Origin of the sequence: Caballeronia sordidicola (assembly GCF_002220365.1) — a bacterium.
GTDB lineage: Bacteria > Pseudomonadota > Gammaproteobacteria > Burkholderiales > Burkholderiaceae > Caballeronia > Caballeronia sordidicola_C.
Map to the genome: position 1 here is coordinate 1 of NZ_MTHB01000123.1, position 115,343 is coordinate 115,343.

Sequence of the window (115,343 nt, forward strand, 5' to 3'; positions counted from 1 at the left end):
TTCGGACATTTGCTCTATCACTTTGTGCTGGCGTTCTCGCGCTGGGAATACGCCAGCGTCGTTGACGGCGGAGAGAGTTTCCAGGCGTTGGCAGCAGGATTGCAGAGCGCTTTATGGCAGGCTGGCGGCTGCCCCAGCGAGCACCGCTCCGACAGTCTGTCGGCAGCTTTTAAGAACCTTCAGGAGAAGGACGACTTTACGGTTCGCTACGCGGCGTTGCTTGGGCACTATGGCATGGAAGGCACGCGCAACAACCGTGGCTTGGGGCACGAGAATGGCAGCGTGGAATCCTCGCATCGCTACTTGAAGGACGCAGTTGATCAGGCGTTGGAGTTACGTGGTCATCGCGATTTCGATGATCGGCCGGCCTACGAGGAGTTTGTGCGCGGCGTGGTGATGCGCCGCAACCGGCGCAATGCCGCGGCGTTTCAAGTCGAGCGCACATACCTCATGGATCTGCCTGAACACCGTACCACCGACTTTGTTGAGGACGAAGGGCGCGTGACGCGCAGCGGCACTTTTACGGTGGATGGCAGCATCTACAGCGCGCCCTCACGCCTAATCGGGCATCGCTTGAAGGTACGCCTCTACAGCGATCGGCTTGATTGCTATCTGTCGGGAGCGCTCGTGCACAGCACGGCGCGAGTCAGGCGTACGAGCACAGGTCGCGGGCGTGCAATTGATTACCGACATTTTATTGAGTCGCTCAAACGCAAACCCCAAGCCTTCAGGGGCCTCGTGTTTCGTGACGATCTGTTTCCACGCGAGGCGTACCGCCGGACATGGGAGTGCCTGGATCAAGCACTGAGCCCGCGCAACGCGTGCAAGGTCATCGTGGGCCTGCTGGAGCTTGCCGGCAACTACGGCGTAGAGGCAGAACTGGCCCAGCGGCTTGACGTGTTGCTGGAACTCGGAGATCTGCCCGATTTGGAAGCGCTCTTCGCAGAATTTGCTCCGCGCCAGGCCGAATGTCCCATTGTATTAGTCGAGATGCCCGACGCCTCGATCTACGACGCATTGCTTGACGAAGAGGTGGCCGCATGAGTGCACCGACGTACGACACCGGCAGCATGGGACTGATGCTCAACGAATTGCGTCTGCCAACAATCGGTCGACTGTGGTCTGACTTCGCCCAACGGTCCGACAAAGAAGGCTGGCAAGCATCGCAACTGTTGGGCGCATTGTTCGAGCACGAATTAGCTGAACGTGCAAAACGCAGACTGGAACGCCATCGCGTCGAATCACAATTGGATCCGACCAAGACTCTCGCCACGTTCGACTTCAGCGTCGTGCCCATGGTATCGAAGGCACATGTCATGGCGCTGGCCACAGGCGATGCGTGGCTTGAGAAAGGTGCCACGATCCTTCTGTTTGGGCCACCCGGTGGAGGAAAAAGTCACTTGGGATCAGCGATTGGTCACGCCCTGATCGACGCGGGCTATCGGGTCTTGTGCACCCGCACCAGCGAATTGGTGCAGAAGCTTCAGGTGGCGCGAAAGAGCCTGCAATTACCGTCGGCACTTGCCAAACTCGATCGTTTCGATCTGATCATCTTGGATGATCTGTCGTACGTGAGAAAGGACCAGGCCGAAACCAGCGTGCTGTTCGAGTTGATAGCCGAGAGATATGAAAGAAAAAGTCTTCTCATCACGGCCAATCAACCATTCTCGGGGTGGAATGACGTGTTTCCTGACCCTGGTATGACCGTCGCCGCCATAGACCGCCTCGTTCATCACTCGACGATCTTCGAACTGAATGTCGAAAGCTATCGGCGCCGCAACGCCAATGACAGACAGAAAGAGCGGCGGCGTCAATTACCCACAGACGACCACAACGGAGCGACAACTATAGCCAATTGACAGCGACAATTACCCCCGTCGACCGGCCATCATAGTTGTCGCGCAACCGGACATCGTAGTTGACGATATCCAATTTTCGTCGTCCTTGCCGATGTGGGACAGTTCACCCGTCAATGGCGAGACCTGTCCGATTTTCACGGTTACGTCGGCGTGCGCCAGAAGCGGTTGCGCCGCAACTAACACGGTCAGCACAATAGGGATAAGTTTCAGGTTTTGCACGGTCGGGCGCTCGCTCAGTTGCGTCGGCGGCTTCAGGGATTGATGCCGCAAACGATGTTGGCCCTGGACAATGGCGGAGGGTTGTAAAGATAGTAAAAGAGCGCCGCAAGAGCCAAAATCGGCTGCTGGGCCATTTGTGCAATTTTCAATCGATTAGATGCCGCCTGAAGCGTTTTTTTATCGACGCTCTGCAACAGCAGTGCCTTCGCGCCGAAGATGCGAGCCGAACTGTTTCAATGGTGGACGTCGACGGCTTGACGTGATCGGTACCGGGTGAAGCGTCAAGGACACGTGCAATCGTGCGCAAACCCGACGCCAGCCTCGAAAGCTGGCTGATTCGCACCGTGCAATGCGGACACAACGCCGCTCTATCACGCCAAAAATACAGATCGGCCTGGTTAACATAGCAAATCCAGACTATAAAAAACCATGGTCTGGGTGCGCTTGCGCCATTCGCATTGAGTTCACCGTGCCGAATCAGGTCCGCTGCGCTGGGGGCTCGATTAATGAAGCGCATTTCATTTCTTTCGATCGTGTTATTGCTCGCGGCGCGATTCGCCTTTGCCGACATCGTCATCGGCAACCCGACAGCCTCGACCAGCAATTTTTCGGTCAACATCCAACTTTTTGCGCCGACGGGCCAGAGCTTCATTGCCGACAGGAGCGTACTCAAGTCTGTCGGTATGTGGACGAGCACCTGTAGTTGCCTCCCTTTGATAAGCTTTCAGCTGGCCCTGTTCAGGGGCTCCGGAACATCGGGAGCCGTCCTTGCCACGAGGCAAGCGGTTGCACCGCAGGGCCTGTACGGCTTCTTGAATTTTGACTTCAGCGGTGTCGCGGTTACGGTCGGGCAAACCTATACCGCCGTCATGACCCAGATCACACCGAATCCCCCGAACAGTGCTGGCACGGGTATTTATGGCACTCCGAATAATTATCCGGGTGGTATTGCATTCATCAAAGCAGCCCCGCATCCGGATGCAGAATTCGCCCTGCGGGTGATCGACGATCCGCTCGCTGCGGCTGCCCGCGAGTATCCGGCAAAATTTGTGTGCGGCGCTCCTGCCACGGACGCCGCCCAGAACGGCCAGGGACTCGTGGCTGCCGGTCAGTACTTCGCCACGGTAAATGTGCACAACCCGGCTGACGTGACGGCGGTCTTGAAGGTGAAAGTGGCTACCGCGGGTACCGATGCAAAGTCCGCAGGGTTTGTCTCGTCATTCACTTATGTGCAACTCGGTGCCGATCGCGTCCAAAAGTTCGACTGCGACGACATCCGGTCCCTCGCCAGAAATCCGCAGTCCGGCGCGGAGCCATCGGGATTATTGGACGGCTTCCTTGTCATCATCACCGACTTCGATCTGGACGTCGACACGGTTTATACAGGCGCGCAAGACGGTCAATTGAAAACGTTCGACATTCAGCGTGTGCCTGGAAGAGACCTGAATAGCCTGCCGCAGCAACCCTTTGGTAACACCCCCGGGAAAGCGCCATAGTCGGCGGTGCGGCGCCTTCGTTTTTAGCGTCGAGCTTCTCTGCCGCGCTTCTCCCCTTGGGCCGCCTCTTGCGACACCGAGCTTGCTTTTGCTCGTAGATGCTACGGTCATCTTCGCAACAACTCGTTCGCCACCGATTTACAAGTAGGAAGCTTCCAATTCGCAGGCCGAAACCCAACGCCTACCTATACGATTTGCTCTGAACTGGTTATTTTCTGAGTTCCGCGAGCAATCCGCGTCGCTCGCTGCGTGAAAGTCCGTCGCGAAGCAGCATCGGCCCAACGGTCATCGGAGCGATGACATGCAGGCGAGCAGCCGACCACGCTGAGCGCTCCAACATGCGATACTTTTTGTCCCGCTACCCCCGCCGTGTGGTTTGGCTGCTGCGCGGCTCTCGTCAAAAGGAACCTCATGCCAACCGATCACGCTCTCTCGTCCGCACCCGTTTGGTTTATCACCGGCTGTTCCACCGGATTCGGCCGAGAGCTCGCACTTGCCGTTCTTGATAAAGGCTGGCGTGCCGTCGTGACAGCTCGTCAACCCAGCTCCCTGGCAGAATTTGGTGAGCGCTACGGTGAGCGCGCACTGGTGCTCGAACTCGATGTAACCCAAGCCGGTCAGATCAAAAACGCGGTTAAAAAAACCCTGCAACAATTCGGTCGTATTGACGTGTTGGTCAACAATGCCGGCTATGGCTACCTGAGCGCCGTCGAGGAAGGCGACGATCACGACGTGCGCGAGATGTTCGAGGTCAACTTCTTTGGCGTTGCCGATACCATCAAGGCCGTGTTACCCGCGATGCGAGCACAGCGCGCCGGACACATCGTCAACATCACGTCCGTTGGCGGCCTGATCGGCAATCCGGGAAGCGGCTACTATGCCGCCAGCAAGTTCGCGGTGGAAGGCCTGAGCGAAGCGTTGGCCGCCGAAACAGCCGACTTTGGGATCAAGGTTACGGCGGTTGAGCCCGGGCCGTTCCGTACCGATTGGGCAGGACGTTCGTTGAAGCAAGCGAAGAAGCCGATTGAGGCGTACGAGGCGGGCGCTGGCAAGCGCCGCGCTACCATCTCAGCCGGAAGTGGCAAGCAGCCAGGCGACCCGGCGCGTGCGGCCCTGGCTATCATCGCCGCGGTGCAGTCGCCAACGCCTCCGGGCCATCTGATCCTGGGCAGCAACGGGCTGGAGCGGGTCAAAACCAAGCTGGAGGCTCTGCGCGCCGAGATTGCCGCATGGGAAGCCACCACCCTGAGCGCCGATTTTCCCAGCTAGCCAGGTAGATCCACGCAGTTGCCGGCTTGGCTTCAGTTCGATTGGACCACCGGATTGAGGGACCGCGCCGGCGCAAACCGGCGCGGCAAAGCCTCTGTTGTCGCAAGACTGGGGCGTCAGCGTGTCGGATGCGTGCACTGGCCGCCAGAGCAGGCAAAAATTTCCGGACCGACGACGTCGGTACAGCTATGGTTGTTCGGCATAGGGTCTTTCGCCTGGGTTATCCGCCGAAACATCATCCCGGGCCCTTCAGGACGTGCGGAAAAGAGTCGATATCCCGGAGACACGACTGAAAGTCCGGTCCGGAGATTGGAGAATTTCACGCGGCCTGCCGCACGGAATTCCGAGGTGAAAGTATGGAAAAGAAAGTGCTCGTCGCGGTCGCCGCCGCGCTGATGTCCTCTGTGGGCGCGCTGCATCCCGAACCCGCCCGTGCCGCCGACGCTGCAGCCTCGGCCTACGAAGACTCGACCGTCGATGCATCTCTCGATCCCGGCGAAGAACGCGTCTCCGCCGATGGCGACAATCAGGCGCGCCTGAAGGACCTGCGCTATGCGTATTTCATCGGCTATAACGCGCGCGCCAGGGAGGACTCGACATCCTATGCGAGCTTAGGTGACGAGGTGAAACATCCGCAGAAGCAGCTTGCCGCGCCGGCCATGCCCGCATCGCCGAAGCCGGTTGTTGAGCGGGTTGCACCGCCAAGGCGAGTCGTAGCGCAAGCCGCGTCGCCAAGGCAAGTATCCGCGCCGGTTGGACCGCCGAAGCGAATGGCTGCTGCGCGAGTCACGCCGTCCAGACAGGTCGTCGCAAAGACCGAGCCTGTTGCGCTGAAGCGCGTTCCCGCGCAAGTCTCACCCGTGCAGCAGAGGCATGTTTACGCGCAAGTCGAGTCTGTGCCGCCGAGGCGGGTCCTTGCGCCGGCCGCGTCGTCGAAGCAGGCTTCGGTGCAGATCATGCCGCCCAAGCGGGCTGAAGCGCAATCTGCGCCTTTAAAGCAGGTTTCTACGCGGACTACGTCGATGAAGCTGTTTGCCACCGCATCCGAGCCACCGATACTGATTCCGACGCAAGCCGTGAAGGCATTGCCGGAAGCAAAATCGGAAAATGACGAGGAATCGCAATACGCCGCGGAGCAACGAACTCAAGCGGCGCAGAACGGACAACCTCGGCCATATCAGAATAGGCAGCCCCAGCAATACGCGGCGGCGCCAGCCTATAACCAAGGGTCGACAGAGTCTCAGCAGTCAGGCGGGTACTCTGGGCGGGAATACGGGGCGCCGCCCTCGCAGCCTCGAGCCGTTCAAGCTAACCAGTACGCGCCCGCGCAGTATCCGCCCGCTCAGTACCAACCGGCTTACGCGCAGTCCGCCTACGTACCTCGGCCGCCCACTCAAGCCGCGGCGCGGCAGGTCGTCATAGTGGCCCGACCGCCTGCCTATCCGGCATATAACCAGATGTACACGCCGCCCGAACTACGTCGGCCGTACCCCGCAGGTTACGGCAATTCGGCGCAGCCAGCCGGGTATCAGGGATGGGAGTAGGCGCACTCACTCGCATGCGCCACCGGGCGCGCCGACCCACGTATGCAACGGGCGATTAGCCCCCGGCCCGCTTCGCGTTGTGGCCGACCTTTTTGAGCGTTTCGATGACCCGCTCGCAATGGTCACCCTGCACTTCAATCACACCTTCCTTGACCGTTCCACCAGAACCGCAGGCCGTGCGCAACTGCTTGCCTAGCAACGCCAAGGCAAGCGGATCGAGCGCCAGCCCTTTAACGAGCGTCACACTCTTGCCGCCTCGGCCCTTGGTCTCGCGAGTCACCCGCACTACGCCATCACCTACTGGCAGTGTCCTGGCAACCGTCTTGCAGGCACATTCCGCGAGCGCCTGCCGGCACTCGGGACACATCCGGCCGCCATCGGTGGAATAGACAAGGCCGCCTTTGGGACTACTCTTCATGATTGGCTTACTCGAAGACGCTTAAATCGGGAATTGGGTCGATTTTAGCAGCTGCGCCTTAGTAGCCGCCTCCCGCCGAATCCGGTCTCAAGCTCAACTTTCGTAGCCGCCCCCCTGCCACTCGCTCTAACCCACGGCCATCTGGTAACGGGAGGTCTGATGGCTCGCCTCAATCTCCGGGTGTCCGCTTGCCGACGCTTCGTCAAATAAGTGTAGCGGCCAACCAATACCATCAACTTTTGCTCATACGTCGAAAACCGGATGCGAGGCCTTGTGAATGGCCACCAACGTATCGTCTTTGGCGAGCAGCCCGGACTCGTCCAGAATAATCAGCAGCGGGCGACCTTCCGCCACTGACTGGCGAGCCAGTTTGCTAACACGAGCATATCCAAGCTTTGGCACGAGCGCGGTCGCCATGGCCATCGAATCCATCAGGTGTTGCTCGTTTCGCGCGATATCGGCCGTGATGCCGGCAACACATTTTTGCGCGAACCGTTGGATCCCGTTAGTCAGCAGCATGATGCTGTCGAACACACGGGACGCCACCACAGGCTCGAAGTGATTGATCTCCAGTTCACCATACTGAACCGCCTGCGCGACCGCAACGTCATTCCCGACGACAGCAAAACTCAACTGGATCATGGCCATTGGCAAGACCGGGTTGACTTTGCCCGGCATGATCGACGAGCCGGCTTGAGCTTCAGGAAGACGCAATTCCCCCAAGCCGCCTACCGGGCCGGATGACAGCACCGTCAGATCCGACGCGATCTTCGCGAGAGACGCCGCACAGGTACGCAGTTCGCCCGAAACGCGAGAAAACACGTCCATGTTCTGCATCGCGTCGAACGGGTTCGACGGTGCCATGTATTCCACGCCGGCGATGCTCGAGAGATGCTGATAGACGGCCGGTCGATATCCTGCTGGTGCGCCAAAACCCGTACCTATCGCGGTACCGCCAAGCGGGAGCGTGCGCAGTTTGTCGCGCACGGCTGCGAGCTCTTCCGCCAGGCGTCGGGTAAGCGACGCGTAGCCGCCAAAAACCTGTCCCAGTCGCATCGGCTGTGCATCTTGCAGACACGTGCGACCGAGATGGAGGATGTTGGCGAACTCCGTCGCCTTTGCGTCGAAGTGCGAAGCAAGTTGCTCTATTTCCGTGACGAGCGGCCCAAGCATCGCGTGCGTTGCGATCTTCAGAGCAGCCGGATACACGTCATTCGTCGATTGCGAACGGTTGACGTGGTCATTGGGATGAATCACGTCGTATGACCCGGGGGGGTGCCCCAGATGCTGCTGCGCCCGATTGGCGATGACCTCGTTGAAATTCATGTTCGTCGAGGTTCCACCGGACCCTTCCAGCAGATCGATGATGAGCGAGTCATCAAACCCTCCTTCAATGACTTCCTGACACGCACGCACGATCGCATCACACTGCTGCGCAGTAAGCACGTCGTTATCACGATTGGCCAACGCGGCAGCCCACTTGCACTGTGCAAAGGCATCCCGGAACTGCGGATAGTGCGCGATGCTAAGAGGAGAGATGCTGAGATTTTCGATACCCCTTACCGTGTTGACACCATACAGTTTGTTGCCGGGTATGGTGACTTCGCCAACGTAGTCGCGCTCGGTTCGTGATTCAGTCCGTGATTCAGTCCGTGATTCAGTCCGTGATTCAGTCCGTGATTCAGTCCGTGATTCAGTGTGAGCAAGCTTATTCATGTGAGTTCCTTTCACCAACAGTAATCAGTTCTTCAATGCCCCGCCCCATCGCTTTCAGCCTGGGCAGGAAAGACGTTTCAATTACTTCGCGCGCCGTGTCGCATGCATCTTCGAAAAATGCGCTGTATTCGTCACGGCGCGCGACCAGATAAAGCGACCGCTCAAGCCCCAAGTTGTCCACCACATGTGTGGCAACCTCGCTCGCATACGCTGCGCCTTGCAGCAGGCACATCGGCGAAGTCACGGCCCATCCGATACCCTCGGCAACCATCGAAGTCAGCGCATCGGCGTTGTCGAGTTCCAGACGGATCGGCATACGCAGCTCGATTCGACGCAGGTAGCGCTCGATCTGCATGCCAACCTGAGAGTTCCGGTTAAAGCGTACGATTGGAAGCGAGTTTGCCAGCGCTCGAACGTCTTCGACGGTTCGGACAGACCTGGGCCGGTCTTTTGGCGTGATGACAAGGTATCGCTCTGAAAAGAGCCGGTAACGCACCACGTCGTTGGCGTCCATCAGCGCGTCGCTCGTGACGATGAGATCCAGATCCCGCCGTAGCAACGCCTCGCCCTGTTGAGGACTCAATCCGGTACGTATGGACAGTTGTGACACTTTCCCCAGCAGATGCTTGGTAAAGACCGAGCCGCAAGTCGCCGCAAACGAGTCGACCAGTCCGATACGCAAGTCGGGCTTGATTCCCTGCCCTGCTTCGACGACCTGGGCTTTCAGGTTCGCGATTTCCTCGTTCAGTATCGCGCCACGGTTGCGCAACGCTATGCCGAACGGCGTCAGCGCCAGCGGCCGCGTGGTTCGATTGACGAGGACCACGCCGAGTTCGTCTTCGAGTTGCCGGATGATCTGGGAGACACCCGATTGGGAAATGCCCATCCGCGCCGCTGCCCCCGACATGCTCCCCTCCTCCGCGACAGCAACGAAGACTTCTACCGCGTGCATATCAATTGGTTTGTTCGACGACATGATGGGCTCTTCCCAATGTTGTCCTGGCATGACGCCGCCGGAAACGTCATCTTGCGCGGCGCGTCGGAGCTTCAACTGTTGCCATTTTCAATTGCCGTCCGACGAAGCGGCAAGTGCGGCACCACGTCCGCCCTCGGCTACAGACTCGCTTTCACTACTTTGATCGGACGTCATGTCCGAAAGGTTTTCACTGCCCGTTTCCGGCGCAAACACGTGGCAAAAGACACCACCGAATACCAATACACCAACGCACACACCGAGTGCCGAGTGAATGCCAACGTGTTGCATCGCTAGCGGAAGAAGGAACGTGCTGATAGCCGAACCGAACCGGCTGGAAGCGACTGCCAGCCCGACACCAGATGCACGCAGATGAGTTGGAAAGAGTTCGGGCGGATACACAAACTCAAGATTAGCGGCCGCTGAGAGAATACAGGCAAACACACCGAACGCGACCATGGTGCCTATCGGCCCGAATCCCGCGTAAGCGAGTATCGCCAGAGCCACCGCTGCGAGGTAGAAAGTTCCAATGAGGAATGCACGGCGCGACAGCTTGTCGACGATCAAGAGACCAACGATCGCTCCCGCGAAAAGCAGGACGTTATAAATTAAGCCGCCTACGAAGTTGTCCTTGACCTGCAAGGCCTGAAGCACCTTCGGGGAAAACGTGCCCAGCGCGAAATACGGGACGACCTGACAGGTGTAGAACACACAACCGACCAGCGTGTTCTTGCGCCAGCGGGGCGAGAGCAATTCCGACCATGCGCCGCGCCGTTGCTCGGATATAACCGACGGTTCAGGGATGATGACTTCGGGCCCAAATTTGCGACGAATGATTGAAAGCGCCTCGTCGCGCCGCCCGCGTTTCATCAACCACATCGGCGACTCCGGCACGCCCAGCCGGAACGGAAGAATGAGCAGTGCCGGGATGCCGCTCGCGGCAAGCATGATGCGCCATGCGTCGGGGCCAATGTCGCGGACGACGAATCCGATGAGGTAGGCGCAGACATAGCCCGCAGCCCACGCGGCGGCGAGCACGCTGAGCAAGCGGCCACGGTAACGGCGTGGTGAGAACTCGGTCACGAGTGACTTGCTTACCACGTAGTCAGCGCCAAGAATCAGTCCCAGCAGCAGGCGAAGGACCAACAGTTGCTCCGGCGAAGTCACGAAATATTGCGCCGCCGATATGACCGCGAACAACAACATGTCGAACGCGAAAATGGTTCGTCGTCCGTATTTGTCAGCAATCGGACCGGCGAACATGCTCCCGAGGAACAGGCCCGCCAGGGATGCTGCGCCGAGCAATCCCATCCAAAGCGGCGTCAAATGAAGCGACACGGAGGCCATGCTCACCGCGATGCCGATGATCCCCAGCACGAAGCCGTCGCTGAACTGGCCTCCCGTCCCGCTAAACGCCACTCGCAGATGGAAGCGGCGCAGAGGAAGATCCTCCAGCAAAATCTGTTTGCTCACTTTTATCTCCTGGGACTTTTGTTATCGCGGCGCGTGGGTCATCGCCTAGAAACAAGTGTAGAGAGACAAATTCAAGAAAATAGCATGTCGGACGACAGTATCAATCAATCTAATACTATGTCGCGCAGGAGCTGAAGTTGATTGCGTATAGTCGCGATGTTGGCATGACAACAGGGCACGATCGGTCGGTCCTGTCGACAAACTGCTGATCGCGGCCAGAAAACTTCCGTGGCAGAAACCGATTTCCGCTGGCCGATGACGGCTCACTCAGCTTCACGCAGAGTCGACACGGTCGCGCACAGCACCGCTCTGCCCCATCTGCCCTTGATGCTCACCGAACTGCAGCGCAGCCAACTGCGCATAGAGCGGCGAGCTTAGAAGCAGTTCGGCGTGACGGCCCTGCGCGACAATGCGGCCTTGTTCCATCACGACAATGCGGTCCGCTTGCTGCACCGTAGCCAAGCGATGCGCGATGACCAGCGTAGTGCGGTTCTGCGCGGCATTGTCGAGCGCCTTTTGCACTAGCCGTTCGCTCGCTGCATCGAGCGCGCTGGTGGCCTCGTCCAGCAGCAGGATAGGCGGATTCTTCAGGATCGCGCGGGCAATCGCAATGCGCTGGCGCTGTCCGCCAGACAGTCGCACGCCGCGCTCGCCCAGGAACGTGTCGTAACCTTGCGGCAGCTCTTCGATAAAACCAGCCGCAGCGGCCATTTCGGCAGCCCGCTGCACCTGCGCGAGTGTGGCTTCGGGCGCGCCGTAGCGGATGTTGTCGAGCACGCTGCCAGAAAAGATCACCGACTCCTGCAGCACCACCCCGATCTCCCTGCGCAACTCGACGAGCGGCACTTGCCGCGTGGGCACGCCGTTGATGTGAATGGCACCAGCCTGCGGATCGTAGAAACGCAGCAGCAGTTGGAACAGGGTGGTCTTGCCGGCCCCGGACGGTCCCACCAGCGCCACATGCTCTCCCGAGCGTACGTCGAGTGAGAGGCTGGAAAGTGCAGCGATACCGGGGCGAGATGGATACGAGAAGCTGACGTTGTCGAAGCGGATGCCCTCGCCACGCGTCGGCAGCGGTACGGTCGTTTCGGCCTCCACCACCGGCGAGCGCGCAGACAGCAGTTGCAATAGCCGCTCGGTGGCGCCGGCGGCCCGCTGGAGATCGCCCCACACTTCGGCGACCGCTCCCACCGCACCGGCTGTGAACACCGCGTAGAGGATGAACTGGGACAATTGACCGGCCGTCATCCGCCCGTCCAGCACTGCCTGCGCGCCGAGCCAAAGCACGAACACAATCGCAGTGAACACCAGCACGATCACCACCGCGGTCAACCAGGCGCGCGCTCGAATGCGCTTGAGCGCCGTCTCAAAGGCCAACTCCACCGCACCGCCAAACCGCCACGCTTCGAAGGGCTCCTGCGTATACGACTGCACGGTCGGCATGGCATTAAGGACCTCGCCCGCCACCGCGCTCGCGTTTGCTACCTTGTCCTGGCTCGCGCGCGAAAGCCGGCGCACCCGCCGGCCGAAGATAACGATCGGCGCGACCACCACCACCAGCGTGGCGATAATGTAGGCCGACAGCACCGGGCTGGTCACCGCCAGCATCGCCACGCCGCCAACAAGCAGGAAGAAATTACGCAATCCCAACGACAGGCTGGTGCCCACCACTGTCTGGATCAACGTGGTGTCGGCGGTGAGCCGGGACAGCACCTCTCCGGTCTGCGTGGTCTCGAAGAATTGCGGACTCATCTCCAGCACGTGGTCGTAGACTGCTCGCCGCAGGTCAGCCGTGACTCGCTCGCCCAGCCAGGATACGAGGTAGAAGCGCAGCGCCGTGGCGCCGGCCAGTATCAGCGAAACAACTAAGAGTGCGAGAAAATAGCGATCAATGTGTGCCCGATCGCCCCCGGCGAAGCCGCGGTCGATCAGGTATTTGAATGCCACCGGCAACGCCAGCGTGGCCCCCGCCGACGTCACCAGCGCCAGGAACGCAAGCGCCCATCGCCCGGCATAAGGGCGCAGGAAGGGAAACAGGGCAAATAAGGGGCCGATAGCCGGCGAAGGCGACGGCGGAGAAGACAGGACAGCGTCTGGCATGAGGATTCCAAGTGAATCGAAGGTTTCCCCGATTGTGCCAGTGCTGCAGATTTGAAGACGGACTGGTCAGCGCCTGTTCTGATCCATCAGTGCTTCCGGGTTCGCTATGTATCGTTCCGGACTGCGTCTATTCCGCTGCGCCCCGGCCGTTAAATTGCTTGCCGCGTGCTTGCCGCGACTGCCTATCTGTATCAAGATCAAGTCGACTCAACAGGAACAAGCCATTCCCATGACAGACAATCCCGATCCCGACAAACTGAAGGGCCCCGGCGGCCTGACGTTACGCCAGATCCATGAACAGGTTCAGAAGAGCGTCGAGCGCGACCGCGAAGCGCACGCAGCGCGCAACGCCGTCGCTCCACCGAAGGGCAGGTGGCAACGTTGGGTGCGCTACGTGTGGGGGCGCAGCGGCCGTCGCTAGCGGCGGCCGCCAAGAGATCTGCCTGTCACAACGTCGATTCGGAAGCAACCTTATCCCGCCGAGCTCGGCCGGCCGCTGCGTTTGACGCCCGACGGAACCACAGTGGCTCCACGCCGGGCACAATCACCCGTCCAGATCAGCGCATGCCGCCGCTCGCGACAACGTGTTCACCCGTCATCCAGCGCGAGTCGTCCGACGCAAGAAACACTGCGATCGACGCGATGTCGTCCGGCTGGCCCAGTCGGCCAAGCGGAGTCTGGGCAAGCGCCCACGCATCAAGGTCGGAGCCGATTATCCCTGCGCTTTGGGTACCCTCGGTCACCACTACGCCGGGATTGATCGAGTTCACCCGAATTTTCCTGGGGCCCAGTTCTCGCGCCAGCACGCCGGTGATCGCGTCGACTGCGCCTTTCGTGCCGCTATAGACGGCACTTGCTGGCGGCGTAATGCGGCTGACGACAGAGCTGACATTGATGATGCTACCTCCCTCGCCCAGATGACCCACGGCGGCCTGCGTGGTAAGCAGCACGCCTAAAACGTTGGTATTGAACTGTTTGTGGAAGTGTTCTTCGGTGATTTCTTCGATCGGTGAGAATTCGTAGACACCCGAATTGTTGACCAGGATGTCGAGGCGTCCGAACGTCTCGATGGCCGCGTTGACAATACCTTTCGCGTCTGCTGCTTTCGACACATCGCCGCCAACGGCGACTGCTCGTCCGTCCGCCGCGGTAATCGCTGCAACAACGGCATCGGCGCCCGCTTTACTGCTTGCATAGTTGACGACGACCGCAGCGCCCTCTGCTGCGAGTGCCTTGGCGATAGCGGCTCCAATACCCTTGGACGCGCCTGTGACAACGGCTACCTTACCTGTGAGCTTGCTCATGATCGTTTCCTTGAAGAGATTGGGTACCGTGGACAATGACTGGCTGTTTCTCGGACCAATCGATTTGCGTTGGTGCAAATGTAGACATCTCTTCGGCCGCGATAAAGCGGCGCAAAACGAATTGACTGGATGGATTTGACGAACAATTAAACGTCAGGATATTTTGACCGAGAGCTCCGTCCCCCCTTTGATGGGCAAATTGACGGACAGAAAGCCGTTCGAAGGATCCCGAATGAAGTCGACATAGTCCGGCTCGCCGTTATCGTTCATCAGGAAGGCACCAATCCTGAGTTGTGGCGCCACGATCTCGATGACCTGCCGGGCTAGCGATGGTCCCGACGCCAGCGGCCAACCATCGATGAGCGCGAAATCGACAGGACCTCCAAGATCTTTGAGTGTCTCGCGACCGTCGCCCTCGCGAATATCCACATAGCGGCTCAATCCGGCTTCGGCGATATTTTGTCTTGCGGTCGCCACCTTTGACGGAACCAGTTCGGAACCGATCACCGTACCTTCGCCGTTGTCGCGCATCGCTGCAGCGAAATAGAGCGTCGAAAATCCGACCGAGGTCGCGAACTCCACCACTTTCTTCGCGCGTATGGCGCGGCAAAGCAGGTAGATCAGATCGCCCTGGGCGGGAAATATTGAAAAACCGTAGCCGGCATAATCGGCTGGATCACAGTCCGGATTGGCACGTGGACCACCATCTTCCGGATAACGCTGTGAAGCCCACACTCGATCGATCACAGCATTGACCTGTGCATCTTGAAGGGGACTTTGCCCCTTGGCGGTTCGGGCTTCACGAAGAAATTTTTCGATCGAGTCGGTATTCATCAGTCAGGCCTCTAGTGAAAATTGAAAGGAATGTCATGTCCAAAAAGCCGGGGCCGTTGCAAGATCGAAAGTCTCGCCCGATACAACTCGCTTCGCCTGGATCACTGCGGCGCTTCCAGAGGGCGTGGCGAAGCATGGCGTGGCTTGCGCGACGCCATTGCTCAGGTCCCTGAAATGAGGACGTTTCAAATGCGGGAATATTGTGGACAACGAGGATTAATCGAGCGGCGACTCGCACGGCCTACGCTGCAGCCAAAGGGCTTACGGGTACCGCAAATTCGGCGCACACTTGCAGTCCTGCTCGCACTAGCAGACTCGCGTCAGGTGCGTGAAGATATCAGGCGCCCGCTTCCGGGAGATAAGCTTGCCGAGAAAGCCGCAAGGCCCGAAGCTTCTTTGAGTCAGCCGTTCCACTATGTCGCTCGTGCTTTCGTTGGCTTATGTCTTACCGTATGACCTCACGGCGGCGCAGTCACACTGCCCTCGTTTAAGGCCTGTCGTCCGCTGCCACGGCCCGCTAAACCAGCGGAGTTCACGCACAACGCAAGTCACTCTGGTTGTCGGGAGAACGAAAAAATGAACCTTGCTCTGCTGGCGAAACGCGGATTCATCCGTCCTGCAATAGCGCTCCTGTCCTGCTGCGTGGCCACGTGGCCCGCAACGACTTTCCCGCAAACCATCCAGCCTGGCGCTCCCTATCCAGTCGGGATGAAACAGCTGGAATACGTGGACAAGGCACAGGGCAACCGGCACCTGGCGCTCACGCTGTTCTACCCAGCTGTACTTAACAACTCCGACGTGCCGACGCGCATGGTTTTCTTTACCAACCTGCACCTCTACAAGAACGCGCACGTGGTGTCCGACAATATAAAACGTCCGCTCATCATGTTCTCGCATGGGCATGGCAGTAACGGAATCTACTACGCCTGGTTTGCCGAGTTCATGGCGTCGCGCGGATATATCGTGGCCACGCTGTATCACTACCGCGCCAACACTTACGACGCAACGATCATGTACACGAGGAGCAAGCTCTGGCAACGCCCTGTCGACATCAGCAAGGACATCACGTTTCTCCTGAACGATAAAGCCTGGGGACCGCATATCGATCCGAATCGAATCGGCGTCGCTGGCCATTCGCAGGGAGGCTTCACGTCGCTCTGGATTGGTGGCGCAATGGTGAACCCAGACAAGTACCTCGCCTATCAACGCGCCTGGAAGAACAACGCGTTGGTGCCGGCGTCACTGCGCAAGGCGTTGCCGCTCGACGCCAAGCCGGCGCTCAAGGTGGCCGACAGCCGGGTCAAGGCGGTTTTCGCGATGGCGCCAGGTGACTTGCCGGGCTTCGGAATGGACGAGCAAGGAGTTGCTCAACTGAAGGTGCCCGCCTATATCATCGTTGGCGCGAGGGACACACAGGCGCCGCCTGAAGAGAATGCCGAATTCGCGGCCAAGTATGCTCCCCACGCTCAACTGGATGTGATGCCAGGCTTGGTCGACCATGAAATTTTCGCCAACGAATGCGACCAGGAAGGAAGGGACACGTGGCCGGAAGCGTGTATCGATGCGCCTGGAATAGACCGCACCAACCTGCACGAGTACATAGGCAATGCAGCGCTGACGTTTTTCGATACCAACCTGAACGTTCAGCGAAGCCCGCAAAACTAGTCGATCCACAACAAGGTATGCATGGGTATCGAATGACCGAATCCAACCGAACCCGGTCCGACCTTGAACTGGCGGAGCGGTCCGCCATTATCCGGTCCGCGTCGGGCAGAAGTCGACCCGCTTCCACCCTTCGACCTGACGCGACTTCAACGGCTGCTTCAAAGGTACGACGGTCGCACCTACGCTTCAGGGACTTCGATTGACGCGGAACAGTCTAACTTGGAGCGATGTTTTTATCGTCGGCTCGCGACCGATTTTCGACGATCTTTACCACAGGGGCAATTCACAACCGGCGAGAAAATTCATGGATCGAAGTCGATCTGAGCAGACTTCTTCGGTTCGCCGCGAACGTTTGATGTGGTTCGAACATCCGATCATAACAATCGACGATAAGCAATCGCGCCTAATGACGAGAGTGGGTAATTTATCGCACTAAAGCTGAGCTTCGATAGCCGCCTTATCTATAACTGACCATACTTGCTCGATCCTTCCTTCGCGAAATTGATAGAACACATTCTCAGTAAAGGAAACTTTCTTCCCGTGCACAGGAAGGCCAAGGAATATTCCCTTTGGTGTACAGACGAAACCTAGCCGGCTCGCTACACAAAGCGAATCGGAAATCAGCAAATGAATGTTGAAATAGAGGTCCGGAATTTCACTAAAGTCTCTCTCCAGCATTGCGCGATAACCTGATAAGCCAATCCGCTGATCGTTGTAGTGCACGTCTTCATGAACGAACTGTCCCAATTGCAGCCAATCCTGCTTGTTCAGGCAGGCAATGTAGCCTCGATAGACGGTGGAGAGGTCGATTTTATCCATGGAGTTACCCTGTCCTTTTACGAGGGTCCCTGCTGCAAAGCGGGGACGAGTTCAAGTTTCACACCAGCGGTATACATTGTCGCGCTAGGAACTGTAGCGCAACGCTTCGATCAGCACAGCCAGGGCGCGTGAAGACTGGCGGCGGCTCGGATAATACAGGTGATAGCCTGGAAAGACCGGAGACCAGTCCTTGAGAACCTGCTTGAGGCGTCCTTCTGCAATATACGGCTGCGACAGATCTTCCGGAATATAAGCAAGACCACCGCCGGCTAGCGCGGCATTGAGCATCTGGTTCGTTCCGTTGAAAATCCACTGACCGTCCACGCGCACCTTTATTTCGTGCCCTGCCTTTTTAAACTCCCAGGCGTACAAACCACCATAGGTTGGCAGCCGCAGATTGATGCAGTTGTGTCCTGTCAGGTCATGAGGCGTTTTCGGCCGCGTTCGTCTTGCGAAGTAAGACGGCGCGCCGACAACCACCATGCGCATGTCCGGTGAAATACGCACAGCGATCATGTCTTTCGCCACCTGATCGCCGAGACGAACGCCAACGTCATACCGTTGCGCGACGATATCGGTCAACCCAAAGTCAACGATGATTTCGACCTTGATATCCGGATAGTCGAGCAGCACTTCAGCCAGCTTTGGCTGAAGTATGGTTGCCGCAGCATGTTCGTCTGCTGTGATGCGAATGGTGCCGGCGGGTTTATCGCGAAGCTCGCTCAACGCAGCCAGTTCCTCATCGATCTCGTCAAACCGCGGCCCCACGGTCGCAAGCAGTCGCTCGCCCGCAGGCGTGGGCGAGACGCTGCGCGTCGTGCGCGTCAGGAGCCGCAGCCCTAACCTCGACTCGAGCCCGCGGATAGTGTGGCTCAGCGCCGATTGCGACACGCCAAGCTTGGCCGCCGCCCTGGTAAAGCTTTGCTCGCGCGCCACGGCGACGAACGCCAGCAAGTCATTGAGATTTTCGCGGGCCATTCATGAATCTCGCTCATATGAGTTTGCCGATTCTACCGTCTAGTCATGCGCTGACGCAGCCAGTAAATTTAGCTGGAGACAAGCGAACCGGCATAGGCGTGCGGCGCGTCGATCGCTCATTCAACTTTCACTGCAATCCGCCCGGCGCCCGGAGCCCAGCTTCGTGGCGCCTGCGGGTTGTCGTTCTTTCGGAACAAGACCTCAAACCATGGCATCGGATGATCAACCCTCTGTCCGGCGGGACGCTGCTCGGCAGAGCCTTCGGATGCTGCTGATCCTCAGCGTCTTGATGGCCTTCGCGTCGATCTCGACAGACCTGTACCTGCCCGCGCTTCCCACGATGGCTATCGCACTGCGCGCCGATGCCGGAACCGTTGAACTGACTATTTCGGGCTATCTGATCGGCTTCAGCCTGGGCCAGCTTCTGTGGGGCCCGGTCAGCGACCGGCACGGACGGCGCTTGCCGATCGCCGTCGGGCTCGTCCTGTTCATCGTCGGCTCGGCTGCTTGCGCGGTGTCGACGAGCGCTCCGATGCTGGTTGGCTGGCGCGCGTTGCAAGCCGTGGGTGCGTGCGCGAGCGTGGTGCTTGCCCGCGCGATGGTGCGCGATCTCTACACCGGACACCGCGCGGCGCAAATGATGTCGACCCTGATGACGGTCATGGCCATCGCGCCACTGCTTGGACCGAGCGTGGGTGGGCTCATCCTCCATGTCGCGTCGTGGCGCGCCATTTTCTGGGCCCTGGTTGGCGTCGGGCTCGCAACGCTCGCCGCGCTCCACGTCCTCCCTGAAACCTTGCCGCCTGAGCGGCGCAACCGCCAGCCGTTGCGCCGCGCGGTGGCGGGCTATGCCGACCTGCTCGGACATCGCCGGGTGCTCGGCTACGCGGGCGCGGGAGGGTTTTTCTATGGCGGCATCTATGCGTATATCGCCGGCACGCCGGCCGCCTACATCACCTATTACCATGTCTCGCCACAGTTTTACGGAGTGCTGTTCGGCGCGGGCATAGTCGGCATCATGCTGACGAACCAGATCAATTCGAGGCTTGTGATGCGGCTCGGCAGCGATCGCCTGATGCGAGCGGGCACGGTCGGTGCGGCGATCGCCGGCATCTTGCTTGCACTCGACGCAGGGACAGGCTGGGGCGGGCTGACGGGACTAGTGATTCCACTCTTCCTGTTTGTCTCCGCAACGGGGTTCATTGTCGCCAACTCGATAGCCGGTGCACTCGGCAGCTTCCCCGAGCGCGCGGGGTCGATGTCGGCGCTGATCGGTGCGATCCAGTACGGCACCGGCATCACGGGCTCGGCGCTCGTCGGACTTTTCGCCGATGGCACCCCGTGGCCAATGGCTTGCGTCATCGCGCTGATGGGCGTTGGCACTCTGCTGTGCGCATTGCTTCTCGTACCGGTTGCCGCAGTCGCATCTAGCGAAGGAGCGGTGACAGGGCAGGAAAACCGCGCGGCCTCGAGCTAGGCCGCATCAAGTGAGGGAATGAGATCATTAGCAATAACATCGAAGGCAAGTCGCGGTGATCACCGGCGGGCAGCGGACTCGGCGAGGTGAGCGCCCGGCATCTGAGAAGAAACTGGCCGACACCGCGGTGGAAACCTTCGGGCGCGTCGACGTCATGATCAACAACGCCGGACTGATGCCGCACTCGCTGCTCGAGCGCCTCGAGGTCGACGACTGGAATCGCACGATCGACGTGAAACTCAAAGGCGTGCTGTCCGGCATGGACGCCGCATTACCGTAGCCTCCGTAGGGTGCGGTCATCACTGCGCACTCAGGTGTTGACCCGGTTACGAACCACCGGGTCGTGGTGTGACAATCGGGCAGCGACCCACCATCCCATGGTGCCGTTGCCCTGCACGTCAATCGCCGGCTCAACCAAAATGGAACAGAACATGCATCGCCACATCTATCTTGCGGCTATTCCCGCTGCCTTTGTTGCCGGCCTGTTTGTGTCTCATCTGAGCACGCCGGCTCAAGCTCAGGCGCCAGATGGCAAACTCACGGCGCAAATCGTAGACCTGGTGGCACTGACCGATGCTGATATTGGCGCGCAGGTCCCGAACATGGGAAGCTTGCGTTCAAAGGGCTTGGTAGTGACATCGAACGGAACCATTGCAGTGCAGACCGGCAACGTGCCAAAGCATACTCATGCGGGCTCAGATGAAATCCAGTATGTGATCTCGGGAAGTGGCACTTTCTGGCTGGGAAGCGAGCAGCGCTCGATTCACCCTGGAGACCTGATCATTATCCCAAAGGGGATGGCCCATGCCGGGTCCGTGCCGACCAGTGGGGAGTTCAAGGTTCTCTCGATCAAATTGCCACCGCAAGCTTCCGGTGACATGCAAATGGTGCCGTGAGAGGCGGGCCGGATTCGGGACCTGGCCTCGGCATGGGAGAACTGACGCGCTTTCTTCGCGGCAGAGCAGCCACGATGTCCGGTTCGAACGGCCGGTTCTGATCAAACTCGTACCATGACGAACTTCCGTCGATATCAAGGATTCTTGGTTATAGAGGACACGAGTCGATGAACTTACCTCCCGCCGAAACCGAGCCGTTGATCGAAGGCTTAAGCGCCATCACGTTGTCCACTCGCGACATGCGCAGCGCCGTGCGTTTCTACCAGGCGCTCGGCTTCCGCCTCTTGCATGGCGGCGAAAACGAACCGTTTACCTCATTCGCGGCGGGTGGGTCGTTTCTCAACCTGATCGCAGAGACGCACGGTCCAATCAACTGGTGGGGCCGGGTAATCATCTATGTGTCAGACGTCGATTCGATGTACCGCAAGGCGCTCGCCGCCGGGATCACTCCAGAGTTCACCCCGCGCGATGCGCCTTGGAACGAACGCTATTTCCATGTCACGGACCCCGACGGGCACGAACTCAGCTTCGCCCGGCCATTGAGGGTTTGACAAGACGGATGTATTAACGAACTACGTCGAGCCTCCATGTTAGATACAACAACCCGTTTCAAATTTGCGTCCGCCTCAGGGTGCAACCGATGGCGGGTTGTAAGCGTTCTAGAAAGCATGCCGGTCTCGGTGCCCATGGGAGTGGCACGTAAGATGAGCTGGACAAAAAACGAATGAGACAATCCGAACCGACACGTTACTTGCGCATGCTTTCAGTACTGTTGGCAACCATTGCCTTGATCGGATGTGCCGAGTTGTCGCCGAGTGACCCAGATGCGCAGAAACAGAGCACGGCGCTTCAGCAGCAGCAAGATGCGCAGGCCGTGCAGGCCGCAACCCAGGCGACAGGTCGACGCGTGTGGTTTGCCGGCTTCGCCATGAACTCAACCTCCACCGCCTTTGAGAATGACATGGAGCTGGTTTCGCGCCGGCTCTCGGAACTGGGCGGACCCGTGCTGAAGTACGAAGACAGCGACGGACGGCAGACGGATAAGTTGCGTTTCCCGTTCGCGACTCCGGCGACGCTCGCCGAAGCGGTACAACAGATATCCAGCCATGCCGGACCCGATGACATCGTGGTGGTTTTCATTTCCACGCACGGCAACCGGAAAATTCTGAGCGTGAATGTCGCGCATCAGGAGTTCAAGCCCATGACGGCCACACAACTGTCGGCCGCGCTCGCTCCTCTGGGCAATCGGCCGACGATCGTGATACTTGCCGCCTGCTTTTCCGGGTCGTTCCTGCCCGAACTCCAGGGGGAGCGGCGCATCGTGATCACGTCGGCGTCGGGAGAACGGGCATCCTTCGGGTGCCAGCCTGACAGTCGCAATACCTTTTTCACCGAGGAACTGTTCGCGGAGAACTTTGATTCCTCGAAGTCGCTGTCACAGATGATGGCGGAGGCCAAAGTGAGGGTCGCCCGACGTGAGCACGCGTTGAAGTTCCGGAATTCAGAGCCACAGATGTCGGTGGGACGCAAGCTGCGGTGGTTGGCGGAACGGCCTTTGAAAGACTGGTTTCAAGCGGGCAAGGAAACCACTGACGTGCCCCCTGTCGCCCCTCTTTCCTTACTTGGCGATGCCGGCAAAACCGCCTATCACGCATACCAGTCCAAACCCTTTCCGCGTGCGTTCGTCATCTCGAGCGGAGGCGCCGGGCAATATGCTGTTGGTACAACACCGCACGACGCTTCGCTACCTTCCGATCCTGCCGCGCGCGCACTTGCGTTGTGCAACCGGCGCGGGCTTGCGGACTGCAGGCTTTACGCCGTGGATGATCGCGTGGTTTGGACCGGTTATTGACCCTGGCGGTCAAGTCATGATTATTCTGGCCATGCCCAACCTGGAACACTTCGCTGACAGCGGGTTCGCCCCAGTCTCCCGCGTGATGACGAACCGTCTGCAACATCCTGCCGGATAGCCTGCCGATGGGGTATTCAGTCAGGCATTCCCTGTCCACGCGTTTCGGGCAGAAACCACGGCAGCACGATCCCGAGCAGGTAGGCCAGTCCAAGCGCCATCGCCGCCTGCGGCGCGCCGCCGAACGACTTGACGATCGTGCCGGCAAGAATCGGGAACACCCACGCGATCATCCGCGCCGCGTTGAACACAAAGCTGATCGCGGTCGAGCGCACGGAGCTCGTGAACAGCTCGCACGGATAGATCGCCATCCATACATACGCGAAACCAAGTGTGAAGAAGCCGTTGATCGGTGCGACCACCGCCATCGCCTCTACCGTGTGCGTGAGCTTGTACGTGACGAACGTGATTACAAGCGCACCGACAAACGTCAGCGAAATGAACGCGCGCCGTCCGATCACATCGATCACGAAACCGCCGACCATGTAGGCGGCGATCGCACCGATCGTGTACGTAATCGACACGCGCGCACCCCATGAGGCAGGGTCGACAACATGTTCGGCCTTGCCAATCGAAACGGTGTAGGCCGGCAGCAAGGTGGAAATTGCCCACCAGCCGATCGTCGCAACGACCGACAGCAGGAACAGCAGCACCGTGCGGCGCGCGGCTTCGCGCTCCCTGAACAGCTGCGCGAGCGTGAACGGACGCTTGTCCTCGCGCGAGTGCTCCGCAGCATGCGTTTCGACTGTCGTCGCGTTCCAGCGCTTTTCGCGCACCGCAGATTGCCACTTCTCCGACTCGTTCACGCCACGCCGGATGTACAGCACAAACAACGCTGGCACCGCGCCAAGCACGAACATCAGCCGCCACGTCTCGGCACCGAGCGGATGTGCGGGAGCGAGCAGATACCAGACCACCGCCGCTAGCAGCGTCCCCCAGCCAAAGCCCGACTGCAGAAATCCGGCACCTTTGGCCCGTGCGCGTTCCGGCCACGTTTCGGACAGCAGCGCGACGCCGGTACTCCATTCGCTCCCCATCGCGAGGCCGGTGAGAAAGCGCAGCGCACACAGCGCGAAGAAGTTAGGCGAGAGGGCAGTGAGACCTGAGAACAGCGCATAAAGGAACACTGACCACAACATCATTCTCTTGCGGCCGACATAGTCCGCCAGCACACCGCCGATCAGGCCGCCGAGCCCCCAGCCGAGCAGTGTGATGCCGATGACGATGCCCGCATACACCGGCGTCGACGCAGCCTGTTCGGGCGTGAGCACCGAGTGCAGCATCGGCGCGAGCACGACAACGAGCGCCAGCGTTTCATAGCCGTCGAAGATCCAGCCAAGGAAGCTCGCGCGCAACACGCGCCAGTGCGTCGAAGTGAGCTCGTCGTACCAGCGGCTGCGCAGGCCGATGGACGTGTTGCCATGTTGCATTTGGGTCGTCTCCTTTATTCGATTTATCAGCTTTCATCAGGCAGTGTGCGCGCACCGGCGTAATCGCGTTGGTGCGTTGTGCGCTGCTGCACGTGCTCGATTTCCACGCGCTGTACTCCGCAAAAGTCAGGTGATTAGCATGCAATATCGCCTGGGTGCGCACAATTCTAAAATGCCTAAGCCCTAATTAGCTTCCGTTTAAGGGACTATTGGCAAAGGCTTTTACGGCTGCCGACCTGACCCGCCTCAGGGTAAGCGAGCGTTGGCTAGTTCCGTGTGCCGTGTCGTCCAGGCCGATCGATCTTATCCAGCGATGTACGAGCCGAACGTATTGACGCGCCGGCAAGTACGGCGACTGGTGAATCCTGCTCGGGAAAAGAAAATTGGAAGGCGAAAGTCTAGCCACATGACCGTTGCCGCTTCCATGACGATCTCCTTTCGGGTGAAGGGAGTGTCAGTCTGTGCCAACCGCCGGGGGCGATAACCGGACGCTGAACGCCTCTTGAAACGTCCCCGAAGCCACCATTCAGGACCGCGCTGCCCTCGTCCACAAATACGTACTATGCGGGCAGTCGCGTTTCAAGCCGGCGCGAAAACCGTACCGCGTCGGCGCGCGTGGGCTGTCCCGTGCGACAATTCTGGTAGCGGCTGCGTACCGCGCCTGAGCGCCCGTGTCGCAGCGCGACACCTCAGGCCATCGAAGGCCAACCCTCATGAACCAACAAGCCCCACCCTCATGCCCCGACTGGGTGAGGCGCGCCGAGCCGATAGAAGGCATCGAGCGTATCGAAGCGTGGTTTCACGGCAACGCGTATGCCATGCACCGCCACGACACCTACGCGATTGGCCGCACGCTCGCCGGCGTCCAGAGTTTCAGCTATCGGCGCAGCCAGCGAAACAGCTTGCCCGGCAACACGATCGTGCTGCATCCCGACGAGGCCCACGATGGTCAGGCGGGCACCGACGAAGGGTTCCAGTACCGGATGATCTACGTTGAACCCGCGCTGTTTCAGGACGTGCTCGGCGGACGCGCGCTGCCGTTCCTCGAAGGCGGCGTGACGACCGATCCGCGTCTCGCGGCGGCGACCGCGACCTTGCTGCAGCACGTCGGCCATACGCTCGAGCCGCTCGAGCAGAGCGATGCGCTCGCCGAACTGGCGCACGCGCTTGCCGCCGTTGCCGGCACGCCCGCACGACGCTCGAAAGGTGACTTCCTCGCGGCGCGGCGCGCACGCGAGTATCTGCGTGCGGATTGCGCGCGCGTCGTTACGCTCGACGAACTCGAAGCGGCGACGGGCCGCGATCGCTGGAGCCTTTCGCACGACTTTCGCACGTTCTACGGCACGAGCCCGTACCGGTATCTGACTATGCGGCGCCTTGATGCGGTGCGCCGCATGCTGCTCGCCGGCACATCGCTCGCTCATGCCGCCGCGGCAGCGGGTTTTGCTGATCAGAGCCACATGACGCGGCACTTCTCGAAGACGTTCGGGCTGACGCCGGGGCGCTGGCTCCAGGTCGCGGGCGGCGTCCGGCGCGGCTGAAAACACCCACAATCGTTCAATACGGCCGCAAGGAGCATGCGTATTCTCGACGCATTGCCCCCTGAAAGGAGAGAACGATGTCCCAATCCTCGAACCACACCACCGCGCCGGCCGAGCGCGGCCAGTGCCAGACGATCGACCTGACCGGCAAGATCGCGCAGATCGACGGTCATTGGCAACCGCGCGTTGTCGCTGAAATGAACGACTATCAGTTCAAGGTCGTGAAGGTCGAAGGTGACTTCCAGTGGCACCGGCATGCCGATACCGACGAAACGTTCATCGTGCTCGAAGGCGAGTTGCGTATCGATTATCGCGCGGGGCCTTCGGGCGACGGTTCGATCGTGCTGCGTGCCGGTCAGATGGCGGTGGTGCCGAAGGGCATCGAGCACAAGCCCTGTGCAAACGCAGAAGTGAAGATGCTGCTGATCGAGCCGCGCGGGGTGGTGAACACGGGCGACGACGAGACGAGCGAGCGTACTGTCGAGAACGACCAGTGGATTTAAGGCGCCCCCCGGCGTATCCCAGGTGACATGTCAGCGCGGGCGAGTTTGTGTGAGTCTTCGGAGGCGCGAGTCTCGTCGATTTGAACGGCACAGTTCGTCGACGAGCGGCGCAACCTCGGCGTCCGCTCCTGCGCGCGCGGCATCGATCCGGAAGGCGCTCACCACGAAGCGGGCCACGCTTTCCCAATCGAGCTGCGCGGCACGGATGCGGGAATCGCTGAAGATCATGCGCAGGATATTGCGTTGTTCGGGTGGCAAAGAGCCATAGTCGGTGAGCACAACCGAGGCCGCGCGGTTCCACGCGACCACATCCCACGTCGCCGTCCTGACGATTGCCGGGCGATGGGGCAGCGCCTCGAGCAGGCATTGCAGTCTCGGCGTGATCGGGTCACCACCGCGATAACGGACTTCGGGCGGATGGCCGAGGCCGAGCAGGAACACGTGCTCGCGCTCGACCTCGGTCAACATCAGCGCCCTCGCGATACGGTCCAGCACGTCCGCTGACGGATTACCACCTCGCCCCTGCTCCAGCCACGTGTACCAGGCTGCACTGATACTGGCGCGCTGCGCCACCTCTTCCCGGCGCAGCCCCGCCGTGCGCCGCCGGCTATTGGAAAAGCCGAAGGTCGCGGGATCGAGCTTCGTCCGCCTGTTCTTCAGATAGTTGCCGAGCCGATTGTCATAAAATACTCAATAGAAAATCCGCCTGCAAACTCGCGCCGCCCCGCAGAATTGACTAACCTTGTCAAAACATCCCGTAACGGAGTCTTGGCATCGCTGAAAAGCGGCCGCCCGCTGTTGCCGGACTCCCTGACAAATCGAGAATATTCATCCGATGCCCACCGACGTTCCAGAGCCTCAAGCCGTTTGCGATCCCATCAGCCGAAGCGCGATTTTCATGGTTGCCACGATTAAAGCCGGCCCCGAAAGCGCAAGTACGGTGTGCGCGTTATGCGCTGACGTCGCCGGTCTGGTTCGCGCGGTTGGCACGCGCGCTCCTGCGGCCAACCTCTCGTGCGTGTGCGGATTCAGTTCTGACGGTTGGGATACGCTGTTCGGCGCGCCCCGCCCCGCGAACCTTCACCCATTCCGCGAGTTTGGCGAGGGCCAACGCCGTGCTATTGGCACGCCGGGCGATCTTCTGCTGCACATCCGCGCGGACCATATGGATCTCTGCTTTGAACTCGCCGCCCAATTGATGGAGCGTCTGGGCAGCGCGGTTTCGGTGGTCGATGAAGTGCATGGCTTTCGCTATTTCGACCTGCGCGACATGGTGGGTTTTGTCGACGGCACAGAAAACCCGAGGGGCCGCGAGGCGGTCGATTTCACGCTCATCAGCGATCAGGATCCGGCATTTGCAGGCGGCAGTTATGTGATGGTGCAGAAGTACCTGCATGACATGGCTGGCTGGGACTCGCTTTCAGTCGAGGCGCAGGAACGCATTATCGGCCGCAAGAAACTGTCCGATGTCGAGCTCGCCGAAGGAGTCAAGCCCTCGTCGTCACACAGCTCGCTGACGACGATCGAAAAGGACGGCCAGGAAGTGAAAATCCTGCGTCACAACATGGCGTTCGGCCGCCCAGGCGCGGGCGAGTTCGGAACGTACTTTATCGGCTACGCGAGTTCGCCCGAGCCAATCGAGCAGATGCTCGAGAACATGTTTGTTGGACGACCGCCCGGCAATTACGACCGGCTTCTCGATTACAGCCGGGCAATTACCGGGGGCCTGTTTTTTGTTCCATCGGCTTCCATGCTTGAGGAGCTCGCGGATCGAGATCCGCAGCCTTCGACGAATGAATCGGCCGCCACGGGGTGATGGCTGAAACCGCTGCGGCTCGGCGCTCGTTGCTTGGCGTCGCTCGTTGCTTGGCGTCGCTCGTTGCTTGGCGTCGCTCGTTGCTTGGCGTCGCTCGTTGTTAGCCGGCGCCGTCTTACTACTTCTCGCAAGCAAGATCGCTTGCAGTGAGTTCGTTGTGTCACTACGCTGCGAGTTCGCTGCGCCGTGGACAAAGCCATCGATCACAAGATAGTGCCCACATCCGGACAACGCACTCAGACCCAGTGCGTTATCCGAAACAATCGGGTCAAACCGGATCAACCAGTGGCTGCGGTGCAAGTGCGCTGTTTTCTTGGCCGCGTGTTCAGCGTGCTGGCCGGCGTGGAACACCATTAAGCAAGGAGAACGTAATGAGTGAATCGCACAGCTTGAAGCGGGTGTTGTTCGTCGGCCAAGAGCCTGAAACGGTCGATTTTTCGGACCCCGCGTTGCCGCCAGGGTTCGACGCCGCGAAGATTCATGCCGGGATTTCAGCGGGCATGCAGCAAATGGCGGCGCATGGATGGCATGCCGATCTTTGTCTGGTCCACCCCGACACCGCTGCCACGACGCTTGAGCGGCAATTGACAATCGCACCATACGATTGCGTTGTGATTGGCGGCGGGATTCGCATTCCCCCAAAGAGCTTGCTGCTCTTCGAGGCACTCATCAATACCGTGCACAAATGCGCCCCCCTTGCGGCCATCGCGTTCAATACGCGACCCGAAGACACGGCGGACGCCGCCGCTCGCTGGCTGAAAATTTAATAGCCGGACAGAGCGTTACGCGTGCTCGCTCGAAGGTAACCGTCAACGAAAACCACAGCCCTTAAACTCGTCGCGCACCTGTCATGCGTAGCGCGCAAGAAACATATCGGCAGCGGATTCCGCTACTTGCTTTTGTTCAGCTTTGCCGAGGGTGCGTTGCCCCATTGTCACTTGCGGCCAGAAAGCAAACGCCTTGACGAGACCCTGCAACTGCAGCGAGGCGAACACCGGGTCCGAGGTCTTGAGCCGGCCATCGGCAGCGGCTGCGCGTATCCATACCGTCAGGTCTTCTTCGCGCTCACCCATGCGGGCCACCATGTCGCGCGCGCGCTCCGGCGAATGAATGCCTGCCGCGATCGCCACGCGCGCGAGCGACAGGAATGCCTCGTCGTTTAGAAGACTCAGCTTTTTCAAAAGCAACTGGAGCAACTGCGCGCGCAATGGCTGAGAGTCGGAATACGCGGGCGCCTCTCCCGTGTCACTCGAGTCCCACAACTGCCGCAGGATGGCTGCGAACAGCACTTCCTTGCTTGGAAAATGGTTGTAGACGGTCCGCTTCGAGACACCCGCGCGGGCCGCGATGCGGTCCATGCTGGTTGCGTCGAATCCCGCTGCGAGAAATTCCTCGATAGCCGCAGCGATCACGGCAGCGCGTTTGCGATCGGTCAGGCGTGGCGGGTTGGCGGTGAGGTTGGCGGTGGCATTCATCGATAAATTTTACACCAGGCAGTTTACTTTTTTCTACGATAAACTACACTGTGCAGTCTACTTTCCGTACTTTCCGTATTGGGGCGCCATTACATGACATCGTTCACCGGTTCTATCCGCCGTGCTTTGGGTCTGACAGCAGCGCGACGCGGCCGTGAATCATTCGACTCGTCGGCTCAGCACGACGGCGAGCGCTTCCGTAACGTCAAGCCTCGTCCCGTGGAAGGAATCGGCAAGACCCTGGGCATCGTGTGGAATATTCTGTTGAATAAACCGGCGGGGGCGGTGCCGGCAGGCCCCTTGCCCGTCGATGCGCTGACGCGTGCACAGCTTGACGCAGCGCCTGATCGCAGCTTGTTTCGCCTCGGGCATTCAACCATGCTGCTCAAACTGCGCGGTGGGTTCTGGCTGACCGACCCGGTCTTCGCGGAACGTGCTTCGCCGTTCCGGCGGTTTGGTCCAAAACGCTTTCATGCACCGCCCATCGCGCTCGCCGACTTGCCGCCCCTGCGCGGCGTGATCCTGTCCCACGACCACTACGACCACCTGGACCGCGAGACCGTGATCGCACTCGCGAATACGACAAGCGTGTTTCTGACGCCGTTGGGCGTGGGCGACCGGTTGATCGAGTGGGGTATCGACGCGTCGAAGGTTCGTCAGTTCGACTGGTGGCAGGGCGTAGAGATAGACGGTCTCGCGTTCACGGCGACACCTTCCCAGCATTTCTCCGGCCGCAGTCTTTTCGATGGCAACAGCACCTTGTGGGCCTCGTGGGTCATTGTCGACGGCGACCTGCGCGTGTTTTTCAGCGGCGATACAGGCTACTTCGACGGCTTCAAGACGATTGGCGAACGGCTGGGTCCATTCGATATCACGCTGCTGGAAACGGGGGCTTACGACGCCCAATGGCCGTACGTGCACATGCAGCCCGACGAAACCGTTCAGGCCCATCTCGACCTGCGCGGCCACTGGCTGATGCCGATTCACAACGGCACCTTCGATCTGGCGATGCATCGTTGGCAAGAGCCGTTCGAGCGCGTGATGGGGCTCGCCGGAGCACATGGCATTCCACTCGCGACGCCGCGTATGGGGGAACGGCTGGATCTGGCCGCGCCGCACCGCGGTCAGCGGTGGTGGCGCGACGTGGCGGAGGCTGTGCAAAAGCCCAGGACGTTACGGCGATGGTTCTCTTGCCGCCATCCGAGTCAGGCAAATTCGCAGAGCTAACTATTGACGTTGGACGTTCAACGTTGGACGTTGCGCCCATGCAAGGGCGCAACGCGATTTGGTATCGCATCGGTGCTTCCCCGAACAACCTGCTCTCCGGAATCATCTATTCGTCAGGAACGGGTGGGCACGCTCACAGTTTGCCCGGCATATTCAATCAATCGCGGGCATCTCTCCATCTATACACCATCATCGCCGCAATAGCCGTTCGCTTGACCAGCGAATGAGCGGCGATGCGCCGCATCGGCTCGAAGGGCAATGCCGAATCAGCGGGATCGTTGGCGAAGAGTGTCTCCGTGAGGGCCGGTCCCAACGCCGTCGATAAAGCCACGCCCCGCCCGTTGCAGCCCATCCATGCGAAGAGCCCGTTGCCCAGTGTGGCGAAGCGCGGCAAGCCGTCGGGCGTGACCGCGAAGTTGCCGTGCCAAAGATAATCGAAACGCAGCGGCCAGCCTTCGAGTTGCGGGAACATCCGCACGAGTCTCGCCGCCAGCCGTTTGCGCAGCCGGCTTTCATAACCGAACGGAACGATCAGCGCGCCGCCGGTCAGCAGCCGGCCGGTTTCATCGAAGCGGGCGAGATGCAAGTCGCCGTGCGTGTCGGACATCGCGTGACCGTGAGGCAGGATCGTCGCGCGCAGTTCAGGTGGCAGTGGTTGGGTCGCCAGTTGATAGGAGCGCATGGGAAGCAGCGTATTCGGCAGCGCGGGCCACGGCGATGCTGCACCCAACTCAGCCAATGCACCGCTATAAGCGTGCGTCGCGATCAGCACCCGCGGCGCGCTCACGAACGCTTGTGGCGTGCTGACACGCCAGGCATCCCCCACGCGTGCAATATCGGTCACCGGCGAGCGCGTATGAATGCTCGCACCGGCAGCTTGCGCCGCGCGCGCCAGACCGCGCACGAACGCCAGCGGATTGATGTGACCGCCCGTCAGGTTCTGCCATCCGCCAAACCAGAAATTTGAACCAATCAGACTCCACGCCCGTTCGCGATCGACCAGCTCCACGTCGAAGCCGCGCTTTTTCCATTGCTCGAAGCGGCTTTGCGCGAGCGCCATCCGGCTGGCGCGATGCGCTGGCTGGATCCAGCCGTTCTGGAGCGCCGCACACTCAATTCGATGTTTGCGCGCAAGCTCGAACAACGCATTCCCCGACCCGCCGATAAGACTCACCAGCACCTCGCCCTTCTCTGCGCCGAAGGCATTGACGATGACGTCGGGGTCGGCGCGGGTCATCGCCGGAATGACCTGGCCATTGTTACGTCCCGATGCTCCCCAACCTATCTCCGCGGCTTCCAGCAGGACCACGCGCGCACCGCGTTCCGCCGCATGCAGGGCGGTACTCAGGCCCGTGAAGCCGGCGCCAATCACGATCAGATCCGCAGCGTGGTCGCCGGGAGCAAGGGCGCTGGATAACGGCGCGGGGAACGCTGTGTCGGCCCATAGCGAAGGCGGCATGCGGGACGGATCAAGAGACGGATCGAGGCTGGTATCGGCCACGTTCACGCTTCCGATTGCATGTCGCGGCGCATCTTCTGCAGCGCGGCCATGCGTCGGTTGCGCCAGGAGCGCTTCGCCTCGATACCCTCCAACGGAAGCTTGGCCCGCATTTCTGCATCGAGCCGCGCGATCAGGTCCGGGGTCAGCACCGGGCCGGGTTCGCGGACTTCCATTGCCATGTCGTCAAACATATGGCCGAAGCGATGCAGATAGTCGGCAATCCCGCCCGGCGCGTTCAAGTCCACGCCTTCGAGCGGTCCGAGAAAAGCCCAGCGCAAACCGAAGCCGTCGCTGATGAGTTTATCGGCGTGATCGGCAGAGATGACGCCCGCCTCGATCAACCGGAACATCTCGATCAACAGCGCGCCCTGCATCCGGTTCATCGCAAAGCCGGCGATTTCCTTGTTAACGAGCACGGGCGTCTGACCGAGCGACTCCATCAACGCGAAGATGCGCTCAACCACGGCCGTATCGGTCCACGGGCTCGGCACGATTTCGACAACCGGCATCATGTGCGGCGGCGTAGCCGGATGAACGATCACGCAGCGCCCGCGGCCGCTCAGTTCGGCCGTGAAACGCGACATGCCGAGCGCGGAAGTGGAGCTGGCGAGTATCGCGCCGGCCGGCACGAGCGCGTCCAACTCAGAGAACAGCGCGCGCTTGAGGTCGAGTTTCTCCGGCACCGACTCCTGCACGTAGTCGGCGTGTGCGACACAGTCGGCGAGTGTGGTCGCGATACGCACACGGGTGAGCGAATCCGCGGGCACGGTCAGGCCAACACGATTCAGGTCCTCCGCGTAGGCTGCCAGCGTGTCGAGAGCGCGTGCACGCGTAGCGGGGTCCGCGTCATAGACGGCCACGCTGTGCCCTCGCCTCGCCCAGACCATCGCCCAGGAGCAGCCGATAATGCCGGCACCCACGATTGCTACCTTCAGTGTGTTCATTGCAATGCTCCGGGCGCTGTCGGACAGGTTATCGGATAGGTGAAAAATGAATCGGATTGAGGATGCGCGAATTCTGCACATCGATGAAATCCGTCACGCGATCGAGATAGGACTGCCACTCCGGCATCGCAAGCATGCGCGTACGTCGCGCCATGCGGTCGTCGAGACTCGTGAAGCTCCACCACGCGACCACATGATTCAGTTCACCGATTTCGGTCACAAAGTATCCGAGCAGATTCTCGAGGCAGGCTTTCTGGATCGGCAGACCGTGCTCCTCATAGAGCGCAACAAATGTCTGCGTCTTACCGGGCTTGATGCGGTAGTCACGTTCTTCAATGATCATGGCAGCGAGGCTCTCCTTCATGTCGGGCATATGAGGCACATCAGGCACATCAGGCAGCGTTGATCAGGCAGCGTTGTCTCGAAAGAAGCGGGCGACTTCCGCTGCCAGGCTTAATGCGGTCAGTGCGGACGTTTTTGGGTTATCGGCGGAGGGCGCGTTTTGAAAGCGGAACGTCGCGGTTCCAGCCGCGCTACTCACCTGTATCTCGTGCGTGTTGACCGCGACACCCGGATCGGCACGCACCGTCACGCGCGTCTTCTCCATGCCAACGCCGCGCAACGCGAGCGTCGCGGCAACGTTGAGATTTTGCGGAAAGCGCAGCGCAGCTTCGGCCGCCGAGCCTTCGAAGAGCGTGTACGGTTCGCGCAACGCATCCGCGTCGATACCCCGGCGAGCCAGTTCGTCGCGCCACGCGCCCACCGGTTTCGTCGATAGATATTCGACCTCGAGCCCGGGCTCGTTTGCGACAGCATCGAGATAATCCAGGCCGCCTATCGCGCCCGATGGCAAGACCACACGAGCGCGTCCACGCGCCGCCGAGCGCAGTGTTTCGTAAGTAGCTGAATTCGCCAGCGCACCCGCCGAGGCAACCAGCACGGTCACGCCATCGGCCAATAACAGAGGCACCAGCGTTCGCACGGCGTCCTGCCCCGCGCACTCGACCGCAAGCTGCGGATTGAACGCGCGCGCTTCTTCATGGGAATGCACCGAGCGGTGCAAGCGTCTCTCATACACCGCAGTGCGAGACCAGATTGCGATGTCATAACCGCCGGCGGTATCGAGTTGTTGCTCGAGCGCCCGGCCGATCGCACCGTAGCCGATCAACAGCAACCGCTTGCACGCTGTCATGCCTGCTGCTCCAGCCAGTCGCGCAACGGCTCGACAAAGGTTTTCGGCCTGATGCTCGGAAAGAAGTGCCCGCCCTCCGCACAGAACCGAGCCGTCGCGCCTGGAATGGCTTCCTGTAGTTCCACATGCAGATAGTTCGGGATGATCTGATCATCACGTGCGCCAAGCACAAGCGTGGGCTGCTGAATCGTGGCGAGCGCGGCGGTGCGATCAAATTCGAGCAGCGCTTCGATCCGTGTGAACACACGATCGTCGACTTCGATATCTACGTCGTTATCGGACAATGCGAGCCTTTCGGGATGCTCGCGCAGCCACGCAAGCGGGTAGCCAATGACACGCGTGAGGTCCGCGTAAAGTCGCTTGCCGCCCGCGCGCATCACATTGCTTCGTAATGCGAACAGATACTTCATGTAGGCGTCGGCCTTCGCCCAGGTCGAGCTCAGCACGAGCCTCGATACCCGCGACGGGTGATCGAGCGCAAGCGACTGAGCAATGGCGCCCCCGGTCGAATGGCCCGCGACAATCGCCTGCTCCACGCCCGCTGCGTCCATGATCGCGAGCGCATCGGCGGCAAGCAGATCGATGGTGCAAATGCTGTCGGTCGTGCCGCTCACGCCGAAACCGCGCTGATCGAAGACAATCACGCTGTGCCGGCTCGCGAGATCGTCCATCACCGGCCGCCAGAACTTCGCTTCCCCCGCAAGGCCCGCGATCAGCAACAGGGGTGGCCCTTTCCCGTCTCCCACACACTGGTAGCCGAGCCGCGCGCCGTCGGCGGCGTAGCAATAATCAATAGTCGATATCATCGGCGGCTCAATCCTTGGCCGCGCTGTTGGTGCCGCTCACGCCGCTTGCAAACACGGTGCGCGCCTCGATTTCCTGCACGTTGTCCGGCCGCGCGAAGGGTTCAGGCGCGGGATCGCCCGGATGGCGCACGCGCCCGACCGACTCGAAGAATTCCTCGATGCCGCCCGGCATCAGGAACCACATGAAGCTCAGGTCATCAGCGCCGTTGTTCACGAACTTGTGGCGGCAGTTCACCCCGAGATACACCGCAGTCTCAGGCTTGACCGGATACTCGATGTCGTCGATCACCACGCTGCCCCCGCTGCCCGCGTAGAAAAAGATCACCTCTTCGCTGCGGTCATGGGCATGCTCGCGCACATAGCACCCGCCTGGCGCGACGGTTTGCGTGCCCATCGAAAACGGCGTCGTGGTGCCGAGCTTCGCGCCGTTCAACAGACACCGGACAAAACCGTTGGCCGGAACCGGCTGCCAGAAACTGGGACCTTCCTCGGCGATAAAAAACTTCGCGCCGCGGCTATCGACGTCCGCTGCGTGTTCGCTTGCCTCTTGATGCATGTCGGATTCCCTCGAAATGAAACTGCGGCGCTCATTGACCACTCATCAATCGTCCACTAGCCGCCGACCGTGGAATTCATTGTAGATAGACGAATTTTTGCGAACAATTCTTAAATTTCGGCTTATATTCCTGACAAATTCTTCGCAATCGAGAGAGCCGACATGGATAAGAGCAGCGAGCTGTACGTGTTCGCGACGGTCGTCGCGCATGGCAACTTTGTCTCGGCAGCGGAAAAATGCCGGCTGACGCCATCCGGTGTCAGCCGCAAGATCTCGCGTCTTGAGGATCGCATGGGCGTGAAGTTGTTCGTGCGCACGACGCGCCGGCTGTCGCTGACTGCCAAGGGCGAGTTCTTCCATTCGAAGATCAAGCAGGTGATTGCTGATATAGAGGCGGCTGAATCGGCGACCGCCAAGCAGCCGCAAGTGCCGCATGGCGTCCTGAGAATTCGCTGCCCCGCGGCATTCGTGGACAAGCACCTCGTGCCGCTGATGCCCGAATTTCTTGGGCTATACCCGGAGTTGAAGGTGGAGATCGTAGTGGGCGACGTGCCCGCCACGCCCGACGATCGCAGTGCCGATGTCGCAATCCGTTCGAGTCTTGCGCCATCGGAAGATCACGTCAGCATTCGTCTTGCAGCCAATCCGCTGGTGATCTGCGCCTCGCCAGCCTATCTGGAGAAGCACGGCCGGCCGGAGCGCCCCGAAAGTCTGGTCGCTCACAACTGCCTCACCATGGACGCGCGCGGCGTCACGCAGGCCGAGTGGATGTTTCGCGACGGGCAGCGTCGTTATTCGGTATGGGTCGAGGGGAATCTGGGGAGCATTGGCACGGCGGTTCATACGGCTGCGCTGGCGGGGCTGGGCATTGCGCGCATTCCCAACTTTCTGGTCGCGCCGGATATACGTGCCGGACGCCTGGTGGAAGTGCTGAAGGATTTTTCTCCCGACGATGGCCGCGCAATTTACCTGGTCTATCTCACCACCGACAATCAGTCGCTCAAATGCCGCGCGCTCGTGGACTACTTGCTTGCCAAATGCACGCCAGTGCCACCGTGGCTGGTGCGAGGCTGCTATGAGACCGGCGTGACTTAACAGGGATTCCATCGATTTTTTCAGGAATATAAGCTGAAAAATAGGAATTGTGATTAAAAAATCGTCTATCTACACTCGATCTCAATCCAGCGTTCTTAACGGCCGGGAGGCCCAAGGATGCGGCGATATCACACCGGGATCGAGGAATGCCATGCGCTGGAAGAATGTGTTGAACGTGGTCGAGTGTCACGCGGAAGGCGAACTCGGCAAGGTTGTCACCGGAGGATTGTTCGACGTCCCGGGATCGACCGTTTTTGAAAAGATGCTGTATCTGGAAGAGCAGCGCGACGATCTGCGCAAGCTGTGTCTGTTCGAGCCGCGCGGCTCCGCCGTGCATAGCGTCAACTTCCTGGTGCCGGCCACGGACCCGGCGGCGCAAATAGGCTACGTGATCGCGGAATCGACGGAATATCCCGTCATGTCCGGTTCCAACACCATCTGCGTGGCGACGGTGCTGCTCGAGACCGGCATCCTGCCCATGACCGAACCCGTCACGCATCTTGTACTCGAAGCGCCGGCTGGCCTGATCCAGGTGCGCTGTGAATGTCGCGACGGCAAGGTCACGCAGGTACGGTTCACTAACCAGCCGGCCTTTGCCCAGCACCTTGATGCGTTCATCGAAGTCGAGAAACTCGGCACCATTCAGGTGGACGTGGGCTACGGCGGCATGACTTACGCGATTGTCGACGCGGAAAGCCTCGGCTTTGGCATCACGCGCGACGAAGCACGTGAACTGTGCGAGCTAGGCCAGATCATCAAGGGTGCCGCAGCCGAACAACTTGCCTGCGTGCATCCAACCAACCCGTTGATCAAAGGCATCACACAAACCGAGTTTGTCACCCGGTTGCATCGCGAGGATGGCGTGGTCAAGTCACGCAATACGGTCATTGTTTCGCCCGGCCGGTGCGACCGCTCGCCGTGCGGCACGGGTACCTCGGCTCGGCTTGCCGTCATGCACGCCAAGGGTTTGATCGCGCCGGGCGAAACCTTTTTGCATGAGTCGATCATCGGTTCCGTATTCGACAGCCGGATCGAATCGCTCACCGAAGTGGGTGGCGTGCCTGCAGTCGTACCGAGTGTCGCGGGCCAGGGCTGGATTGCAGCCCTATCCCAATACGGGCTCGATCCCAGCGACCGCTTCCCGGAGGGTTACACACTCTCCGATACCTGGCTCGAAGCTGTCGACAACAAGCTGATCCGCTCGCGAGCCGGTTAAGACACTGCCGGGCACGGCCACCAAGCCGCGTACCGATTTTTTGAAAAGGAATCCTGCTTAACCTGTCGCCTACGCGACAGGCCGGCATACGCACGTCTGTACGTCCGCACGTTCGCACGTTCGCGATGCAAACCACTATTTGCTTATCCACATCATCATTCAAATCCGGGACATAACCATGAACACTCAATTCAAGCGCGCGCTTCTTTGCTGTTTGCTTACCTTCGGCACCGCTGCGCAAGCGGACCAGACCGTGTTGATCGGCATGTCGGGACCGCTGACCGGCGGCCAGTCCGGAACTGGCAAGGACAACGAGAACGGCGCCAAGCTTGCAATCCGCGACCTCAATGCACAGCATCTCGTGATCGCGGGTTCGCCGGTGACGTTCAAACTGGATTCCGAGGATGACCAGGCCGACCCGAAGATCGGTGTTCAGGTCGCACAAAAAATAGTCGATTCCGGCGCCGTGGTCATGCTTGGACCGAACAACTCGGGCGTCGCGATTCCGGTCTCACGTGTGCTCAATGGGGCCGGTGTGCCGATGGTGCCCGTGGCCTCCAATCCGGACGTAACCAAGCAGGGATATGACAGCGTCTTTCGAATCGGCGCTAGCGATTCGCAGATCGGCGGTTCGATGGCGGATTTCGCGAAGGATGAGTTGAAGGTGCGCACGGTCGCCGTCATAGATGACCGCACCGCTTATGGCCAGGGTGTGGCCAGCGAGTTCAAGACGCGCGCCGAAGAGATCGGGTTGAAGGTCGTGGCGCAGGATTACACGAACTCTAATGCGGTGGACTTCAAAGGGATTCTGACGTCGATCAAATCGAAGAATCCGGATGCGATCTTCTACGGCGGTTACATCACTCAGGCCGCGCCGCTTGCTCGTCAGATCAAGCAACTGGGGATGTCCGCCAAGTTGCTGGGCGGCGATGGGTATTGCTCATCGGAGCTGGGCAAGGTGGCCGGGGATGCGACGAATACCGTGTACTGCGCGCAAGGTGGACCGTCGCTGACAAAAAGCGCAGCGGGACGCGACTTCATCAAGCGCTACAAGGACGCGTACGGAATCGACGTCCTGATCTACGCGGCGAACTTTTACGATGGTGCGCAGATCATTGCACACGCCATGCAGGCAGCGGGGACGACGACGGACAAGGGGAAGATTCGCGCGGAACTGGCTAAGACCGATTATCACGGGATCGCCGGAACGTACACATTCGACGCACAGGGGAACATGAAGAATGCGCCCACGACTGTGTATCGGTATAAGGAGGGAGAGCTGACTCCGTATTGATCGAGTGAACATGAGCGCGGCGGACCTGATCATGAAAGTCCGCCCGAAAACACGGGATCCGTCAATGCCGCTGCGCCCCCGACGGTTCCACCTATAACCCTGGAGTCCAACGATAAACAATGATGCTTGACTCGTTATAGTTGTCCTTCGTGACCACGTACTCGCCGGTCGATTGCAGGTATGACCTCAGGCCGTACATCGAATCAACGTTGTTGCCCACGTCCACGGTAGCGGGGCTGCTATTGGTCAATGTAGTGTCCAGACTGCCCGTGGCGAGATTGAAGGCGTCGATGTTGGGCACGGTGCTGACGTATCCGACGAACAGATAGTTACCGGCCGCCGTGATCGATTTTGGATTGGCGCTGGTGAGGTTGATCACCGGATTCGGCGAACTCTGGTTTCCAGCGAGCCAGCCGTGATACACCTCGACCCGCGTTCCTATCGAGGTCCAGTCCGTGCTCCCGACTATGCCTTGCGCCAGGATCATGGTGTCGCTATCGGCGAGGTAGATGATCCGGGTCAATGGCAGGATGGTCCTCGGCGTAGCGTACGCAATGCCTGCACCCCAGCTCGGTGTGCCGTCGGCATCAAAGCCGGTCAGCGGGTAGTAGTAGATGCGGTTCGTGCGGTCAGGGCCGGCCCAGACGTTTCCATTGCTGTCGAGACAGAATCCTCCCGTGATCAGCGCAGTCGCATTGAACGCTGCGCCAGGCAGCGAGCCGTCGGGTATGGCGATGTAGCCGTTGGCCGCGTTGAAGTGGAAGAAATAAAAGATCCCCGGATTCTGGCCGGCTGCCACAAGGATCCGGTTCGCGCCGACGGCAGCGATTTGCGCGAAGTGCTCGCCGCGCTGGGTGTCGTTGATGTTGATTCGTGGATCGGACGGATAGTCGATCGGATCGACCGTGTTCGCCACGAACGTTCCGCCCGCGGTGCCCGTGTAGACGTTGAAGCCTCCGTAGAAGTACGCGCCGTCGGTAGCGGGGTCCGGCGCGCCGTTGCCTTCAAAGTTCAGTGCCTGAAGCGTCCATTGCAGGGTGCCCGAGCTGTCGTAGGCGTGAATGTCCGTATTGCCATTGCGGCCGAGATCCCAGGTTCCCCCCCACGGGTTGTTGAGGACGTACAGGGTGCCGGCGGCGTCCTTGCCGATGCCGGCCACGCGGGTGAAGCGCTTGTCCCCGACCTGGCCTTTGATTCCAGTCGTTGTGTCGAGATATCCGCCCTGAATGCCGAATGTTCCGACCTGGGTTGGCTGAGCTGATACGCCCGCGCTCTGGTAGATCTTGATGTTCATGTCGGGCCCCTCGTCGCCGACCAAAAGCTGTCCAGCCGTTGCGTCGAAATACAGCGCGCTCGGGCGGGACGTGGCTGACATCTGGATCGTGTTCAAAGCCGCGCCGGTGGGACTGAATTCGACAATCGTGCCGGCATTCTCTTGCGCGACCCAGACATTGCCGGCGCTATCCACCGCGAGCGCCCCGGGAGCTGCGACATTGATATCGCTTTGCCAGACGCCGTCGGTGGTGAAGACCCGGACGCGATTTCCCGGGAAGTCGCTCGCATAGAGGAGAGAGCCTGACGTTGCGAGTCCGGTGACGACATCACCCCGCGTCTGGGTCGTTGTCGCGCTGACCGAGATGGAGAGATCGCGTGTTTTGCTGGTCCGGTTATATCGCCCTACCCAGCCACTGCCGTTGGTCCTGTCATATTGCAAGGCTGCAAAGATTGAAGTTGCATTGCCCGTAATGGCGCTGCCTTGAAACTCGTTATGAATTCCAATGGAACCCATGTTTTGGCGGTTTCCGTATATGGCGACGCCGCCTTCATTTTCGTCCCACAGGGAAGCCGTGTAAATAATTCCCTCAGGCGCCACCCATATGGAACGAGCGCCATTACCCACATAGGTGGAACTCGTTCCATAAGTGTTCGCTATCCAGTCAGTGGAGTATTGCGCCTGACACTCCGGTGCAATTGTCGCGATCAACACAGCGGCAGCAAATACGGCCTGTATGCGCTTTTTTAACATGATCGATGGTCTCTTAACGGTCGGCTAGCGTGAAGGCAGGATGCCCGGGCAATAAAATCCCCACGGGCCGGGCTCCACACGGGTTTTCCGCTTGATTGCCTTGAGCTCGGGTATATAACAGCGTCCATACAAGAGAGAAAGTGACGCTTGCGTCCAGCGGCCAATTTTCTCGCTGACGGTCAATGGATTTCTAGATTCCATGTGCCGTGTGCCCTTTATGCTTTAAAAAGGCTATTTCTCCCAAAAACCGTGCTGCAATAAGTCTGAACTCATCCTGATGAAATACCAGCGATAACTGATCCTAAATCTAAAATGGTCGAAAAGTCGTCAACAAAAAATCAAAAATAAATAGCGTGGTGTAACGCAATGTCATCGGCAAGACTAATCAGTGCGCTACGAACGACCGAAATGTAAAACTGACGAATTGACCGATTTGATTTTTCGCCGGAAATATGTTCGCAAACCAACGAATTCAGCGCCAAGCATTCAGATCAACATAGGAGGTTCGAACGACGGAAAATGGAGGCCTAATACCCTGCGCGACTCTTGGAGAGGCTTTGATCTCCGAGCCCGCAAAGGGGTAGGTGGTTTTGTCTTTCACAGGACGGCTTCGGCCGCCCCTTTTTTGCGGTCATGTACGGCCTTTCGGAGTTGTCTTATGTCGCCCTCGCGTGCGTGATGCACACATTGAACCGGCATGCTGTTTACCATCTCCGACATCACACGCAAGCCATCACCCATCTATACCCCTTTGTGGTCGGCTTCCTTGCCCGCCTTGTGCGGTTTTGTTTCCCGTTCGGGTTGCGCGGTCCCCCGCGTGTTCATAGAAAACACAGCAAGTGTCTTGAGAAAAAATCGAGTTTTTGAGATGAGAATCCAGCCTAGGATAGCGGACGTGTTGTACCTCTTAGCCACGCTCTCAGTTCACGGTGCCCACTGGAATCCCTGTTTTTAAGCTGCAGTCAGTTAATTTTGATTATTCGGACAACGTATAAAGGCGACAAAATACGACGTTGTTTTCGAGTTTGCTCCATTTCATTCGGCTCCGAAATTCGTTACCGTTCTGCGTGGAAATTTTGTTACCTGGCAGGAGGGGACTTGGATCAAAAAGTAGTTTACAAGCATTGGCACTATCGCCTCGATATGCCACAAACTCGCAGCGCCGACTTGGCCGACATCGTTGAATTCGAGGGCGAGCGGGCTATCGGCGAATCTTCCCGTTATGTCATTCGTTTCACGCATCCGCAGGCGGACTTGTCGCACATCGACTACCTGAACCGGCCCGCGACGCTCGTGATTCAGACGCCGTTCAATCTGCTCACGATGGCCGCGCCCGAGCCCGAACGACGAGTGCAGGGAGTGCTCACGTTCTTCAGCCATCTCGGCAGCAATCGCGATGAAAGCACCTATGAGGTTGTGCTGGAGTCTCGCCTGTCGTTGCTGTGTAATGTGCCGAAGTGCCGGTTCTTCCTTAGCCAGAGTTTTCCGGAAATCATCGGGCAGATCCTGGGCGAACACGGCTTCGACAGGATACAGGCCAGCTTCGAGTTCAACCTCTATCGCACGTACCGTCCGCGCGATTTCGTGATGCAGTGGAATGAGGACGACCTGAGCTTCATCACGCGCCTATGCCGCCGCTCTGGTATCTGGTTCGTCTGCGAGGAAGGCGAGCATTGCGAGAACGTGCGGTTTGGGGACGACTTCACGCACTATCGCCGGGACCTTCGCCTGGAGGTGCCTTATCACGAGTACAGCGGCCTGGAAAGCTCGGGCGCCGAGTCGGTCAATTCGCTCAAAATGACCGCGACCACTCTGCCCGCAAGCTATAAGGTGCGCACGTTCAGCACGGAGAATCGGCTATCCGAACCGATTGAAGCGGTCAGTGCGATCAGGGAAGACCGCACCACTTATGGCGAGGCTTATACGTGGGGCACGCCGGACCTGAATCAGAGTGACGCGCAGGAAGAAGCGTTGCTGCGGCAGGAAGCGGCTTTAGCCGCGCAAGTGGTGTATGAAGGCACTTGCACCGTACTGGACCTTGCGCCCGGTTGCATCCTGAAGCTCTCGAATCGGGAACTGCCCGACGCCAAGTACGGGTTGCTTGCCGTTCGGGTGAAATGCCGGGCATCGCGGAAGGACCCCTATCACGCCGAATTCACCGCGATTCCGTCCACCCTGCAACTCCAGTTACCCCGGCAGTACCGGCTGCCGCTGCTTGAATCCACGTGGCCCAGGATCGAAGGGGTCATCACCGGCACGATCGCGTCACCCGGTAACTACAAAGCTCCGTATCTGAATGAGCAGGGCTGCTATATCGTGAACGTCCATGCGGATCAGGACAAGCGTACGCCAGGGCTGCAAAGCTGCCCGATGCGACTCGCGAAGCCATTCGCGGGTGCGGGCCAGACCGGTTTCCATTTCGGTCTGGTTGAGGGGACCATCGTGACCGTGGGCTTTTTGTGGGGCTGCCCGGACCTTCCCTTCATCAGTCAGGTACTGCATACCGCGCAGCATACCGACCCGGTCAATTCAACCTACCCCTGGGGCACGCGCAACACGCTGCACACCCGCTCCAACAACACCCTCCAGATGGAGGACGGTCATGGCCGTGAGCACATCAAGCTCGCGACCGAGCATAGCAAGAGCCAGCTGAACCTCGGGCATAGCGTGGACCGTAGCCAGAACGAGCGCGGCCACGGTGCGGAGCTACGCACCGATACGCAGGCGATTGTCCGGGGCGGCGCGGGTGCGATGGTGACGGCCTACAACCGTCAGGGCGCTCGCGGACATCAACTCGACATGCAGGAGACCATCGCGCAGCTCAAGGACATGCTGGCGCTAGCCCAGACGCTGGCGCAGTCCGCTGAAGCCTCCAAGGCATCTCCAGCAGATACTGGCGCGCAGAAAGCGATCAACGACGCCCTGGACAAGCTGAAGCAGCCCGGTGCGCTTGTTACCGCACCGGGGCCGGTCGGTATCGTGTCGGGCGACGGCGTGCAGCTCGCCGCCGATGGCTCGATCATCGCGACGGCGAAGAAGGGCGTGCATTTCAGCACGCTCAAGCGCTTCACCGTGGCGGCGCGCGAGTTCGTGTCGGTGTTCTCGCAGAAGGGCATGAGCTTGATCGCAGCGGCGGGTCCGGTAGCCGTGCAGGCGCAGCGCGGGTCAATGCAACTTGCGTCGCAGGAGGATATGACGGTCGAGACGGTGGAGGGTGTGGTGCACGTGAAGTCTCCGAAAGAGATCGTGCTGAACGTGGGCGGTTCGTATTTGCGCTTGACGCCGGATGCTATCGAAGCGGGCACGCGCGGAGGTGTTCTGTTCAGGTCAAGCGGGTTGAAAAAGGTAGGTCCCGCGCAGATGGATTTGAGCGGCGCAGCGTTCGCGCCGAAGTTCGTGCCGTTCACGACGGACTGTGAAGTGTGGCGTAGGAATGCGAATTTCGTTCAGCAACTCGCGCCCGCACCGGTTCCGGCTCCCGTGGTGAATGCGGCGGCGGTAGTGCCTGCGCCCTCGTCTGACGCGGGTGCGGTAGTGCCGTCTCCGTTTGGCGACTTTTTCTCGCGTCAATCCGGCAGTGCTGTGCCGGTGGGTGCATCTGCTTTTTCACCGTTCGATGGACAGCCGTCGAATGTCGATTCCACGGTGCCCAAGGTCAAGGTCACATTGGATAGCCCCGACGACCAGCAACAAACCTATGTTGCGCCTGATCCCATCAAGCTGGTGAACGCTGCTCCGTGTGGCTGGAAAAGTACGGACCTGAAAGCCGATGTCAGTGAGCATGTCGAAGCAAAGTCGTATTGGGGCAGGCTGGATGACCGGACACCATGGTGTGATCCGATCACCAAAAGTCCATATAGGGGCGGTGGTTCAAGGGATTCAAATTTCGAATTTGCATACAGCGAGCAGGACAAAGCGATTACCTGCAGGGTTAGGGCCATGTTGATTCCGATGGACCTGTTTCCTGTCGATGCGAAAGGCGCGCGTGATACATCAGTGTCTGCTGACGAAGCGACGATTCCATACGAATTTTCTGCCCATTCAATGATGAAGCCCGGCTCGATAGTTAACGGTGTGAAGATGGACTACCGCGATGCGGTCGGGCCTCAATATGATTTCAGCGCACTAAGAAATCGTGTCGAGGGAGCGCTGAATCAGGGGGGGTACAAGCTGATTTTGGACGGCTGCTCCAAGGGCGCGGCGTGCGGATGCCGAGTGAAGGTCAGTTTCAAGGTCGATCTTCGCGTGTCTATCAAGGGCGTGCCGATTGACGGATTTAACCCGCATGTATCGCTTAAGTTGTTTCCGCAGGTGCTTCGGGCGGACACGGGGGCTTGGGGAGAGAAGTACAAATATAAGTTGAAAAAGAAAATTCTTGATTACCCGGATGCGAATATAGAGGCACATGAGTGCGGCCACTATTTCAATTTCCCGGATGAATATTACGATCAGGGCGGCTGGCTTCACGAATCGTATATCAAGGATGAGCAGATCGATTTTTCGCTGGTCGATGCAAAGGCTGGAACCTTGGTGTGGCAAGCGCGTTCGCAGACAAACCTAATGGGCTATGGCGCTACGACGCCGTTGGATAGAGGCCGCGCAACTACAAGCCCTTACTACCTTGAATATGTGCGGCGCCAGTTTTCGCTCGCGACGAATAAGTTGTGGAGGGTCGGCTATGAGTCGTGATCAACGGTTCAAATATTGGGGACACGCGGCCCTTTTGTCTTTCGCGCTTGGAAACAACGCCGATGCTCAGACTGTTAACCCGGAGAATCAGGTGATGCAATTTAGCTACACGACCAATGGTGCTGCGGATGGCAGTATCAATACTTATGGGAATAACGAAATATCGGTTTCCGAGGATAAGTTGCGCGTTCAGATTGGCGATTCGGACGGGGACAGGAATGTCGCTGGGATTGGAATATATGAGATGAAACTGATTAACCAGGATCTAGAAGACGCCAGAAAGCTCGGGGAGTTATTGTGCTCTCCAAAAGATTTGAAAAGTGACGTGACGATTCCTGATCTTTACATCGCGAAATGCGGTGGAGAGTCGCGTAGCAGCTATGTAAGGGACTTTAGTCGCGATGTTGCGACCAAGATATTTAATTTGATGAACAAGCTGAAAGATGCAGGAGTTCAGGGTGGCCGAAAAATTGTAAAGCTCGATGTTTCGCTGCTATCGATTGATCGCGCCAAGGATGGGTTTCTGGTATCCGTCAGGTTTATCAATGGCGGTGACTATCCGATCAAGTTCAAGACGCCGGATAAGTGGGACAACAGAATTGGCAAAGATAGTTTGGGTGTAAGTGACACGAAGAGCGGCATGTCAGCAAAGTTCGGCCTTGATCTGGCTGGGCAGACTCTAGTCGATCCCGCACAATTTCCTGATCGCGAGGTCAATCTTGCACCACATAGCGTCGTCGATTTGAAGGTCAAAACAAACAACATCGATAAATTCTCCGCAGGGACATACGATTTATATGCGGGTGCATTCATGAAAATGGAAGTGACCGGAATCCAGTCCAGCTTGCTTCACGTAGATTTTCATTCGGACTACAAGAATCCTACCCGTATCACGTTCGACCACGACTACCCTTCAACGCCCGAAGAGCGCGAGCAATGGGAAGCGCAACATCGAGCTGACATGTCGTACTGGCCGGTGAAGCCCGGTGCGATCTTTGCCGAGGACGGCCTGTACCGTGCTGTGCGCACAAGCGGCGGCTATCGCGGCCTGAACCTGAAGGCGTTCAAGGCGGGCGACGTTGCGACCACCGAGAACGTGCGCATGCCGATGGAGTCTGCCGTTGACATTAACCTCGACGGCCCGGTCCAGTGGGTATGGGAAGCGAGCGCACCAACACCCGTCAAGCAGTGGTCACTCGACGTCATCGACGGCACTCAGCAATTCTGCAAACCCGGCACTGAGTGCCCTCGTAGCGGACGCTGGGTCGCGCGCATCGACACCACTCCAGGTTACGCGTCTTCGGATTACCGGTATGACCTATCGCGCGTGGTCGCTCTGCGTCGGGGACAGCAGATGCCACCGGTTCAGGGACCGGACACCGCCGATTGGGAATGGGTAGGAGCCTGACATGACGGAGCGTGCCTGCATTCTTCGCCTTGATCGGACCACGGCAGGTGGGATCGTGCTTGATGCCATTGAGGATACGGGCGTCGGTGAGCGCGGCATGAGCTACATCGGCGCGCGCGTGCAGTGTCCCGTGTGCGGCACCGTGGGGTGCATTGAGGCAAGCGGGCTGCGCGACGAAGCGAACGCCATCGACGGAAAACTGCCCGCACTGGAAAACGATCTTTGCCGCTGCAGGTGTACGCCGGCGCCCCGGCTGATCGCCTCGCAGCGCGACTGGACTTACGAAGGCTGAGGGAAGACACACCGATGAGTTTTCAATGGAACCCGCAGTTTTCGTCCGAACAGGAGGCGGTGGAACCGCTACCCGTCTGGTTCTTTCTCCTGCTGTATGTGATTGTTCAGTGCTTCGCGCTTGCCTTGGTTGTGCCTGGCCTGCCGAAGGGTTCCATCGACTGGGACAGGTTCATCCATGACGCAGTTGCCGTTTCGTTTTTCTGCTGGATAGCGCTCGCCTGCTTGATGTATCTGGTGGCTTATGACATCCCGGCAACGCACGCCGCAGTCCATAACACGAAGCGCTGGATAGAGATCACCCGCTGGCAGCAGCAAAGCCGTACAGGCGTGGCGGTGCTCGACAGCGTGATGCTCACGCCTGAACCGGACCTTGCCGAGCGCATGCTGAAACTTGAAGGCAGTCCGCCCGAGAATCCCGGCAAGGTGATGGCGCTTGACATCGAGGCAGCGGATGACGGAACACGTCTGCACGGGCTGCTGGAGGCGCTACTGGCGCCGCTGGCAGCGAGACTTGCGCAGGCGGCCAAGACCGGGTCCTTCGACATTGTGATGCAGTGCGAGGGCGAGGAACTATCCAGTGAGGTTTTGGCGGTGTGGAGCAAGCTTGAGCTACCGGGCAAGCCTGTTGTGCGGTGGCTGGATTACAGCAGGGATGTCGGGTTTGCGGATACGTGGTTCGAGGCAGATGCCGCACGCCACGGCTGGTATGCGGAGGACAGGACCCCAAAGTACCGCCTCGTGCTCGCCTGGCACCTGCACAAGGGCGGCCCGGACGCTGTGCAAACGGAATCGGAAGCGGCGGTGGCGTTGCTGCTGGGTTCGCCCGCACTGATGTACGAGCAGCCGGAGCTGAAGCGCCAGGCGTGGCTGCTACGCCAGATTACCGGGGAGGCCGACCAGGTGGACAGATTGCTTGCCTGGCTGCTCCAGGCCGAACAGGTGCCGACCGGGCGTATCCATCACTTCTGGCACAGCCGGCTCAAGGGACTTGCACGACACGCGACCCTGGGGGCGGTAAGGGAAACAGGCCTGAAGGCGGAAGAACATCCGATCGATCCGGCGATAGGTCCGCAGGCACCCGTGGTGCGATGGATGCTTCAGGCGCTGGCCGCGAAGATGGCGCATTTCGGCCAGGGGGCGCAGTTCGTCGCGCTGCCTCATGAGCAGGGCATTGCGTTGAATCTGGTGGCGAAAGAACCGGCTCGCGTCGCGGTGCCGTGGAAGAAGGAATACGACTACAACTCGATGCTGGCTCCCGAATTCGGCGTGTGCGCGTCAGTGTGGATGGTTGCCATGCTGCTTTCGCCGAAGGGCTGGAGCACGTCTGACACTGTTATCACATGCGTCCTTGCGGCTGTGATGGTGACGCTATTTCTTCTGCGTAATCTGCGGCTAGTCGCGTCGGCAGCGGAATCGATAGCGGACTATGTGATGAGTTGGATTGGATGATTAAAGGGAGCTATATGCCGAAGTACTTACGCCATTTTGCCCAGCTTGAGTCGCGAGTCGAGTCACGTGAAAGGTGGCGCAAGGTCTACATGAAAACCCATGTCACGAAGTGGCTGCTGCTGAGTAACGCGTGTGCGGTTCTGCTCACGCTCATCGCCTTGTGGGGCTGGTGGGAGCGGGAACCGATCTGGTGGTATCCGGTGACCGTGGTGGTGTTTGCGTGGCTCTATCTTGCAGGAGCTATAGCTCTGTCAAAAATCCGCATTTGGCGTTCCTATGTCTCAACCATCATGTACATGGAAGCGCTTGAAGATGGCCTGTGCAAGGACAGACTGTTCACCTGGGAGGGACGCGCCCGCTGGTACAGGGAACACGGTTCGCCCTGGCGGCTGCAAGCCTTGTCGTAATCCATGCGAGTGCACGAGGGCGCGCAAGATTGGCCGATGCTCTGAAGCCTGAGCTGGGCGGACAAAAACCACAGCCTGTATTTTGTGCACCCCCTCCTGACAAAATCTCGGACTTACGCCCCTCCCCGCCCCACCAAACCCTACCCGCCTCACATCAAGACGCCGCTAACGCCCGCAACGCAAACCGTTTCAGCTTACCCGTCTCGGTGCGAGGCAAGGCATCGATAAATTCAATCGCGCGCGGATACTTGTACGGTGCGATCTGTTCCTTCACGAAGGCTTGTAGCTGGACCACCAGCGCGTCGCTCGCGACAAATCCCCCACTCAGAACAACGAACGCCTTGGCAATTTGCCCGCGCTCATCGTCGGCTACGCTGACCACTCCGCACTCCGCAACCGCTTCATGCAGCAGAAGCGCGCTTTCAACTTCCGGGCCGGAAATGTTATAGCCGGCCGAGATGATCATGTCGTCAGCACGGGACTGATAAAAGACGTAACCATCGGCATCGATACAAACCGAATCGCCCGGAAGGTTCCATCCGTCGCGGACAAAACTACGCTGGCGCGGGTCGCTCAGATAGCGGCACCCGGTCGGCCCTTTGACCGCGAGCATGCCGATCTCGCCAACAGGAACGCTCTGCATGTTGTTGTCCACTGCCTGCACCACGTAGCCCGGCACCGCGCGCCCGATCGCCCGGTCGCGCGCCTGTCCTTCGGCGCTCGACACAAAGATGTGGATCATTTCAGTGCTGCCAATTCCGTCGATCATTTGCAAACCCGTGGCCTGCCGCCAGAGCTTGCGTGTGGCATCCGGCAACGCTTCGCCGGCCGAGACGCTCTTTCCAAGGCTCGATAAATCAAAGCGCGAAGCAAGACCCGCCATTTGCCGATAGAACGTGGGCGCCGTGAACATGGTGGTGGCGCGAAAACGCTCGACCACTTGCAGCAGCGTCTGCGGCGTCAACTTCTCGATCAATACCGTCGACGCCCCCGCGCGCAACGGAAAACACAGCAAGCCCCCCAGCCCGAAGGTGAACGCTAGCGGAGGCGTGCCGCAGAAGATATCGTCGGCGGTGGGCTTGAGGATGTGGCGCGGAAACAGGTCGCACATTGCAACGACGTCGCGATGAAAATGCATGCAACCCTTCGGCATTCCCGTCGTGCCGCTGGTAAATGCGATCAGGCAGACGTCGTCGGCAGCGGTATCCACCGCTGTGTAGTCGGCGGGTTGAAGCAAGGCGATCGTATCGACCGAATCGGGGCCATCGTCATGGAAGAGCCTTGTTTGCAGCAGGCTTTCGCAAAAATGCGCGTTGGCCGGGTCGCTGCATTGCGCGAGTTCATCGACCAGTCGCGCGTCGCATAGGGCCGCTGACACCTGAGCCTTATCGATGATCTGCTTCAGTTCTTTTGCCCGCAAAAGCGGCATGGTAGGCACCACCACGAGACCCGCCTTCAAGGACGCGAGCCATGCAATTGCCATGTGCAACGTGTTCGGCCCGCGCAGCAAGATGCGGTTGCCCGGCACCAGTCCCATCACTCCGGTCAGCACATGCGCTGCCTGGTTCACCCTCGTGCGCAATTCGCTGTACGTGGTCGCGTGCGGAGCACCATCGACGTCCGACCAGATCGCGGGTCGTGCTCCCTGCCCACGCTTCGCATGGTCATCGATTATCCGGTCGAGCAATTCGACTGCGCAATTCAGGCGCGCCGGATAGGAGACGTCGGGGTTGTCGAGCAGAAACTGCGGCCACTCGTTAGACGGCGGCAGGTTGTCGCGGGAAAACGTATCGACGTGAGCCGAAGGTTCCATGGTGAGCTCCGAGAGCAACGAAAGAAGCGACGAGATAAGCGACGAGATAAGCGACGGTTGTTAATCCGGAATAACGGCAGTGGCTTCGATCTCCAGCTTGGCTTCGTCTTCAATGAGCGCGGCCACCTGCACAGCGCTCATCGCAATGTCGTAGTTGCCGATCAGTTCTCGAAACGCGCTGCCCACGTCCCTCAATGCGGCGAGATATTCACGCTTGTCGGTCACGTACCAGGTCAACCGCACGAGGTGCTCCGGGCGCCCTCCCGCAGCGTCGAGCACCGCGACTATGTTGGCCAGCGCCTGGTGCGCCTGCGCGGCGAACTCACTGCTCTGGAAGCGCTCTTGCGCGTCCCAGCCAATCTGCCCTGCTATGAAGACCTGCGTGCCGCGCGCGGCAACGCCGTTCGCGTATCCGCGCGGCTTGACCCAGCCGGCTGGGAGCAATGCTTTTTTCACGACGATGCCTCCTGTGATTCGTCTTTTGATTCGACCTTTCCTTCGGCAAGCGCCGCGGGGTTGAAGCGTGTCAGCGCAGCGCGGATGTCGTCCGGAATATCGATCGACACCCCAGATTCAAGCGACGTTGTCACAAGCACCTGGCGCGCAAGAAAGCGCGTTTCGCCATGCGACTGCGCGTCAATCACAATGCCAACCGAACGAGCACCTATCCGATCAAGCGTCAGCGAAAGCATGAGCGTGTCGCCCATCTGGCTCGGTTTTGAAAACGTGCAATCGAGCTTCACGATCGGCAAGCCGACGCGACGCTTGCAGATCATCGCGGCATAGTCAATGTCGAGTGCTTCGTTGAACCAGTCCTCTACAAGCGCGTTGGTCATCACGAGATACTGCGGAAAAAATACGATGCCGGCGGGATCACAATGCGAAAACCGAATGCGCACCGGCCGCTCGAAATGAGTCAATGGTTCCCTCATGCGTTCCTCGCGGCATGAGCCTTGAGCAGATCCCGCCCGACAATCAACTGCTGCACTTCAGTCGCGCCTTCGTAGATGCGCAGTGCACGAATCTCCCGATACAGTTGCTCGACCACCGCACCGCTTTGCACACCACTCCCGCCCCACAATTGCACGGCCGCATCGATCACTTGCTGCGCGCCCTCGCTCGCATGCCACTTCGCGAGTGCAGCCTCGCGCGTGACGGATTTTCCCTGATCGCGCAACCAAGCCGCCCGATATACGAGCAACGCGGAGCTGTCGATGGTGAGCGCCATCTGCGCAAGCTTCGCCTGCGTCAGTTGGAAGTCACCCAGCGTCTGCCCGAACATCTTGCGCGACGCGGCGCGCTCGATCCCTTCGCTCATGGCTCGCCGCGCGAAGCCAAGCGATGCGGCCGCAACCGACGTGCGAAAGATATCGAGCGTACGCATGGCAAGCTTGAAACCTTCGCCGCGATTTCCCAGTAAAGCGGTACGCGGCACGCGTGCATTCTCGAAAGAAAGGCGCGCTAGCGGATGCGGCGCGATCACATCGAGCCGTTCGGCAATGCGCAGTCCCGGGGTATCCGCATCGACGACAAACGCACTGATGCCACGCGCGCCCGCCGCCTCGCCGGTACGGGCGAACACTACGTAAAAGTCCGCGATGCCGCCGTTCGAGATCCAGGTCTTCTCGCCATCGAGCACATAAGAATCGCCGTCTTCGCGCGCGCTGAGCGCGAGTGCCGCGACGTCCGAGCCTGCATCGGGTTCGGTCAGTGCAAACGCCGCGATGGCCTCGCCGCTCGCCACGCGGGGCAGATAACGCTGCTTTTGCGCTTCGTTGCCGCCAAGCGAAATCGCGCCTGATCCAAGTCCTTGCATCGCAAGCACGAAGTCAGCGAGACCACTGTGGCGAGCAAGCGTTTCGCGCAGCAGGCAAACGGCGCGCGTGTCGATGGTGTCGCCGTGTCCGCCGTAAGCCGTTCCGCCTACGCCATAACGCAGCCACCCTGCCTCACCCAGTTCACGTACGAGACGGCGGCAGATCGCATCGACGTTCGCATGGTCGGCATGGGTGTCCCCCAGATGCTCCGCTGCCCAGGTGTCGATACGTACGCCGAGTTCGCGATGCCTTGGTTCAAAGAACGGCCATGCGAGGGCATCGTGGAAAGCGTCGGAAGTCGTTTGAGGATTGGCCAACTCAATCTCCCTCGAACACGGGCCGCGTCTTCGCAGCAAATGCGCGATACGCGCGGCCGAAATCGTTGGTCGCCATGCAGATTGCCTGAGCCTGCGCTTCGGATTCGATGGCGTCGTCGATGCTCATGCTCCATTCCTGATGCAGCATCTTCTTCGTCATGCCATGCGCGAAAGTCGGCCCCGACGCAAGGTCGGACGCAAGCGATTGCGCTTCGCGCCGAACGTCGTCGGGTTCGCATAGCCTGTTATAGAAGCCCCACGCGAAACCCTCGTCACCGCTTGCCGAGCGCCCGGTGAAAAGCAGTTCGGCCGCCCTTCCCTGACCAATGATGCGCGGCAGGATCGCACAAGCGCCCATGTCGCAACCCGCCAGTCCCACGCGGGTGAACAGAAACGCGAGCTTGCTTCGCGCGGTTCCTAGCCGCATGTCCGAAGCCATCGCCAGGATCGCCCCCGCTCCGGCGCAGATGCCATCAACTGCCGCAACAATCGGCTGCGGGCAATGACGCATCGCTTTGACGAGGTCTCCCGTCATGCGCGTGAACATGAGCAACTCGGGCATGGGCAGGTCGACGAGCGGCGCGATGATGTCGTGTACGTCGCCACCAGAGCAAAAGTTGCTTCCAGCGCCGTGGAGCACGATGCTTTTTACATCGGTGGCGTAAGCGAGCTGGCGGAACAGGTCACGCAACTCCGCATACGATTCGAACGTCAGCGGATTCTTGCGTTCAGGCCGGTGAAGAGTGATCGTGCCAACTCCCAGTTCCACCGTCCAGCCAAAATGCTTGGCACGATAGTCGCCAAGGGTCGTGCGGTTACCGGCAAAAAGCGCGGCGGTGTTGTCGTTCATCGACTGTCTCCGTATCTGTGTGCTTTGGCAGGCTTCACGAATCCGTGCGCTCACGCAAATGTTGCTTGAGCTTGCCCAGCTTCTGATGCATCCGTGCTTTGTCCGCCAGCGGCAAACCGCCGAACAACTCAACGACCCATTGTTCGTGCGCACGCGCCATGCGGTCGAACGACTCACGGCCATGGGCAGTGAGTCGCACGGCAAACGAACGGCGGTCGTTCGGATCGGTATCGCGCACAACAAAGCCTTCCTTCTCCAACTGGTCTGTCAGACCTGTCACGTTGCCGCCGGTAACCATCAACCGTCGTGAAAGCTCGTTCATCTTCAGGCCTTCGGGATGGCGCTCGAGTTGCGCCATCAGGTCAAAGCGCGGCAGCGTGGTGTCGAATTCGGCGCGCAGACGTTTGCGTAACTCAGCCTGCACCAGATTTGTCGTGGTAAGCATGCGCAGCCACAAGCGCAGTCCCATGTGGCTGTCGACGCCAGTGCTCATCTCAAGGTCGACAACGTTGCCGGCAGCCTTGGCCTTCTCGGGCGCGGCAGTTTTAACCGTGCGGGCAGCGGGCTTGTTCACATTACTTCTCCACCTGAAATGGAAATGGTCTGGCCGGTGATCGATCGCGACTCGGGCAGGCACAGCCATAACGCTGAACTGGCAACTTCGTCCGGTGTCACAAAGCGGCGTTGCGGATTCGATCGCAGCAGCGCCTCGCGTGCCTCGTCCTCGCTACGTCCGGTTTGCGCAACGATCTTTTCGATCGACTGTTCGAGCAGTCCGGTTTCGGTATAACCGGGACATACGGCATTGACGGTCACGCCACGCGTCGCCACTTCGAGCGCGAGCGAACGTGTCAAACCGATCACGCCATGCTTGGCCGCGCAATACGCAGCAACATACGCATACCCTACCTGACCTGCAGTACTCGCCACGTTGACAATGCGCCCGCTGCGGCGCTCAAGCATTCCTGGCAAGACCTCTTGCGTGCAAAGAAAGACGCCTGTGAGATTCACGTCGAGCATGCGTTTCCACAGTGCCAGATCAGTCTTCGCAAACGGCGCGGCTTCGGCCTGTCCCGCGTTATTAACGAGGATGTCGATGAAGCCATGCGCGCGTGTCGCAGCGAACGCAGCAGCAACGGAATCGGCAGACGTGACATCGACACTCTGCACACGCACCGTTCCGGCTTCGCTCAGGACTTCAGCCTGATAGGCGAGCCGCGCCGCATCGCGGCCCATCAACGTGACCTGCGCGCCGGCTGTCACCAAAGCGTGGGCGATGGCGGCGCCAATACCACTGCCGCCGCCTGTGACCACTGCGTGCTGGCCGTCGAGCGAATAAGTTGACGTGTTCATGCTTCGCTCCGCGCACGCTGCGCGCGCTCACGTTCATAGCCGCGCTCGAGCTGCGACTTCGCGGCGTAATATTGCTTCGGCCAGGTGATATCGACATAACCCAGCTTCGCTGCCTGATCGAGCGTCCACGAGGGATTGGCAAGATGCGGGCGCGCCACGGCGCAGAGGTCGGCGCGGCCCGCTGCAATGATGCTGTTCACGTGGTCTGCTTCCGAGATCGCGCCGACCGCGATGGTCGCAATGCCCGCCTCGTTACGCACGCGATCCGAAAAGGGCGTCTGGAACATGCGGCCGTAGACCGGCTTCTCCTGCTTGCTCACCTGTCCCGACGATACGTCGATCATGTCAGCACCTGCTTGCTTGAACGCTCGCGCGATCAGCACGGCGTCGTCTGGCGTGATGCCGCCATCTACCCAATCATGCGCCGAGATGCGCACCGAAATGGGCTTGTCCTTGGGCCACGTCGCACGGATCGCATTGAATACTTCGATCGGAAAACGCAGACGGTTCGCGGGTGAACCGCCGTATTCATCGTCGCGTTGATTCGTGAGCGGGGAGAGAAAACCGGACAGCAGATAACCGTGCGCGCAGTGCAGTTCAAGCCAGTCGAAACCGGCGTTTGCGGCAAGCTCGGTCGAGCGCACGAACTGCGCCTTGATCTCGTGCAGATCGCCGGCGGTTGCTGCGCGCGACCATTGACTGATGTCCTTCAAGTACTGCTGCCGCGACGCCGATACGATTGGCCAGTTGCCCTCTTCAAGCGGCTTGTCAATTCCTTCCCAACTCACGCGAGTCGATGCCTTCGCGCCCGCATGACCAAGCTGGATGCCGATCTTTGCATCGCTTTCACGATGCACGAAGTCGACAATGCGTTGCCATGCGTCGCGTTGCGTATCGTTATACAAACCGGGACAGCCGGGCGTGATGCGACCCTCGGGGGAGACGCAGGTCATCTCCGTCATCACCAGTGCAGCGCCGCCCATGGCGCGGGCGCCGAGATGCATCAAATGGTAGTCACCCGCGATGCCATCGACAGCCGAATACTGAGCCATTGGAGAGACCACCACGCGGTTCTTCAGCGTTACGCCGCGCACGGTGAATGGTGTGAACATCGGCGGGACGGAGCGCTTGCTGTCGCTGTCGATATCAAGCCCCGAACGCTTCGCGATCCAGTTTTCAAACTCGGCGAGATAGGCGGCATCGCGTGAACGCAGGTTTTCATGGGAGATGCGTTGCGAGCGCGTGAGCAGCGAGTAGGCGAACTGCTCCGGCTCGAAAGACGCGTACCGGTCCACGTTTTCGAACCACTCGGTGGAGTTGCGCGCGGCGTTCTGGATGCGCAGGACGTCGACGCTGCGTACGTCTGTATAGTGATCGAGCGCGGCCGGCAGATCGCCCGGATGCGCCGCAATGCTGTTCGTCAGCTCGATCGCATCTTCAAGCGCGAGCTTGGTGCCGGAGCCGATCGAGAAGTGCGCCGTGTGCGCGGCATCGCCCATCAGGACCACAGGCGTCACGCTGCCGTCGCTATTCGCGCGGTCATGCACCCACGTTTCGTTCACGATGCGCGGAAACCGGATCCACTGCGAGGAGCCGCGCAAATGCTGAGCGTTGGACTTGAGCGCATGGCCGTCGAGATACTTGGCGAAAAGCCGCTCGCAAAACGCAATGCCATCTTCCTTGCTCATTTCATCCAGGCCCGCCGCACGCCAGACCCGTTCCGGCGCCTCCACGATAAACGTGGACATGTGGTCGTCGAAACGATACGCATGCGCCTGAAACCAGCCGAACTCGGTCTTCTCGAACGCGAACGTGAAGGCATCGAACAGCTTCTCTGTGCCAAGCCAGACGAAGCGGCAGTCGCGCAGATCGATGTCAGGCTTGTAAGTGGCCGCGTACTTCGTGCGCACGACGCTGTTGGCGCCATCGCACGCAATGATGAGGTCGGCGTCGTACGCTTCGTCGCTGGTGACTTGGGTTTCGAACACCAACTTCACGCCAAGTTCCTCCGCCCGCTCCTGAAGAATGTTCAACAGGCGCTTGCGGCCAATGCCGCAGAAACCGTGACCGGAGGAGCGTTGCGTACGACCGTTGATATGGATGTCGATGTCGTCCCAGTGATTGAACGCATCGAGAATGGCCGCCGCACTCGCCTCGTCCGCACGCCGCAGGTTGCCAAGCGTCTGGTCGGAGAACACCACGCCCCAGCCGAAGGTGTCGTACGGGCGGTTGCGCTCCACGACCGTCACGTCGTTAGCGGGATTTTGCTTCTTCATCAGCAAGCCAAAGTACAGACCCGCGGGGCCGCCACCAATACAAACGATGCGCATAGTGCGCTCCAGGCTGAAAAGTCAGCTTTAATTTAGGCCTTGATAGTTTAGGTGTCAAGTAAATTTATAAAGAGGGCAGGATAGGCGTGACCCAACTGATCCGAAACAATAAAGTCTGTCATGCGTTTTTCACAATGTGAACTGCAATGAGCCGGTACGCGTCTGAGCTACTGTCTGTGGGTGGGCAAGGAACTGGGCGCTGGCCTCGATACGGCCGGCAGGATAAGTAACGCTTGAGTCTGCCGGTTTGGACCTTATTCTCTCCGGCGGTGCAACGCTCTCGCAGATGCTTCACGGACATTGACGGTCAGTCTTGTTATTCCCGGCTGACGTACGGGTGTGACGCTAGTGTCTCTTTCTCGGCCAGAACAGCCGGTGGGGCGGAGCCATCATTGCCCGCCGCGACGACGAAGAGTCCGCCGTATTCTCACATCCACCTTACAGAGACGCTCGAACATGTAGTGATGGTTGAGCCAGATGATTCCGGCGTAGATGAACGCAATCAAGTAGGCCAAGTAGGAAGACCATTCCGCCAGAAGCTCTTCGCCCAATCTACCCGGCGCAGCATTCGGGCGATGGATTTCCAGGACAAGTAGCGTAACGATGATGGCGAAAGCCCCATCTCAGGGCGACCCTTCTCCGTCATACGAGGTCAATCAAGATCTCCGGCCGTTCTTAGAATTGCAACGGCCGTTAATCAATGCAGTTGAATCGTACTGGAGGTGCAATCTCCCGAAGTGGGCTGCCACGACGGCTCGCCCGCGGCCTCAACTCACATCATTTCGGGGCTGCTCAGTTTCGTGCCGTCGGAAAAGCGGGCCAGTCTGTAGGGACTAATGTCGAACTGCGGCGCCTCCTCCATTACCAGCCGGCTCACGAGCACGCCAGCGCCTGGCCCTAGTCCAAAGCCGTGTCCGCTGAAGCCGGATGCGATCACGAGACCGGGTTTCGCAGTCACCTTCGAGATGACGGGGACGAGGTCCGGCGTCGTGTCGATCGCGCCCGCCCAGGCGTGAGCGATCCGCAAGCCCGACAGCTCGGGAAACACGCTGGCCACGTTTTGCAGGGCACGGTCGAGCCATTCGGCATCAGGCCGGGGATCCAGCACCCGTGTTTCTTCGAACGGCGAGACGTCATCGTCGCGCCAGGTCGCGCTTGCCTCCGGTCCGTGGAAGAAGCTGACACCAACGCGAATCTTCAGTTTTTTCTTCAGCTTGCTGCGGAACACGGTGCGGAACTTCACCGAATGCCGCAGGTTTTGCGGCGCGAGTTCCACGCGTCCATAGCCGGGAACAGCAATGGTGTAGCCGCCGTCCAACCGTCGCCTCAGCGCGAAGTCAGGCCCGGAGAAACAGCCTTCGATGACCCGCGGCGCCGCAGCGGTTCGCAACGCCGTTCCCATCACGTTGATGGCGGGCAGATCGATGCCGTGATGCTGGCAGAACAAAGCGCTCCAGGCGCCTCCCGCGAGAACGACGGTGTCGGCCGCGAGCCGGCCGCGCTCCGTCCAGATGCCGGAGACACGCCCCGCACTCGTGTCGAGACTTCGTACCGCGCAGTTCTGATACACCTTCGCGCCGAGGACTTGCGCGCCGCGAGCAATCGCAGGCGCGGCTTTCGACGGCTCGGCACGGCCGTCCGAGACCGACCACAGACCTCCGGCCCACTTCGCACGTCCGGACGGAATGCGCGCTGCCAGTTCGCGCGCACTGAGGATCTCGCTGTTAAAGCCGACTTCCCGGGCGCGAGCAAGCCACGATTCCCATTGCGCGACGTCAGATTGATGCTCCGTGCCGTACAGAATGCCCGCCTTCCGAAACCCAATGTCCTCGCCCAGTTCTTCGCTTAGTTCGCTCCAGCGCTTGAGGCTCTGCATCGCCAGCGGCAACTCATAGAGGTCACGGTTCTGCTGACGCACCCAGCCCCAATTGCGCCCTGACTGCTCGCAGCCGATAACGCCCTTTTCGAGCAGCGCCACCTGGACGCCGCGTCGCGCCAGTTCATACGCGGTGCTGACGCCAACGATGCCGCCGCCTATCACCGCGACGTCGCATCGCCCGGGGAAACCTTCGCTATCCGTGACTTCGTCGATCCTTAGCATGTCATAGCCGTTGGTTGCCGTTTCTCGTTGGGTTACTGCAGTCAAGACCTTCGGAAATGCGCGCCTGGAGCGCGATTTCGCCATCCGCAGATAGTGGCTACGATTTTGGTATCTTCCACCGCTTCGCTGATAGGACGATCCTGTTGTATCTGGAGGGGGTACGACGATGATCCGCCAAGCGCTGCGGTAAAACGTCAATTGCAAACTTGCGGACCGCATGAAGATGCGATGCCGGCTCGCGGCCCCGGCTTCAGACGGCAGAGACGACCAAACGGTAACGGCTCGCACGGACGATCGGCTTGAGGCATCGACGATCGAAGTTCAGCCGACGCGCGATGTCGGCGATAATGTCGGCCTCAGCGGCGCGACGGCGTATCGAACGGTCGTGCCAGCATCCGGCATTCTATTTGGGAGGACGCCATGCGTGACATTGTCGACGGCTTTCTGCGCTTTCAGCGCGATGTCTATCCGCAACGCGCGGAGCTTTTCAGGCAGCTAGCAACGACGCAAAATCCGAAGGCGCTGTTCGTCACCTGCTCGGACAGCCGCGTCGTGCCCGAACTGCTCACACAGCGCGAGCCGGGCGAGCTATTCGTGATCCGCAACGCGGGCAATATCGTGCCGTCGTACGGTCCGGAACCGGGCGGCGTGTCCGCCACAGTCGAATATGCAGTCGCGGTACTGGGCGTGCAGGACATCGTGGTGTGCGGCCACTCTGACTGCGGAGCGATGGGTGCGATTTCGCGCTGCACGTGTCTGGATCATCTGCCGGCGGTCGCGAACTGGCTGCGTCACTCGGACGCCGCGAAAGCGATCAACGCGGCGCATCAGTTCGACACACCTCGCGCGAAGCTCGACGGCCTCGTGCGTGAAAACGTGATCGCGCAACTGGCGAACCTGCGCACGCATCCGTCGGTGGCCCTCGCGCTCGAACAGGGGCGCATGAATCTGCACGGCTGGGTCTACGACATCGAGACGGGTAACATCGATGCGCTCGACGGCGCGACACGACGCTTCGTTCCGCTAGCTGCCTCGCCGACCACCGTCGCGGTGGCTGCGCGCAACGGCGGACGGATCTGATGGCAACAGGTTGAGGGCGCTCGCATTTCAGGGCCGCGCGGCAATCTCGCGCGCGAGCTCCACGAACGCGCTCAACACCGCAGGCGGCGATGGATTCGTCCACGCGAGCAGCACTTCGCTCACTGCATGGCGTTCGCGAAGCGGCCGATACACCACGTTATCCATGTGCACGCGCTGGACCGAGGCGGGCACCAGCGCAATGCCGAATCCCGAGCTCACGAGTCCGAGCGATGCGTAGATCTGTCCCATTTCGAATAACGGCGATGGCGTGAAGCCGCCCAGCGCGCAGAGCTGATTGATCATGGCGTGATAGTCGGGCGCGACATCCTTGCGATAGTTGATGACGCGCATGTTCGCGCAATCGACGATCGAAATGGTGCGTCTCGCGGCGAGCGGATTGTCCTTTGCAATAGCAATGACGAACGGCTCGCGGAGGATCATTGTGGATGCCAGGTTCGTCTCAGGCGGCACGGCGCGCACGAACGCGACATCGACTTCACCGCGCGCGAGCGCGTTGACCTGCTCGGCGGCCGTGAACCAGCGCAACTCGATGGATACATCGGGGAAGCGTTGCTGGAACTCGCGAATGAGCGCGGGCAACAGCGTGTACGCGATGTGTTCGAAGAAGCCGACCGCCAGGCGCCCAATCTCGCCGCGCGCCGCGCGCTGTGAGTCGATCACGGCAGCATCCGCCGATGCCAGAATGCGCTGGGCGCGATCCGCGAACACCATTCCCGCCGACGACAACCCCACGCGTTTGCCGCGCCGGTCGAACAGCTCCACACCCAATTCTTCTTCGAGTTCGCGAATCTGGCGGCTCAGCGGCGGCTGCGCCATGTGCAGGCGCTCGGCGGCTTTGGTGAAGTTCAGGGTTTGCGCGACAGCCAGGAAATAGCGCAGATGACGAAGCTCCATGTCATACCTTTAAGGTACTGAAAGCGAACTTATTATATCTTTTACATCGCTTCCGGATGGCACTACGATCGATCTTCAAACAATCAACAAGGAGATACGCATCGTGAAACTCAGTGGCGCCCAACTGACCGCTTATGCGCGCGATGGCTTCGTCGTGCTGCCGTCCTTGCTGTCCGGCGAGGAAGTGCAGGAAATGAAGCGCGAGCTAAAGCGCATCCAGCAAATCGATACCGATCATCTGGTGCGCGAAAAAACCGGTGGCATCGCGAAGACGATCTACAAGGTGCACGAAACGCAGAGTCCGACGGCATCGCCGGTGTTTCACGCGTTATCGCGCGCGCCGCGACTGCTGGAGCCCGCGCAGCAGCTATTGAACGATCCGGCGCTCTACATTCATCACACCAAGTGCAACCTGAAAACCGCCATCGATGGTTCGGTATGGCAATGGCATCAGGACTTCGGAACGTGGCACCTTGACGGCGTGCCGAATCCGACGATGACCACCGCGCTCGTCATGCTCGATGAACCGACCGAAATGGGGGGCTGCCTGTACTTCATTCCCGCAAGCCACAAGCTCGGCTCGCTGCAACCCGCATTCGATGACGCGACCGGATACCGCTTTTATGTCGTGCCGAAGCCGACGATGCTCGACATTCTATCGACGCATCCCAAAGCGGTGCCGATCATGGGTGCGCCAGGAACGGTCGTGTTCTTCGACGCCAACATCGTGCATTCGTCGGGTCATAATCTTTCCGGAGACGACCGCTGGCAGGCATATATCGTGTACAACCCGGTCGCGAATCGGCCCGCCGATGTGGAGAAGCCACGGCCGGATTACGTGCGTTCGACCAACTTCATGCCGTTGCAATTGGGTAGCGACGACATTCTGAACCAGCGGCATGCGGTGCACGACTATGAAAGCGGGTTAGACGCAGTGCGGTGATCAGCACGTGTCCAGAAAATACACTTCAATCCTTCGTGCAATCTGAACTCGTACCGCTCACGTTTCGCGACATTGTTGCCAGGTGGCTGGAAATTCGAGGATGCCAGTCATCGCGACGTCAATCGTGCTACCGCACGCCGCTCGCTTCATCGAACAAATTACACACACCATCCAGTCACGCAATTGCTCTGGCAATGCGTCGGCGATGAATTGGTATCCGGCCTTCCCTACGCGCCGGTCCCAGTTCCAAGTTCGAGAACGGCACGCACTGATCCGTTTTTTTTAGTGCATGTGATACTCGTTTCTTAAAAAAATCTCAGTCATAGTCACCCCCTCTGCCAACCGTGCGCTTCCTCGGCGGGACCCCAGGCCACAAACAGTCGCTGCAGCGCAGGCGTTCCTGCTCGTTCCCCGCCACAGGACAAACATGCGTTTCACGCAGTCTCCCGAGACACAATTACGGTTCGAGCTAGTCATGGATATCGGCAGGCTGATCACACCAGCAAACGGAACGGTTGCCGTCATTCTCCCGAACACGGCCACGGTCGTCGTCGCTCGCCAGGTTCAGTTCGGCGGGACTCGCCGGCTATCAGCCGAGTCCACGATCGCGCTGGCCGCGGGCGCCGCGTGGACAAGGCAACAGCGCCAAGCGCTCGGTGTGAGGAATTCGCTTCGGCAAGGCGACCGCATTGTCCGGACCGCTCGATTTCGTTTGAACAGTTCCTGGTCGTGTGCACGGCGTGCGTTTCTATCGAAGCTCGATACTGCTTTGCGCGAGTCCCGCGACGGTCTCGCCGCCGTGATGTTCATCGACCTCGACGGCTTCAAGGCAGTCAACGATACCTACGGGCACCTATCCGGCGACAATGTGCTCGTCGAAGTCGCCGCGCGCATTCGCCACTGCGTGCGTAATAGCGATGTGGTCGCGCGTCTCGCCGGCGATGAGTTCACCGTCCTGCTAGCCGGCAGCGTGTCCGGCAAACACGCGATCACGGGCATTGCACAAGTCATTTTGCAAACGCTCGGCCAGCCAATGCGAATTGACGGAAGGGTCATTCAGTTGTCAGCCAGCATTGGCGTCCTCGTGCCCGAACCGAGCGCGACGCTGTCGAGCGAAGTCCTGCTGAGGGCCGCAGACGATGCGATGTATCGCGCCAAGCAGGCAGGTAAAGGACGTTTTGTCATGCAGGAGATTTCCGCGCTCAACGCGCCTTTGGCTGCCGTATCGTCCGGCCGCTAGAACGGCTGTGCGGGTCCGGCGAGGCTCGCAGATACAAGCGCCTCGTCCTGAGCGAGCTCGCCGAGGGTGGCCATCGCGCGCTCTATTTCCGGCGACCACGGATACCCGTAGTTCAGCCGGATGTGATGGCGAAATTCACCGCTGGCTGAAAACATAGGCCCGGGCGCGACGCTGATCCCCCGCTCGAGCGCCGCTTCGAACAGGCGTAGTGAATCGACCTGGCGCGGCAGCTCTACCCACGTGAAGTAACCACCGTCTGGGTGAGTCGCAGTGCTTTGCGCAGGAAAATACCGGTTGATGGCGCTCAGCATGGCCGCCTGCTGAGCCGCCAGATCGCGGCGAAGCTTGCGCAGGAACCGGTCGTAGCCGCCATGCTCGAGGTAGTCGGCTATCGCGCGTTGCGCCGGGACGCTAGCCGACAGCGTCGTCATCCACTTCGCGCGCTCGAGCCGTTCCGCGAATCGTCCCGCCGCCGCCCAGCCGATCCGGTAACCGGGTGCGAGGCTCTTCGCGAACGATCCACAATGCAGCACGAGTCCGCGCCGGTCGAAGAATTTCGCCGGGCGGTTCGGCAACGGTCCAAAACGCAGCTCGCTGTACACGTCGTCTTCGATAAGCGGTACTTCGTACTTCGCGAGCAAGGCGACCAGCGCCTGCTTTTTTGTGTCGGAGAGCGTCGCGCCTGTCGGGTTCTGAAACGCGGTCATGAACCAGCATGCGCGGATCGGATGGTGGTCGAGCGCCTGCGCGAGCGCCTCCATGTCGTGACCTTCCACAGGGTGGACAGGTATTTCCACAACCTTCAGTTGAAGCCGCTCGATCGCCTGGAGCGCCGCATAAAACGTAGGTTTTTCGATGACGATTTCGTCGCCTGCGCGAGTAAGAACCTGAAGGCTCAGCGTCAACGCATCGAGTGCGCCGCTCGTGATGATGATTTCATCGACATGAACCACCATCCCGGTCATCAGGTAGCGCAGTGCTATCTGACGACGCAATGCGTCATCGCCAGGCGGCAGCGCGGCCACCATTTTTGCGAGATCAGTCGAACGATTGACCAATGCGCACGACTTTCCAAGACGTTGCATCGGAAAGACCGCGGGACTCATGAATGCCGAGCCGAGTGCCACGGTATGCATGTCCCTGGTCGAGTGGAGCACTTCGAACACGAGCTCACTGATGTTGACGGATTTCGACGGTTCATCCGGCGTCGAGGCTGCTCCATGCAGGGGAACGCCAGGAGCGGCCGCCGAGACGAAATAGCCCGAGCGTGGCCGCGCCACGATCAAGCCCTGCCTTTCGAGCATGTAATACGCGCGAAACACGGTGGATGGACTGACGCCATAAGCGTCGCACGCAGCGCGAATCGCAGGGATGCGCGTGCCCGGCGGCAGGTCGCCACGCTCGATCAGGGCGCCGATTTGCGAGGCCAGCCGCTCATAACGTTTCATCTTCGGCTCCCATGCAAGACGGGCTGCACCATGACTTGATCGATAGGCTCTACCTGATGCGACCCGTTGTCAACGCTCGCCGGTGGCGCTTTCCAGAAGGCGTCTGATACGTCTTTTCTGGACGAATCTGCCCCTGTCGCTGTACGCCGTTCACTGGCAAAGTGCGCTTCCATTCCAATCATCGAATTTTATCGGAGGAGTCGCCAGCGCTTATCAAGCGCAGTCGCTTCGACCGTTCCAGGCCCACGTAATTTGCGAAGAAGAGACATTCATGTCGTTGGGTCTTGTAGGGAAACTTTCGAAGCGTCGCGCTGTCGAGTCGCGGCGTTTCGATTTCATTCGCGGGACAGTCATACTTCTACTAGCTGCCGCCAGGCTATCGGCCGCACACGCGGATACCGGCGCGGGCTCTTACACCGGCACGAATGCCGAACACAGCTATTCCGGCATTATTGGCCAGCTGCAGAAAACGTTCGGCGAACCCGCGCCGGCAGCCGAGTCGTCCGTCCGGTTTGGCGCGGCGTGCGCACTTCCAATCTCGCTTCCCCTGATTCCGGCCTCACTCGCGGGTCCTGACGCGAGTCCGGTATTTCCCCTCACCCGTGTGTGCGACTCGCTGCTTGATGCGTTCGACGAGGGCAGCGAAAACACGGTAAGCAACGTTAGCGAACGGTCGCTTGCAAGGCTCGAATGGAGCGCGCCCTCGCAGACCTTTCTCTTCACGCTGGAGCCCCGCCTCGACTCTTCCGACTCCGGATGGTCGCCCGGCGACGATGAGAACGCTGTCGCCCATGTAGAGGACCGGACAGTCGAGTTCGCCGAAGACACGTCGGCAACGGATGACAGCAGTTGCTCGACGAGCCCGCCATGCAATGCCCATCCTTCCCCGACGGTTAGCCAGAACAAAGCCCCGACAACTGAGCGCATCGGGTTCGCCACGCCTTCCGTAACGGCCGGGTCCAATGCGTCGGCGCGCGTCTGGAGTCGTCTGCTCTGGCCGTTTCTGCTTGCGCTCGTTGCTGCAGTGGGATGGCTGCTGTTCAGACGCTGGACCCGCTACGACAAAGCGCTGATACGGGCAGCGCGAACCGGACTCAGGCGTCGCGAGTTTCATCTCGAATATCAACCCGTGGCGAGCTTGAGACAAGGCAGATGCGTGGGCGTCGAGGCGTTGCTGCGATGGGACAACTCGGCATTCGGCTCACTGGGCCCCGACCACTACATGCCATTCATCGAGAAAAGCAGTCTGGTCGGGCGGTTGACGCAATACGTACTGTCGACTGCTACGCGTGAGATAGGCGCGATCCCGGACGCGAGGTCGCTTTATGTGAGCATCAACATGTCCGCGGCGCACCTGCTAAGCGCGGAGTTCATGGAAGATCTCCGCAATACGATTCGTGCCAGCACGCCCACGGTGATACTCGAACTCAATAAAGACGAGGTCACGGAAACAGGACCGCAACTGGCGCGAGTCATGACAAGTGCTCGCGCACTAGGTGTGCAGTTCGCACTCGCGGGAATCGGTGCGCCTTTCTCCGATCTTCGCTCGTATTCACAAATGAACTTCGAGATGGTCAAGGTAAGCCGGGACATCTTCGAGCTCACTCCCTACGAGCGATCGCGTCACTTTGAATCGATTATCGGCATGGCGCACCGTCTTGATGTGATGGTCGTAGTGGAGGGCGTGGAAACGGCAGCGCAGCATGCCGCCGTGCGCACGACACAAGCGGAATTCGGTCAGGGATTCTTTTATGGCCGAGCGCTCAAAATTGCCCGTCTCGCGGCATTTCTTGCTGACGGGGGTGGCGCCGCCATCCCTGCATGGCGCATCAGGAAATATTCGTAGAGCGAGCGCTCGGCGCGCGCGGCCGATGTCAGTCGCAACGCTTTGTCGTGGCGGGATTTCAACCACGCCATTCCCGGGCCGGGGATCTTGTTGAAACAAGCCCGGCGCTCTGCACAAATAATCTGATCCGCCGATTCTTGCCTCAACTGATCCTTCTAAATTTCCGCACGCACGGGCATTGTCTGGGTTTTGTTTACCAAAGGGACAATTTAGGCATGCGAGGGAACGGCCTAAATCAGACGCCAACAACCGGTCGGCCGCTCGCACCGCGTCTCACAACAAACGCGGCGCAAAAAAATCCGCGTACGGCACCTGCAGCGTACGGCACACCCATCGCTCACGCGACGGTGGCAAGCGCACAAATAGCATGACTCACGAAGGCGCAGCATGATAGGTACGCAAGCAATACAAGGGCCGCTTCTGGCATGAAGCGCTATCAAGAACTGGCGTGTCAAATCGAAGGACTGATAGAAAGCGGAGTGCTGAAGCCACACATGCGGTTGCCGTCCGTGCGTCAGGCAAGCCGTTCATACGGCATCAGTCCGTCAACGGTATTCCAGGCGTATTACGCACTGGAGCGACGCGGCCTGATCGTGGCGCGGCACCGCTCAGGCTTTTTCGTCAATTGCCGGCAGCTATCAGACCTCCGCCCGACGCCCATACTCGCGCACAGCGCAGGCACGCAAACCTCCAGCCTGACGCATCGCTTCATGCAGGCACTGCAAGATTGCGACAATGTTGCCCTTGCCTCCCCTTGGCCGAACCCGGAGCTCTTTCCGTTGGGCCGGTTGGCCCGCTCGCTGAACAGGGCGGCCCGAAACATGGATTGCGGCGAAAATACGGCGCCCGTGGCGATTGGTGAAGAATGCCTGCGCCGCCAGATCGCACGGCGCTATCTCACCATGGGCATGGTGGTACCGATCGACGAAATCATCATCACGAGCGGTGCGCTCGATGCATTGACGCTAAGCCTGCAAACACTCACCCGCCCCGGCGATATCGTCGCTATAGGACACCCGACCTTCTACGGCGCGCTTAGCGCGATCGAGCGCCTTCACCTGAAGGTCGTGGAGATACCTGTCGACTCGCACGATGGGCTCGATCTCGACTTACTGGCTGAGGCCCTTGGGCGACACCCCATCCGCGTCTGCTGGTTCATGACGTCGCTTCAAAACCCAACCGGTGTGACCTTGCCGGATGACAAGAAACAAGCGCTGATCGAATTGCTCGCTGCGCATGACGTCCCATTGATCGAGGACGACGTGTATAGCGAACTGCATTTCGGCTCGACACCCACCCATCCCGTCAAACGATTTGACCGCACCAATCTTGTGTTGCACTGCGGCTCGTTCTCCAAATGTCTCGCCCCGAGATACCGGATCGGCTGGGTCGCAGCAGGTCGCTTTGCTCCGTGGATCGCGCGCGCACGATCGAGCGCCGCACTTTCGGCATCCGTGCCGGCGCAGCTCGCAATCGCAGACTATCTGGAACACGGCGGCTATGACCGTTTCTTGCGCAAGCTGCGCGTGGATCTCATGCGTCTTCAGGCCCAGATGCTGCACGCCATACGCGACTATTTCCCGCGGGGCACGTCACTCGTGAGACCGGACGGAGGCTATTTTTTGTGGGTGGAATTGCCTGCGCATGTCGACTCAGTACATCTGTTCGAAGCCGCTGCGGCACACGGCATTGCGATCGCTCCCGGACCCATTTTTTCAGCGGCGGGAGATTTGCGGCGCTACATCCGGCTCAACTACGGGCATCCGTGGACACCCGCTATCGAGACCGCCATGCGCACGCTGGGAGAACTGGCCTGCCGTGCGGACTCAGTTGGAAGGTCTCCCGTAAGTCGATTAACATGAACGACCGCACCAATAGTCCCGACCCAGATGCTGACCACCCTCGCCATTAACAACTACCGCTCGATCAGGGAGCTTGTCATACCCTTGACGAGACTTAATCTGATAATAGGTACCAACGGCAGCGGCAAGTCGAATCTGTATCGGGCTCTACGACTGCTAGCGGGCACCGCGCAGGACGGCATTGTCGCGCCGCTTGCGCTCGAGGGCGGCCTGAAGTCTGTGGTCTGGGCAGGGCCCGACGATCATTCGGGCCGTATGCGTCGCGGCGAAATCCCGGTTCAGCCTCGGGCGAGAGGGACGCCGCCGCGCCTGAGGCTCGGTTTCAGCGGCGAGGACTTCGGATATGCGGTCAGTATGGGTCTCGTGTCGCATGACTCCGGTGAGGACAGGGAAACCCCGTCGTCATTCGCGCTCGACCCCGAATTCAAGCGCGAATCGATCTGGGCTGGTCCGTTCCTGCGCCGCGCGAATCTGCTGATCGATCGCGAAGGCAGCGTCGTGCGCCGCAAGTCGGACGACGGATGGGACGTGCTCACGCAGAGCCTTCCTCGTTACGAAAGTCTTTTCTCGCAAGTCGGCAAGGACAGGCTGAATCCAGAGGTATTTGCCGTTCGCGAAGCGATGCGCAGCTGGCGTTTCTACGATCACTTCCGGATCGATACCGATGCGCCCGCGCGGCGCTCGCAGATTGGCACACGCACACTCGTCCTGCATCACGACGGACGGGACCTCGCTGCCGCCTGGCAGACGATTCGAGAAATCGGTGACCGCGAGGCGCTGGACGAGGCGGTGTTCGATGCATTCCCGGGCGCCCGCGTGGAGATTCTTGCTCAGCCGGGAGGACTGTTTTCTCTGCTCTTCCATCAAGAAGGATTGTTGCGGCCGCTGACCGCCGCCGAATTGTCCGACGGCACGCTTCGTTATCTGTTGCTCACCACAGCGCTATTGACTGCGAGGCCACCCGACCTGATGGTACTCAACGAACCGGAGGCGAGCCTCCACCCAGACCTGACGCCGGCACTCGGCCGGCTTATACGTCGGGCGGCTCGCAACTCGCAGGTATGGGTCATTTCTCACTCCACCCGGCTCGCCTCAGCGCTCGAAGAGGACCCGGACTGCAATACGCTCGTGCTCGACAAAGTCTTTTCCGAGACGACAATTGTCGGCCAGGGCATGCTCGACAGACCGGCATGGCACTGGGCGGACGCGAGCAAATGAATCGGCTGGCAGGCCGTTCGGTCGGATCGGCTGCCGGCATCATTAACTTTGGTAGCCAGGGTGCGGCCGCCATTGCACCGGCCATGGTCGGCATGCTGGTCGATCTGACGCCGGGCTCCTATGCATGGGCCAGCCCACTTGCGTAGCATGCGCAAGCAACACAGGGTCAAGGTTCACCAAGCATGGTCGTTCCACGCGCCGCAACGTTATTCCCGGCTGACGTAACGGAATGGGGCGTCCGGGTCACTTTCTCGGCCGTTCCCGCCCGTCCGCCAGCTTGCGCTCGCGCAGCTTCGAGTATCCGCAACGCCAGCAAACTGCCGGCCGGCTGCCCGCTATAGGCAGGACACTCGCCCAATCCAACCCTACCTGACGAAGGTGGCTTCCCAAAGACTCCAAGCACCACCCCATCCGGACGCGACAACGCAGATGCAGATGGAAGTAACACCACTCATGACCAGTCAATTTGCGACCAATGATCTACCGTTTGCTGACAATCACCACGCCGCGCGAACGTCCGCTCACGGTGTCGACTGCTTGCGAGCCTGCGTACAACTGCGCGATCGGAACCCAAACGGCTGGATACTTGTAACGTGCGACATCGAGAACTAGCGCGCTATCGCTGGCGGCATCGAATGCAGCGAGTGGGGACCAGTGGCCGCCCCCTACTTCGCCGATCTCCAATCGCCTGAAGTTCAGCAGCGCGAAGCGGTCGCTGTGGCCAGTAGTGTCTCGAACCAAATCGCGAAACTGCGCAAGCGTCAGGTCGGCAGAGTGGAACTTTTTCACATCGACCGGAAATTCGCTCAAGACCGCGCTGAGCTGATCGAGCGTCATGCCTTCCTTCGATACCCGAGCTGCGTTAGCCACTTGCGGATCGACGCCGCGGAAGAAGTCTTCCTGTGAGAAGTAAGGAAAATCAGGGTATTGAGTAGACTCGGGACGGCTGATTCCCAACGCATTCAACGCCATTACCGATGTCGCTACAGAGCAGTAAGCCTCGTTCCTCTGGGTTTCGAAATACTCCGATAGCAGCCAGTACGACTGGTTGTCGGCGGTGGACATCAGCCGCTGTTGTCCCGCAGGCTGCGTCAGCGTGATCAGGCTTGGCGGAACGCGCAAGGGCCCGTCAGCACGGTGCGTGGCGCTTGGCGCAGCAGCGTTACTCGCGATGGGCGGCAAGGGCGCGCAGGCGGCCAATGCAACGGCCAATGCAACGGCCAGCCACGTGGCGCGGCGCATGCGCCGCGGAGTGCAATGCAAGGAATACATCGACATGGGCATGGACCTTTTGAAGCGAGTGGTTTCCGGGTGCCTGCCGTCCGTCAGTGCGTATCACTGGCAAGCGAGCCTCAATTTTTTAACACGAAACAAATCGAACCGTGAAATCCGCCCGAATGGACGACGGTCGGCGCCGGCAAACCCAGTCGCGGCAAAAGACATTGCCGGCCCGACGATCAGCCATACTGAAGCGGCCTTGAGCACCGCCTGAAACGCATAGGCAAATACGGCGTCCGCGCGCATGGCCATTCCGCTCATACCGTCGCCCTGATTCGTGCATGCAGCCGACCAACTGCGTCGAGAGACGACAATACAGCACCCTCCTGCCAAGCGGGTTCTCCCTTCGCTGCGATCAGTCAAACTTGGCCAGGTCCTGGAAAATAAGGTGGCCCCACGTGCAGCCCCGTGCCTGGACAAGCAGGCCGCCCTCGCCAATCTTCCCCAACTCGACCGGGGCGAAGCCAAGCCGGTCGACGAGGGTCGCCACCGATGCGCTAGCCGCGTCGTCGTCGCTGGAGATGAACACGACCCGCCGTCCCCCTTGGAGCGTTCTCGGCCCTTGCGCCAGGGTGCCCGCCGGCAGGTGGTTGAAGGCCTTCACCAACTTCGCTCCCGGGAAAGCCTTCGCGAGTGCAGCAGTCGAGGGCAGTCCGTCCAGCTCCTCCGGGGGGACGTCGAACGCGTTGGTTGCGTCGATCACGACCTTCCCCTGCCAGCTTTCGGCGACCCGCCCGATGTCCCGATGGGTGGCGAAGGGCACGGCCAGGATGACGACGTCGGCCTTCACCGCATCCTCGATTCGCTGAGGGACAAGCGACGGACCGATCTTTGCCGCGAGCGCATCCAGCGGTCGCCTGCTTGCCACGCCTACTTCAATGCCCTCGCGGGCGAACGCCTGAGCAATGGCCGTCCCGATCTTGCCAAGCCCGATGATCGCGTAGTTCATTTAGCTATCCTTTATATAGAAAAAATGTTGTCCTAGGCCCTCGGATCTCAAACCTGGCCAATGCCACCATCGGCCATCAGATCCGCACCCGTCACGTACGAACTCTGGCCGGACGCGAGGAAAAGCGCCGCGCTGGCCATCTCTTCAGCCCGAGCGAGTCGACCGAGAGGGATCATGCTCTGATACATATCTACTAGTTCCTCGCGTGTCCCCGACTGAGCGTCGAGAATCGGGGTGTCGGTCGCGCCAGGGCTCAACAAGTTGACGCGAATGCCGCGATCCTTGAATTCCGCAGCCCAGGTACGGGCATACGACCGTAATGCCGCCTTGGTCGCCGCGTAGGCGGTGTGGCCAGCAATGCCCATGACGTGCATGGCAGACGATACCAACACGATCGATCCACCGCCGGTCATCATCGGCAGCAACTTCTGCACGAGGAAAACAGGGCCGCGAGCCATGAGGTTGAATGCCTTGTCGAAATGCTCGGGCGTGATGGTGTCAATTGATGCCTGCTCCGTGAAACCCGCGTTCGACACAATGATGTCGACGACACCCTTTTCTTCTTTAACCGTTGCTGCAACACGGTCAAGGTCATCGAGGTTTGAAGCATCGGCCTGGATGGTGGTGACGTTGCGTCCGATCAGTTTGGCGGCGGCGTCGAGCTGTGCTTGCCGACGGCCAAAGATAAAAACGTGAGCGCCTTCAGCGACAAACCGCTGGGCGATGGCTAAACCAATACCGGACGTAGCGCCGCTGATGACGGCGATCTTGCCTGCGAGAGTGGACATTGAAACCTACCTTTGGTGAATGACAGGAACAGCTTAATTGCTATCGACGAGAATGATAATTCGCATATTTTTCATATGATTTATTCTTCAAAAGAATAAATCGCGTAGTATTAAGTTGCGCTAAAAACACTGGGAATCACGCAATCTCGCGAATGGTTAATTCTGTGGAAGACGGCAATGGATCGGTTTCACGAAATGAATGCCTTTATCGCTGTCGTCGAAGCGGGCGGTTTTTCCGCCGCAGCGCGCAGAACCGGCGATTCACAGTCCGCCGTCAGTAAGGCCGTCAGTGCGCTGGAGAGGCGCCTGGGCGTGATGCTGTTTAACCGAAGCACGCGCAGCGTGACCCTGACAGATCAGGGGCAGCACTACTATGATCGGACAAAGCCGCTTGTCGAGGAGATGAATGAAGCCGACGGCGAACTGACAAGCAATACACGCAATGTCTCAGGTCTGATCAGGATCGCCGCATCCTCCACTTTTGGCCGGCTTCACATTCTTCCGCTCATACCCGAGCTCTTATCACTCAATCCCGGCCTTCAGGTGGATCTTGTTCTTTCAGACTTCGTGCGAGATATGGTGGAAGATCGGATCGACCTGTCTATCCGGGTGGGCCCCGTCAACGAACCCGACGCGGTTGTCAGGCGCGTGGCTACCACCCCGCTTGTATGCGTCGGATCCCGTCGCTACTTCGAACAACACGGCGTACCAAAGACCCCCGCAGAGCTCGTTAATCACAATTGCCTTTTATATGGTGGCCTGATGGAGTCAGCCAATTGGCCGTTTGTCGGGCCGGAAGGTCGATTCAGCGTGTCTGTTCGCGGAAATCTTTCGTCCAATAGCGTCGAAACTATCCGCGCTGGTGTACTGGCCGGTGTTGGAATCGGCCTGTTTGCCAAGGTCTCTCTTGCTGATGAGCTACTGCATCCGAATGTAATCACGATTCTCGAAGAGTTTATGAGCGACGTCAGAGACGTAAGCCTCATCTGGCCAAAACGTCGGTATGTACCGGCACGCGTGCGCCGCGTGACTGACTTTTTTGCTACGGCATTCCCACAGCGTATATGAGCAAACGGAATCATCGGCGCGCGGAGCGACATCTCTAATAAGCCGATCGCAATACGCCGCCACTGCTCTTTGGTAGCTATCGTTACGACAGATCGTTGCATCAACGTCCGCTTACGCGAAGCTCAATTCACTAACTGCCGGGGGCGATATGAAGGACAGGGCCACCGTTCTGTGTGTTCGAGACAACCGCATTCTCCTGGTTGCCAGGGAAAGGTCACGATGGGCGCTACCGGGCGGAAGAATTCGTCGTGGCGAAGCACCTCATGAAGCTGCGCTGCGTGAACTGGAAGAAGAAACCATGCTCGTCGCCAATGAGCTCATGTATCTCTTCCAATTTAGCGGCTTCAACACGCTGCACAACGTCTTCTTCGCTGACGTTGCGCAACATACGACCGCACAGCCAAGCAACGAAATTGCAAAGTGCGAGTGGTTTGCTCCCGTCAAAATAACGACGCTTTCCGCGAGTGTGCCAACTCGCGGAATCGTAGACCTTTTCTTCAAGCACATCGGCATTTTGGGACCCGACGACGGCCGGCCGTCGCAGATGGTGGACCGGGGTGCGCCATGAGCCACGCTTACCCGTTTCACGGATTCGACATTGCAGTCGCCGTTGAGACCGGCTTCAGCGGAAGGACATAGCCAAATACGCGTGAGTCGGCAGTTATCGCCGTGGCGTGGCCCGTGGCTCAGGACCGGTGGCGCATGCCCACGAAACCCAGACCCTGGGCTAAGGTCCCTGAGTTCGCGTTATAGGAGCCAATCGAGGCGTCCGCCGTGGTGATTTTGGCCGCCGTACTGAGCGACGTCCCGCTCGATTTTTGCCAGGCAGCCATGCCCTCATTGCCTTTCAGGCCCCACGCGGAGCCAGAAATATTACCGATGGAGAACTTGAACTCTGTACTTTGATTGGCCTCGCTTGCGCACGCAGCGCGAGGCACGTCAGACGTGACGTTACCGCAAGCGCGTGAACAACTTCATCCGCCACCTCACGTTTCGCGCCACTGCGGCGTGCGTTTCTGTATGAACGCCTCGGTTCCCTCAAGAGCTGCGTCGTCCAGCATGTTGCGCGCCATCGTGTCTCCGGCCAGTTGGTACGCTGTATCAATGCCCGCCTCCAGCTGCCGGTAGAAAAGATGCTTGCCAGCAGCGATCGCTACACGAGGCTTCGCGCTGATACTCGCCGCGAGCGCACGAATCGCATCGTCCAGTTTTTCGGGCGTGGCGACTCGGTTCACAAGGCCGCGCTCACACGCGGTTTGTGCATCGATATAGTCGCCAGTCACAAGCATTTCGAATGCCGCCTTGCGAGACAGGTTGCGCGACAGCGGCACACTCGGCGTCGAGCAGAACAAGCCCAGGTTGACCCCGGAGACGGCGAAGCGTGCATCGCTTGCCGCAATCGCCAGGTCGCACATCGCGACCAGTTGGCAGCCCGCCGCAGTCGCCACTCCGTGCACGCGTGCGATCACGGGTTGCGGCATGCGCTGGATGGTCAACATCATCTGCGAGCAGCGAGCAAACAGAGCCTGGTAGTACTCGAACGATGGTTCGGCGCGCATCTCTTTCAGATCGTGGCCCGCGCAAAACGCCCGGCCCGCGCCCGCAAGCACAACGACGCGCGCATCCGATGCAGCCACCTCGTCCAAGCTGCTTTGCAGCGCGTCGATCAATGCTTCGGACAACGCGTTAAATGCGTCGGGCCGATTCATCGTTATCCGCACCGCGCCGGGCACTCCGTCGATATCGTGGCCGACGACCACCAGCGGGCCTGAGCTTGCACTTTCGTTCATGTTCGCCTCCGTCATACGTCGACGGCCGCGACCAACGCGGCGCGTTTCCGCAGTTCGAACTTCTGTACCTTGCCGGTCGATGTCTTCGGCAGCTCGCAAAACTCCACTGAGCGCGGCACCTTGAAACCGGCGAGATGGGCTTTGCAATGCGCAACCAATTCCGCGGCGCTCACCGTTGCGCCGACCTTTAACTCGACGAAAGCGCAAGGCGTCTCGCCCCAACGGAGGTCCGGTTTCGCAACGACGGCGGCCGCGAGTACCGCCGGATGGCGATACAGCACATCTTCAATTTCGATGCTTGAAATATTCTCGCCGCCCGAAATGATGATGTCCTTGCTGCGGTCCTTGATCCGGGCATAACCGTCGGGATCAAGGACCGCCAGGTCTCCGGTATGAAACCAGCCACCGCGAAACGCTTCCTGCGTGGCGGCCGGGTTCTTCAAGTAACCCTTCATCATGATGTTGCCGCGAAACATGATCTCGCCGATGGTCTCTCCATCCGCCGGCACTTCCTGCATCGTCAGAGGATCGCGTACCGTCACAGCATCCTGCAAGTGATAGCGCACGCCCTGCCGCGCATTCAGGCTCGCGCGTTCACCTATGCCGAGCATGCTCCATTGAGCTTGCTTCGCACACACGGTCGCGGGGCCATAAACCTCAGTCAAACCGTACACATGCGTCAGCTCGAAGCCGAGCCGCTCCATTCCTTCAATCATTGCCGCAGGCGGCGCGGCGCCGGCAACCATTGCGTGGACACGGTGCGTGATCCCGGCTTTCAGCTCCTCGGGAGCATTGACCAGCAGGTTCTGTACGATCGGCGCGCCGCAATAGTGCGTCACTCGCTCGCGGCGAATCAGATCGAAGATCGTTTTCGCGTCGACCTTGCGCAAGCATACATTGACGCCGGCCCGCGCAGCCACGGTCCAGGGAAAGCACCAGCCGTTGCAATGGAACAAGGGCAAAGTCCACAGGTACACGGCGTGCTTCGGCATATCCCATTCCAGGATGTTGCTGACCGCGTTGGTGTACGCCCCGCGATGGTGATAGACGACGCCCTTCGGAGATCCGGTTGTCCCCGATGTGTAGTTGAGGCAGATCGCATTCCATTCATCCGATGGGGGTGCCCATTCGAATGCAGGATCGCCGCTCGCCAGCAGCGCTTCATAGTCGAGTTCACCGATACGCTCGCCCGGTCCGGCATATTGCGAATCGTCGACGTCGATGACGAGAATCGGGTGATCCACATTCGCAATCGCCTCGCGCATCACAGCGGAGAATTCGCGATCGACCAGCACCACTTTCGCTTCACCATGATTCAGCATGAACGCGAGCGTGTTTGCATCGAGTCGCGTGTTGAGCGTGTTGAGGACTGCGCCAATCATCGGGATACCGAAATGAGCTTCTATCATTTCGGGAATATTAGGCAGCATTGCAGCGACTGTATCGCCAATGCCAATGCCTCTGGCGCTCAACGCGGAGGCCAGACGCCGCGTACGCGCATAGGTCTGCGCCCAGTCACGTCGCACCGCGCCGTGCGAAATGGCGGGCAATGTTGGATACACCGACGCCGCGCGTTCGATGAAGGTCAAAGGTGTCAGGGCTGCAAAATTGGCAGCGGTTTTGCTCAATCCCTCTTCGTACATTTCGTTGCTCATTGCATCTCCCTTATCCCGTTCGGCGTTCGGTTTTTTTGCAGGACTGTTCGAATGGCGTGGTTTGCCCCACGCTTCACACTCGATATTACGCGCGATAGGTCGCGGTGGCGGCGTTATTGGTTGTGATTGCCGTAATCGCCGCATTTTGCGTGACGCCCATGCGCGTGGCAAGACAAGAGCGAAGGATGCATGCCTTCCGAGAGAATACAGGGGAGCGCAGCCGTGCGAACTTGCCCCTGAACGCCTCAAACCACCGGCTGATGCTCAAGGTGCGTGATTTCGTCTGCAACCCGTTGCGCCTCGATCCCGATTTCGCGCAACATGCCGGTCGCCGAGACGATAAACCCACAGTGATGCAGTCCGGATTTTTTGTCCCCACCGCTCGGCGGCTGCGGTTGCTCCGCATCAAGGATATCGCTCGGCGGCGCCAGGAAGAAGCCGCTTCGTGGGCGAAACCCCGTTGCAGCAACGATTGCGTCAAAGTCCCGCGCACGCCCGTCATCAAATGTCACGTCGGCCTCGCCCATCTCGCGGATGTCTCCGAGCACCTCAATGTGGCCCTCGCGGACCAGCTTGACTGTACCGACATCAATGAGCGGGATTCGAGTCCTCGTTTTGATTTGCGTAAAGGGACCCATCGGGAGCTTGCGGAAACCCAGCTTGGTGATGTCTCCGATGGTCAGCCGCACGAGTGGTGCAGCCAACGCGTCAGCGAACCGGGCAGGAAGGCGGTTCAACAGAATAGCGATAGCGAGTACGGGGACACCGAGGATCTCGCGAGGGACAATGTTCACCGGGCCGCGAACCGCCATTGCCACTCGCGCGCCGTGTTCGTGGAGATCGATCGCAATCTCTGCGCCACTGTTGCCCAGGCCGACGACCAGAACGCTTTGGCCGCGGAATGACTCGCCACTGCGGTACTCGCTGCTGTGCAGGATGCGGCCGCGAAAACGCTCCTGGCCGCGCCACTGTGGCAGGTAGGGAACGGCGTTGTAGCCGGTGGCCACGACCACCTGTCGCGAATGATAGACGCCGGCTGTTGTAGTCGTCATCCATCCGGGGTTGCATGGCCGTACAGTCCTGACCTCTTCGTTGAAGTGCGGCGCCAGCTCGAAATACCGCGCATACAGTTCGAAATACTCAATCACCTGCTCGCGCGACGGATAACGCGGCGTCCCAGCGGGAAACGGAAGATAAGGCAGGGCTGAGCGGTCCCGGTCGGAATGAAGGTGCAGCCGGTCATAGTGACGGCGCCAGCTCGAACCGACCTCGGCCTCCCGGTCCACAATGATGCAGGATGCTCCTCGTTTCTTTAGACACGCAGCAACCGCGAGCCCTGCGGGCCCAGCGCCTATCACGAGCGTATCTAGCTGCTGTTCCATCTGCGCCCTCACGCGCCCTGATGCTTGTTGATGTCGGCAGCCGTGCCGGGCGGCCGATTGCGTAACAGAGTGGTCGACTCAGGTTGAATCGATGCGTAGTCCATGTCGATATGTCCGCTTGCTACCACTTAGAGGTGTGCAGCGCGGAAAAATTCTCATCATAGGATTGTGTTCTCAATAGAAAATCCCGCCCAAGCCGAGTGCGCGGCCAAGCAGTCGCCAACGACTGACCAACCCGGTCGTTACATGTTAAATGGCAAGCCACTTCTGGACCATTTTCGGGTTACTCCGCATCATTCCAAATCCGCGCCGCGGGATCCTCGTGCGACCGCCAACGTGGTAGCAGCGGTCGACACGTGCTCCCCTTACGCGGCTACCGCATCCTTCTGATAGAACGGATAGTCCGTATAACCCACATCCGTGCCGCCAAAGAACGTGGGGCGGTCATACGGATTCAGCGGCAACTGGCGGCGCAGGCGTTCGGGGAGATCCGGATTGGCGATAAAGTCGCGGCCAAACGCGACCAGGTCGGCGTCGCCCGCCTGCAAGATGGCTTCGGCCGAGTGGCCCTTGAAGCCGCCAGCGGCGATGATGATTCCCTTGTAGTGCTTGCGAATCAGTTGCGCGGCAACGGGACTTTGATCCTTGCTGTCGTCATCGACGTTGCCAAGCACGCGCGGCTCGATCAGGTGCACGTAGGCCAGATTCAGTTTCGCCAGTTCCTCCGCTACGTAAGTAAAGAGACCTTCCGGATTGCTGTCGGACATATCGCCCCAAGTGCCGCTTGGGCCGAGGCGCACAGCCACGCGTTCGCTGCCCCACACGGATATGACAGCTTGAGTCGCTTCGATCAGCAAGCGCGCACGGTTTTCGAAGGAGCCGCCGTAGATGTCGGTGCGCTTGTTGCTGCCATCCTGCAGGAACTGGTCGAACAAGTAACCGTTGGCGGCGTGCAGTTCAACGCCGTCGAAGCCGGCCTGCTTGCCGCGAATGGCTGCTGTACGGAAGCTCTCGACCAGATCAGCGATCTCGGGAATAGTCAGCGCGCGGCTCGGTGTGTTCGGGACCCAGCCCGCTTCGGTGTAGGCGACGCCGCCATGCGGCACGGCGGAAGGCGCCACCGGCTGGGCGCCACCCGGCTGCAACTGGCTGTTGGACTGGCGCCCGGCATGATACAGCTGCAGGAAGATCCGCCCGCCTTTGGCGTGCACGGCGTCGGTCACCCGCTTCCAGCCGGCGATCTGGCTGTCGTCGTACAGGCCGGGCGCACCCAGATAGCCGTTGCCATTAGGCGCAGCGATGGTGGCTTCGCCGATCAGCAAGCCGCCTTCTGAAGTGCGTTGCGCGTAGTACTCGGCCATCAACTGGCCAGGCCGGGCGTCTTCTTCGGCACGCATGCGAGTGAGCGGCGCCAGAACCACGCGATGGGAAAATTCGTAGGGACCGACTTTGATGCTGGAATGAAGTTTGGACATGATTTCCTCAAGATTCAGTGGCTGATGAAGTTTGATCAACAGCGGGCTTTCGACCTTGAAGACAGTGTATGGGCGGGACCATGAAAGAAAAATAGGCTAAGGTTCCGAATATATCGGACACATATGTCTCTAATTGATCCCGGGGTGCGGCGATGGATAGCCTCAGTGGTATTTCCATATTTGTGCAGGTGGCTGAGACCCGCAGTTTTACCGAGGCGGGACGGTTGCTCGGGGTATCGTCTTCGGCGGTCGGCAAAAGCATTGCACGCATCGAGGATCGCCTGGGCGTGCGGCTCTTTCATCGCAGCACGCGAAGCATCACGTTGACGGCCGAAGGTGCCTTGTTCCTGGAACGGTGCCGGCGCATCCTGGGTGAGCTCGAATCGGCGGAAGCTGAACTGTCCGATGCAGCCGGCAGCCCTCGGGGAAGGTTGCGGATCAGCACGCCGCAACTGTCCGGGCTGATCATGCCGGTGCTGGACGGCTTCATGGCGCAATATCCGGAAATCGAAATCGATGTCGATTTCTCCGATCGCATGGTGGATATCATCGAAGAAGGCTTCGATGCAGTCATTCGCACGGGCGAGCAGCTTGACTCAAGGCTGGTATCTCGACGCCTGGGGTCTTGCGGGCAGGTCTTGGTCGCCTCGACCAGATATCTCAAGCTTCACGGTGTTCCCACGCATCCTTCCGAGCTTGTTCGGCACGCCTGTTTGCTGCATAAGTTTCCCGTCACCGGCAAGCTGGAACGCTGGCCGTTCAAGCTCGCTGCATCGGAAGCGGATCCGGAGCTACCCCAGACCTTCGTGAGCAACACCATTGAAGTCCTGGGCTATCTCGCGCTTCAGCATAAGGGCTTTGCCCTTCTGCCAACCTTCCTCGTGCGGGATGCCCTGGCGAGCGGTGCATTGCATAGCGTGCTGGATAATTTCATGGACCAGACCGTTACCTTCTGGATCTTGTGGCCGGCAAGCCGTTACGCCTCGCCCAAGCTGCGTGTTTTCATCGACTATGTCAGCAAGCATCTGCAAATCTAGATCGAGCAAGGTTTGCGCGGGGTGCGAGTTCGCATCTGTCGTAGTAGCGGACTCAGATGTCCGAAATGATCGGACCCCGGGGCCATTTATCTTCACCTCCCTGAACCCTACTATTCCGATGTCGCTGAGCAGAGATCCGCGCAGCCTTACATTGGAGAATTCTCTTGAACAGCATCACGACCGAAGCTACGGGCTCCGGCAAAATCAGGGTAGGCGTTATCGGGCTGGGCCATTGGTCGGAATATGGGCACCTTCCTTCGCTGAAACTGCTGCCGGACTATGAACTGACGGCGGTGTACAGCCGCAGTCAGGAAAAGGCGGCATCGCTGGTCGCGCGCCATGGATTCAAATACGCGGCAGCGTCGCTGCAAGAACTTGTGTCGCACCCGGAAGTCGATCTCGTGCTCGTGTTGACGCCCGCGTTCCAGCATGAAGAGGGCATTCGCGCTGCCATCGAGGCGGGCAAGGACGTCTACTGCGAATGGCCTCTGACACCAAGCACTGCGTTGTCCGGCGAGTTGCTCGCGTTGGCCGACAAAGCGGGCGTACGAACCATCGTCGGTCTGCAACGACGCCTCAATCCGGGCTATCGGTATGTGCGCGATTTGCTGGACCAGGGCGAGATCGGCGAAGTACGTTCGGTGCGGCTGCACGTGAGTGTCGAGTACTTCCAGCGTGAACGGCCTGCATCGCTCTACTACACCATCCCCGAAGAGAATTTCTCCAGTCTTCTGTCGATCTATGGCGGCCATTTTCTGGATGCCTTGTTTTCGACGATGGTCGGCTATCCGCAGAGCCTGTCGGCGTTGACTGTCAATCAGTTCAAGGAAATAACACTGGTGGAAACCGGCGAAACGCTGCCCCACACAAGCCCGGACCAGGTCGTACTCGCGGGGACTTTCGCCAATGGCGCCGTACTGAGCATCCATCTCGAGGCGGGGAAACGCAATAACTTCGGTATGCAGATAGATATCACCGGTAGCAAGGGTGACCTGAAAATCTCGAACACCACCAGCTTCGGCGACACCTTCAACCGCATCGAAATCGCACGGGGTGACGCGCAGCCGCTAACGGAGTTGGCCATTCCAAAGGAATATGACTGGTTGCCGCCCGCGGAACTCGGGGCGAGTGTTGCTGAATTGGCGAATCTGTACTCGGCCCATGCACGCGACGTACGGACCGGTTCGACGCTTGCGCCCACTTTCGCAGACGCAGTTCGCATGCACGAACTGATTGAACAGATCGTGGAATCGAATCGTTCCGGAAAGCGCATCCAGCTCTCCTTCAGCACGCCTGCTTTAGTCGGGCAGCCGGCGTAAGCATCGGCGATGTTGGTGTGAGTATCGGCGTCGAAAGTAGTGATGCACGCGCTCAAGCGCGTTGCATCGCCGGACGACAGAGTCCGGTCGAGATGACTAACCGTCATCTCGACCGGACACGCTGCGCTCGGGTTCGCTTTGGACACGGGAATCAGCCTCCGAACATTGCCTTCGCCTGTGTATTGAAACCATTGACTAAGTCGTGCTCGCCCGGCCCCGGGTTGGCGCGCATCGGTTTGGCCGCTTCGACGAGAATCTCGTTCGCATCCGTGCCCAGGACCTTGATCGTTTCGTCGATGAACTGATCGAGCGGCATCGCCATTTCGGCTTCCTCACTATTCATCAGTTCAGTACGTACCCAGGGTGGCGCGATCTCCAGCACGCGAACCGTCGTGTCCTGCAGCATGAAGCGTTGTGACAGTACATACGAGTGCAGCGCCGCCTTGGTCGATGAGTAGACCGCCGTCACCGCCATTGGCACAAAGCCGAGGACGGAACTGGTGTAGGCCACGACAGCGGCGTTTCTCGTCTTGAGATGGTCGATCAGCGCGGAGGTCATCCGGATTGGACCCATCAGGTTCGTCGTCACCGTGGAGACCATCTGTGCGTCGTCGATCTTTGCGTCGACTGCGTCAGGTTGCATGATGCCCGCGTTATTGATCAGGACATTGAGATCGGGATGATCGGCGATCAACTTCGCGGCCACCCGTTCGATACTCGCGGGATCGGAGATGTCGAGTTCGACCGCTTCCATACCACGGTTGGCCGCGATGACCGCGTCGAGATGACCGCGCCGCCGGCCTGCAATGATGACCTTGTTGCCAAGCTTGTGCAGCGCTTCGGCGAGACCTCGGCCGATACCCGAGCCGCCGCCGGTGATGAAGATGGTGTTTCCTGTGAGTTTCATGAAATGAGTCCTTTGTTAAATGAGTGATGGAGCGTTCACGCGGGGAATTGGTCACCGAACATGGGCAGGCCGCTGACCGAGTTGGCGCGAGTCGCTTCGTCTTCGATGACATCCCAGTGCTCGGCTAACTCGCCGTTCTCGAAGCGGATGATGTCGGCGGCAATCCAGGCAGCAGGAAGTCCGTGGCCGGAGAAGCGGCCGTGAGCGATGACATAGTCACCCTCGGCCACGATCACATGGTTTTCATAACGCAGCGTGTCGGGAAGCGAGCGAATCAGATCGAACAGGCCATCGCGCCCCGCTGAAATATGAGCACTGTGCTGGATATAACTGTCCGACCAAAAGCGCTTGGCAGCGTCGTAGTCTCGCTTGTTGAAAAGCGCGTCGAACGCTTCGAGGACGATCTCTTTGTTCTGCTGGGGTGTGGTCGTGGTCATATCGATCTCCTTGGAGGTGTGATTCGATGCATGAAGGCAAAGATAGACCGTCACCACGCAGGCCGGTAGCCCCTGATTCCCGCTATCTTCTATGTATTGAATGCATCAATTGACTGTGGCATGACTCGTTGCAGGTCAGATCGGCAAGCCTTGCACGGATCGGCCGATGCGTTCGGGCTTGCATCAACCAGGTGACTTATGTGAAAAATACATGGAGATAGCGAAAGAGATCGGCGCACAAACCGGCGCACGAAAATGACGCAACTCAACGACGCACCAGCGCTTGTTAAATAACTACCCGGACCGTATGGCGAAAATTTCTCTACACTTCAGCAACGCGCGGCAACGACTCGTCCCTCGTTTAGGCAGCAGTGCCATGTGCCGCCCCATGGCACCACAATCAGACCTGTTTCTGCTCGCGCAAACCTGGCTTCCCCGTTTCGACCCATCAAGGAGCGTGCAATGCAGCGGATTGGTTTCGTGATCCTGCCGGATTTCCAGATGCTGTATTTCGCCGCCCTGTCTGTTTTCGAGTTCGCCAATATCAGCGCCGGAAAGCAGTTGTATGGCATCGAACTGTTGTCCGAATATGGCGGCATGGTGCGCAGTTCGCTGGGTACGATGACCGAGACCCTGCCGTTCGGCGACCCCGCCTTCGATACATTGCTGGTCGGCGGTGGAACAGCAAGTGTGACTGCGTCGCCTGCCGTCGTGGATTTCGTGCAGCGTGGGCATCGTGCGTCACGTCGGGTTGCATCCATCTGCACGGGCGCGTTCGTTCTGGCACAAGCGGGCATCCTCGACGGCAAACGCGCGACCACCCATTGGATCGCCGCGCGCGAGCTCAAAGAACGCTTTCCCCTGATCAGAATAGAGTCGGATCGCATCTTCATCATTGATGGATCAGTGTGGACGTCAGCCGGCATGACCGCCTGTATCGATCTGGCGCTTGCCATGGTTGAAAAGGACTACGGCGCGGACCTCGCTCGCTCGGTCGCGCAAAAACTTGTTGTCCATCATCGTCGCGGCGGTGGCCAATCGCAGCACTCTGAGTCGCTCAAGATGGACGCCAAGTCTGACCGGATCCAGACCGCGCTCGAGTATGCGCGTCGAAACCTGAAATCTCAGCTCTCGGTGCAGGAACTCGCCGATGCAGCCTGCCTGAGCGTGCGTCAATTTAGCCGGGCGTTTCGCGCCGAGACCGGTCAGTCTCCTGCGAAAGCGGTTGCGAATTTGAGGTTGGAGGCTGCGCGCCTGCTGATAGAGCAAAGCCGTCATCCGGTCGACGTAGTCGCGACAGAAACCGGCTTCGCGGACTCCGAGCGCATGCGTCGCGCGTTTGTGCGCGCCTTTGGTCATCCCCCACAGGTCATACGAAACAATGCGAGAGCGGAATTTGCCGCTGCTTGATCGTTGATCGCATCCCTCATAAGTGAAGCGGATGACGAGGGCATTGTCTGTTCTGTCATCCGCGACACTTTCTGTTCAGGCCGCCGCTTGCACGATCAGCTTTGCCACCGCATCCGGTTGCGAAAGCATGGCCACATGACTTGCCTCGACGGTGACTGTCGTCGCGCCGATCCTGGCGGCCATCTTCTTCTGAAGTTCCGGATGAATGGTGTGATCCTCACTGGCGAGCAAATACCAACTGGGCTTTTCCTTCCAGGCCGGCGCAGTGACTTCACCGCCCAGCGCGGCGCCCGCTAAGGGATTTTGCGTTGCAAAGATCATCGCGCGCTCGGTGGCCGTCAGATCCTGCGCAAATACCTCATCGACCCCTTCGCGCGTGAGTTTAAAAAAGTGATGCTCGTCAGGGCGAACGACCTCAAGCAGGCGAGTGGGCGGCCCACCGGCGCCAAGCGATCCCGCCGACTCACCGACGTCCGGGGCGAATGCCGCGACATAGACGAGACCCGCGACTTTCGGATCGGATCCTGCTTCAGTAATGACGGATCCGCCGTAGGAATGCCCCACCAGCAGCAGCGGTCCATCAATCAGCGCAATCGCGCGCTTCACTGTCGCCACATCATCTGCCAGCGACGTCAGCGAAAGCGAAACGGCAGTGCCCGTGAGACCGGCCGCGCCGATGAGCGGCAAGACCTTCTCCCAAGCCGAGGAGTTTGCCCAGGCGCCGTGAACGAACAGGATATTTGATACCTTCGCCATGATTGTTGTCCTATCGCATGCGACTGCTGTCGCGGTGTATGTCGGGATGACAGGGGATCATTCTCGGTTTGACGGTCCTCGCCGTGAGGTCGAAGATCCCTCGTTTTCGGCCATTTTGTATCCCTTCGCCAGAAAACGACCATATCAAGGACTGTCGGGATTAGCCGGAAACTATGTTCGTGGCACGGCCCCGGTCATTTTTCGAGCACTTCCTTGAGCGTCGCGCGGGTAGTGTTGAACGTCATCATCACAACCACGCCAAGCGCGGCGAGCAAACCGCCAAAGCGCAGGGTCGCGGCCATCCCCAGATGATCCACCACGGCGCCACCGGCAAGTGAGCCGAGCGCAATCGCGATCTGCACGGTGCTGACGAACATCGACGAACCGGCTTCCGGGCGATCAGGCGAACTCAGTTGCATCCAGACGCTCAGGCAAAGCGGAATCGCGCCATACGCCAGGCCCCACAACGCCACGGCGGCAATCACGCCCGCACGGGAAGCCTGCACCATCGGCAATGCGAACAGGGCGGCCAGCACGAGCGCGCCGAGCAAGAGCAACGACGCCTTAAGATGGCGCGTCACGATTGCCGACACTGCGAAGTTCGCGGCGAATCCCACGACCCCGAAGCCGAGCAGAACCGCGGTGATCCACGAAGCGCTGAACGAAGCATTGCGCTCCAGGAAGGGCGTGATAAACGTATAGGCCGCGAAATGGGCGCCGAACAGAAGGCCGACCATCAGTAAACTGCGCCGCACGTTCGAGCGTGAAAGCATCGCCCGGAAGTCGTCCGCGCGCATCGCGGCTTTCGGTGCGAGCGAAGGCAAGAACAGAGTTTGCGCTGCCAGCGCAACAGCGGCGAGCACCGCGGTTGCGACAAACGACATGCGCCACGACGTCAGGTTCGCAATCAACGTTCCGAGCGGCACACCGATTACGGTCGCCAGCGTGATGCCCATGAAAATGGTTGCGCTCGCGCGGGCGGATTGATCCTCGCGGACCAGTTGCCCGGAAGCGCCAAGCGCGACGGTCCAGAAGCCGCCAAGGCTGGCGCCCAGCAGTGCACGACCAATGAGCATCACCGCAAAGGTCGGTGCAATTGCAGAAATCAAATTCGATGCGAGCAGCAGGACGGCGAGCGTCAGCAGGATCAGGCGCCGGTTGATGCGCCCTGCCGCGAGCAACAGCGCAGGTGCCGACATCGCGGCGATGATGCCCGGCGTTGTCACCATGAGCCCGGCGGTGCCAGGCGTGACGCCGAGGTCCCGCGCGATCTGCGGTAACAGCCCGACGGGCATGTATTCCGTCGCGACGAACGCGAACGAACCGACGGCTACCGATAAGACCGCGAGCCACGACGGGCCGCGAGATGCAGGTTCGGTGGCGGGGATCGGCGCGACGGGAAGCCCGCTGTCGCCTGCGAGCGACGGGCATCCGGACGGGCTGATGAGGGGGTGAACATCCATTGTAGTTCTCCGGTTCGGCGAAAAGCGAGATGTCGGCGTCCGGTTGCATGGTGGGTGTGCATGAGCGCCGATCACTACCGCTTGCTGAAAGCGAAGAATAGAAGCTTCGATGGGGAATGTGGCTCCCCTTGAGCGCGACACGGGGGCGACAGGATACTATCGGAGCACGTTACATCGACGACCTGTTCGTTGGCCCGCCTGCAGTTGTGCGCAGATACCCCTGAGCCACACCCGCCCGACGGGCGCCTCCGGTTTGCGTGCGCTGATCCGGAACTCGCTCGAGAGGACATTGACTTGGCTCCAGGAAATTTCCACGATATCGCGACGTTCGTCTCTGTAGTCAGAGCCGGCAGCTTCACGTTGGCGGCACAACAACTTGGCATCACGCGCTCCGCGGTCGGCAAGATCATTGCGCGCCTGGAGAGTCGCCTGCAAGTTCGCCTGCTTCACCGGACACCGCAAAGCCTGGGGCTCACGGATGACGGAGCAGTGTACTTCGCACGTTGCGCGCAAATTCTGGAAGACATCGAAGAGACCGAAACGGCAATGGCGGTACGGAGCGCAACGCCGACTGGGACGCTGCGCATCAGCCTGCCGATTGCGCTTGGCCACCGGCAAGTGCTGCCCGTCATAGAGTCGTTTCTCGAGAGTTGGCCTGCAGTAACAGCCGAGGTCAGCTTCACGGACCGCTTTATCGACTTGGTCGACGAGGGATTCGATATTGCAGTCCGGGTCGGTGAGCCCAAGCCGGACTCCCGCCTGATCGCGCGTACAGTAGCGACCCAGAAACTGCTGACGTGCGCCTCGCCGGATTACCTGGCAAAGCGAGGGGTGCCGGCCGCGCCGTCCGACCTTGCACATCATGAATGTCTTCAATTCGTGAGCGCCGGACGCCCTCAACCCTGGATCTTTTCCAATACCGGACAAGAGACCGTGAACAAGAACGGCCGGTTGAGAATGGACAGTGCCGAAGCGCTCGTCAACGCGGCGGTCAATGGCGCCGGCATTATCAATCTGCCTTCCTACCTGCTCGCAGCGGACATCGGGCAAGGGCGATTGCAGCCCATCCTGCAGGCGTTTGCGATCGAAGCGCTGCCCATTCGCGCGATTTATCCTTCCCGGCGACATCTTGCGCCCAAGGTTCGCCGCTTTATCGATTGCTTGTTTGACGCATGGCAACCATCGCCGCCTTGGGAGCGTGAAATCGCCTAGGATCGGCCGGCAATGCGGCGGTTTGTCGAATAGGTGAATGTCATGGAAACGAGGAAACACCCGCGGCATTCGCAAGAGGTAATCTAATGCGAAGCCGCAATTTATCTCGCTTGTTAGGCAGTCACAAGGTAGATATCTTTATTCGTTACTCTTGTGTAATCACTGGACCGGGCGCGTCCGCTGAATGCTGTCAGTCTCCTTAAGCCGCGACAGCAATTCGCCGCGACTCGCCTAACGACCTCACGCGAAGGATGACTTCATGCTTAAGAACATTGCAACCAACCTGCTTGACATCGCTTATGACGAACAGGGGGACGCCGGCGGATGGCCAGTAGTCCTGCTACACGGCTTCCCCTACGACATACACGCGTACGAGGAAGTGACGCCACGCCTGATCTCCCAAGGTGCCCGCGTTATCAGACCCTATCTTCGGGGATACGGTCCTACGCGTTTCACTGCATCGGAGACACTTCGTTCGGGCCAACAGGCGGCACTCGGGGCAGACCTGCTATCCCTGCTCGATGCGCTCCAGGTCGAACAGGCCGTGCTCGGCGGATACGACTGGGGCGGTCGGGCAGCGTGCGTCGTGGCGGCGCTGTACCCGTCGAGAGCGCGGGGGCTGGTTTCGGTCAACGGCTACAACATCCAGAATATAGCCACCGCCATGCGGCCCGCCAGCCCTGAAAAAGAACATCGGCTCTGGTACCAATACTATCTTCATGGCGAGCGCGGCCGGACTGGGCTGACGGAAAACCGGCGCGCGTTCTGTCGCCTCTTGTGGTCATTGTGGTCGCCGACTTGGCGCTTCGACGACGACACCTATGCGCGCTCCGCAATCGCGTTCGACAATCCAGATTTCGTCGACGTGGTGGTCCATTCGTACCGACACCGTTTCGGGCTGGTCGATGGCGATCCTCAGTTTGACGATATGGAGCGCCGCCTGTCCGCCCTGCCGTCAATCACCGTGCCTGCCATCACGCTCGCGGGGGATGCTGATGGCGTCTCGCCACTGGATGGGAGACAGTCAGATTTAAAGCGCTTTACTGGCCGTCATGAGAACCGCGTCGTGCCGAATGCGGGTCATAACTTGCCGCAGGAGGCGCCAGAAGCGTTCGTCAGGGCGATTCTCGATATCAACGCGTGGTGCGATTAACGCTCCGCGCATGAGACGCCGGCACGGACAGTGCCACGACGGTCGGGTATGACGGTCGGGTATTCCGGAGAGGAAGGCAGAGTTGATCTCGTTCAAGTAAGACGCACAGGGCAGTCTCGACCATGGTCGGCGCCCATGATTCGCGCGCCGAAGTCGAGATGAAAATCCTCTGGCGCGGCACCGACCGCATCGAGGAAGGATCGCCAGATTGCTTGTGCCTGATTCGACTGAGCGATTTAACGACTCCTCTGCGCGACACTTCGCGGCGCTCGTCCCGATGCAACGTTAGTGATGCTTGAGGGCGCTGCCGTCCCGGCAGAAAGCCAGATCAAGGAGAGCACCTCATGAACGAAGCTGAAAAGTTGGCGCAACGCTACGTGGCCGTCTGAAACGAGACCGATCCGCAGAGGCGCCGGGAAACGATTGCTGCGCTGTGGGCACCCCAGGGCGTCCACTAAGTGGGAACACGAGAGGTCTGGGGCTACGATGCGCTGGAGAAAGCTGCTGCATCGCATTCACAAAAGTCCGTTCAACTTCTTCGTTCTCGGGCTCGAACATACCGTTGCGTCCGATGCGCGGAGTACCCCCTCTTAATCAATAAGGCATGCTTATCTAGTAGTAGACCTTCGCGACCAATACGGTCATCGCGAACCAACTCGATTCGTCTTGAAGTATCACGGTTGCCTTGGCAACGAGCCGCAGATTTCATGCATTTGTATGGATGTACACCCTCATTGAAGCAACATGCAAAACCTTCTATAACAGGCTGAGATGGAGCAGGTTGAAGGCAGCGCGAAACCGCAAAACATCGCGCACTTGGTGTAGCGTGAGAAAGCGATTTACAGGTTTCGGGTCGAACCTCCCGCGCGGCTTCTTGAACAGGGCGGTTCTTGCTTTCAGAAGACCGCTATCGGCGGCGGCTGCATAAAGCATAAAGCACCAAGCAGTGGCCTGTCATTCAAACCACACGCGGTACGCGGAGACCAGGCGAAATGAGCTTCGAAGATTTTGATACGTTGCAGGTGAGACGATTCCAACGAAAGGTCACTCTGCTGTCGGCGGGGGGTACTTTTCTCGATGGGTACGATCTGACGATCATCGCGGTCGCTTTGCCGTTGCTCATCAAACACTGGCAGCTGACGTCAGGGATGCAAAGCCTGTTGGTCTCGTCCGCGATAATCGGCTCGTTTATCGGCGCTGCGTGGCTGGGTAGATTAACCGATCACTTCGGCCGCAAGGCCATGTATGTGGTCGACCTGCTGGCCTTCGTCGTCTTCGCTGCGTTGACCGCGTTCTCGCAGAGCGCGTGGCAGCTCATCCTGTTCCGTTTCCTGCTTGGCATCGGTATAGGCGCCGATTATCCGATCTCCGCAACCCTTGTGGCGGAATTCAGTTCGAGACAGCGTAGAGGCCAGCACAGCACGTTCCTGGGCGCCATGTGGTTTGTCGGGGCGGTAGCAGCTTATATTATCGGCCTCGCCTGCCTGCCCTTGGGCACAGACGCCTGGCGTTACATGTTCGGCATCGGGGCAGTATTTGCCTTGGTCATTTTCTTCTTCCGAATGACGCTGCCCGAATCTCCCCGCTGGTTGCAATCCAAGGGGAGGCATGAAGAGGCCGAAGCCGTGATGCTGAAGGTCACCGGCAAAACAGTGACGCTCGCCTCGGAGAGGGATACTCGGGTCAGCCTTGGCTACCTGTTTTCCAGGCGTCTCGTACGCCGTACTGTCTTCGTCCTTGGTTTCTGGTTTTGCTACGCGACGGCCTACTATGGGATTTCCATGTATGCGCCCACCATTATTTCCCCTGTCTCGCACGGCTCTCGCGCCCTGACTCTCGCCGGCTCAGGTTCGATTGCGTTGCTTGGGTTGATCGGTGCATTGATCGGGATGAATCTGGTTGACCGGTGGGGTCGTCGGCCACTTCTTATCACTTCGTTCGCGGGCCTCGCGGCAGCCCTTTTCATCCTGGCGCTCAACTCGACGCCAACCTTTACCTTTCTCGTCGTTCTATTTAGCTGCGCCGTTTTATTCGCCAACTCTGGCGGTGGGATTCTCAACTTCGTCTACCCCACTGAGCTGTTCCCAACCCATGTCAGGGCGGGTGCGTCCGGGCTGGCCACGTCAGTCAGCCGGATAGGTTCTATCCTCGGCGTCCTGGTCTTTCCTAACTTCGTGGCGTGGTGGGGCATTAGCGCGGCGCTTTGGTTCTTTTTCGTGATCGCCTCGCTGGGACTGATCATCTCCGTGTGGCTGGCACCGGAAACCAAACACTTGAGCCTCGAGGAGCTGAATACTGCCGAGAATTCCAGCACCCGGCTGACGAGCTCTCGCCATAACGAACCCGCTGTCGAGGGCTAGTCTACTAAACGATAGTTTGGTCGAAGAAGGGATGGGCGCATCGCTGTCAATTCCGGCTCGTGTGCTTGCGCACCAACGCACGTGAGTGACCAGCGTGCGCAGAGGATCCTCGATCCACCGGGCGGCTTGCTTGATCAGACTCGACTTCCAAGTCAGCGCAACAGGCCTTAGCAGACTTCCTCGGTCTGACGCACGCGCGGCAGCATCCGGTCGAACTCGCGCTTGACGATGCCATAGCATTCACATGCACGGGCTTCCAGACCAGCGCGATCGAGCACCTTGATACAACCGCGGCTGTGATGGATCAGGCCGGCGTCATGGAGCTTTCCTGCCGCTTCCGTGACCCCTTCGCGACGCACACCCAACATGTCGGCAATCATCTGCTGCGTCACCTGAAATTCGTTCGACGGCGTACGGTCAATCTCGATCAGCAACCAGCGGCACAGTTGCTTGCTCAGCGAGTGGTGACGGTTACATGCTGCGGTCTGCGCGACTTGCGTCAAGAGGGCTTGCATATACAGGAGCATCAGGCGGCGCAGGAAATCCGAGCGATTGAACTGCTCGCGCAAAGCGCTCGCGCTCATGCGATAAGCGAAGCCCGGGCATTGAACCTGGACGCGGGTCGGCATGGTATCGCCGCCGGTCAGGATAGGAACGCCGGTCATGCCTTCACGACCGATGGCGGCTATTTCCGCCGAGCTGCCGTCTTCCATCGAATGAAGCAAAGAGATGATGGCAGTCGTCGGGAAATACACGTGATGAATGCGTTGTCCTGAATCGCAAAGCAATTGCCCTGTCCGAAGCTGAACGAGTTCCAGGTGGGGCGTAAGCGCTTGCCATTCGTGCGCCGGAAGCGCGCCTAACAGATGATTGCCGTGCAGGTCTGATTGAAGGGTCAACATGATTTTTGTTCTCTCGTTTGCGCTGTGCGCCTTACTTTTTTTATTCCGGTCCACTCCGCGTTTCGTGATGCATCTGACGGCATCCATCGAAGACATGTAGTGACCGGCCCCGTAAGCAGATCTGTCCAAAGTCGTTTGCCTGATTTTGAATTTCGACCTTGGCTAGTGCTGCACCACACATAAAGCGAGGATCGTGCCAACAGGTGCAAAACCCAATGCCATCATGGAGCGTCCTCGAATATGCAGCAGCGCACAGTGGGGCGAGGAACGTTTTTGATTCAGTCTTGAACGGCGCATGATCGAACCGGCGCTATCCGTCCGATTATTCGCGCAAACGATTTCGTCTTCCGAAGGCCTTGCTGGAGGCCCATTCGACACCACGAGACGCCCTTCGGATCGGAGTTTTCCTGCCGTCAAATCGTGACGGCAAGGGCGATTCGTAGGTTGTTTTAAAAGTGATACAGAAATGTTCCTTGGATTTGGTGTGATCCGGGTGGAGATCGTGACTTGCGCAGCCTCACGCAGTCACATTGCACGGATGAGGATGATGGTGATGCAGGCCACGGCGGCAAAGCAGACTGTTCATCAACGAGGGGTGGCGATCGAAAGCGTCTCGTTGGTGGCGCGGAGTTCGCCGCGCAATTCTGTACGTCACCGTGGCAGGCGTTGAATTGAAATCGACACTGGACCTCCCAGATGCCTCGGTGCGTTTCAAGGCCCTAACGCCGATGCTCAGAAACGATTCACGTTGCATGAGGACATCGACTACCGCTCGTGTGCGCTGAGATTGGTGCGTCTCTTCTATGCCTGTGCAAAGGAAAACACGCAATCAGCGCAGCATAGGGGTCTAGCGCGCTATGGTTGTGCAGCCACTTGTGCGGCCTGCGTGAGCGTCTTTACGATTTTTGCTTCGACATCCGGCGACACGCACACGGCAAGCGGACTCGGATGAGGCATGGTGAGGATCAGGCAAGGCGACGCCAAACGTTCGAGCTTGGGCAATACGCGCTGAGAGGTTCGCCCGGCCAGCACGATGACGCGCAACTCGGGCAATAGTCCGAGCAACGCGGGCAATTCGCCGATCCCACGATCAATGTCGTGACGCGTCAAAGGACGACGCTCGCCATGCGTCGGCTCCGGTAGCCACGGGTAGACGTTCCACAACACGCTATGGCGACGCGGTAGCCCTGCGTCGTGAAGGAACCGCTTAAGGTTGCGTTGCGCAGGCACGGGATTGTCCCGCGAGACGAATCGTGGTCGAGATGCAAGTTTCGCCGGCGACTCCAGAAGCACTAGAACCTTGGCTTGGCATCCCCCGTCGAGCGGGTCGAAATACGGTACTTCACTGGTTCGTTGAGAGAGCGTTTCCGTATAACGGGTCAAAGGAGAGATGTGCGGCTGGCTAAGCAGCTTGATTCTTTGCGCAATTACCTCTGGCTCTCTTAGCGACTCGTGCGCCATTGAACTTGCCACGCTTGCTCCTTGCGCTTTCCCTAAACGATCGTTCAAATTTCCCTTGGCTCGACCTGAAAAAAGAGAACCCATTGCGCAATCAGGGTCAGTCTTTACGGCAACATCATTCAATTACGCCGTATCGCAATCAGCCCAGAAAATTGGCGCTTATCGTACAATTCGCCGCCACCTGATCGTTTATCAAACTCCGGAATCGCAATGATTAACCTGAGATTGCAGTCTCGGGCCGGGGAAGCCCTGTCCGCTGTATGCGCAGTGCTGTTGTTCGTGGGGATGTTCGACCATATGACAGCCATCAAATACATTGGCATTGGCGTTCTTATAGCAATTGTCGCTTCGTTTGCTATTAAGTCTCTGCTAACAAATTCCACCGATCGCGCATTCCCTGCATCTTCCTTGCTAATCGCGCTTGGCATTTGGTCGCTTTGGACCTTGACCTCTGCAACCTGGTCAGTCAATCCAGACGCGACCTTGCATGCTTGGCTTGACGAAGTGGCTTATCCGCTAGCGGCGTTCTACGCCTTCTGGATCGTTGGGCAGTCACCGCTCAAGCAGCAGCGCCTGTTGCAGAACGTCGCGTGGGCCACATCCCTCATCCTGGCCGTGATGAGTGTCGTCTACTTCCACTATCTTGACCCAGGCGCCGCCAAGCCGGGGTTGATGCATTTCTACGCCCGCGTCGGTCATTCGAGCACGATTGCGCTAATGGCCATTCCCCTCTTTGCGACCATGGCCGCCAAGACCGAAACGAAAATACGTGGGCTGACGGGCGTCCTGTTTTGCGTAGTGATCGGTGGCGCCACGTTGAACCGCTTCTTCTGGATTGCGCTAGCACTGGTTGCGGTGGTGCTGCTATGGCCTCGTTCGTCACGCGAGCGTGTACGGGCATGGACCGCGCTGGGCGCGTTGCTTGTGGTGACGCTGGTCGCTGTGGGATTCAGCAACAAACTCCGGGTAATGGGCCCGGCCTTCAGCAGCGTGGCCGCTCCCGTCGTGCAAGGGTCCAGTACGCCCCCGGGCATACTACGTGTTGTTGCACGCGCCCCGGATACCCTTGAGATCACTGACCCACAACTTGCAGCTATGGAAAGCGCGCCGGCGCCCTGGCCCGCAACGTTGATCGAGCGGCTGCGTGTATTCAGCGGCATGAACCGGGCAATGAGCTCGGATGCGCGGCCAAGAATCTGGGCATTCTATGGAAGCCAGGTCACCAAGCACCCTTGGATAGGCATTGGCTTTGGCAAACCTTTGCCCTCATTGGCTTACGCAAGCCTTATTCCAGACGATCTGGTCAAGCTGGACGGTAATGTGCGCACGCATGCGCACAATCTCTTTCTCAATACCCTGCTTCAGGTTGGGGTTGTCGGGCTGATCCTCCAGCTTGCAGCTTTGGGTTGCCTCGCCTATCAGTTTTTCGCGGTGCGCCTGATTTATCCGCAGGTGTATCGCGCAGGCATTGCGCTGATCCTGGGCATGCTCGCCAAGAATCTGACCGATGACTTCATGTGGCAATCGACCATGCTGATGTTCTGGTCCTATTGCGGCTTGTTACTAGGTCAATCCGCCCTTCGCTTGAATACGCTTGGCGCGACGGCGGGCGGATATCGTGCGGCGCCGCATTCTGCCGACGCTAAGCGAGCCGAGCGTGAGTTGGAAACTGTCGGCTGACTCGGCTGGCGATTAAGGAAAAGTTCGCAGCCCAGGAAATGTGATGTTCCTCTAGGCCCCCTGAACATATCGATCCAGTCCTTCAGCCAAGGCTGCGAACGCGACCTTACAACTGGGGTTGTCGCGCAGGTCTTCATGCATGGCAAGCCAGGTGTCCAGTCGAAGCGATATCTTTCCGGAGAAAAGACGGATCAGATCAGGGTCGCGGCGAGCAAGCCCCACCTGACACATCCCAATACCAAAACCTGCTCGTAGCATCGCAAGCGAAGCGAGGTCGCTGTCAGTGCGTAACGCCATCAGCTCCCGGCGCAGCTCCGGTAGCTGGGTCTTCATGCTGCGGATAAAAGCGGTTTCCTTGTCGAAGCCTATGAGCGCATGGTCAGCCAGGTCGCCGATACTCGCCGGCTTACCGCGTCGTTCCAGATAACGCTGGTGCGCATAGAGCCCAAGCTCGACATCGCCAATCCGGCGCGCAATCAATACGCCCTGGCTTGGCCTCTGCATCCGCACTGCTATATCCGCTTCGCGCTGCAACAGATCTTCAAGCCGGTTGGACGGCATCAGTTCGATGACCAGTTCAGGGTAAGCGGCGTGCAGCGCGGTAATGACAGGCGGGAGCACTTCCACGCTAATCACATCGCTGGCAGTAATACGGATAGTGCCGCGAACTCCCACGCCCTGACTCGACGCGGCCCGCAACAGTGCAGCACTATTCGATTCCAGCGCTTCGGCAAACGGCTTGAGCGCCAGCGCTTCCTGCGTAGGGCTAAGACCCTGTTGGGTACGGATAAACAGCGCATAGCCCATGACTTGTTCGAGCGCATCCACATGACGCCCTACCGTAGGCTGCGTCAGTCCTAGCGCACGTGCCGCTCCCGAGAGCGAACCCTCGCGCATGACACCAAGGAACGTTCGGTAAAGGTCCCAACTGGGTTCAGTCTCAGGCATACAAAAATGTATATCAGCTCTATTGGCATCGATAATTCCATTTAACTGGTGCGTGCGCAAGAATAATCATCATTACATCAGGAGGCAAAGATGACAGATGCTCGCACCGCACTGGTTCTGGGGGCTACCGGCGGCATAGGTGGTGAAGTGGCGCGGCAACTTGCTGCGCGTGGCTGGAAGGTACGCGCGTTGCATCGTGACCCCGCTTCGCTAGCCAACCGCGACGACCGATTCGAATGGCGCAAGGGCGACGCGATGAATCGACAGGCTGTTGTCGCTGCCGCGGACGGCGTGCAGCTTATTCTGCACGCCGTCAATCCACCGGGATATCGTGACTGGGGACAGCTGGTGTTGCCCATGATCGACAACACCATTGCCGCGGCGCGCGCTTCGGGTGCGAGGATTGTGTTGCCCGGCACGGTCTACAACTATGGCCCGAACGCGTTTCCTGTATTGCGCGAATCGTCGTCTCAAGAACCGCTCACGCATAAGGGTGCCATCCGCGCCGAGCTGGAGCGACGCCTGCAAGCGGCTAGCTCGGATGGGGTCCGTAGCCTTGTCGTGCGGGCAGGCGATTTTTTCGGACCCGGCAGCACCGGCAATAGCTGGTTTTCCGGGGGCATCGTCAAACCGGGCAAACCCGTTCGCGCCATGTTCTATCCGGGCAAGACCGGCATAGGACATCAATGGGCTTATGTGCCCGACGTAGCGCGCACGATGGTGCGCCTGATCGAACAGGAGCAACGGCTGCCCGTTTTCGCGACCTTTCACATGCTGGGCCACTGGGACGCCGATGGCACGCAAATGATCGGTGCAATCAAACGCTCGGTCGACCAGCCCAAAGTCAAGGTGCGCTCGTTCCCCTGGTGGGTGCTTCCGCTGATGGCGCCCTTCTCCGAGATGTTCCGTGAGATGCGGGAGATGCGCTATTTGTGGAAGGAGCCCATCCGCATGGAGAATGCTTCGTTGCTGGCTACCCTGGGTGAGGAGCCGCATACGCCTTGGGATGAGGCGGTGAAGACTACGCTGACTGCGCTGCGTTGCATCTAGGGGTTTTGTCGTCTGCACGGCGTGTGGCGCATGCGGCGCGTGCGGCGTACGAACTGCCGCTCGACTATCCCTATGACGGACACATCGGGAATATCGACACCTATCTCGACCGGAACCCGGTCATCGTGTCGTTGATTGTCCGCGTTATGGAACGCGCTTGTCATGCAACATGGCTAGCGGTGCTGAGAACTTCATAGCCTGTACAACTTGGTAGCGTTGTCGTGAAATAGCGCCAAGCGCTGCAACGGCTTCAAGTCTGCAACTATTGATTTGAAGCCGCCGAACAGCGTGTCCAACTTCACCACCACGCTGTCCACGGGGAAGTTGCTCGCGAACATACATCGTTCGACGCCGAAGATCTCAATCGCGTCCCGTACTATCGGACCATTCCGTTCGACACTCCAGGGCACGCTTCTCTCGCCGAGCCCCGATATCTTGAGCCTGACGTTGGCGCATGTAGCAAGCTCTGCAAGTGCGGTCCGCCACGCTTGCAGACCTTCAACGCTCCGATCCGCAGGCAACCCCGTATGGTTCACGATGATCGTGACGCCGGGGAAATCCCGCGCGAGTTCCACCGCTTCAACGAAGTGCCAAAAGGGCGTCTGAAGTTCGAACATGAGCCCCTTTGCCTCGAGCAGCGCATACCCGGCGCGCCATCGTTTGCAGCGCATCGACCCGGGCGCGGCGAACGTCGCCGTATGCTCGCTACGCGCCACCGCCGCAGGCTTGTGCCGCACACTTCGGACCAGCGGCATCGACTGATACTCATTCAGCACCTCAGCCACGTCATCACGGTCGAGCCAGACCTGCCCGGACATCGCATCCGGAAACCCGCAGCGCGCATTGAGCGTAGTCGCCCAGCGCGCTTCGCCAAGCGGATCGCGCGGGTCCCACTCGCCTTCCATCATGACCGTCTTCACGACGCGATGCGGTGCGGCCAGCGCGAAATAATCGTCCGGCAGGAAGTCGCGGCAGATCACTTCGTAGTCACCGTAGCGAAACGGAAGACGCGGGAGATCGCGCAGCCACGGATGATAGTTGCGCTGCAGATCCCAGAAGTGATGATGCGCATCGACGATCGGCAAGTCGGCGTTGTCGCCGCTTTGCAGGAAGCGCTCGCGCATCACATCATCGGACGTGGGCATCGTCGTCAGCCCATGCGTGCGAGCGCCATCTGCGTGACGATATCGAACGCCTTCTGCGTGGCGCCTACGTCCGCGCGGCCCTTGCCGTGGATATCGAAAGCCGTGCCGTGCGCCGGGGTCGCGATCGGCACCGGCAGGCCGCCATGCACCGTGACGCCGCGCCAGAAGCCCATCAGTTTCATCGCGATCTGGCCTTGGTCGTGGTACATGGTGACAACGCCGTCGAACGCTTTCTGGTCCCGGGCACGCACAAAGATCGTGTCGGCCGGGAATGGTCCTTGAGCATCAAACCCAAGCTTGCGCGCTTCATCCACGGCCGGCGCGATCACGTCGATCTCCTCGCGGCCGAACGCACCGTTGTCGCCGTTATGGGGATTAAAGCCGCACACAGCAATGCGCGGTGCCGGGTTGCCCGCACGCTTGAGACCGTCATGAATCAGCCGCACCGCGTTGATGACCCGCTCGGCCGAGAGCTTCGCGCTCACGTCCTTCAACGCCATGTGCGAGGTCACGCGCGAGGTCCACAGCTCGTCGAGCACGTTGAACTCGCAAAAGGCGCCGGTGTAGCCCAACTGCTGCGCGAACCACTCCATCTCGTCGCCAGTCTGCATGGCAGCCATGTGCAGCGAGGTCTTGTTGACCGGCGCGAATAACATGCCCTGCGTGCGGTTCGCTTTCGTCAGCGCCAGCGCCTGCTTGAATGCTTCGAGGCTATAACGGCCGCCGCGTTCAGTAGAGACAGCGCGTTCGTACGGAGTGTCGTCGGGCAGACGAAAGTCGATCAGCGACGGCGTACCGGTGCCCGTTGCGGCAGCTTGTTCTTGGTCGACGACGCTGTATTCAAAGCGCTGCCCCGCGATCTCCATGCCGGTCTCAAGTTCACGCCGGTCGCCAATGATCAGCAAGTCGGCCCGCGCCCGGTTCTCGGGTTTGGCGAGCAAACGCGCGATCAGTTCGGGGCCGATTCCGGCGGGGTCGCCAAGCAATACTGCAATACGAGGTGTCATGCGTTTCACCGTATGTTCAATGAGTGCGGCGCAGATCGATAGCGACCGAGCCGATGATATAAACCAGCGCACACGCGCTGTAGAACTGCAGGACGATGTCGAACGAACCCGTTCGCTGCAGGATGAAGCCGGTGATCAGCGGAATGGAGATACCGCCTACGCTCCCCGCGCAATTCATCAACGCGCCCAGCAGGCCAACCCGCCGGGGACTGGCGAGCAGCGACGGCAGGCTCCAGTAGAGACTACCCCACATCAGGAAAAACGCGGCCGCGCACAACACCACGACTGCCTCCAGTGCCGACGAGATCGAAGGCAACGCAGCAAGCACGCCGAGCGTCGTCAGACCCGACAGCGCGATCATGCCCTTCACTACCTTGCCGCGTGTCCAGCCGCGAGTGCACAGCGCATCACAGAGAAAGCCACCCGAGAGCGAGCCCAGCGCGCCCGACAGGAAGATGAAGAACGTCGACGTGCCGATTTGCTGAAGACTCAGCCCCCGCGCTTGGGAGAGATAGCTCGGTCCCCACGTGAGCAGTCCGAAGAAGATCATCGCCCAGCTCAGGCGTCCGACGCACATGGCCACAGCCGAGCGTACCGGAAACGGCAGTTCATCGGCGGCGCTGAACGCGACCTTCGCAAAGGGAACAGCACCGCCGCTGATGTGATCGAGTTCGGTGGCGTTCACGCCGGGATGCTTGGCCGGATCATCGCGGAGATAGTGCCATGCGAGCCAGCCGCAACCGATCGTCACCAACCCCGCCGCGATGAACGCCATGCGCCACGAGCCGAATACCAGGATCAGGTTCGAGATCGCGAGGCCGCCTATGGCTGCGCCGAGCGGCGAGCCGGCATCCATCAGCACCGCGCCACGCGCCCGCTCATGACGCGAGAGCCACAGCGCGTTGAGCTTGCTGCCGGCCGGGAAGAGCGGCGCTTCAGCGGCGCCCAGCCCGACTCGCAGCAACAGCATCGAGAGACCGCCTGACGCTACCCCGAGCAAGGTCTGGAACACACCCCACAGCAGGGTAGCGGCCGCCACCACGCGACGTGGCCCGAAGCGGTCGATGAGCCAACCGCCGGGAATCTGCAGCAGCGCATACGACCAGAAGAAACTGGAAAGGATCAGCCCTTGCATGGCCGGCGAAAGAGCGAACTCCTTTGCGATAGTCGGCATGGCAATGGACAGCGAGATCCGGTCAACCAGGTTGATCAGCGTGATGAGAAACACCACGCCGAAGATGCGCCAGCGCACACTGGTCGCCCTCTCCGCCTGCGCCATTGCGCGTGGCGGGTCACGCGCTTCGATACGGCTTTGCATGGCTGTCTCCTGGTCTTTATGGTGACGATCAGCGTCAAAGGCTGCCGGTCACTCGATGATGTTGAAGTCGTCGAGATACTTGTCGCTCAGGGTAATGCCGAGTCCGGGCGTCTCGTCGGAGAGTTGCAGGAAACCATTTTCCGGTTGCGGCTCGCCCTCGAAGATGTAGTAGAACAATTCGTTGCCGACTTCAACGTCAAATACAGGGAAGAACTCGGACATGGGGCTCGCCGTGCTCGACATGGTCAGGTGATAGTTATGCATCTGGCCCGCGTGCGGGATCACCGGTACTGACCACGCTTCCGCCATGGCGTTGATCTTGCGCGCGGCCGTGATGCCGCCCACGCGATTGGTGTCGTACTGGATCACGTCCACCGCGCGGCGTTCCAGCAGGTCCTTGAAACCATAGCTCGTGAATTCGTGTTCGCCGCCGGACACAGGAATGATGTTCATCTTCTTCAGTTCCTGATACCCCTCGACGTCGTCGCCAATCACCGGCTCCTCGATCCAGCGCGGATTGAATTCCGCCAGGCGCGGCAACATGCGGCGCGCGTATTCGAGCGTCCAGCCCATGTAGCATTCGACCATGATGTCGATGTCGTCACCCGCCAGTTCGCGCAGCAGCCGAACTTGCTCCAGGTTTTTCGCCATGCCCTTGGGTCCATCCTTCGGACCATAGCCGAAGCGCATCTTCATCGCCGTGAAACCCTGGTCCAGATAACCTTGCGCTTCGGCCAGAAACACATCGCGGTCGTCATTGTTATAAAGCTTCGACGCGTAACACCAGATCTTTTCCTTCGTGCGCCCGCCCAGCAGCTTGAACACCGGCTTCTTCACCGCCTTGCCCATGATGTCCCACAGCGCAATGTCCACCGCCGAGATCGCGGCCATGCCGATCCCCTTGCGACCCCACGCGTGCGTGCGCCGATACATCTTCTGCCAGATGTATTCGTTGTCGAACGGGTCTTCGCCAATGGCGATCGGGGCAAGGTATTCATCGACGATCTGCTTGGCAATGCGCGGCGCGAGCGCGCAGTTGCCAATACCGATGGTACCGTCATCGCACTCCACTTCCACCACGAGCCAGCCGTGGAAGCGGAACGAACCCATCGCGTCACCACGCTCGTAAAGAATGTCCACGGCGTTGGTGCAGAAGTGCGCTTGCGGCGGCACGACCTTGCCTTTCCATTCAAAGACGCGCGTGCGGATATGCTTGATTTTCATGGTCTGACTCTCCTCGAAGAAGCTAATGACCTAATGACTTAATGGCTCGGCCGTTTTTTGCCAAGCGGTGCTGCGGAATCGATCGAACCGGTGGACTGCGCCGAAGCGGACTTGAAAGCGAGCAGCAAGGCCGCGCCAATGAGCCCGACCACCGCAAGCGACAGCATCCCCGCCTCCGGCGAGCCGACCACTCGCTCAGCCAGTCCTTTAAGGTTCGGAGCAACGAAGCCGCCCAGGTTGCCGATCGAATTGACAAGAGCAATGCCGCCCGCGGCAGCAGCGCCGCCGAGATAGCCTGTCGGCAAGGTCCAGAAGAGCGGTTGCACTGAGACGAATCCAATTGCGGCAACGCAGAACGCAATCACGGCCAGCGTGAGCGAAGCGGTCATGGCCGAGGCCGCAATCCCGAGCGCCGCGAGCGTGAGCATGGCGGCAGCAAACGTCCGATGATGTCCCACGCGATCAGCAATGCGAGTGACCACGAAAGTCCCGGCAATCGCCGCGATCCATGGAATGGCCGTGATCAAGCCGACCTTCGTCCCCACGTGGCCGCCGGTCAGCCCGGCAATACGGGTCGGCAAATAGAAGACCACGCCATAGACGCTGATCTGCACCGTGAAGTAGATGAAGCTGAAGAAGAGCACACGCTTGTCGCGCAAGGCGGCGAGCACCGAGGACGGTCCATGCGCAAGCTTGCGTTCGTCCTCGGCGCGCAACGCAGTGCTCAATGCATCGCGTTGCGCGTCGCTGAGCCAGCGTGCATCGATAGGGCGATCGGTCAGGTAGAAGTAAGCGATAACACCCACCACCGAAGCCGCCACGCCTTCGACCACGAACAGCCATTGCCACGGATGCAGCCCGAACGGATTTGACGTATCGAGCAAGAGCCCTGACACCGGACTGCCGAGCAGCAGGGCAAGCGGAAAGCCGAAGTAGAACGCGCCCATGGTTTGCGAGCGGGTCTTGGCCGGAAACCAGTTTGAAAGAAACAGGATGATGCCGGGGAAGAAGCCCGCCTCCGCTATCCCGAGCAGGACCCGCAGCGCATAGAAGCTCGTTGCATCGTGAACCAGCGCCGTACATGCAGAGACAATGCCCCACGTGACCATGATGCGGCTCATCCAGACGCGCGCGCCGAAGCGGTACATGAGAAGGTTGCTGGGCACTTCGAAGATGGCGTAACCGATGAAGAAGACCCCCGCGCCGAACGCGAATGCCGCGTCGCTCAGGCCCGTGTCAGCCTGCAGGACGCTCTTCGCAAACCCCACGTTGGCACGGTCGATGAAGGCCAGCACGTACATCAGCACCAGAAATGGCAACAGCCGCGAACGCGCCTTGCCAATCGCGCTGTCGAGCGCTGTATCGCGGGTCGCGATCATTGATTTGTCTCCTGAGTTTTTGTTGCACGCGGCTCGTTCCCGGCTCTTTCCCGGCTCGTTATGCCGAGGGTTTTTGTGCGTGTCGTTGGATACCCGTAGTGTGCGAAACTACGCGATAACTGACTATTGAATTAATCGCATCACCCCATTCCCTGGAGTTATCGCTCCCATGATCGCGCCCGCATCCACCATCCGCAAACGCTTGCGCCTGCGCCACCTGCAACTCATGGTGGCGCTCTCGGAAACCGGATCGCTTCGCCGCGCCGCCGACGAACTCGCGATGACTCAGCCCGCCGCGACCAAAGCGCTGCAGGAGCTGGAGGACACCGTTGGCGTGTCGCTATTCTTGCGGCATGCGCGCGGCATGGAGCCGACCATCTTCGGCGAAGCGGTCATGCGTTACGCACGCGTGGTGTTTGAAGACCTCGACGAACTGCGCGAGGAGCTGGCCGCGATCGAGGCCGGCGATATCGGCAAGGTGCGCGTCGGCGCCGTGATGGCACCCGCGCCCGAACTGCTGACGCAAGCCATTGTGTCGTTGAAAGAAGCGCACCCTCGCTTGCAGATCTCCGTGCAGATCGATACAAGCGACGTGCTCGTGCAAGCGTTGCAGCAAGACCAGCTCGACATTGTGATCGGGCGGATTCCCGATGGTTTTCCCGCACTTGATTTGAGTTTCGAAACCTTGGCGGAGGAGGCTTTATCGATTGTCGCGCGGCCGGATCATCCTGCCGCGAGAGCCAGCGCGCGGCCCAAGCTTGCAGAGCTGGCGCACTATGCCTGGATCGTGCAGCCGCATCCGAGCCCGATGCGCCAGATCATCGACCAGACCTTTCGCGAGTCGCGCGTTGCGCCGCCCATCAGTACTGTGGAGACCTCGTCGATCCTCACCACGCTATCGCTCTTGCGCGACTCCGACATGCTGGCGGTACTACCAAGTTCGGTCGCGCAGTACTACGTTGCGCTGAAAACCATGACTTCACTGCCAACGCCATTGCGTGGAAGGCTCGCACCGTATGGGCTGATTCTTCGAAAAAACCGCCGGATCAGGCCGGCGACTCAACTCGTGATCGATGTGATCCGGGGGGGCGCAGCGCTCGCTCAGTGACCAAGGCGGTCCGCCAGCTTGAGTCCGTGGCGGGTTTCATCGTCGCTATCGGCACTTTTATCCAGCGCTATATCCGGACGCATGAAGAACGTCATCACCATGCCGATCGCAAGCAGGCCGACTGAACCAGCGAACGGCAACGTCCAGTTTCCCGTGTGATCCACCACAAAGCCAAATACGATCGGCGAGAAGATACCCGCTACCGCGGAGCCCGCATTCACCAGGCCGCTCGCAATGCCGACGTGCTTGGGCGTAATGTCCATCGGCACCGCCCAGATGGGTCCGATAGTCATCTCCAGAAAGAAGAACGACAGGCTCATGGACGCAGCCATGACCGGCAGCGACTTCACGAACAGCACCGGTGCGAGGAATACGAGCGCACCAAGAAACGCGCCAATGATGACATTACGCCGCGCCGCCACCACGTTGCCCGTGCGTTTCAATATGCGGTCGCTCAGCACGCCGCCCGCGGTATTGCCGAGCACACCAGAGAGGAATACTCCCGCCGAAAATAGCGCGGAGTTTTTCAGGTCGAGGCCACGTCCATGCATGAAAAACGTGGGTAACCATGTGAAGAACAACCAGCCGGTCCAGCCATAGCAGAAGTAGACAATCATGGTCGGGCCGATGCGCTTGAGCAGCCGCCGCCACGGAACCGGCGACGCGTCTGACGGACAAAGCCGAATAGGACCCGGCGCGCGAAGCCTACGCCGCGCGGCTGCGTGAATCGAGCACGCCCGATACGCCCAAAGTCGATCCCCAAACCAGTGAAATCGTCGCCACCTATGCGCAGATGCGCGAAGGTAACCAGCGGGCGCACATGATGGATGAACTGGATACGGCGGGCGACTTCATCCGCTATGTCGCAAGCGACGCGCACCGCGACGAGTTGTCCACCATCTTTAAAGCGCGGGCCGAAGAACTCGATAAACCCGCGTCAATTAAGCACGCGAATATTGTGGAGACGATCGATGGCAAATGACTCCCGGAATGACTCCCTTTAGCGAAACCGGCGCCAGGTCGCAGACAAGCGAGCCGGAGCAAGGTCGTCCGGCATGAGTCGTCATGGCCGCGCGCGCTCGCCGTTTCGACGTCGCGCTCGTGTTCGCGATCGAGCTTGCCCTTTCTGCTGCACCGAGGCCGCGATCCGGGTCGCCGTCGCAATTACGTTTATCTGAGATGTGCCGTGAAACCTGCAAAGGATCAACCATGACAAAAGTCCGAGGTGACCCGCCCAATATACCGCCACCGGACTTGTTCGAGCTTCCGCGCACGAAGCTGTTGCGCATCGACCAGATGCTTTACTACATCCCGATGTCGAGAAGCTGCTGGACTAAAAACGTCCGCGAAAACGGCTTTCCGCATGGCGTCAAGTACGGCCCAAAACAGGTCTTTTATCCCCTGGGCGAGATTCAGGATTTGATTACTCGGATGGGCCGCGCCGGTTCGACATGGCAGGCGCTAACGGGCGCGTCAGGAGCTGCTCAGAACGGGCCGGGCACCGCTGGTTCGGCAGACCTGCCGGTGATGGCGCAACGCCACCCTAAAGCCGTAAAAACGAATGGACAACCGCGCGCAACGCGTGGCTGTCTGAGCGATGAATCGATCGACGCCGACGCAATCTTGCGGCTTATAACACGCAGTACATCAATGTTTTTTAGGATAACTCCTAAATAAGCATCCTTCACAAAAATTCCCTGTTCCCGTTCACAAGAGACCGGTCATCCGTTAACGTGTTCTATTTCAGCAACCAACCTCACAACTATTTCAAAGTTGGCCGCGCGGCCTCTGACTCGTCGCAGCGGTTCGCACAACCGAGGGCCGAACAACGATGCAAGGCGCTTTTCAGCGAAGTCAACAAGAACCCCCTAGTGGCAAGCTGGTCACCGGACGGCAAGCCTACACGATCGAAGTGCCGGGCACGGCGAGCGCGAAGGACCTGTCCGTCGTGTTCTACCGCGCGCACGAGGGCATGAGCGAGCCATACAGCATCACGGTTGAAGTCACGCACCCCGATGCCCTGATCCGCGCGCACTATCTCGGGCGCGGCGCGAACTTCATTATTGCCCCCGAAGACGGCGTCGAGCCACGCAGATATTGCGGCGTCATCACACACTTTATTAAAGTCAAGAAGACCAAAGATTTCAGCCTCTATACGTTCGTTATCGAAGCGTATATCGGGCGTTTGCGTCTGACGCTCGCGAGCCGTACCTTCCAGCATGTCACCGCACCTCAGATCATCGAAGCGATCCTGCTGAAGCACGGGTTTCTCGGGCATCAGTACCACTTCAGACTGCGCCGCACTTATCCGGAACATGCGTTCCGCATGCAATACCAGATATCCGACTTCGACTACATCCATGTGGTGATGCAGCAGGAAGGAATTTTTTTCTATGTCGAGCAAGGCAAATACGGCGATGAGATCGTATTCGGCGATGACATCGATCACTACGTCTATTTGCCTGAACTGAAAGTGCCGTACCGCGAGAAGGCGGGACTTGAGTCGGGTGTCGAAGCTGTGTTCGCGCTTCAGACGCATGCGCAAACCGTGCAGCAGTCGTTCATGGTTGCCGATTACAACCCGCTCAAAGCGTGGGAGCGGTTCAAGGACGAAGCGAACATCGCGTATGAGGACACAACGACATATGGTCAGTCATACGTGTACGGCACAAGCCATCTGAGCCAGACGGGCGCGCAGTGGGAAGCGCAGTTGCGCCACGAGGCGGCGATTGCGTGGCAGGTGGTGTATGAAGGCGAAAGTACGGTGCTTGAACTGCGCCCTGGTCGTATTCTGCGTATTGATGAAGAACTGGCCGATGCGCCCAGCGGGCAAGTCATCATCGAAGTCTGGCATAGCGGCGGTCGTGGCAAGAGCTATCAAAACGCCTATAAATCGATTCCATCGGATCGTCGCTTTCGCCTGAAACTCGAAGAACATATGTGGCCCAAAGTCGTGGGCTCGCTCAGCGCGCGCGTGACTTCGCCCAAAAAATATAAGTACGCGTTTGTCACGAAAGACGGCCACTACATTATTCGGCTCGATCTTGACTGGGACCCGTGGAATCCGGGCGGGGAAAGTGTGCCGCTGCGTTTGGCCAAGCCCTTCGCGGGCGCGTTGCAAACCGGCTTTCACTTCCCTGCGATTGATGGGACGGAAGCTGTGATTCAGGCGCGGGACGGCGACCCGAACAAGCTCTATATCTCGCATTTCCATCATACGAGCCTGCAGACCGACCTGATTACCAGTCAGGATCGGTGGATGTCGCGCAACGTGTTGCGCACGCAAAGCAATAACAAGGTTCGGATGGAGGATTGGGAGGGACAGGAACACGTCAAGGTGGCGACCGAGTACGGCAAGTCGCAATTGACGCTGGGCCACATGGTCAATGCCCGGCGTGAGGAGCGCGGAGGCGGCTTCGAACTGCGCACGGACGATAAAGGCAGCGTCCGGGCGGGCAAGGGACTCTTTCTTTCCGCTGATTTACAGGCCAAGGCGCAGGGCAAACAGCTCGAAATGAGTCCGGCAATGGGGCAGTTGCAGGTATCGAATGCGCAGGCGCAAGGGCTGGCTGATGCTGCGGCGGTAGCGAAGGCCGAGATCGCCGCGCTGAAGGCTGAAAGCCAGTGGCTTAAAGATAGCGTTGCCGAGTTGAAGCAGGCGGTCATGGTGCTGTCCGCGCCAGGGGGGATTGCGCTGGCAACGCCAGACCGTCTTTCCATTGCTGCCGGCAAAGATGTGAACGTGACGGCCAGCACAGGCATTGGCATGAGCGCGCTTCGCAATGTAGCGATTGCAGCTGGCGATGTGTTGTCGCTTTTTGCCCACAAGCTCGGCATCAAATTGTTCGCGGCGCGCGGGAAAGTGCTGATTCAGGCGCAGTCAGACGCGATTGAAATGGTGGCCGCGAAGGACATGCACCTGACCAGCGCCGAAGGCACGCTCACCGCGAACGCGGCCAATGGTGTGGTCTTGGGCGGCGGTGGCACGGCGTATTCAAAGGTCCTTGCCGACGACGTTCATATGGGTGGTGCGGGGAAGCTGTTTCTGCATTTCACTGAGGTGGTATTGATGGGCCCGGGCGGCCTGTCGTTGCCTTTGCCGAAGTTCGAGCAACTGGACGTTCACCATGACGAGATGTTCACCCTCAGCGACACAGTGACCGGGCGTCCGCTCGTCAAGCGTCCCTACAAGATACAGCTTGCAGACGGAAAAATCGTTGAAGGCGTGACCGGCGACGACGGTGAAACGTTGCTCTCGAAGGCCGATATTGCGCAAGGCATGAAGCTGCTTTCTCCATTCAAAAAAGGTTGACATGAGTGACGATTCAAACCAGTCCGCAGGACCTCAAGGCGCTGAAACGGATGCTAATGCCACTGAACCGAAGCCGACAGCCAAGCGATACCAGCATAAGCACGCTACTCGTATTGTGCCAATGCAACGCGATGCATTTGGGAGGATGTATTGGGAGTCGTTTCATACGCCTAAGAGTTTTGAGGTACGCGCCGAGGCTCAGATTACGCCGCATTTGCCGGGGGTCATTATCTTCGTGCATGGCGTCAATTCCGAGGGTGAATGGTATGACGCGGCAGAGCAGGCGTTGTGCGACGGGTTGAATAAGCGGTTGAATCGGAATGACCTCCAACCGAACACCTATCGCACCCATGAAGATGGACACCTGATAAAGCGTAAGCTCGAACGCGATAAACCTGGGAATTCCCCTGTCATTCGTTTTTATTGGGGCTACCGAGCGAAAAGCAGGACGGATACGAAGTGGCGCGTTCCGCTTCGCAATACCGCAGGCGCGGATTTCTGGAAACAACAAGAAGGTGACCGGGACCCGTGGTTCTGGGGCGGTGGTCCGTTTCAGAACGGGACGAACAATCTCCAGCAGTTGTGGAGCGAAAAAGGTTTCTGCCGAGATGTCGCGGGCATCGATCTTCAGGCGTTCAATACCGAATGGGACCGCGAACTGCACGATGCGCCGCCGCGCAACTACAACGCGCACGCGGCCCAACGGCTCGCGAAACTAATAGACGATATCCGTAACAACTCGCCACGCGACACCATTACGATCATGTCCCACAGCCAGGGCACGATGGTCGCCATGGCGGCAACAGCGTTGTGCGAGACTCGCGCGCCGGACGCCCTCATTGTGATGAATTCGCCGTTCGCGCTGGAAGACAAGCTCACTGACGCGCTCACCTGTGGCAATGAACGGCCCACCACGGGCGCTCGCTTGCGCACATTCAAGGCTATCGCCCAGCGCATCAAGGAGGACAAGCACGTCTTCACCGCCGACGAACTGCAACAGTTGCACGTTGGCGCGACGGAAGACATGCATCTTTGGCGTCCCGACCTGGCGACGGACAACGGCATATCCGAGCGGGACAACCACGGACGCATGTATGTCTACTTCAATCCGCATGACCGGGTGATGGGTTCCGCGCCGCTCCAGAGCATCGGTTGGCAGGGCATAGACGACAAGTTGCTTGCGGAACTGGGCGATACCGTCAAGCAGCGCATGCTGGCACGCGGCACGCCGTGCGGCGATGAGCCGGGCGTGCAGAATTTCGGCACGTTGCCGCCCATTCCTGACCCGGAACCCGGCGTCAATCCGAATAGCTTCTGGAATGGCAATCGCACCTTACTCGGGACGCAGCTATGGGCCGTGCCCAAGTGGGGGCAGAAGGTGACGATCAATGCGGAGAAGGTGCCGAATCCGATCACGGCTGACGAGATGTCCAAGCCGGTCGAAAAGTTCGTCGTGACGGTAAAGGGTAAAAACCCTCGGCAGGCGTATTTTGACGAGTCTCGCCGCGTCCAGGACATGTTGAGCGCCAAGGACTCCGATGGAGCCTACAAAGATCCCTGTTACACGTTCCTAGACTCGATCTATGACCGTCAGCTATGGATGGAGCGACAAGACGTGTATGCGAATTCCGGCAAACGTCGCGAGCTGGAAACTGAGGACGAGCGGCGTGAGCGGATCGCGATGTATCAACCGATGCCAACGAATCACAGCACGCTCCCTATGCATCAGGTGTTTATGAGCCGCGTGGCGGCATACGACCTGCCAATCGGCTTTTGCGATGCATATGAAACGCCCGATGGATTTTGGTACGGCCTGATCCGTGACGCTGACTGGACACAAACAAACGATGCTTATTACAGGGAAGGCGAATTGACAATGCCGCCGGCACCATCGCAGATCGACTCCGAAACAGTTGCCGAAGTGGTGACTAAAGCTGATCAAGAAAGACAAAAATGGGGTGGAGCATGAAGCGAATTGCACCAGCGAGCCTGTTGATCGCGGCTCTAACGCTGGCCGGATGTCAGGTTGACTATGAGGACATGATCGCGGCTCAACGCGCAGCATATAGCAGCACCGGAAACTTCTATACCTTGAATCCGGACCCGAACGCGCCGATCCAAGTGACCTACCGAATTGATGACCATCGGTTTTTATCGCTGGAAAACTACGACCGTTGCTACGGCGATAATTACTTCAACAACACCAAGCTAGGAATTCATCAAAAGGTCTGGACGGGAGATCCAACGGGCTATCGTGGGCGCATCGTAATTGATGATCCGTCGGGATTGAATATCGTGCTTCCGACCGCCGAAAACACCTCGTGCGGTGATCGGGGATGCACTAGCTATTTTGCGTACTCGACCGACAGCGGCCGCACCTTTCGTTGGCTTGACTATATGAAATACGCCAGTACGCCTTCTGAGGCTTCGGAAAAGTACACGATCGTCGTAACCAAAGACGCACTTTATATTGCCGATAAACCCCAATACGACACACACGTGACGAAGCTGCCTCTTGCCTCCCAGATTGAACTGAACAAGCCATATCCGCCAGGATTGCATTCGGATAGTGCATGGGCAGCCAACAAGAAATTGCTCCCCGAGGGGCTGCGTACGCCCTCCGGCCAAGACCACTACACCTGCGATGCGTCTCTTTGCGCGCCCAACGTGACGACACCTCAATGAGCGCGAATATGCCGATGGGTGTGAAATGCCTCGCACCTGCGAGCCTGCTGATTGCGGCTCTAACGTTGGCCGGATGTCAGACTGACTATGAGGACATGACAGCGGCTCAACACGCCGCATATAGCGGCACCGGAAACGTCTACACCTTGAAGCCGGACCCGAACGCGCCGATCCAAGTGACCTACCGAATTGATGACCATCGGTTTTTATCGCTGGAAAACTACGACCGTTGCTACGGCGACAATTACTTCAACGACACGCGTCTTGTGATCCATCAAAAAGTCTGGACGGGAGATCCAACGGGCTATCGTGGGCGTCTCATAATTGATGATCCATCGGGATTGAATATCGTGCTTCCGACCGCCGAAAATACCTCGTGCGGTGATCGGGGATGTACTAGCTATTTTGCGTACTCGACCGACAGCGGCCGCACGTTTCGTTGGATTGACTATAAGCAATACAGTTCTAGGCCGTCCGAAGATTCCGAAAAATTCACGATCGCAGCAGCAAACGACGGGATCTATGTTTTTCAAAAAAGGGTATATGGCGGAGACTATACGGTCAGCAAATACCCGCTTATAAGCGGGATCGATTTAAGTCGACCTTATCCGGCGGGTGTGCACGACGAAAGTTTCATGGCATCCAAAAGGCCGGACGTTTTACCGAGCTTGCACACGCCTTCCGGCCAAGACCACTACATCTGCGATGCGTCTCTTCGTGCGCCCAACGTGACGACATCTCAATGAGCGCGAATATGGCGATGGGTATGAAACGCCTTGCCCCTGCGAGCCTGTTGATCGCGGCTCTAACGCTGGCCGGATGTCAGACGGACTATGAGGACATGACAGCGGCTCAGCACGCAGCATATAGTCGCACCGGAAACCTCTACACCTACAAACCGGACCCGAACGCACCAGTCCAAGTGACATACCGCATTGATGAACATCGTTTCGTGACGCTGGAAAACTACGACCGTTGCTACGGCGATAACTACTACAACGACACACAGCGAGGAATACACGAAAAGATCTGGACTGGCGAACCAACGGACTATCGAGGACGCTTGGTAATCGCTGATCCCTCGGGTATGAACGTGGTTCTTCCCACGGCGAGGAACTCTTTATGTGGGGATCGGGGCTGCACAAACCTTTTTGCCTACTCGACCGACAGCGGCCGCACGTTTCGCTGGCTTGACTATATGAAATACAGTTTCAGGCCGTCCGAAGATTCCGAAAAATTCACGATCGCAGCAGCAAACGATGGGATCTATGTTTTTCAAAAGAGGGTATATGGCGGAGACTATACGGTCAGCAAATACCCGCTCATGAGCGGGATCGATCTAAGTCGACCTTATCCAGCGGGTGTGCACGACGAAAGCTTTATGGCATCCAAAAGACCAGACGTTTTACCAAGCTTGCACACGCCTTCCGGCCAAGACCACTACACCTGCGATGCGTCTCTTCGCGCGCCCAACCTGACGACACCTCAATGAGCGCGAATATGGCGATGAGCATGAAATGCCTTGCACCTGCGAGCCTGTTGATCGCGGCTCTCACGCTGGCCGGATGTCAGACTGACTACGAGGACATGAACGCGGCTCAACACGCCGCATATAGTCGCACTGGGAACTTCGACGCCTACAAACAGGACCCGAACGCGCCGATACAAGTCACCTACCGAATTGATGATCATCGGTTTCTATCGCTGGAGAACTACGACCGTTGTTATGGAGAT

The 115,343-nt window shown here is 59.4% G+C and carries 101 protein-coding genes and 3 pseudogenes (1 of these 104 running past the window's edge); 51 read left to right on the forward strand and 53 right to left on the reverse strand.

Features of this window, described 5'->3' with window-relative positions; genetic code table 11:
• Window positions 1-1,044 (forward strand): Mu transposase domain-containing protein (locus BSU04_RS19700; protein ID WP_144021287.1); only part of this gene is annotated, 1,044 nt, incomplete at its 5' end.
• A complete protein-coding gene (istB, locus tag BSU04_RS19705; protein ID WP_062172269.1) occupies window positions 1,041-1,859 on the forward strand; it encodes an IS21-like element helper ATPase IstB in 819 nt (272 codons plus the stop codon). The genes BSU04_RS19700 and istB, both read left to right, overlap by 4 nt.
• Before the next feature lie 251 nt (window positions 1,860-2,110).
• Here the strand turns inward: istB and BSU04_RS46480 are convergent, their stop codons facing one another.
• Window positions 2,111-2,272 (reverse strand): hypothetical protein, encoded by a 162-nt coding sequence (locus BSU04_RS46480; RefSeq protein ID WP_179258371.1) that lies wholly within the window; start codon window positions 2,270-2,272, stop codon window positions 2,111-2,113.
• Window positions 2,273-2,584: 312 nt separating this feature from the next.
• On the opposite strand from BSU04_RS46480, the gene BSU04_RS19715 reads away from it, so the two are divergent.
• From BSU04_RS19715 to BSU04_RS19725, 3 genes are all read left to right on the forward strand, one after another.
• Complete coding sequence (locus BSU04_RS19715; protein ID WP_089162210.1) at window positions 2,585-3,574, forward strand: hypothetical protein; 990 nt, start codon at window positions 2,585-2,587, stop codon at window positions 3,572-3,574.
• 411 nt (window positions 3,575-3,985) lie between these two features.
• Window positions 3,986-4,843, forward strand: a complete 858-nt coding sequence (locus tag BSU04_RS19720; protein ID WP_089162211.1) for an oxidoreductase — start codon at window positions 3,986-3,988, stop codon at window positions 4,841-4,843.
• 356 nt (window positions 4,844-5,199) lie between these two features.
• Window positions 5,200-6,387, forward strand: coding sequence for a hypothetical protein (locus BSU04_RS19725; protein WP_089162212.1), 1,188 nt, complete (start codon window positions 5,200-5,202; stop codon window positions 6,385-6,387).
• A 55-nt stretch (window positions 6,388-6,442) separates the two neighbouring features.
• Here BSU04_RS19725 and BSU04_RS19730 read toward each other — a convergent pair whose 3' ends face one another.
• The 5 genes from BSU04_RS19730 to BSU04_RS19750 form a co-directional block, all read right to left on the reverse strand.
• Window positions 6,443-6,805 carry a translation initiation factor Sui1 gene (locus tag BSU04_RS19730; protein ID WP_089162213.1) on the reverse strand — a complete coding sequence of 121 codons (363 nt, stop codon included), beginning with the start codon at window positions 6,803-6,805 and terminating at the stop codon, window positions 6,443-6,445.
• 243 nt (window positions 6,806-7,048) lie between these two features.
• Window positions 7,049-8,521 (reverse strand): aspartate ammonia-lyase, encoded by a 1,473-nt coding sequence (locus BSU04_RS19735; RefSeq protein ID WP_089162214.1) that lies wholly within the window; start codon window positions 8,519-8,521, stop codon window positions 7,049-7,051.
• Complete coding sequence (locus tag BSU04_RS19740; protein WP_089162347.1) at window positions 8,514-9,497, reverse strand: LysR family transcriptional regulator; 984 nt, start codon at window positions 9,495-9,497, stop codon at window positions 8,514-8,516. Before BSU04_RS19740 ends, BSU04_RS19735 begins: the two co-directional genes overlap by 8 nt.
• Window positions 9,498-9,584: 87 nt before the next feature.
• A complete protein-coding gene (locus BSU04_RS19745; protein WP_089162215.1) occupies window positions 9,585-10,967 on the reverse strand; it encodes an MFS transporter in 1,383 nt (460 codons plus the stop codon).
• A 273-nt stretch (window positions 10,968-11,240) separates the two neighbouring features.
• The gene (locus BSU04_RS19750; protein ID WP_089162216.1) at window positions 11,241-13,067 is read right to left on the reverse strand and encodes an ABC transporter transmembrane domain-containing protein; all 1,827 of its coding nucleotides are present in this window, start codon (window positions 13,065-13,067) and stop codon (window positions 11,241-11,243) included.
• 229 nt (window positions 13,068-13,296) lie between these two features.
• Here BSU04_RS19750 and BSU04_RS19755 point away from each other — a divergent pair, with 229 nt between their 5' ends.
• Window positions 13,297-13,488 (forward strand): hypothetical protein, encoded by a 192-nt coding sequence (locus BSU04_RS19755; protein WP_089162217.1) that lies wholly within the window; start codon window positions 13,297-13,299, stop codon window positions 13,486-13,488.
• A gap of 136 nt (window positions 13,489-13,624) precedes the next feature.
• Here the strand turns inward: BSU04_RS19755 and BSU04_RS19760 are convergent, their stop codons facing one another.
• Both BSU04_RS19760 and BSU04_RS19765 read right to left on the reverse strand, forming a co-directional pair.
• Window positions 13,625-14,371, reverse strand: coding sequence for a glucose 1-dehydrogenase (locus BSU04_RS19760; protein ID WP_089162218.1), 747 nt, complete (start codon window positions 14,369-14,371; stop codon window positions 13,625-13,627).
• Window positions 14,372-14,524: 153 nt separating this feature from the next.
• Window positions 14,525-15,205 carry an O-methyltransferase gene (locus BSU04_RS19765; protein WP_089162219.1) on the reverse strand — a complete coding sequence of 227 codons (681 nt, stop codon included), beginning with the start codon at window positions 15,203-15,205 and terminating at the stop codon, window positions 14,525-14,527.
• Window positions 15,206-15,781: 576 nt separating this feature from the next.
• Between BSU04_RS19765 and BSU04_RS19770 the strand changes: the two genes are divergently transcribed.
• On the forward strand, window positions 15,782-16,870 hold the full coding sequence (locus BSU04_RS19770) for an alpha/beta hydrolase family protein (RefSeq protein ID WP_089162220.1): 1,089 nt from the start codon (window positions 15,782-15,784) through the stop codon (window positions 16,868-16,870).
• Between the two features lie 432 nt (window positions 16,871-17,302).
• Here the strand turns inward: BSU04_RS19770 and BSU04_RS19775 are convergent, their stop codons facing one another.
• Together BSU04_RS19775 and BSU04_RS19780 are read right to left on the reverse strand one after the other, a co-directional pair.
• Complete coding sequence (locus tag BSU04_RS19775) at window positions 17,303-17,689, reverse strand: ester cyclase (protein ID WP_089162221.1); 387 nt, start codon at window positions 17,687-17,689, stop codon at window positions 17,303-17,305.
• A gap of 84 nt (window positions 17,690-17,773) precedes the next feature.
• The gene (locus BSU04_RS19780; protein WP_089162222.1) at window positions 17,774-18,667 is read right to left on the reverse strand and encodes a LysR family transcriptional regulator; all 894 of its coding nucleotides are present in this window, start codon (window positions 18,665-18,667) and stop codon (window positions 17,774-17,776) included.
• Window positions 18,668-18,932: 265 nt separating this feature from the next.
• On the opposite strand from BSU04_RS19780, the gene BSU04_RS19785 reads away from it, so the two are divergent.
• The 5 genes and pseudogenes from BSU04_RS19785 (at window position 18,933) to BSU04_RS19805 (ending at window position 22,892) form a co-directional block, all read left to right on the forward strand.
• On the forward strand, window positions 18,933-20,144 hold the full coding sequence (locus BSU04_RS19785) for a multidrug effflux MFS transporter (protein ID WP_179258372.1): 1,212 nt from the start codon (window positions 18,933-18,935) through the stop codon (window positions 20,142-20,144).
• Between the two features lie 106 nt (window positions 20,145-20,250).
• Window positions 20,251-20,421, forward strand: a pseudogene (locus BSU04_RS19790) (SDR family NAD(P)-dependent oxidoreductase); the annotation flags it as partial.
• 154 nt (window positions 20,422-20,575) lie between these two features.
• The gene (locus tag BSU04_RS19795; RefSeq protein WP_089162224.1) at window positions 20,576-21,040 is read left to right on the forward strand and encodes a cupin domain-containing protein; all 465 of its coding nucleotides are present in this window, start codon (window positions 20,576-20,578) and stop codon (window positions 21,038-21,040) included.
• 167 nt (window positions 21,041-21,207) lie between these two features.
• A complete protein-coding gene (locus BSU04_RS19800) occupies window positions 21,208-21,591 on the forward strand; it encodes a VOC family protein (RefSeq protein WP_089162225.1) in 384 nt (127 codons plus the stop codon).
• A gap of 173 nt (window positions 21,592-21,764) precedes the next feature.
• A complete protein-coding gene (locus tag BSU04_RS19805; protein ID WP_089162226.1) occupies window positions 21,765-22,892 on the forward strand; it encodes a C13 family peptidase in 1,128 nt (375 codons plus the stop codon).
• A 134-nt stretch (window positions 22,893-23,026) separates the two neighbouring features.
• Here the strand turns inward: BSU04_RS19805 and BSU04_RS19810 are convergent, their stop codons facing one another.
• Window positions 23,027-24,379, reverse strand: coding sequence for an MFS transporter (locus BSU04_RS19810; protein WP_089162227.1), 1,353 nt, complete (start codon window positions 24,377-24,379; stop codon window positions 23,027-23,029).
• A 713-nt stretch (window positions 24,380-25,092) separates the two neighbouring features.
• On the opposite strand from BSU04_RS19810, the gene BSU04_RS19820 reads away from it, so the two are divergent.
• Both BSU04_RS19820 and BSU04_RS19825 read left to right on the forward strand, forming a co-directional pair.
• Window positions 25,093-25,920 carry an AraC family transcriptional regulator gene (locus BSU04_RS19820; protein ID WP_089162228.1) on the forward strand — a complete coding sequence of 276 codons (828 nt, stop codon included), beginning with the start codon at window positions 25,093-25,095 and terminating at the stop codon, window positions 25,918-25,920.
• 77 nt (window positions 25,921-25,997) lie between these two features.
• Window positions 25,998-26,423 (forward strand): cupin domain-containing protein, encoded by a 426-nt coding sequence (locus tag BSU04_RS19825; protein ID WP_089162229.1) that lies wholly within the window; start codon window positions 25,998-26,000, stop codon window positions 26,421-26,423.
• An 84-nt stretch (window positions 26,424-26,507) separates the two neighbouring features.
• On the opposite strand, the pseudogene BSU04_RS19830 reads toward BSU04_RS19825, so the two are convergent.
• Window positions 26,508-27,083: pseudogene (locus BSU04_RS19830) on the reverse strand (helix-turn-helix transcriptional regulator); the annotation flags it as partial.
• 175 nt (window positions 27,084-27,258) lie between these two features.
• Here BSU04_RS19830 and BSU04_RS19835 point away from each other — a divergent pair.
• Window positions 27,259-28,239: a Dyp-type peroxidase gene (locus BSU04_RS19835; protein ID WP_089162231.1), complete on the forward strand. Its 981-nt coding sequence runs from the start codon at window positions 27,259-27,261 to the stop codon at window positions 28,237-28,239.
• Between the two features lie 371 nt (window positions 28,240-28,610).
• Entirely contained in the window at window positions 28,611-29,006 is a 396-nt protein-coding gene (locus BSU04_RS19840) for a hypothetical protein (protein ID WP_089162232.1), read from the forward strand.
• Window positions 29,007-29,087: 81 nt separating this feature from the next.
• Here the strand turns inward: BSU04_RS19840 and BSU04_RS19845 are convergent, their stop codons facing one another.
• Window positions 29,088-29,714 carry a TetR/AcrR family transcriptional regulator gene (locus BSU04_RS19845; RefSeq protein WP_089162233.1) on the reverse strand — a complete coding sequence of 209 codons (627 nt, stop codon included), beginning with the start codon at window positions 29,712-29,714 and terminating at the stop codon, window positions 29,088-29,090.
• Between the two features lie 93 nt (window positions 29,715-29,807).
• On the opposite strand from BSU04_RS19845, the gene BSU04_RS19850 reads away from it, so the two are divergent.
• Window positions 29,808-30,941, forward strand: coding sequence for an MBL fold metallo-hydrolase (locus tag BSU04_RS19850; RefSeq protein WP_089162234.1), 1,134 nt, complete (start codon window positions 29,808-29,810; stop codon window positions 30,939-30,941).
• Window positions 30,942-31,098: 157 nt separating this feature from the next.
• Here the strand turns inward: BSU04_RS19850 and BSU04_RS19855 are convergent, their stop codons facing one another.
• The 6 genes from BSU04_RS19855 to BSU04_RS19880 all read right to left on the reverse strand — a co-directional run bounded on the left by BSU04_RS19855 (window position 31,099) and on the right by BSU04_RS19880 (window position 35,940).
• Window positions 31,099-32,442 (reverse strand): NAD(P)/FAD-dependent oxidoreductase, encoded by a 1,344-nt coding sequence (locus BSU04_RS19855; RefSeq protein ID WP_256983086.1) that lies wholly within the window; start codon window positions 32,440-32,442, stop codon window positions 31,099-31,101.
• Window positions 32,443-32,444: 2 nt separating this feature from the next.
• Window positions 32,445-33,386: a 3-hydroxyacyl-CoA dehydrogenase gene (locus tag BSU04_RS19860; protein WP_089162235.1), complete on the reverse strand. Its 942-nt coding sequence runs from the start codon at window positions 33,384-33,386 to the stop codon at window positions 32,445-32,447.
• Window positions 33,387-33,414: 28 nt separating this feature from the next.
• Window positions 33,415-33,729 (reverse strand): NIPSNAP family protein, encoded by a 315-nt coding sequence (locus BSU04_RS19865; protein ID WP_089162349.1) that lies wholly within the window; start codon window positions 33,727-33,729, stop codon window positions 33,415-33,417.
• Between the two features lie 63 nt (window positions 33,730-33,792).
• Window positions 33,793-34,578 carry an aspartate dehydrogenase gene (locus tag BSU04_RS19870; RefSeq protein WP_089162236.1) on the reverse strand — a complete coding sequence of 262 codons (786 nt, stop codon included), beginning with the start codon at window positions 34,576-34,578 and terminating at the stop codon, window positions 33,793-33,795.
• Window positions 34,575-35,384, reverse strand: coding sequence for an alpha/beta fold hydrolase (locus tag BSU04_RS19875; RefSeq protein WP_089162237.1), 810 nt, complete (start codon window positions 35,382-35,384; stop codon window positions 34,575-34,577). The genes BSU04_RS19870 and BSU04_RS19875 overlap by 4 nt, the downstream gene beginning before the upstream one ends.
• 7 nt (window positions 35,385-35,391) lie before the next feature.
• The gene (locus BSU04_RS19880; protein WP_089162238.1) at window positions 35,392-35,940 is read right to left on the reverse strand and encodes a cupin domain-containing protein; all 549 of its coding nucleotides are present in this window, start codon (window positions 35,938-35,940) and stop codon (window positions 35,392-35,394) included.
• Window positions 35,941-36,102: 162 nt separating this feature from the next.
• On the opposite strand from BSU04_RS19880, the gene BSU04_RS19885 reads away from it, so the two are divergent.
• The 3 genes from BSU04_RS19885 (at window position 36,103) to BSU04_RS19895 (ending at window position 39,545) form a co-directional block, all read left to right on the forward strand.
• A complete protein-coding gene (locus tag BSU04_RS19885) occupies window positions 36,103-37,035 on the forward strand; it encodes a LysR family transcriptional regulator (protein ID WP_089162239.1) in 933 nt (310 codons plus the stop codon).
• A 151-nt stretch (window positions 37,036-37,186) separates the two neighbouring features.
• Window positions 37,187-38,251, forward strand: coding sequence for a proline racemase family protein (locus BSU04_RS19890; RefSeq protein ID WP_089162240.1), 1,065 nt, complete (start codon window positions 37,187-37,189; stop codon window positions 38,249-38,251).
• 178 nt (window positions 38,252-38,429) lie between these two features.
• The gene (locus tag BSU04_RS19895; RefSeq protein WP_089162241.1) at window positions 38,430-39,545 is read left to right on the forward strand and encodes a branched-chain amino acid ABC transporter substrate-binding protein; all 1,116 of its coding nucleotides are present in this window, start codon (window positions 38,430-38,432) and stop codon (window positions 39,543-39,545) included.
• Window positions 39,546-39,636: 91 nt separating this feature from the next.
• On the opposite strand, the gene BSU04_RS19900 is transcribed toward BSU04_RS19895, so the two are convergent.
• Window positions 39,637-41,571 (reverse strand): SMP-30/gluconolactonase/LRE family protein, encoded by a 1,935-nt coding sequence (locus BSU04_RS19900; RefSeq protein ID WP_089162242.1) that lies wholly within the window; start codon window positions 41,569-41,571, stop codon window positions 39,637-39,639.
• Window positions 41,572-42,669: 1,098 nt separating this feature from the next.
• On the opposite strand from BSU04_RS19900, the gene BSU04_RS19905 reads away from it, so the two are divergent.
• Genes BSU04_RS19905 through BSU04_RS19925 form a run of 5 tightly spaced genes read left to right on the forward strand, consistent with a single transcriptional unit; the run spans window position 42,670 to window position 49,818 of the window.
• Window positions 42,670-46,260: a type VI secretion system Vgr family protein gene (locus tag BSU04_RS19905; RefSeq protein ID WP_256983088.1), complete on the forward strand. Its 3,591-nt coding sequence runs from the start codon at window positions 42,670-42,672 to the stop codon at window positions 46,258-46,260.
• On the forward strand, window positions 46,250-47,668 hold the full coding sequence (locus tag BSU04_RS19910) for a hypothetical protein (protein WP_089162243.1): 1,419 nt from the start codon (window positions 46,250-46,252) through the stop codon (window positions 47,666-47,668). The genes BSU04_RS19905 and BSU04_RS19910 overlap by 11 nt, the downstream gene beginning before the upstream one ends.
• 1 nt (window position 47,669) lies before the next feature.
• Window positions 47,670-47,960: a PAAR domain-containing protein gene (locus tag BSU04_RS19915; protein WP_089162244.1), complete on the forward strand. Its 291-nt coding sequence runs from the start codon at window positions 47,670-47,672 to the stop codon at window positions 47,958-47,960.
• 14 nt (window positions 47,961-47,974) lie between these two features.
• Entirely contained in the window at window positions 47,975-49,411 is a 1,437-nt protein-coding gene (locus BSU04_RS19920; RefSeq protein WP_089162245.1) for a hypothetical protein, read from the forward strand.
• A gap of 14 nt (window positions 49,412-49,425) precedes the next feature.
• Window positions 49,426-49,818, forward strand: a complete 393-nt coding sequence (locus BSU04_RS19925) for a hypothetical protein (protein ID WP_144021288.1) — start codon at window positions 49,426-49,428, stop codon at window positions 49,816-49,818.
• A gap of 154 nt (window positions 49,819-49,972) precedes the next feature.
• Here the strand turns inward: BSU04_RS19925 and BSU04_RS19930 are convergent, their stop codons facing one another.
• The 10 genes and pseudogenes from BSU04_RS19930 to BSU04_RS19975 all read right to left on the reverse strand — a co-directional run bounded on the left by BSU04_RS19930 (window position 49,973) and on the right by BSU04_RS19975 (window position 60,399).
• On the reverse strand, window positions 49,973-51,631 hold the full coding sequence (locus BSU04_RS19930) for an AMP-binding protein (RefSeq protein WP_089162247.1): 1,659 nt from the start codon (window positions 51,629-51,631) through the stop codon (window positions 49,973-49,975).
• 60 nt (window positions 51,632-51,691) lie between these two features.
• The gene (locus BSU04_RS19935; protein ID WP_089162248.1) at window positions 51,692-52,087 is read right to left on the reverse strand and encodes a RidA family protein; all 396 of its coding nucleotides are present in this window, start codon (window positions 52,085-52,087) and stop codon (window positions 51,692-51,694) included.
• Window positions 52,084-52,563, reverse strand: coding sequence for an acyl-CoA thioesterase (locus tag BSU04_RS19940; RefSeq protein WP_089162249.1), 480 nt, complete (start codon window positions 52,561-52,563; stop codon window positions 52,084-52,086). Before BSU04_RS19940 ends, BSU04_RS19935 begins: the two co-directional genes overlap by 4 nt.
• Window positions 52,560-53,765 (reverse strand): acyl-CoA dehydrogenase family protein, encoded by a 1,206-nt coding sequence (locus tag BSU04_RS19945; protein WP_089162250.1) that lies wholly within the window; start codon window positions 53,763-53,765, stop codon window positions 52,560-52,562. The genes BSU04_RS19940 and BSU04_RS19945 overlap by 4 nt, the downstream gene beginning before the upstream one ends.
• Window position 53,766: 1 nt before the next feature.
• A complete protein-coding gene (locus BSU04_RS19950; protein ID WP_089162251.1) occupies window positions 53,767-54,615 on the reverse strand; it encodes an enoyl-CoA hydratase family protein in 849 nt (282 codons plus the stop codon).
• A gap of 34 nt (window positions 54,616-54,649) precedes the next feature.
• The gene (locus BSU04_RS19955) at window positions 54,650-55,189 is read right to left on the reverse strand and encodes a MarR family winged helix-turn-helix transcriptional regulator (protein ID WP_256983091.1); all 540 of its coding nucleotides are present in this window, start codon (window positions 55,187-55,189) and stop codon (window positions 54,650-54,652) included.
• Window positions 55,186-55,968 (reverse strand): SDR family NAD(P)-dependent oxidoreductase, encoded by a 783-nt coding sequence (locus BSU04_RS19960; RefSeq protein ID WP_089162253.1) that lies wholly within the window; start codon window positions 55,966-55,968, stop codon window positions 55,186-55,188. Before BSU04_RS19960 ends, BSU04_RS19955 begins: the two co-directional genes overlap by 4 nt.
• The gene (locus BSU04_RS19965) at window positions 55,965-58,298 is read right to left on the reverse strand and encodes a bifunctional salicylyl-CoA 5-hydroxylase/oxidoreductase (protein WP_089162254.1); all 2,334 of its coding nucleotides are present in this window, start codon (window positions 58,296-58,298) and stop codon (window positions 55,965-55,967) included. Before BSU04_RS19965 ends, BSU04_RS19960 begins: the two co-directional genes overlap by 4 nt.
• 389 nt (window positions 58,299-58,687) lie before the next feature.
• A pseudogene (locus BSU04_RS48830) lies at window positions 58,688-58,909 on the reverse strand (TMEM175 family protein); the annotation flags it as partial.
• A 161-nt stretch (window positions 58,910-59,070) separates the two neighbouring features.
• Entirely contained in the window at window positions 59,071-60,399 is a 1,329-nt protein-coding gene (locus tag BSU04_RS19975) for an NAD(P)/FAD-dependent oxidoreductase (protein WP_089162351.1), read from the reverse strand.
• 420 nt (window positions 60,400-60,819) lie between these two features.
• Between BSU04_RS19975 and BSU04_RS19980 the strand changes: the two genes are divergently transcribed.
• Window positions 60,820-61,479: a carbonic anhydrase gene (locus BSU04_RS19980; protein WP_089162256.1), complete on the forward strand. Its 660-nt coding sequence runs from the start codon at window positions 60,820-60,822 to the stop codon at window positions 61,477-61,479.
• Between the two features lie 27 nt (window positions 61,480-61,506).
• Here BSU04_RS19980 and BSU04_RS19985 read toward each other — a convergent pair whose 3' ends face one another.
• The gene (locus BSU04_RS19985) at window positions 61,507-62,394 is read right to left on the reverse strand and encodes a LysR family transcriptional regulator (RefSeq protein WP_089162257.1); all 888 of its coding nucleotides are present in this window, start codon (window positions 62,392-62,394) and stop codon (window positions 61,507-61,509) included.
• Window positions 62,395-62,497: 103 nt separating this feature from the next.
• Here BSU04_RS19985 and BSU04_RS19990 point away from each other — a divergent pair, with 103 nt between their 5' ends.
• Together BSU04_RS19990 and BSU04_RS19995 are read left to right on the forward strand one after the other, a co-directional pair.
• Complete coding sequence (locus tag BSU04_RS19990; protein WP_089162258.1) at window positions 62,498-63,337, forward strand: phytanoyl-CoA dioxygenase family protein; 840 nt, start codon at window positions 62,498-62,500, stop codon at window positions 63,335-63,337.
• Window positions 63,338-63,812: 475 nt separating this feature from the next.
• Window positions 63,813-64,577, forward strand: a complete 765-nt coding sequence (locus tag BSU04_RS19995) for a GGDEF domain-containing protein (protein ID WP_256983094.1) — start codon at window positions 63,813-63,815, stop codon at window positions 64,575-64,577.
• Here BSU04_RS19995 and BSU04_RS20000 read toward each other — a convergent pair.
• On the reverse strand, window positions 64,574-66,025 hold the full coding sequence (locus tag BSU04_RS20000; protein WP_089162260.1) for an aminotransferase-like domain-containing protein: 1,452 nt from the start codon (window positions 66,023-66,025) through the stop codon (window positions 64,574-64,576). The two genes, BSU04_RS19995 and BSU04_RS20000, sit on opposite strands and share 4 nt — an antisense overlap.
• A gap of 271 nt (window positions 66,026-66,296) precedes the next feature.
• Between BSU04_RS20000 and BSU04_RS20005 the strand changes: the two genes are divergently transcribed.
• The 4 genes from BSU04_RS20005 (at window position 66,297) to BSU04_RS46485 (ending at window position 71,097) form a co-directional block, all read left to right on the forward strand.
• Window positions 66,297-67,871 (forward strand): EAL domain-containing protein, encoded by a 1,575-nt coding sequence (locus BSU04_RS20005; protein WP_144021289.1) that lies wholly within the window; start codon window positions 66,297-66,299, stop codon window positions 67,869-67,871.
• A gap of 425 nt (window positions 67,872-68,296) precedes the next feature.
• On the forward strand, window positions 68,297-69,733 hold the full coding sequence (locus BSU04_RS20010; protein WP_089162262.1) for an aminotransferase-like domain-containing protein: 1,437 nt from the start codon (window positions 68,297-68,299) through the stop codon (window positions 69,731-69,733).
• Between the two features lie 27 nt (window positions 69,734-69,760).
• On the forward strand, window positions 69,761-70,951 hold the full coding sequence (locus BSU04_RS20015) for an AAA family ATPase (RefSeq protein WP_089162263.1): 1,191 nt from the start codon (window positions 69,761-69,763) through the stop codon (window positions 70,949-70,951).
• On the forward strand, window positions 70,948-71,097 hold the full coding sequence (locus tag BSU04_RS46485) for a hypothetical protein (RefSeq protein ID WP_179258373.1): 150 nt from the start codon (window positions 70,948-70,950) through the stop codon (window positions 71,095-71,097). Before BSU04_RS20015 ends, BSU04_RS46485 begins: the two co-directional genes overlap by 4 nt.
• 334 nt (window positions 71,098-71,431) lie before the next feature.
• Here BSU04_RS46485 and BSU04_RS20020 read toward each other — a convergent pair whose 3' ends face one another.
• From BSU04_RS20020 to BSU04_RS20035, 4 genes are all read right to left on the reverse strand, one after another.
• The gene (locus tag BSU04_RS20020; RefSeq protein WP_089162264.1) at window positions 71,432-72,229 is read right to left on the reverse strand and encodes a phytochelatin synthase family protein; all 798 of its coding nucleotides are present in this window, start codon (window positions 72,227-72,229) and stop codon (window positions 71,432-71,434) included.
• A 57-nt stretch (window positions 72,230-72,286) separates the two neighbouring features.
• Window positions 72,287-72,475, reverse strand: coding sequence for a hypothetical protein (locus BSU04_RS20025; protein WP_144021290.1), 189 nt, complete (start codon window positions 72,473-72,475; stop codon window positions 72,287-72,289).
• 109 nt (window positions 72,476-72,584) lie between these two features.
• Complete coding sequence (locus BSU04_RS20030) at window positions 72,585-73,178, reverse strand: NADPH-dependent F420 reductase (RefSeq protein ID WP_089162266.1); 594 nt, start codon at window positions 73,176-73,178, stop codon at window positions 72,585-72,587.
• A gap of 47 nt (window positions 73,179-73,225) precedes the next feature.
• A complete protein-coding gene (locus BSU04_RS20035) occupies window positions 73,226-73,966 on the reverse strand; it encodes an SDR family NAD(P)-dependent oxidoreductase (protein WP_089162267.1) in 741 nt (246 codons plus the stop codon).
• Between the two features lie 177 nt (window positions 73,967-74,143).
• Here BSU04_RS20035 and BSU04_RS20040 point away from each other — a divergent pair, with 177 nt between their 5' ends.
• Together BSU04_RS20040 and BSU04_RS20045 are read left to right on the forward strand one after the other, a co-directional pair.
• Entirely contained in the window at window positions 74,144-75,034 is an 891-nt protein-coding gene (locus BSU04_RS20040; RefSeq protein WP_089162268.1) for a LysR family transcriptional regulator, read from the forward strand.
• 148 nt (window positions 75,035-75,182) lie between these two features.
• Window positions 75,183-75,602 (forward strand): NUDIX hydrolase, encoded by a 420-nt coding sequence (locus BSU04_RS20045; protein ID WP_089162269.1) that lies wholly within the window; start codon window positions 75,183-75,185, stop codon window positions 75,600-75,602.
• 418 nt (window positions 75,603-76,020) lie between these two features.
• Here the strand turns inward: BSU04_RS20045 and BSU04_RS20050 are convergent, their stop codons facing one another.
• The 4 genes from BSU04_RS20050 to BSU04_RS20065 all read right to left on the reverse strand — a co-directional run bounded on the left by BSU04_RS20050 (window position 76,021) and on the right by BSU04_RS20065 (window position 81,336).
• Window positions 76,021-76,824, reverse strand: a complete 804-nt coding sequence (locus BSU04_RS20050) for an enoyl-CoA hydratase (protein ID WP_089162352.1) — start codon at window positions 76,822-76,824, stop codon at window positions 76,021-76,023.
• 11 nt (window positions 76,825-76,835) lie between these two features.
• Window positions 76,836-78,479, reverse strand: a complete 1,644-nt coding sequence (locus BSU04_RS20055; RefSeq protein ID WP_089162270.1) for an acyl-CoA synthetase — start codon at window positions 78,477-78,479, stop codon at window positions 76,836-76,838.
• 245 nt (window positions 78,480-78,724) lie between these two features.
• Entirely contained in the window at window positions 78,725-79,861 is a 1,137-nt protein-coding gene (locus tag BSU04_RS20060) for a flavin-containing monooxygenase (RefSeq protein ID WP_089162271.1), read from the reverse strand.
• 365 nt (window positions 79,862-80,226) lie between these two features.
• Window positions 80,227-81,336 carry an alkene reductase gene (locus BSU04_RS20065; protein WP_089162272.1) on the reverse strand — a complete coding sequence of 370 codons (1,110 nt, stop codon included), beginning with the start codon at window positions 81,334-81,336 and terminating at the stop codon, window positions 80,227-80,229.
• 152 nt (window positions 81,337-81,488) lie between these two features.
• Here BSU04_RS20065 and BSU04_RS20070 point away from each other — a divergent pair, with 152 nt between their 5' ends.
• Both BSU04_RS20070 and BSU04_RS20075 read left to right on the forward strand, forming a co-directional pair.
• Entirely contained in the window at window positions 81,489-82,373 is an 885-nt protein-coding gene (locus tag BSU04_RS20070; RefSeq protein ID WP_089162273.1) for a LysR substrate-binding domain-containing protein, read from the forward strand.
• A 164-nt stretch (window positions 82,374-82,537) separates the two neighbouring features.
• Window positions 82,538-83,692, forward strand: a complete 1,155-nt coding sequence (locus tag BSU04_RS20075; RefSeq protein WP_256983097.1) for a Gfo/Idh/MocA family protein — start codon at window positions 82,538-82,540, stop codon at window positions 83,690-83,692.
• A 151-nt stretch (window positions 83,693-83,843) separates the two neighbouring features.
• On the opposite strand, the gene BSU04_RS20080 is transcribed toward BSU04_RS20075, so the two are convergent.
• Window positions 83,844-84,599, reverse strand: coding sequence for an SDR family oxidoreductase (locus BSU04_RS20080; RefSeq protein ID WP_089162274.1), 756 nt, complete (start codon window positions 84,597-84,599; stop codon window positions 83,844-83,846).
• Between the two features lie 35 nt (window positions 84,600-84,634).
• Entirely contained in the window at window positions 84,635-85,036 is a 402-nt protein-coding gene (locus tag BSU04_RS20085; RefSeq protein ID WP_089162275.1) for a nuclear transport factor 2 family protein, read from the reverse strand.
• A 462-nt stretch (window positions 85,037-85,498) separates the two neighbouring features.
• On the opposite strand from BSU04_RS20085, the gene BSU04_RS20090 reads away from it, so the two are divergent.
• The gene (locus tag BSU04_RS20090; RefSeq protein ID WP_089162276.1) at window positions 85,499-86,446 is read left to right on the forward strand and encodes a GlxA family transcriptional regulator; all 948 of its coding nucleotides are present in this window, start codon (window positions 85,499-85,501) and stop codon (window positions 86,444-86,446) included.
• A gap of 75 nt (window positions 86,447-86,521) precedes the next feature.
• Here the strand turns inward: BSU04_RS20090 and BSU04_RS20095 are convergent, their stop codons facing one another.
• Window positions 86,522-87,202 carry an alpha/beta hydrolase gene (locus tag BSU04_RS20095; protein WP_089162277.1) on the reverse strand — a complete coding sequence of 227 codons (681 nt, stop codon included), beginning with the start codon at window positions 87,200-87,202 and terminating at the stop codon, window positions 86,522-86,524.
• 194 nt (window positions 87,203-87,396) lie between these two features.
• Window positions 87,397-88,665 (reverse strand): MFS transporter, encoded by a 1,269-nt coding sequence (locus BSU04_RS20100; protein WP_089162278.1) that lies wholly within the window; start codon window positions 88,663-88,665, stop codon window positions 87,397-87,399.
• 294 nt (window positions 88,666-88,959) lie between these two features.
• On the opposite strand from BSU04_RS20100, the gene BSU04_RS20105 reads away from it, so the two are divergent.
• The 3 genes from BSU04_RS20105 (at window position 88,960) to BSU04_RS20115 (ending at window position 93,390) form a co-directional block, all read left to right on the forward strand.
• Window positions 88,960-89,877 (forward strand): LysR family transcriptional regulator, encoded by a 918-nt coding sequence (locus tag BSU04_RS20105; RefSeq protein WP_089162279.1) that lies wholly within the window; start codon window positions 88,960-88,962, stop codon window positions 89,875-89,877.
• Window positions 89,878-90,136: 259 nt separating this feature from the next.
• On the forward strand, window positions 90,137-91,030 hold the full coding sequence (locus BSU04_RS20110) for an alpha/beta fold hydrolase (RefSeq protein WP_089162280.1): 894 nt from the start codon (window positions 90,137-90,139) through the stop codon (window positions 91,028-91,030).
• Between the two features lie 992 nt (window positions 91,031-92,022).
• Window positions 92,023-93,390, forward strand: a complete 1,368-nt coding sequence (locus tag BSU04_RS20115) for an MFS transporter (RefSeq protein WP_089162281.1) — start codon at window positions 92,023-92,025, stop codon at window positions 93,388-93,390.
• Between the two features lie 167 nt (window positions 93,391-93,557).
• Here BSU04_RS20115 and BSU04_RS20120 read toward each other — a convergent pair whose 3' ends face one another.
• Together BSU04_RS20120 and BSU04_RS20125 are read right to left on the reverse strand one after the other, a co-directional pair.
• Window positions 93,558-94,292, reverse strand: coding sequence for a Crp/Fnr family transcriptional regulator (locus BSU04_RS20120; RefSeq protein ID WP_089162282.1), 735 nt, complete (start codon window positions 94,290-94,292; stop codon window positions 93,558-93,560).
• A gap of 855 nt (window positions 94,293-95,147) precedes the next feature.
• Window positions 95,148-95,765 (reverse strand): uracil-DNA glycosylase, encoded by a 618-nt coding sequence (locus tag BSU04_RS20125; protein ID WP_256983101.1) that lies wholly within the window; start codon window positions 95,763-95,765, stop codon window positions 95,148-95,150.
• A gap of 432 nt (window positions 95,766-96,197) precedes the next feature.
• Here BSU04_RS20125 and BSU04_RS20130 point away from each other — a divergent pair, with 432 nt between their 5' ends.
• A complete protein-coding gene (locus BSU04_RS20130; protein WP_179258374.1) occupies window positions 96,198-97,433 on the forward strand; it encodes an O-antigen ligase family protein in 1,236 nt (411 codons plus the stop codon).
• 51 nt (window positions 97,434-97,484) lie between these two features.
• Here the strand turns inward: BSU04_RS20130 and BSU04_RS20135 are convergent, their stop codons facing one another.
• Window positions 97,485-98,381: a LysR family transcriptional regulator gene (locus tag BSU04_RS20135; protein WP_089162285.1), complete on the reverse strand. Its 897-nt coding sequence runs from the start codon at window positions 98,379-98,381 to the stop codon at window positions 97,485-97,487.
• A gap of 90 nt (window positions 98,382-98,471) precedes the next feature.
• Here BSU04_RS20135 and BSU04_RS20140 point away from each other — a divergent pair, with 90 nt between their 5' ends.
• Window positions 98,472-99,431: an SDR family oxidoreductase gene (locus BSU04_RS20140; RefSeq protein WP_089162286.1), complete on the forward strand. Its 960-nt coding sequence runs from the start codon at window positions 98,472-98,474 to the stop codon at window positions 99,429-99,431.
• A gap of 191 nt (window positions 99,432-99,622) precedes the next feature.
• On the opposite strand, the gene BSU04_RS20145 is transcribed toward BSU04_RS20140, so the two are convergent.
• The 5 genes from BSU04_RS20145 to BSU04_RS20165 are packed head-to-tail and all read right to left on the reverse strand — an operon-like array spanning window position 99,623 to window position 105,504.
• Window positions 99,623-100,576: an amidohydrolase family protein gene (locus BSU04_RS20145; RefSeq protein ID WP_089162287.1), complete on the reverse strand. Its 954-nt coding sequence runs from the start codon at window positions 100,574-100,576 to the stop codon at window positions 99,623-99,625.
• Between the two features lie 5 nt (window positions 100,577-100,581).
• Window positions 100,582-101,583 (reverse strand): 4-hydroxythreonine-4-phosphate dehydrogenase PdxA, encoded by a 1,002-nt coding sequence (locus tag BSU04_RS20150; RefSeq protein ID WP_089162354.1) that lies wholly within the window; start codon window positions 101,581-101,583, stop codon window positions 100,582-100,584.
• A gap of 16 nt (window positions 101,584-101,599) precedes the next feature.
• Window positions 101,600-102,901, reverse strand: coding sequence for an MFS transporter (locus BSU04_RS20155; protein ID WP_089162288.1), 1,302 nt, complete (start codon window positions 102,899-102,901; stop codon window positions 101,600-101,602).
• Between the two features lie 48 nt (window positions 102,902-102,949).
• On the reverse strand, window positions 102,950-104,125 hold the full coding sequence (locus BSU04_RS20160) for an L-rhamnonate dehydratase (RefSeq protein WP_089162289.1): 1,176 nt from the start codon (window positions 104,123-104,125) through the stop codon (window positions 102,950-102,952).
• 38 nt (window positions 104,126-104,163) lie between these two features.
• Complete coding sequence (locus tag BSU04_RS20165) at window positions 104,164-105,504, reverse strand: MFS transporter (protein ID WP_089162290.1); 1,341 nt, start codon at window positions 105,502-105,504, stop codon at window positions 104,164-104,166.
• 169 nt (window positions 105,505-105,673) lie between these two features.
• Between BSU04_RS20165 and BSU04_RS20170 the strand changes: the two genes are divergently transcribed.
• The gene (locus BSU04_RS20170) at window positions 105,674-106,612 is read left to right on the forward strand and encodes a LysR family transcriptional regulator (RefSeq protein ID WP_089162291.1); all 939 of its coding nucleotides are present in this window, start codon (window positions 105,674-105,676) and stop codon (window positions 106,610-106,612) included.
• On the opposite strand, the gene BSU04_RS20175 is transcribed toward BSU04_RS20170, so the two are convergent.
• Entirely contained in the window at window positions 106,606-107,229 is a 624-nt protein-coding gene (locus BSU04_RS20175; protein ID WP_256983104.1) for an MFS transporter, read from the reverse strand. The two genes, BSU04_RS20170 and BSU04_RS20175, sit on opposite strands and share 7 nt — an antisense overlap.
• 203 nt (window positions 107,230-107,432) lie before the next feature.
• On the opposite strand from BSU04_RS20175, the gene BSU04_RS46490 reads away from it, so the two are divergent.
• The 8 genes from BSU04_RS46490 to BSU04_RS20215 form a co-directional block, all read left to right on the forward strand.
• A complete protein-coding gene (locus tag BSU04_RS46490; protein WP_179258375.1) occupies window positions 107,433-107,594 on the forward strand; it encodes a hypothetical protein in 162 nt (53 codons plus the stop codon).
• An 83-nt stretch (window positions 107,595-107,677) separates the two neighbouring features.
• The gene (locus tag BSU04_RS20185) at window positions 107,678-108,289 is read left to right on the forward strand and encodes a helix-turn-helix transcriptional regulator (protein ID WP_089162293.1); all 612 of its coding nucleotides are present in this window, start codon (window positions 107,678-107,680) and stop codon (window positions 108,287-108,289) included.
• A 154-nt stretch (window positions 108,290-108,443) separates the two neighbouring features.
• Complete coding sequence (locus tag BSU04_RS20190) at window positions 108,444-110,924, forward strand: type VI secretion system Vgr family protein (RefSeq protein ID WP_089162294.1); 2,481 nt, start codon at window positions 108,444-108,446, stop codon at window positions 110,922-110,924.
• Window position 110,925: 1 nt separating this feature from the next.
• Window positions 110,926-112,893, forward strand: coding sequence for a T6SS effector phospholipase Tle3 domain-containing protein (locus tag BSU04_RS20195; RefSeq protein WP_089162295.1), 1,968 nt, complete (start codon window positions 110,926-110,928; stop codon window positions 112,891-112,893).
• Entirely contained in the window at window positions 112,890-113,609 is a 720-nt protein-coding gene (locus BSU04_RS20200) for a T6SS immunity protein Tli3 family protein (protein WP_089162296.1), read from the forward strand. Before BSU04_RS20195 ends, BSU04_RS20200 begins: the two co-directional genes overlap by 4 nt.
• Entirely contained in the window at window positions 113,606-114,355 is a 750-nt protein-coding gene (locus BSU04_RS20205) for a T6SS immunity protein Tli3 family protein (RefSeq protein WP_144021291.1), read from the forward strand. Before BSU04_RS20200 ends, BSU04_RS20205 begins: the two co-directional genes overlap by 4 nt.
• Before the next feature lie 20 nt (window positions 114,356-114,375).
• Entirely contained in the window at window positions 114,376-115,101 is a 726-nt protein-coding gene (locus tag BSU04_RS20210) for a T6SS immunity protein Tli3 family protein (RefSeq protein ID WP_144021292.1), read from the forward strand.
• On the forward strand, window positions 115,098-115,343 hold the beginning of the coding sequence (locus BSU04_RS20215; protein ID WP_144021293.1) for a T6SS immunity protein Tli3 family protein. It continues 498 nt past the right edge of the window; the window shows 246 of its 744 coding nt (coding positions 1-246); its start codon is at window positions 115,098-115,100; the stop codon falls past the right edge of the window. Before BSU04_RS20210 ends, BSU04_RS20215 begins: the two co-directional genes overlap by 4 nt.

What these genes read in the sequence shown, in the direction of transcription:
- BSU04_RS19735 (WP_089162214.1), bottom strand. Translation starts at nt 8,521, where the DNA reads ATGAATAAGCTTGCTCACACTGAATCACGGACTGAATCACGGACTGAA.
- BSU04_RS19755 (WP_089162217.1), top strand. Translation starts at nt 13,297, where the DNA reads ATGACAGACAATCCCGATCCCGACAAACTGAAGGGCCCCGGCGGCCTG.
- BSU04_RS20050 (WP_089162352.1), bottom strand. Translation starts at nt 76,824, where the DNA reads ATGAACGAAAGTGCAAGCTCAGGCCCGCTGGTGGTCGTCGGCCACGAT.
- BSU04_RS19895 (WP_089162241.1), top strand. Translation starts at nt 38,430, where the DNA reads ATGAACACTCAATTCAAGCGCGCGCTTCTTTGCTGTTTGCTTACCTTC.
- BSU04_RS20015 (WP_089162263.1), top strand. Translation starts at nt 69,761, where the DNA reads ATGCTGACCACCCTCGCCATTAACAACTACCGCTCGATCAGGGAGCTT.
- BSU04_RS20000 (WP_089162260.1), bottom strand. Translation starts at nt 66,025, where the DNA reads ATGAAACGTTATGAGCGGCTGGCCTCGCAAATCGGCGCCCTGATCGAG.
- BSU04_RS20210 (WP_144021292.1), top strand. Translation starts at nt 114,376, where the DNA reads ATGAAACGCCTTGCCCCTGCGAGCCTGTTGATCGCGGCTCTAACGCTG.
- BSU04_RS19860 (WP_089162235.1), bottom strand. Translation starts at nt 33,386, where the DNA reads ATGAACACACTGAAGGTAGCAATCGTGGGTGCCGGCATTATCGGCTGC.
- BSU04_RS19780 (WP_089162222.1), bottom strand. Translation starts at nt 18,667, where the DNA reads ATGGCCCGCGAAAATCTCAATGACTTGCTGGCGTTCGTCGCCGTGGCG.
- BSU04_RS19795 (WP_089162224.1), top strand. Translation starts at nt 20,576, where the DNA reads ATGCATCGCCACATCTATCTTGCGGCTATTCCCGCTGCCTTTGTTGCC.
- BSU04_RS20200 (WP_089162296.1), top strand. Translation starts at nt 112,890, where the DNA reads ATGAAGCGAATTGCACCAGCGAGCCTGTTGATCGCGGCTCTAACGCTG.
- BSU04_RS19865 (WP_089162349.1), bottom strand. Translation starts at nt 33,729, where the DNA reads ATGATCATTGAAGAACGTGACTACCGCATCAAGCCCGGTAAGACGCAG.
- BSU04_RS20090 (WP_089162276.1), top strand. Translation starts at nt 85,499, where the DNA reads ATGCAGCGGATTGGTTTCGTGATCCTGCCGGATTTCCAGATGCTGTAT.
- BSU04_RS19800 (WP_089162225.1), top strand. Translation starts at nt 21,208, where the DNA reads ATGAACTTACCTCCCGCCGAAACCGAGCCGTTGATCGAAGGCTTAAGC.
- BSU04_RS19845 (WP_089162233.1), bottom strand. Translation starts at nt 29,714, where the DNA reads ATGAATGCCACCGCCAACCTCACCGCCAACCCGCCACGCCTGACCGAT.
- BSU04_RS19910 (WP_089162243.1), top strand. Translation starts at nt 46,250, where the DNA reads ATGAGTCGTGATCAACGGTTCAAATATTGGGGACACGCGGCCCTTTTG.
- BSU04_RS19730 (WP_089162213.1), bottom strand. Translation starts at nt 6,805, where the DNA reads ATGAAGAGTAGTCCCAAAGGCGGCCTTGTCTATTCCACCGATGGCGGC.
- BSU04_RS20030 (WP_089162266.1), bottom strand. Translation starts at nt 73,178, where the DNA reads ATGAACTACGCGATCATCGGGCTTGGCAAGATCGGGACGGCCATTGCT.
- BSU04_RS20145 (WP_089162287.1), bottom strand. Translation starts at nt 100,576, where the DNA reads ATGCCCACGTCCGATGATGTGATGCGCGAGCGCTTCCTGCAAAGCGGC.
- BSU04_RS19805 (WP_089162226.1), top strand. Translation starts at nt 21,765, where the DNA reads ATGAGACAATCCGAACCGACACGTTACTTGCGCATGCTTTCAGTACTG.
- BSU04_RS20020 (WP_089162264.1), bottom strand. Translation starts at nt 72,229, where the DNA reads ATGTCGATGTATTCCTTGCATTGCACTCCGCGGCGCATGCGCCGCGCC.
- BSU04_RS20060 (WP_089162271.1), bottom strand. Translation starts at nt 79,861, where the DNA reads ATGGAACAGCAGCTAGATACGCTCGTGATAGGCGCTGGGCCCGCAGGG.
- BSU04_RS46490 (WP_179258375.1), top strand. Translation starts at nt 107,433, where the DNA reads ATGATGGATGAACTGGATACGGCGGGCGACTTCATCCGCTATGTCGCA.
- BSU04_RS19765 (WP_089162219.1), bottom strand. Translation starts at nt 15,205, where the DNA reads ATGAATACCGACTCGATCGAAAAATTTCTTCGTGAAGCCCGAACCGCC.
- BSU04_RS19960 (WP_089162253.1), bottom strand. Translation starts at nt 55,968, where the DNA reads ATGAACACGTCAACTTATTCGCTCGACGGCCAGCACGCAGTGGTCACA.
- BSU04_RS20110 (WP_089162280.1), top strand. Translation starts at nt 90,137, where the DNA reads ATGCTTAAGAACATTGCAACCAACCTGCTTGACATCGCTTATGACGAA.
- BSU04_RS19810 (WP_089162227.1), bottom strand. Translation starts at nt 24,379, where the DNA reads ATGCAACATGGCAACACGTCCATCGGCCTGCGCAGCCGCTGGTACGAC.
- BSU04_RS19915 (WP_089162244.1), top strand. Translation starts at nt 47,670, where the DNA reads ATGACGGAGCGTGCCTGCATTCTTCGCCTTGATCGGACCACGGCAGGT.
- BSU04_RS19950 (WP_089162251.1), bottom strand. Translation starts at nt 54,615, where the DNA reads ATGAACGACAACACCGCCGCGCTTTTTGCCGGTAACCGCACGACCCTT.
- BSU04_RS19820 (WP_089162228.1), top strand. Translation starts at nt 25,093, where the DNA reads ATGAACCAACAAGCCCCACCCTCATGCCCCGACTGGGTGAGGCGCGCC.
- BSU04_RS19880 (WP_089162238.1), bottom strand. Translation starts at nt 35,940, where the DNA reads ATGCATCAAGAGGCAAGCGAACACGCAGCGGACGTCGATAGCCGCGGC.
- BSU04_RS19715 (WP_089162210.1), top strand. Translation starts at nt 2,585, where the DNA reads ATGAAGCGCATTTCATTTCTTTCGATCGTGTTATTGCTCGCGGCGCGA.
- BSU04_RS20185 (WP_089162293.1), top strand. Translation starts at nt 107,678, where the DNA reads ATGGCCGCGCGCGCTCGCCGTTTCGACGTCGCGCTCGTGTTCGCGATC.
- BSU04_RS20140 (WP_089162286.1), top strand. Translation starts at nt 98,472, where the DNA reads ATGACAGATGCTCGCACCGCACTGGTTCTGGGGGCTACCGGCGGCATA.
- BSU04_RS20165 (WP_089162290.1), bottom strand. Translation starts at nt 105,504, where the DNA reads ATGATCGCGACCCGCGATACAGCGCTCGACAGCGCGATTGGCAAGGCG.
- BSU04_RS20195 (WP_089162295.1), top strand. Translation starts at nt 110,926, where the DNA reads ATGAGTGACGATTCAAACCAGTCCGCAGGACCTCAAGGCGCTGAAACG.
- BSU04_RS20025 (WP_144021290.1), bottom strand. Translation starts at nt 72,475, where the DNA reads ATGCGCGCGGACGCCGTATTTGCCTATGCGTTTCAGGCGGTGCTCAAG.
- BSU04_RS19975 (WP_089162351.1), bottom strand. Translation starts at nt 60,399, where the DNA reads ATGCTAAGGATCGACGAAGTCACGGATAGCGAAGGTTTCCCCGGGCGA.
- BSU04_RS20135 (WP_089162285.1), bottom strand. Translation starts at nt 98,381, where the DNA reads ATGCCTGAGACTGAACCCAGTTGGGACCTTTACCGAACGTTCCTTGGT.
- BSU04_RS20160 (WP_089162289.1), bottom strand. Translation starts at nt 104,125, where the DNA reads ATGAAAATCAAGCATATCCGCACGCGCGTCTTTGAATGGAAAGGCAAG.
- BSU04_RS20120 (WP_089162282.1), bottom strand. Translation starts at nt 94,292, where the DNA reads ATGTTGACCCTTCAATCAGACCTGCACGGCAATCATCTGTTAGGCGCG.
- BSU04_RS19930 (WP_089162247.1), bottom strand. Translation starts at nt 51,631, where the DNA reads ATGGAACCTTCGGCTCACGTCGATACGTTTTCCCGCGACAACCTGCCG.
- BSU04_RS20175 (WP_256983104.1), bottom strand. Translation starts at nt 107,229, where the DNA reads ATGATTGTCTACTTCTGCTATGGCTGGACCGGCTGGTTGTTCTTCACA.
- BSU04_RS20170 (WP_089162291.1), top strand. Translation starts at nt 105,674, where the DNA reads ATGATCGCGCCCGCATCCACCATCCGCAAACGCTTGCGCCTGCGCCAC.
- BSU04_RS19760 (WP_089162218.1), bottom strand. Translation starts at nt 14,371, where the DNA reads ATGAGCAAGCTCACAGGTAAGGTAGCCGTTGTCACAGGCGCGTCCAAG.
- BSU04_RS20115 (WP_089162281.1), top strand. Translation starts at nt 92,023, where the DNA reads ATGAGCTTCGAAGATTTTGATACGTTGCAGGTGAGACGATTCCAACGA.
- BSU04_RS20045 (WP_089162269.1), top strand. Translation starts at nt 75,183, where the DNA reads ATGAAGGACAGGGCCACCGTTCTGTGTGTTCGAGACAACCGCATTCTC.
- istB (WP_062172269.1), top strand. Translation starts at nt 1,041, where the DNA reads ATGAGTGCACCGACGTACGACACCGGCAGCATGGGACTGATGCTCAAC.
- BSU04_RS19920 (WP_089162245.1), top strand. Translation starts at nt 47,975, where the DNA reads ATGAGTTTTCAATGGAACCCGCAGTTTTCGTCCGAACAGGAGGCGGTG.
- BSU04_RS19940 (WP_089162249.1), bottom strand. Translation starts at nt 52,563, where the DNA reads ATGAGGGAACCATTGACTCATTTCGAGCGGCCGGTGCGCATTCGGTTT.
- BSU04_RS19785 (WP_179258372.1), top strand. Translation starts at nt 18,933, where the DNA reads ATGCTGCTGATCCTCAGCGTCTTGATGGCCTTCGCGTCGATCTCGACA.
- BSU04_RS19725 (WP_089162212.1), top strand. Translation starts at nt 5,200, where the DNA reads ATGGAAAAGAAAGTGCTCGTCGCGGTCGCCGCCGCGCTGATGTCCTCT.
- BSU04_RS20095 (WP_089162277.1), bottom strand. Translation starts at nt 87,202, where the DNA reads ATGGCGAAGGTATCAAATATCCTGTTCGTTCACGGCGCCTGGGCAAAC.
- BSU04_RS19965 (WP_089162254.1), bottom strand. Translation starts at nt 58,298, where the DNA reads ATGCGCATCGTTTGTATTGGTGGCGGCCCCGCGGGTCTGTACTTTGGC.
- BSU04_RS20005 (WP_144021289.1), top strand. Translation starts at nt 66,297, where the DNA reads ATGTCGTTGGGTCTTGTAGGGAAACTTTCGAAGCGTCGCGCTGTCGAG.
- BSU04_RS19850 (WP_089162234.1), top strand. Translation starts at nt 29,808, where the DNA reads ATGACATCGTTCACCGGTTCTATCCGCCGTGCTTTGGGTCTGACAGCA.
- BSU04_RS20100 (WP_089162278.1), bottom strand. Translation starts at nt 88,665, where the DNA reads ATGGATGTTCACCCCCTCATCAGCCCGTCCGGATGCCCGTCGCTCGCA.
- BSU04_RS19840 (WP_089162232.1), top strand. Translation starts at nt 28,611, where the DNA reads ATGAGTGAATCGCACAGCTTGAAGCGGGTGTTGTTCGTCGGCCAAGAG.
- BSU04_RS19750 (WP_089162216.1), bottom strand. Translation starts at nt 13,067, where the DNA reads ATGCCAGACGCTGTCCTGTCTTCTCCGCCGTCGCCTTCGCCGGCTATC.
- BSU04_RS20040 (WP_089162268.1), top strand. Translation starts at nt 74,144, where the DNA reads ATGGATCGGTTTCACGAAATGAATGCCTTTATCGCTGTCGTCGAAGCG.
- BSU04_RS46485 (WP_179258373.1), top strand. Translation starts at nt 70,948, where the DNA reads ATGAATCGGCTGGCAGGCCGTTCGGTCGGATCGGCTGCCGGCATCATT.
- BSU04_RS20150 (WP_089162354.1), bottom strand. Translation starts at nt 101,583, where the DNA reads ATGACACCTCGTATTGCAGTATTGCTTGGCGACCCCGCCGGAATCGGC.
- BSU04_RS19770 (WP_089162220.1), top strand. Translation starts at nt 15,782, where the DNA reads ATGAACCTTGCTCTGCTGGCGAAACGCGGATTCATCCGTCCTGCAATA.
- BSU04_RS20055 (WP_089162270.1), bottom strand. Translation starts at nt 78,479, where the DNA reads ATGAGCAACGAAATGTACGAAGAGGGATTGAGCAAAACCGCTGCCAAT.
- BSU04_RS20035 (WP_089162267.1), bottom strand. Translation starts at nt 73,966, where the DNA reads ATGTCCACTCTCGCAGGCAAGATCGCCGTCATCAGCGGCGCTACGTCC.
- BSU04_RS19985 (WP_089162257.1), bottom strand. Translation starts at nt 62,394, where the DNA reads ATGGAGCTTCGTCATCTGCGCTATTTCCTGGCTGTCGCGCAAACCCTG.
- BSU04_RS20080 (WP_089162274.1), bottom strand. Translation starts at nt 84,599, where the DNA reads ATGAAACTCACAGGAAACACCATCTTCATCACCGGCGGCGGCTCGGGT.
- BSU04_RS20205 (WP_144021291.1), top strand. Translation starts at nt 113,606, where the DNA reads ATGAGCGCGAATATGCCGATGGGTGTGAAATGCCTCGCACCTGCGAGC.
- BSU04_RS19995 (WP_256983094.1), top strand. Translation starts at nt 63,813, where the DNA reads ATGGATATCGGCAGGCTGATCACACCAGCAAACGGAACGGTTGCCGTC.
- BSU04_RS19980 (WP_089162256.1), top strand. Translation starts at nt 60,820, where the DNA reads ATGCGTGACATTGTCGACGGCTTTCTGCGCTTTCAGCGCGATGTCTAT.
- BSU04_RS20190 (WP_089162294.1), top strand. Translation starts at nt 108,444, where the DNA reads ATGCAAGGCGCTTTTCAGCGAAGTCAACAAGAACCCCCTAGTGGCAAG.
- BSU04_RS19825 (WP_089162229.1), top strand. Translation starts at nt 25,998, where the DNA reads ATGTCCCAATCCTCGAACCACACCACCGCGCCGGCCGAGCGCGGCCAG.
- BSU04_RS20070 (WP_089162273.1), top strand. Translation starts at nt 81,489, where the DNA reads ATGGATAGCCTCAGTGGTATTTCCATATTTGTGCAGGTGGCTGAGACC.
- BSU04_RS19835 (WP_089162231.1), top strand. Translation starts at nt 27,259, where the DNA reads ATGCCCACCGACGTTCCAGAGCCTCAAGCCGTTTGCGATCCCATCAGC.
- BSU04_RS19925 (WP_144021288.1), top strand. Translation starts at nt 49,426, where the DNA reads ATGCCGAAGTACTTACGCCATTTTGCCCAGCTTGAGTCGCGAGTCGAG.
- BSU04_RS19875 (WP_089162237.1), bottom strand. Translation starts at nt 35,384, where the DNA reads ATGATATCGACTATTGATTATTGCTACGCCGCCGACGGCGCGCGGCTC.
- BSU04_RS20085 (WP_089162275.1), bottom strand. Translation starts at nt 85,036, where the DNA reads ATGACCACGACCACACCCCAGCAGAACAAAGAGATCGTCCTCGAAGCG.
- BSU04_RS19775 (WP_089162221.1), bottom strand. Translation starts at nt 17,689, where the DNA reads ATGGATAAAATCGACCTCTCCACCGTCTATCGAGGCTACATTGCCTGC.
- BSU04_RS20155 (WP_089162288.1), bottom strand. Translation starts at nt 102,901, where the DNA reads ATGCAAAGCCGTATCGAAGCGCGTGACCCGCCACGCGCAATGGCGCAG.
- BSU04_RS19885 (WP_089162239.1), top strand. Translation starts at nt 36,103, where the DNA reads ATGGATAAGAGCAGCGAGCTGTACGTGTTCGCGACGGTCGTCGCGCAT.
- BSU04_RS20010 (WP_089162262.1), top strand. Translation starts at nt 68,297, where the DNA reads ATGAAGCGCTATCAAGAACTGGCGTGTCAAATCGAAGGACTGATAGAA.
- BSU04_RS19720 (WP_089162211.1), top strand. Translation starts at nt 3,986, where the DNA reads ATGCCAACCGATCACGCTCTCTCGTCCGCACCCGTTTGGTTTATCACC.
- BSU04_RS19740 (WP_089162347.1), bottom strand. Translation starts at nt 9,497, where the DNA reads ATGTCGTCGAACAAACCAATTGATATGCACGCGGTAGAAGTCTTCGTT.
- BSU04_RS20065 (WP_089162272.1), bottom strand. Translation starts at nt 81,336, where the DNA reads ATGTCCAAACTTCATTCCAGCATCAAAGTCGGTCCCTACGAATTTTCC.
- BSU04_RS19900 (WP_089162242.1), bottom strand. Translation starts at nt 41,571, where the DNA reads ATGTTAAAAAAGCGCATACAGGCCGTATTTGCTGCCGCTGTGTTGATC.
- BSU04_RS19870 (WP_089162236.1), bottom strand. Translation starts at nt 34,578, where the DNA reads ATGACAGCGTGCAAGCGGTTGCTGTTGATCGGCTACGGTGCGATCGGC.
- BSU04_RS19890 (WP_089162240.1), top strand. Translation starts at nt 37,187, where the DNA reads ATGCGCTGGAAGAATGTGTTGAACGTGGTCGAGTGTCACGCGGAAGGC.